Below are 115343 nucleotides of genomic sequence, written 5' to 3' on the forward strand. Positions count from 1 at the left end.
CCAAGCATTTAATGGAACTGAAGCAATCCAAAAATTAAATGAATATCATCCATCACTTGTTTTATTGGATGTTATGTTGCCAGATCGGGATGGATGGTCAATTTTAAAGGAAATCAGAGCGCAAATGAAAACGCCTGTTATTATGTTAACCGCTCTAGCGGACGTTCAATATCGATTAAATGGATTAAATGAAGGAGCAGATGATTATATCGCTAAACCATTTAATGCAGAAGAAGTTGTAGCTAGAGTGCAAGCGGTCTTAAGAAGGACTGGTAAAAGTGATGAAAAAATCAAGAAGTACGGTGGTCTGATAATTGATATTAAGTCTCATAAAATTACATTAAATAGTGTGGTCATTGAGTTAACGCCTAGAGATCTTGCTTTGCTCATTTTTTTAGCAGAGCATCCGAATCAAACATTTACTAGGGAACAATTAATTGAACATGTTTGGGGTTGGGAATATGAGGGAAGCGATCGAGCGGTAGACTTAGCGATTAAACGAATTAGAAAAGCATTGCATTCATGGTCTTCAGAAGAAGGTGAAATCAAGACTTTACGTGGATTGGGGTATCAATTAAGTGTCTAATCAACAAAGTAAACCTAGAGAATCTCTACTTCGATATTGGACGACTCGCTATTTACTTGCACTTTGTGTCGGACTTCTAATTATCGCCTTTTTTTCTGTATTATGGATTAGGCATACCACAGTTGAAAACCGCCTCAATATTATGGAGTTAATGGCGGAAGAAATTGCTGACCGTTTTGTAGAAATGAGTGAAGGAAAGCCAATTCCAAAAGGAGATGTCCCAGGGTATTTGAATGATAGAGGACGTTTTATGGATTTAGAAAGTGATCCACTTATTTCAATTGTTGATACGTATGGAAATACTTTAACAACCAATCGGCCTCAAGATCGAATGTTACAATTTTCCGAAGTTCTTTTAAATGAGGATAAAACTGTTCAAGAATTAAATAATGATGCAACGAAAGAAGCTTTTTATGTTGTAAAAGTACCGATTACTTATCAAGATGCGCCTGTAGGCTGGGTAGTTATGCTAGAATCGAAAGCAAATCTAGCAGAAGTAAACCAAGAATATCGATTATTAGCTATGATGATTATTGGTTTGGCATTAATTGGCTGGGCAGCGATTTACTTCTTGTCGAAGAGATTGTCTAAACCTATCCAAGAAGTAGCAGAGGCAGCTAGGGAAATTCAAGCGGGGAATTATCAAATTGATTTAAAGGATTCATACCAAGAACAGGAATTATATGAGCTTGTACATTCTTTTAAAGAAATGTCTAAACGGTTAGAGAAATTAGAAACATTACGTACGGAGCTGTTAGCAGGTGTGACTCATGAATTAAAAACGCCGGTAACGTCAATTGACGGGTTATTGCAGGCTGTTCATGAAGGAGTGGTGGAAGGTGAAGAGGCAAAAGAGTTTATCAAACTGTCCATATTAGAAACAGAAAAAATGAAAAAAATGGTGGAAGATCTATTAGCCTTTAACACTTATGCCACGAATGTGATGCCAGTTCAACTACAAGAATATGAAATTAATCAATTAATTAAAGAATCAGTCTATCAATGGGAAATTACGCATGAAGTAAGTGAGGATTTTCAACTTGTTGTGTACCAAGCGAGCACGCCTTTATTTGTGCATATTGATCAGATAAGATTACAACAAATTCTAATTAATTTACTTAATAATGCCTTCCAGGCAATGGATGGAAAAGGGAAAATCGAGGTTAAAATAGATACGGGACCGAAGAATATCTCTATAAAAGTTAATGATAGTGGAAAGGGAATACCTGACGAAGAAGTACCATACATTTTTGAGCGTTTCTTTCGTGGACAAGAAAAGAAGCTTCGTGTAAGAGGGTTAGGTCTTGGCTTACCATTTAGTAAACTGATAGCACAATCAATGAATGGTGATTTAATTTTAGTTAAGACATCTGAGTGTGGTACTGAATTTATGATCGAATTACCTTATCAAAAGCACAGTTTTAGGAAGGATTGACCAAAGTGAAAGAACCTGATCATACAGCTGTAAGAGTGTCTTTATGGCGAGCATTACATTTAATTGTTGATGAAAAACCTTATATTTTTCATGATAATATCGGTTTAAAACTTATCTCTCCAAATGTTGATTGGCAGAAACGTCCTGATATGGATGTAGCAAATACAAGTGCTTTTAGAGCATCAATTGTCGCTCGCTCTCGTTTTGTTGATGATTTAGTTGTTGAACAATTTGAAAAAGGGGTAGATCAATATGTGATTCTTGGTGCGGGGCTTGACACTTTTGCACAAAGGCATCAAGAGTTATGTCCTCAGATGACCATTTATGAAATCGATCAAGTTGATACACAGTTATGGAAGAAAAAAAGACTGGAAGAAACAGGGTACCACATTCCTGATTGTTTAAAATTTGTACCGGTAAATTTTGAAGAGAAACAAGGGTGGTTAGATCAATTAAAGAAGAATGGTTTTGATGTTACGAAGCCTGCCGTTGTTGTTTCAACAGGGGTTACTCAATATTTAACTATAGATGCCATTATGGATACATTGAAAATGTTTAGTAAGTTAGCAAAGGGCTCAAAGTTGGCGCTGACTTTCCTACTCCCATTTGAAAACATAAAAAAACAGAATGAACGGAAAGAGGTGGATGAAGCAGAAAAAGGAGCAAAAGCAGGTGGAACGCCATTTATCAGTTTTTTCACCCCTTCAGAAATGCTAGCACTAGCTGAAGAGGCAGGCCTAAAAGATGTGACTCATCTATCATCTATTGATTTAAAAGAGAAGTATTTTCGTGAACGGAAAGATCAATTGATGCTGCAAGGTGGAGAAGATTTTATTATAGCAACGATATGAAAATATGTCGTTCCCTACTTTTATAAGATATCTATTCACATTTAACCCGCAATTTCAGATTATACCTGAAAGTTTGCGGGTTTTTTCGTTCTTGGATACTCGGCGATTGAGCTGTGTGCTTTGGAAAAGTATTATGTCAAAACGAGATAGAACTGAAAGCCGAGGATAATACGTTAGCACGTCATTCAGATGGAAAAGCAGAATCGAACGCTTCGCAAAAGGTGTTTGCAGGTCATTCAGAAGGAAAAGCGGAAATGAACGCTTAGCAAAAGGTATTTGCAGGTCATTCAGAAGGAAAAGCGGAAATGAACGCTTCGCAAAAGCTATTTGCAAGTCATTCAAAAGGAAAAACGGAATCGAAAGCTTCGCAAAAGGTATTTGCAAGTCATTCAGAAGGAAAAGCGGAAATGAACGCTTCGCAAAAGCTGTTTGCAAGTCATTCAAAAGGAAAATCGAAAATGAACGCTTCGCAAAAGGTATTTGCAAGTCATTCAAAAGGAAAAGCAGAAACGAAAGCTTCGCAAAAGCTATTTGCAAGTCATTCAGAAGGAAAAACAGAAACGAAAGCTTCGCAAAAGGTTTTTGCAAGTCATTCGAAAGGAAAAGCGGAAATGAACGCTTCGCAAAAGCTTTTTGCAAGTCATTCAAAAGGAAAAGCGGAAATGAACGCCTCGCAAAAGGTATTAGCAAGTCATTCAGAAGGAAAACCGGAAATGAACGCTTCGCAAAAGCTGTTTGCAAGTCATTCAAAAGGAAAATCGGAAATGAACGCTTCGCAAAAGGTATTAGCAAGTCATTCAGAAGGAAAAGCAGAATCGAAAGCTTCGCAAAAGCTGTTTGCAAGTCATTCAAAAGGAAAATCGAAAATGAACGCTTCGCAAAAGGTATTTGCAAGTCATTCAAAAGGAAAAGCAGAAACGAAAGCTTCGCAAAAGCTATTTGCAAGTCATTCAAAAGGAAAATCGAAAATGAACGCTTCGCAAAAGCTGTATGCAAGTCATTCAAAAGGAAAATCGGAAACGAAAGCTTCGCAAAAGGTGTTAGAGAGTACGTTAACAAACAGAAAACGAGAATTAATCCAAGGTGGAACCAACCGCAGAGATAAAAGAAATAACCGTCTTATGGAATAAACATACATTTATGTTTCATACTAACAAAAAGGAGTATGGGAGGTGGCGTAATGTATCAGTTAACGACGAAAGAATTGTCGGCAATTGAAGATGAAATTCGGGCGGAGGAAATAACAGCGAAGACGTTTAACTGGTGTGCTTCTCTTTGTGAGGACGAAGAAGTAAGGATGTCATTGGAAAAATTAGCAGAGGAACATCAGCTAAGGATTGCAGAATTATCAACCTATTTCAACCGAGCGAGGAAATTACATTAATTTTATTGGAGGTGGTTTCATTGCCGAATAATATCAATGGTCGTGGATTAACAGAACGAGAAATGTTGCAATTATGTTTAGAATTAGCAAAAGGAAGAGTTCCCGCTATTAGCCACACATTAATGGAAACGACTCATGATGAATTGAGAGATATTTATGAAGGGTGCTTAAAAACAAGTGCAGAAGCCCAAAAGGAAATCTTTCAATTAATGGAAAAGAAGGGATGGTATGAAACGCAACTCGCTACAGTAGAAGAAATCGAAAATGTACAAAACTTTATGCAAAATAATTTAAACCCATCTCCCTCCGAATAATATTCGGAGGTTTTTATTTCTTTTTTTACATAAAAAATTATTTTGACATATGCCTGACACATTCACTGATTAAATTATAAAACAAGGCAAGCAAAATCAAATGAAAGAAGGGATTTTTAATGAATGAATTCAATCATTTTGAAGATAATCGCGAGTATCAATCGAAGCGAAAAAATACTTGGTTTAAAAGTGTAACAATGACTGTAGCAAGTGGAGTTATGGGCTCAGCCCTAACTTTAGGAGCAATCAATTATTTTCCTAATGAAACAAAACAGTCTACGGAGGTTGTACAGGAGCAAGCAGAAACTAATGTTTCCAAAGTTAATGCTGAAACGGTATCAACTACGAGTGATGGGTCGATTGCAGATATAGTAGAAAAAGCCTCTAAAGCAATCGTAGGCGTTGTCAACATGCAAGAGCAGCAAGCAAACCCTTTTAGTCATTCTACAGGCAACACCCAAAGTGGGGAAGCAGTTGAAAGTGGTACTGGCTCTGGTGTTATTTTCAAGCAAACAGACAATGAAACGTATATTGTGACAAACAATCACGTCATTGAAGGAGCGTCTAATATTCAGGTTTCTCTGCATAATGGTGAAAAGCTTCAAGCTGAACTTGTTGGAACAGATTCATTAACAGATATTGCCGTGTTAAAAGTGAATGAAAAAGTAGACGCTGAAGTCCTTTCTTTTACTGATTCTTCAAACCTTCGTGCAGGAGATCAAGTGTTAGCAATAGGCAATCCACTAGGCTTAGATTTATCCAGAACAGTAACTCAAGGAATTGTAAGTGCAGTGGATCGATCGATTGAAGTCTCTACCTCAGCCGGAGAATGGGATTTAAATGTCATACAAACAGATGCAGCAATAAATCCTGGAAATAGTGGTGGAGCACTTATTGACTCAAATGGGAATTTGGTTGGTATTAATAGTTTGAAAATAGCTGATAGTGGCGTAGAAGGGTTAGGCTTTGCCATTCCAAGTAACGATGTCGAGAACATTATTGATCAGTTAATGAAGGATGGTAAAATCATTCGACCTTATCTAGGTGTTGGTTTGATGGACTTAAATCAAGTACCGCAGTTTTATCAAGAACAATTACCAAAAAATGTAGAAGAAGGTGCCATTATTACCCAAGTTGAGGAAGGTTCGACAGCAGAAACGGCGGGGTTGCAAGCTGAGGATATTTTAGTTTCAATTGGTGATCAAACTATTACAGCCGCTAATGACTTAAGAGAATCTCTTTATAAAGACTTTTCAATTGGCGATAAGGTTAAAATATACTTTTATCGTGATGGTGAAAAGAAAACAGTAGAAGTAACGTTACAAGGAAATGGGGAAAAGCAAGTTGAAAAAGAATAAATTATTGATTGCCACTGGTTGTATGTTTGTTGCTGCTGTCATAGTTGCTGTTGTTTTATACAATAGCCATTCAAAAGCAGCGACAGTCAATGGAGAAAATATAAGCAAAGATGATTTGAATGAAGCGTTAATGTCTCAATATGGCACTTCTGTTCTAGATACATTAATATCTGATCAAATTGTTCTTCAAGAAATGGATAAGGAGAAGGTAACTGTAACTGAAGAAGAAGTGGCTGAAGAAATGGATGCCTATATGGAGCAATATGGGGGAGAAGAGGCATTTAAAGAAGTGTTAGATGAAAACGGGGTATCCTATGACTCTATAGAACATAATATCGAAATCTACTTAGGTTCAAAGAAATTGATCACACCAGGAATAGAAATTACTGATGATGAGATGGAAACATACTTTGAAGAAAATAAAGAAAGTTTTTCTCAGGCAGAAGAGATAGAAGCAAGTCATATCCTAGTAGAAGATGAGGATACTGCCAAAGAAGTAAAACAAAAACTCGATGATGGTGACGATTTCTCAGAATTAGCAGCTTCTTATTCAACCGATGATTCAAATAAAGATAATGGCGGTGAATTGGGGTATTTTGGTGAAGGTGAAATGGTAGAAGCATTTGAAGAAGTGGCTTTTGCTATGGAAGTGGACGAAGTGAGTGATCCAGTTAAAACAGATTATGGTTATCACATTATTAAAGTAACAGATCATAAAGAAGCGAAAGAAGCCAATTACGAAGATGCGAAAGAAGAAATAAAAGAGATGTTAATAGAGTCTAAGCTTTCTACTGAATATACGGAATGGCTAAATGAGAAATACGAAGAATACGAGATTAAAACGTATATTTAAAGGAGGTGAACGATTTTGAAAGGAAGGAAAGAGCTCAAACATGAAATCTCAAAAATGGATGGGGTTATACTTAAAAAACGCTTAAGTTCCTTTATGAATGCGGACCCCCATTCAAATGGGAGAGGGGGATATAATGTTCGTAGCGTATACTTTGATAACTTTGAAAACAAAGCACTAATAGAAAAAAAAGAAGGCTATATGAACCGGGCAAAATATAGGGTTCGCACATATAATAATGATTTTGACACAATTAATCTAGAAAAGAAAAGTAAGAAGAATAATCTGACCTATAAAGAAAAATGTCGGATGACAGCTGAGGAATATGAGCTTATTAGAGCTAGCGACATTTTATGGATGGAGAATGATTCCAGACCATTAATGAGGGATCTTTTCCATAACATGATTCGTTATCAATTGAAGCCAGTAACGGTTGTCGATTATGAGAGGGATGTTTATATCTACCCATATGGTAATGTACGTCTCACTTTTGATAGCAATATTCGTACAAGCTTAAGGAATCCCGACTTTTTAAATACGACAATGCCTATGGTACCATCCCTTGATCATCAATTGATGATACTTGAAGTAAAGTATGATGAATACATTCCCGATGTCATTAAAATGCTTCTGCAAATGCTAGATCGCAGGAAGGGCACGTATTCTAAATATCAATTAAGTAGAATGTATGGATTATAGAGAGAATAGGAGAAAAGCAAAATGGAAAGTGTGAATTTTTCAGATGTATTTAAATCAAGCTTTTTAGAAAAGACAGAGAGTTTTTCAATTATAGATTCCCTAATAGGTTTATTCATGGCTTTTGCAATTGGACTTTTTATTTATGCAGTATATAAGAAGACATTTTCTGGTGTGATTTATTCACATACTTTTAATATATCCCTCATTATAATGACCATGGCTACAGCATTAATTATTATGGGAATTTCCTCGAATGTCCTGTTATCACTAGGTATGGTTGGTGCTTTATCCATTGTCCGTTTTCGTACACCAATTAAAGACCCTATGGATCTTGTTTATCTTTTTTGGGCGATTGTTGCCGGTATTCTTTGCGGAGCAGGCTTTATTCCGTTAGTGATTATTGGCAGTTTAATGATCGGTCTCGTACTTGTATTGTTCGTTAACAAAATTACGATTCAGAACCCTTACTTACTCATTGTAAAATATGGGGGTGAAGATGTGGAATCTCAACTAGAATCGCTATTATCAAAGGTCACTAATAAACATATGATGAAATCCAAATCTATCATGAATGGTAATCAAGTAGAAATTACTTATGAAGTAAGAATGAAAAAAGAGCAATCTCAAGTGGTGAATAATGTAACGAACCTTAGCGGGGTAGAGTCGGCTGTAATGTTAAGCTATGACGGTAATTTTACAGCGTAAATGAACAGGAGAAAGGAATATGATTAAACGCAAATATGTCGTTCTCGTTTTTCTAATGTTGGCTGTTTTATTTGTTGGTATTCTATTCTTTCTACCTCATTTACTTCCAAAAGGGGAAGTAGTTGATCACTCTTATGTTTCAAAAGTATTCAATAAAAATAAAGTGACTCAAGTTGAGTTAACCCTAGCAGAAGATGATTGGGAAGATATACTAGAGAATCCGACGGAAGAAGAATATAAGATGGCAAATGTGACGATAAATGGAACTAAATTGAACCAAGTAGCTGTTCGGACAAAGGGGAATTCTTCCCTTTCTTCCGTTGCTAGAATGGAAGATTCTGATCGTTATAGCTTCAAAATAGACTTTGATTACTATACCGATCAAACTTTATATGGATTGAAAAAGTTGAATCTAAATAACCAATTTAGTGATGCTACGCAAATGCGAGAATATTTATCGTATCAATTAATGGAGAATATGGGATTACCCACACCTGCTTATTCTTATATGTATGTGACCATTAATGGTCAGGAATGGGGATTATATTTAGGTGTTGAACAAGTAGACGAAGTGATGCTTGGAAGATATTTTGAAAATCCATATGGATCATTGTACAAGCCAGATGGTACAAATAGTGACTTGAAATGGGTAAGTGATGATATTGATGATTACTCAGGTTTAAACTTGAAATCAGAGGAGCAAGATGAACAAGCGTTAATAGATATGTTAGATAGTATCAATAATGGTGGCAATTTAGAAAAAACTTTAGATGTGGATCAAGTATTACGATATTTTGCAGTAAATACGGCTGTCGTTAGCATGGATAGTTACCAAGGGCAAATGAAGCACAACTATTATTTATATGAAAATGATGGTAAGTTCTCAATCATTCCGTGGGACTATAATATGGCATTTGGCGGCTTTGGAGTAGGTATGGGTGGCGGAGGACGCATGAACGGAGATTCTTCAATCGCTGAAGAAAACCAAAACAAAAATCAAAATCAGGAACAACAAGGTCTAGCACCAGGAGAAGGTGGGCAAGGTGAGGATGAACAAGGTCAAGTTCACCAAGCTGAAATGGGGAACTTCGATGGTGGCATGGGAAATAGTAATTTAATGAGTGAAGATACGATTAATTTCAGTATTTCCGAACCTGTAGCTGGTACTTCTTTAGATGAGAGGCCTTTACTTAATGCTTTATTGGCAAATGATGAATTTAAAAAGCAATATGAAGCATACCTTGAAAAGATTGCCGAAGAATATATGACAAAAGAGTCTTACCAAAATACAACTACACAAATTAGTACATTGATTCTTCCTTATGTAGAACAGGATCCTACCAAGTTTTATACAACAGAAGAATTTCTACAAGCAGTGCAAGGTGATGAGAGTTTACCAGCATTTGCTGAGGCGAGATCAGAATCGATACTTGCTCAGCTTTCAGGTGAATTAGAAGTAGAATCACAAGCTTCTGAAGTCAATAACATGTTCCCTAGCCGAGCAGGTGGTGATGACCAGGAAGGTCAAGAAAGAGGAGAAGTATTCCAACCGCCAAACGGTAATGAAGGAAACATTGATGGTGAAATGCCTGAACGTCCGCAAGGCAATGGAGACTTTCCGCAGGAAGGAGATTTTGAGACACCAGAAGGGTTTGAAGGTATGCCTGGTGGTGAGGGACGTGGACAAGAAGAGCAACCTAGTACAGTAAAGTTCAAAACGTCAGCAATCATCTTGTATGTGGGTCTAATCACAGCTTTATTAGGAACAACTTTTTTTATCTTCTTGTTTAAACGAAGAGGAAGATAAGTAAATGCATAAATAATCAAAATACTATTGACAATTAATTCAATACCCGATAAAATTTCCTTTATCAAAGCAACACATTAAATTTAATATGATTCTTATCGAGAGAGACTGAGGGACCAGGCCCGAAGATGTCCGGCAACCTCCTTTTAAAGGGAAGGTGCTAAATCCTGCAGAATGATTTCATTCTGAAAGATAAGGTTTAATAACAATCATTTGTTGAGCCTCTTTCAAAGTGAAAGAGGCTCATTTTATGTTGTAGAGGATTTAGGGAGGGTGAGGTAAATGATTGAAGTCAATCATTTAGTGAAAATTTATAAAAGCAAAAAGAAGCAAGTAATAGGGGTTGACAATGTATCCCTTTCTATTAAAGAAGGGGAAATATACGGGATTATTGGCTATAGTGGAGCAGGGAAAAGTTCTTTATTACGCTGTCTAAATTTATTGGAGAGACCGACATCTGGTGAAGTGAAAATTGATGGCGTTGATTTAACATCTTTAACAAGTAAAGAATTAAGAAAAGCAAGGCAGAAGATAGGTATGATTTTTCAGCATTTTTATTTAGCGAGTTCGAAGACAGTGTATGAGAATATTGCCTTTGCTTTAAAAGCGGCAGGTAAAAGCCCGAAAGAAATAGATATCAGGGTGAAAGAACTATTAGAATTAGTGGGTTTAGCAGATAAAATTCATCAGTATCCCACACAATTAAGTGGTGGTCAAAAGCAAAGGGTAGGAATAGCCAGAGCACTCGCTAATGATCCAAAGGTTTTACTTTGCGATGAAGCCACGTCAGCTCTAGACCCTAAAACAACAAAATCAATCCTGAACTTATTAAAATCAATTAATAAAAAGCTAGGATTAACCATCGTACTTATCACTCATGAGATGGAAGTAGTCAAAGAGATTTGTCATAGGTTAGCTGTTATGCAAGATGGAAAGGTCATAGAAGAGGGACCGGTGTATGATATATTTGCGAATCCAATTGAACCACTTACAAAGGATTTCATTCAGAGTGTTCTTCAATTTGACTTACCACAACAATTGATTGAAAACAGGAAGGGAACAATCATTAAGATTCAATTTAAAGGTGCAATAGCAGAAGAATCTGTTGTTTCTGAACTGTTCCAAACATTCAAAGTAAAAGGAAATATTCTTCACGGCAAGATTGAATATATTCAAGAAGTACCTCTTGGTATTTTTATTATGGAGTTGACTGGCGAAATACCTGAAATAGAAAGAGCTATACAATATATTCAAGAAAGAACACAGAATTTGGAGGTAGTTGAACATGTTGCTTGAGTCCATTCAGGCGTTACTTCCTGAACTAAATACAGCTGTATTACAAACAATTTATATGGTCGCCATTTCTTTAGTTGCGGCACTTATACTAGGTCTTCCACTAGGGATCTTATTATTCGTTACAGACGAAGGATTGTTCTTAAAGAATAGATTTGTAAATGCTGTTACCGGTTGGATTGTCAATTTGATCCGCTCTATTCCTTATATTATTTTGTTAGTAGCTCTATTGCCGTTAACAAAATTAATTGCAGGTTCAACTATTGGTCCTACAGCGGCTTCTGTTTCATTATCTGTAGCAGCGATTCCGTTTTTTGCAAGATTGGTAGAAACATCCTTAAGAGAAATAGATAAAGGAGTCATTGAATCTGCAGTAGCAGTAGGCGCTTCCCCTTGGATGATAATTAAGGAAATTCTTGTCCCAGAAGCGAAACCTGGAATTGTTCAAGGTTTAACGATTACGACTATTAGTTTAATTGGTTATTCAGCAATGGCAGGTATTATTGGCGGCGGTGGTATTGGTGATTTAGCGATACGTTTCGGTTACTATCGCTATGATAATGTCATTATGATTACGACAGTAATTGTCCTCGTTGTATTGGTGCAAATCATTCAAATTGGTGGGGATAAATTAACTAAATATGTAGATAAGAGATAATAAATTCAAACGATAGATATAGTAAAGGGGATGGAGCCTTTACTATATCTATTTATCCTAATGATTGAGTATTAAAGAGAAGATGGAAACAGACGGGGAGGAAGGATTCTATGAGCACGATAACAGCTTCATCTAAGGAAGCGTATTTAGCTGAACAACTCGCTCGACCATTTATTAAGACGGCTCAACAAGAAGAATTATTTCATAAAGCTACGATATTAGCAGAAGGATTTAGTAAGAGGGCGCAAAAGATTGATGAAAATGCAGAATTCCCTTTTGAAAATTTTGAAGAATTAAAACAATCAAATTACTTAAGTTTAACGATTCCGAAAGAATATGGTGGTAAAGAGATTTCCTTATATGAATATTTCTTAATACAAGAAAGGATTGCCCAAGGTGATGCGTCTACGGCTTTATGTATTGGTTGGCACTTAGGTGTTATCTATGATTTAAGGGTTAAACGGAAATGGAAGGAAGAACAGTTTGCCAAGTTATGTGAAATGGTTATCAAAGATAATAAATTGATTAACCGCTGTGCAACTGAGGTAGCAACTGGCAGTCCAACCCGTGGTGGACTACCAGCGACTACTGCGGTGAAAAAAGGAACACAATGGATCTTGAATGGAAGAAAATCTTTTGCTTCGATGGCACCAGGGTTAGATTTTTCTCTTATTACAGCAACGATAGAAGCTTCAGGAGAAATTGGTATATTCCTTGTACCTCATGAGAACCCTGGTTTAAAAGTGGAATCAAATTGGAATATGCTAGGGATGCGGGGCACGCGTAGTGACGATCTCGTGTTAGAGAATGTAATTGTAGAAGAAACAGCATTAGTCGAATTAGAAGGTGTTCATTTTTATGCGATTCCTAATGCATGGTTACTACATTCAGCTGCTTGTTTTATTGGCGTTGCTATTGCAGCTCGGAACTATGCCATTATTTTTGCTTCTGAATATCGACCTAATAGCCTGCCTGGTCCAATCAGTGAAGTACCAGAAGTGCAACGTAAAATTGGGGAAATGGAACTCGAGCTACTAAAAGCGCGAACAGCACTCTATTCTATAGCGGATCGTTGGGATAATGAACCGAATAAACGAGAAGAATTAGGAGCAGAACTTGGAGCCATCAAACATCTTGTCTCTAACAGTGCTAATAAAGTGGTCGATTGGGCAATGAGAATAGTTGGTGCACAAAGCTTGCAACAAAGAAATCCTTTGCAGCGTTATTACCGTGATGTGCGAGCTGCGCTCCATAATCCGCCTATGGATGATGTAGTAATCACAAATTTAGCAAAAAAAGCATTATCATTTCAAAATAACAATGATTAATAAAACTATTTAAATCACATGCCCCTCTTCATATTTGGAGAGGGTTATTATTTGTATAGGCATATAGATTAGCTCCAATTTTTATCATTTTCATCGTATATGGGCTTCAAAATATTTCGTTTTTCATAATTCTTTTTTTAAAGGCTTCTTTCCTTTTGAAAATGAATTATACTAGTAGATGTGAAAATGAAAAACGTAGAAAGTGGTGTACAGATTGAAAAAGTTTATTTCATCAATGACAATGGTTTCTTCCGTACAATGGGTCTTTTTTATTTTTGCCAATACTGTTGTCATTCCGATTTCCATTGCCAATGTATTTGAGCTATCTAGTGAAACGATGGCAATGATGATTAGAGCATCACTCATACTTACAGGTATTACTTGTATACTACAAGGATGGAAAGGTCATCGTTTCCCGATTATGGAAGGGCATTCAGGGTTATTATGGGGAATTATCCTTAATCTTGGGCTTTCAGCACAAGCGCTTAATATTGGATTAGAACGTATTGGTGGTGGGATTGTTACTGGTATTGTTTTAGCTAGTCTAGTGACCATTTTGCTGATTGCTTGTGGTGGTTTTTCATTATTGCAAGCCATCTTTAGTCCGATGGTAATGACTGTATATTTGTTTTTGCTTACTTTTCAATTAATGTTTATCTTTTTTGAAGGTATGTTAAAGATGACCTCGACTGGCGTCATTGATATAGGTATAAGTCTTTATTCTGTAGTACTCGCGCTGATTGTCGCTACATTAAAAATGAAGGGTAATCAACTTATTAGCAATTTTTCTATCCTAATTGGCCTTTTAGGGGGCTGGCTTGGTTATGTCCTATTGTTTGGTAATGATGGGGCGGGTATGACAACATCGGCGCCTTTCCAACTTTTTCCGTTAGGGGCTCCTAATCTTGAAATGGGAATTGTCGTAGTCACTTTTGTTGCCGTATTATTAAACTTAAGTAATACATTTGCTTCTATTAACGCTGCAGAAAAACTTCTACAAAGGAGAGCAGCAAAAAAAGAGTTTAAAGGCTCAATGCTGATTACTTCAATTTCTACCATTATTGGATCTGGTTTCGGACTTGTTCCCTATACACCATTTACATCAACGATTGGTTTCTTGCAAAGTACGAGAATTTATGAAAGAAAGCCATTCTTTATCGGTGGTGCTTTACTTACGATCATTGGTATTGTTCCAATTTTAGGCTCATTTCTTTCAATGTTGCCTGTTACAGTTGGAAACGCAGTCTTGTTTGTTGCCTATATGCAATTATTTGGTACTGCATTCAGTAGTTTAAATGGAAAGACGTTTAATTCCAATACGATATTTAGGTTAGCAGCACCTGTATTAATTGGTATTAGTATTATGAATATTTCACCTGCTATCTTTTCGGAATTACCTGTACTCATTCAACCATTTTTAGCAAATGGGTTAATAATGGGTGTTATTATCTCAATTATATTAGAAAAAGGAGTGAACTGGCTTAAATACGAAGATCAACCTATTAAAAGAGGAAAAGCAAGTTGATCTTTCCTTCTTTGGTATAAGACATATTCTTGCACGTTTCTTAACTAGGCAAATGAAAATAAAACACGTAAGATAGAATAGTAGCGAATCAAAAAAGGGGATTTTGTGATGGAAGGAATTACACTGAGTTCATTGCTAGATGTAATTGGGGAGTTATTTTCAGATGAAGTGTCAATTGTAGTTTCAAATACAACAGAGTATATTTACTATCGTCCAAGTAAACGTGTTGACTTGAAAATTCGGCCAGGGGATATTGTAAAAGAAGGAAGTATTGCTGACAAAGCGCTTAAGGCTGAACAAAAGGTGTCAGAGTTTATTAATAGGGATGTATTTGGTGTACCTTATCACGGGATGGCTGTTCCATTTAAAAATAATGGAAAAATTGAAGGTTGTGTGACTGCTATTTTTCCAACATTGACAGAGGGGAAATCTGTCGTTACATTAAAGACAAGTGATGGTTGGGTACCTGTTCCATTTAATGAAGTATATTTCTTGGAAGCCAAAGATCGTAAAACACATGTTCATGCTATTTACTCTTCTGGTACGCATAAAAATACGCTACAGGAGTTTGAGTATATTTTACCAAAGGAAAACTTTATTCGCTGTCACAGGTCATTTTTGGTGAATGTTAATCAAATACAAGAGATATTTCCTGACTCTCATTCTACTTTTTTATTATTAATGAGAAATGGTGCAAAAGTGCCTGTTAGTCAATCCTATTCTAGTTATTTTCGTAAGTTGCTCGGCTTCTAAATCAAAGGCATAAATGGATGAATAACATTTAACTCAATATTTTCTGATTATCTGAAAAAATCTGCTGGCTTATCGGCAGATTTTGCTGTTTTATCAAAATTTTTCATTAATTATACTAAAAAAATAATCCCATTCTGATTTATTAGTAAAATAGTTATTAAGTATTCTTTACAGAAAGAGGGATGGGAATATGGATAATAAACTTGGGAGAGTTAAAATTCAGACACTTCAGAACAATATCATGACTGCAGAAGGGGCTGCAGAAATAATTAAAGATGGCATGACATTGGGGTTAAGTGGATTTACTCGTGCGGGAGATGTGAAAGCGGTTCCTGTCGCATTAGCAGAAAGAGCAAAAACAGAAGATTTTAAAGTCAATGTGTATACAGGCGCATCTCTTGGTTCGGATGTTGATAAGTTGTTTGCAGAAGCCGGTATTTTAAATAAGAGATTACCATTTCAAGCGGACTCAACAATGAGAAAAGGCATTAATAAAGGGGACTTCTTATTTGTTGATCAACATTTATCTCACACAGCAGAACTTATCCGTTCAGGGGTATTACATGTGGATGTAGCTATTTTGGAAGCGGTTTCGATTGAAGATGACGGAACAATTGTACCTACAACATCAGTTGGTAACTCCCTGTCTTTTGCAGAACATGCCCATAGTGTAATTGTTGAAATTAATATGGCCCAATTACCATCACTAAAAGGGTTACATGATATTTATAGTCCAGATAAACAAGGTGAGCGTGGTCCAATTCCAATTACAAATGTAGCCGATCGTATTGGTGAGATAGGTATTAAAGTGAATCCGGAGAAAATTAAAGCGATTGTGTTTACTGAACAAGGCGATTCACCTTCAACTATTGTTCAGCCAGATGAGGAAACAGTTATTATGGCACAACATTTAACCAACTTTCTTCGCAATGAAATTGCAGCAGGGAGATTAGATGAAAAACTTGCCCCATTACAATCAGGCATTGGTTCGGTAGCAAATGCTGTATTACATGGCATGATTGACTCTGAATTCACAGACTTAGAGGTGTATTCAGAAGTACTTCAAGATGCAGTATTTGATTTAATTGATGCTGGGAAAGTAAAGTTTGCGTCAGGTTGTTCCATTACACTTTCAGAAGAAAAGATGCAAGAAGTGTTTGCACATTTCGATCAATATCGCGATAAGTTATTGTTAAGACCACAAGAGATCACTAATCATCCGGAATTAATTCGCCGCTTAGGATTAATCTCTATCAATACTGCATTAGAACTAGATATCTATGGCAATGTGAATTCTACTCATGTTCAAGGAACTAAGATGATGAATGGTATTGGCGGATCAGGGGATTTTGCAAGAAATGCAAGGTTAGCTATATTCGTGACAAAATCAATTGCTAAAGATGGAAAAGTTTCAAGTATTGTACCTTTTGCTTCACATATTGATCATACAGAACATGATGTTGACGTAATTGTCACAGAACAAGGCTACGCAGATTTAAGAGGATTGGCTCCTCGTGAACGAGTTGAGTTAATCATTGAAAATTGTGCGCATCCGTTATACAAGGATCAACTTAGAGATTATTATTATGAAGCATTATCAGCAGGTGGCCAAACCCCACATATTCTAGCGAAAGCTTTTTCTTGGCATTTAAACTATGTGGAAAATGGCACAATGTTAGCTTCAGAGAAAGTGGATGTTTAAGGAACAAATATAAATTATAAAATACGAGTTAGAAAAGTAACCTAAGTTAATACTCAGGTTACTTTTTGTCGTGTCTCACTATCGTCTTTGTCTATATATACTGGAAAGGAAAGAGACTGAGTCGGAAACGAGTCAAAAAAGGGAGCCCAGGCAAAAATTTGATTGGATTCAAGCAGAAACGAGTCAAAAAAGGGAGCCCAGGCAAAAATTTGATTGGATTCAAGCGGAAACGAGTCAAAAAAGCGAGTCCGTGGCGATATTTGATTGGATTCAAGCGAAAACGAGTCAAAAAAAGCGGGCCCGGGCAAAAATTTGGTTGGATTCAAACGGAAACGAGTCAAAAAAGGGAGCCCGGGTAAAAATTTGGTTGGATACAAACGGGAACGAGTCAAAAAGGCGAGCCCAGGCAAAAATTTGATTGGATTCAAGCGGAAATGAGTCAAAAAAGCGAGCCCGCGAAAGAATTTGGTTGGATTCAAGCGGAAACGAGTCAAAAAAAGGGAGCCCGGGCAAAAATTTGATTAAATATTCAAGGGTAATTGCCTCACTCAGTCCGTTTCATCAGTTGTTTCGTTTTCGTATTTATCTCTGAGCTTTAAAGCCTTGTCAATCAGTGTACTGCCAATTTCATTTTTAAATTGAGTGTAGACTGGGTCTAGGACCTTTTTCCAACTGTTTTTTTCTTCATTGGTAAGTTCGTGAATGTGGATTGAACTCACTTTTCTTATTTCTTCGAGTTGATTTTCATTCATCTGGGCAGCTTGTTTTCGATTCCATTGCGTGACTTCAGACATAGCCTCAGTTAAGATTCGTTTTGTTTCACTTGATTGCTTATTCCAAACATTCTCATTCATTAAGACGGCATAACCGAGATAGCCATGATTGCTTATTGTCATATACTTTTGTAAGTTATAAAACTTTTTCGAATAAATATTAGAGATAGTGTTCTCTTCGCCGTCTACTTTCCCACTATCTAACAAGTCGTATGTAGAATTAAAAGATTCTTTCACTGAATTTGCATTCAATTCAAGAAATTGTGATGAGAGGACATCACTTTGCATGATTCGGAATGTTTGTCCAGCTATATCTTGCGGATAAATAATTGGACCATCATTGGATGTGAATTGCTTAAATCCATTACTCCAATGAGCTAAACCGATGAGTCCATCCCCCTTTACACTAGATAATAGTGTTTGTCCGATAAACCCGTCTAACCCTTCGTTAATGGCTTCATAGGAAGGGAAAATAAACGGCAAATCGAGTAGCCCCCATGCAGGGTTTAACATGCCAAGTTTTGATGTGGAGGGAGCAATAATATCAACATTGCCTTCTTGAACCGCTCGTATTTCTTCTATATCAGAGTAGAGAGAGCCGTTAGAGAAGACAACAATTTTAATATTTCCGTCTGATTTTTCAGCAACAATCTCAGCAAATTTATCAGCGGCCATTCCCTTTGGCGTATTATTGGAGACAACATGACTAAAAGTTAAAACGATTTGATCATTGAGCCCTTCTTGTTCATCATCATAAGGAAGGTCTTCTGTGAGAATATATTGTTTAAAACTAAAAAAAAGTGCAAGCGTTATAATAATGGTTAATAGTATGATGCTATATTTACTTTTCATCACCTTCACCTCATACTAAATAGTATCATTATTTTCAGATTAAAGGTCAAGTGTAGGTGGCAATGAAAGGAAGATTTGTTTGAAGGAAATACCTATTCGTTGGAAAATAACGTTGCTATCATATGGGGTTGTTATCTTTTTACTGCTTATTTGCGGGCTTGTTGTTATCGCAAATATGCAACAACAAGAAGAATTGGACTTAAGAGGCGAATCAATGAGTACGGCTAGGACAGTAGCAGAGCTTGCAGATATAAAAGATGGACTTGAGGGAGATGAGGGCTGGAAGATTATTAACCCCATTGTTGAAGAAATAAGGGTCATTAATAATACGGATTATATTGTAGTAATGAATATGGATAGAGTCCGTTTCTCACACCCAGTTAGAAGTATGATAGGTCATGTGTCAACTGGTAGTGATGAAGATCCTGCATTTGCCGAACATATTTATTTTTCCAAAGCAAGGGGAGAAGATGGTACATATTTAAGAGCGTTTATTCCAGTATTAAAAGATGAACAACTAAACCAAATAGGTGTGGTAATGGTTGGTAATAAAATTCCAACATTCAAGGAAATCGTCTCTGGCTTTTCTAAAGAAATCCTATTTATTGTGTTCCTCACTTTAATTGTAGGGTTTATTGCCTCATATATATTAGCCAATCATATTAAGAAGCAAATGTTTGATTTAGAACCGTTCGAAATTAAACGAATGTTTGAAGAGAGAACAGCAACCTTTCATTCCATCAATGAAGGGGTAATTGCGATCGATTATCATGAGAAAATTACGATCTTTAATGAAAAAGCAAAAAAAATATTTAATGTGAATGGAGAAGTAACGGGATTATCGATTCGTTCCGTTTTAGAAGATACACGTTTACCAGAAATTGTTGAGAGAAATGAACCGGTTTATAATGAACAAATTATGGTGAGTGGAAAAAGCATCTTGAGCACGAGAATTCCTATTAATAAAGATGGCCAATTAATTGGCGCCGTTGCTATTTTCCAAGATAGAACGGAGGTAGCAAAATTAGCAGAGGAACTTACTGGTGTAAGGAGTTTTGTTGAGGCACTGCGTGTGCAAAATCATGAGCATATGAATAAATTGCATACAATTGCTGGGCTTATCCAATTAGGAAAGCCAGAAAAGGCATTTCAACTTGCATTTGCTGCTTCAGAAGAACAAGAAAGTATATCTTTATTTCTTCATGAAATAATTAAAGACGATGCGGTAGCTGGACTCCTAATTAGCAAAATCAGGAGAGGGAAGGAACTAGATATTATCGTGACAGTTGATACTAATAGTAATTTGGATCACTTTCCTCCTCATTTAGATCATCATGATTTTGTTCTATTATTAGGTAATTTGGTTGAGAATGCTTTCGGCTCCTTCGAACAACTCGATCAGGAAGAAAAAATGATAGATATAAGTATCGAACAAGATGACTACATTTGTTCCATCCTTGTAGAAGATAATGGGATAGGTATAGAAGAATCTAATTTAGAAAAAGTTTTTACAAAAGGATTCACGGAAGGAAAAGAAAATGGGACTGGTTACGGATTATATTTGGTCAAACAAATTGTGGATAAAGGAGAAGGGCAAATAACTGTCACTTCTAAGGTAAATGAAGGTACTTCTTTTTTAATTACCTTTGGGGAGGTTTAACTTATGAATGATATTCAAGTACTATTAATTGAAGATGATCCAATGGTACAAGAAGTTAATAAAGGTTTTATATCTAAGGTAAAAGGGTTTCATGTGAAAGCCATTGCTAATAACGGAGAAGAGGGCATTAGACTTGCTAAAGATTTCTCACCAGATTTAATATTGCTTGATGTGTTTATGCCGAAAAAAGATGGATTAAAAGTTATGTACGAATTAAGGAAACAAAAGCTTAATGCAGAAGTAATCGTAATCTCGGCAGCTAAAGATAAGGATACGATTAAAATGATGCTACAAAATGGAGCAATCGATTATATAATGAAGCCGTTTAAATTCGATAGGATGAAGCAGGCACTTGAGAAGTTTCGTCAGTATCGTGAAAGCTTAAAAAATGAAGGAACAATGTCGCAAGAGCAACTTGATCAATTACTTTATGCAGAACAAGTAACGAAAGTAGAGGTAGATTTACCTAAAGGGCTAAATGAATTTACATTGAAAGAAGTCATTAATTATCTAACCGTTCAACAACAACCGCAAGCAGCTGGAGAAGTCGCTAGCGGTATTGGGATTGCAAGGGTGACAGCTCGGAGATATCTTGATTATTTAGAGAAAAAAGGTGTAATAGTACTAGATATACAATATGGTGGGGTAGGGAGACCTGTGAATCGGTATATGATTAAAACGTAGTACTGAAATATAGAATAATAATCACATAATCATGAACTAAAAAGAACTGTTGAGTAAAAGCTATTCAACAGTTCTTTTTAGTTCATTTGCACCTATAGTAAAACTACTACTTTCCATGCATTGACGATGAAAGGGAGAAAATTTACGATAGATTATATACTTTAATTAAAGTATATAATCTATCTCCAAATGATCAAAGAGGAGGAAATGTTAGATGAAAGAGATTATCTCATTACAAGACATTAAACATTTTGATTCAAGATCAGAACAATTCCAACCGTTAGAATGGTACAAATCGATGCTTGAAAGTGGGTCTATTAGTTATAATGAGAATTCTGATACTTGGAATGCATTTAAGTATGATGCCGTAAAGACCGTTTTAAGCGACTATGAACATTTCTCCAGTGAAGGAGACCGTACAACGATTTCAGTAAAGTTTAGTGAAGATGATAAGCAAATGAATAGTAAAGTGAACTTCTTGAAAATGGATCCTCCGCACAACAGAAAAGGAAGATCCCTATTAGCATCAGCATTTACTCCAAGAAGTTTAGAAAATTGGAAACCGCGGATTAATCAAATTGCTGAAAATTTAATTACACAAATAGAAAAGGGCAAGACGGAAGATATCGTAGCGGCATTAGCCAATCCTATGCCTGCAATGGTAATGTCAGACTTATTAGGGATTCCGAAGCCCGATGTAATTAAATTTAAGAAATGGGTCGATATATTATTTCTACCATATGATAAGAGCAAAAAGGATGTAATCGATAACCAAAAAAATCAAGCAATTAAAGAGTTCTTTACTTATTTACAACCAGTCATCATTGAAAAGCGACAGCAGTTAAAAGATGACATCATTTCTGACCTCATTAGGGCGGAAGTAGATGGAGAAAGACTAACGGACTTTGAAATTATTGAAATGACAATGGCTATATTAGGTGCAGGGGTAGAAACAACGAGTCATATGATCTCAACAAGCTTTTATGCCCTTTTATATGATGACAACGAGTTATTTTCAGAATTAAAAGCCCACCCAGAATATATTGATCGAACGGTCGAAGAGATGTTACGATATCGTTTTCATATGAGTCGAAGAGATCGTACGGTGAAGAAGGATAACAATATTTTAGGGGTAGAGTTGAAAAAGGGAGATGTCGTTGTTGCCTGGATGAGTGCGGCTAATATGGATGAGGAAATGTTTGAAGAGCCATTTCAATTAAATATTCATAGAAAAAATAATAAGAAACATCTTACATTTGGAAATGGACCTCATTTTTGTTTAGGTGCACCATTAGCAAGACTTGAGTTGAAGCTCATTTTAGAAAACTTAGTTAAGCGTTTTTCCAAAATCGAACCTATCGAATCATTTGAACTAGAGCCCAACTTAACTGATTCTGCGACGGGTCAAACGTTAACCTCATTGCCTCTTAAACTTTCTTGAAATAAATAGAGTGAAGATTCAAGGTAAAATTAAAAGAATGAACAATGAATAGTTTCTCGGAAAATACGAACAAATTCTAATGAATAGGTTCGTATTTTTATTTTTAGGTATACAGATTTTACCGATTAATTAACGAACATGCTCTTATTAATTGAAACTATAATGAAAGAATCAGATGCGTTTATCTCCCAGTATAAGTTAAGATAGCTATATACGTTTTTGGAGGTGAACGGGTGAATGATTAGAATATATATCTTAGGTATGTTAGCACATTCAGTAGACTATCCTTATAATATCCGCAAAAAACTAATGAATGCACAGCCTTTCATAAAGATTAGTGAAGGAAAGTTTTATTATGATTTTGAAGCATTACATAAAAAGAATTGGATAGAGCCTGTACAAAAGCTACAAGAAGGAAGTCGCCCAGAAAAAACACTTTATCGGATAACCAATGAGGGACGTGGCCATCTGGTAGAAGAACTCTATCTTTGTTTTCAAAAATATACGGAAGTGGCAGATTTGTATATTGCCATTCATTTCTTAAATTATATTAATAAAGAAGAAGCCGCTTCTATTTTGAAACAAACCATTCAAAAGGAAAAAGAAAAATGGGATACATTAAAAACGAAAAAAGAAGAAAAGGAAAAATATAACACAGTCTCTGACTCAAGCCAATTAATTGCTTCTCATGCATTTGATAAAGCGGAATTTAATATTAAATGGTTAGAGAGAGTACTAGAATTCATAAAATAAATAACTAGACGAAAGAGAGCTTAAATAAATTGTGGCTCTCTTTTGTCTAATCTATCCCTAATTTGACCTTAAATTTCACTTAGATGCTTATGGTAAGAGTAATCGGGGACTCTCCTCCTTTACTGGTTAAAATTATGTAACTTGGCAGTAGTCCATATATGCCAATCATTTTTACTGTCTCAACTAATAAGACCAAAATGAACAAAATGTTCACTATGACCATAAACTTCTTTTCATTTTCTGAAAACGCTATCATTCTAATTACAAAGAATAGTCAGATAGATAGTGTGACAGGAGATGATTAATGTGGGATTTTTAAGAATCTTTAAGAACTTAACCGTTCAAGTGTTAACAGCGATCGCACTTGGTGTGTTAGTTGGTTTAATTTGGCCAGATATAGGTAAAGAATTACAGCCGTTAGGAACTACTTTCATTAATGCAGTGAAGATGGTTATTGCCCCAATTATTTTCTTAACAATTGTTTTAGGAATCGCAAAAATGGGAGATATGAAAAAAGTTGGTAAGGTTGGTGGGAAAGCTTTTATCTATTTTGAAGTTGTTACCACGCTTGCTCTCGTTATTGGATTATTAGTCGTTAATATTGTAAAACCAGGTGACGGGTTAAATTTTAATGAGCTTGAACAAGGTGACGTATCTCAATATACAACCAATGCTGAAGAAGGCATTGATTGGATCGAATTCGTTACACATATCGTACCATCAAATATGGTGAATGCTTTTGCGGAGGGAGATATCCTTCAAGTTTTATTCTTCTCCATTCTATTTGGTGTTGCTCTTGCTTCTTTAGGTAAACGGGGAGAAGTTATTACTGATTTTCTTGACCGGTTATCCCATGTGTTCTTTAAGATTATCGGTTATGTCATGAAAGCTGCGCCAATCGGTGCGTTTGGTGCAATGGCATATACGATTGGACATTTCGGCTTAGGTTCTTTAGCACCGCTCGCTAAGTTGATGATGAGTGTGTATATTACAATGTTCTTATTCATCTTTATCGTTTTAAACATCATTTGTAAATATTATGGATTTAGCTTATTTAAATATTTACGATTTATTAAAGATGAGTTACTTATCGTATTAGGAACGAGTTCTTCTGAATCTGTATTACCAAGAATGATGGATAAAATGGAAAGATTCGGTGCGTCAAAATCAGTTGTTGGTCTTGTCATTCCGACGGGTTATTCCTTTAACCTTGATGGGACTTCTATTTATCTTTCAATGGCGACGGTATTCTTAGCTCAAGTATTTGGAGTAGATTTATCTATTGGTCAGCAAATAACGATTATCTTAATTCTTATGCTTACATCTAAAGGAGCTGCTGGGGTTACAGGAAGTGGATTTATCGTGTTGGCTTCGACATTAGCAGCTATTCAAGTTATTCCGTTAGAAGGTTTAGCACTCTTACTCGGTGTTGACCGCTTTATGAGTGAAGGTCGTGCCATTACGAATATGATTGGTAACGGAATCGCGACAATCGCCGTGGCGAAAAGTGAGAATGAATTTGATGAAGAAAAATATCAACATGCAATTTCGAATATGAAAGAAATTTCTCAAGAAGTGAATAAAGCAAGTTAAACGGTAAAGCCCTCTCAAGATAAACCTGAGAGGGCTTTGTCTGTAAGATGCTATTTGTGGTACGATAAATAAATCATTGATTGGTAAGGTGGAGCGTATATGAAGTTAACAGTAAAACCGTCATACATAAAGAAGTATAAGGAAGGTTTTCCATTAATAAATGAACAATCTGTTGAACGAATTCCTCAAATGGCAGAAGGAACGATTGTTGAGCTAGTGAATGAAAAGGGGCAGTTTCTCTGTAAAGGTTACTATGGAATTCAAAATAAAGGTAGAGGTTGGGTATTAACGAAAAACCAGCATGAACGAATAGACCAAGCCTTTTTTATGGAAAAGCTGAAGGCAGCAGTAAATCATAGACAAAAACTTTTTAACGACCCAGAAACGAATGCTTTTAGAATATTTAATGGAGAAGGCGATGGTGTTGGAGGCGTTACAATAGATTACTATGATACGTATTATTGCATTAGTTGGTATAGTGAAGGTATCTATCAATTCAAACAGGAGATTATTAGGGCATTAGAGCAATGTATGCCAGTGAAGGCCATTTATGAAAAGAAAAGATTTAATCATAAAGGGCAGTATGTAGAAGATGATGATTTTGTTTGTGGAGAAAAGCCGACATTTCCTATTATCGTTAAGGAAAACGGGATAAACTATCCAATCTATCTTAATGATGGTGCTATGGTTGGGGTTTTCCTAGATCAAAGAGAAGTAAGGAAAAAAATAAGAGATCAATATGCTGATGGTAAAACAATCTTGAATACATTCTCATATACGGGAGCTTTTTCGGCAGCAGCTGCATTGGGCGGTGCAGTGAAAACAACGAGTGTCGATTTGGCTAATCGGAGTAAAGCGAAGACAATCGAAATGTTTAGTGTAAATGGGATTGATTATGAAGAACAGGATATCATTGTTGAAGATGTATTCAAATACTTTAAATATGCGGTGAGAAAAAATTTATCATTCGATCTTGTCATTTTAGATCCACCTAGTTTTGCACGATCAAAAAAACATACTTTTAGTGTTGCAAAAGATTATGCTGCTTTATTAGAAGAAGCTATCGCGATTACTAATCAAGGAGGAATCATTGTTGCTTCATCTAATGCAAGTAATGTGCCGATGAAAAAGTTTAAAACATTTGTCTCAAAAGCATTTGCAACAAGCAATGAAAAGTATAAGATTCTTGAAGAATATTCATTACCTATTGATTTTAAAACGATTTCTTCTTTTCCCGAAGGAGACTATCTTAAAGTTTTATTTATAAAGAAAGATTAATAAAAAGCTACAGGGTACAGCACTACAGTACCCTGTAGCTTTTTTTACAAATAATTGTTAATTGTTTTTGTAGAATAAATTTTTAGAATAATTGTTGTTTTTTTAATTTTTTCTTGTATACTTGTAATACAAGATTGAAATTAAAACGTTTTCATTTGGTGAAAGGGGGAGAATTATGAAAGGTAAAAAAATAAAAATTACAATCTCAATCGCTGCTATTATTTTTCTTACCATTTTTGGTATTAAGACGGCTGCTGATAATGAAGATAAAACCTTTTTATCCGTAGCGACAGCTTCAACAGGTGGTACTTATTATCCGATTGGAGTAGGTATGGCCAATATATGGAGTTATGAATTAAAGAATAAGAAAATTCAAGCAAGTGGACAATCTTCTGCTGGTTCGATTGAAAATATCGAGCTTTTAAGAGAGGGAGAAGCTCATTTAGCTATTCTTCAAGGGTTAATATCTTCTCAAGCTTATGCTGGAGATGATGGTTTTGCAGGTAAACCTTATAAAGACTTACGTACTGTGGCTATGTTATGGCCCAATGTAGAACATTTTGTGTTAATGGATAATGCTATTGAAACCGGTAACATTTCAGACATTGATGGCACTCGTTTTTCCGTTGGACCCCAAGCAAGCGGAACAGAACAATCAACTGTAGTAATGATGCAAGGGTTAGAATTAACTAAAGCTAATATATCACCAGAGTATCTCGGTTATAACGATACTGTTTCTGCAATGAGAGATGGTAGATTAGACGGTGGATCATTACCAGCCGGCATCCCAATCTCAGCAATTACAGATATGTTTGCTAGTAATGTCAAAGCTAGTATTCTTGAAGTAACAGATGAGCAGTTAGAAAAAATTAACGCTGTTTCAAACTCTTGGTACCCTTATACGATTCCTGGAGGAACTTATCCTCGTGTAGAGGAGGATATCCAAACCATTGCACAGCCTAACCTTTTATCTACAACAAAAGATATTGACGAAGAGACAATTTATACGTTAACAAAAACGCTTTATGAGAATCTAGACAAAATGTATGAAGTGCATAATTCTGCAAAAGAAATTACTTTAGAGACAGCACTTGATGGAGTGACTGTACCTTTACATGCAGGTGCTTACAAATACTTTAAAGAAGTTGGTTTAGAGATTCCTGAGGAATTAATTCCGCCAGAGGCAAAATAAGGAGGTTAGAAAATGTCGAATGTAAAAGGGGATGCCGTAACAGCAAATCAACAAGGCTTAGATAAAGAGGCTGGCGGAGGTATGCGTGTATTGCATGGTTCGTATGCCAAGGTTGTAGCGATATTAGCTATTTTATTATCTATATTTTCCATTTATTCAAATGGACTTTCTAATATTCAGGAGATTTATAGAAACTTAATATTTCTAGGTTTTATTCTCGTTTTAACATTTTTATTATATCCCGCAAGATCTTCATCAAAAAGTGGGCGTTTTACATTAGCTGATTATTTGTTTGTTGCATTAGCAATCTTGGGTGTAGGTTATTTAATTATTAATTATACAACCATTCATGTTGATCGTGGCTCACAGCCAATTTTAATTGATTATATTTTCGGTGCTATTACTATTCTCGTATTGTTTGAAGCAGCAAGAAGAGCTGTAGGTCTATTTATCCCAATCCTTTGTGGTATTTCTGTTATCTATGCCTTATTTGGCACAATTTTTCCGTGGATATTTGGCCATGCGGGGTTCTCTTTAGAACGTTTGCTTTACCGTTTATATATGACCACTGAAGGCATCTTGGGTCTTACATTATCAACTGCATCAACCTTTATCGTTATGTTTATTTTATTCGGTGCCTTTTTATCTGCAAGTGGTGCGACACAACTATTTAACGATTTAGCATTAGCTATTGCAGGTAGAAAAAGAGGTGGGCCTGCACAGGTAGCTGTTATATCTAGTGCTTTAACAGGGTCATTAAGTGGGAGTGCTGTAGCAAATGTTGCCACAACAGGAGCTTTTACGATCCCGTTAATGAAATCAATTGGTTTAAAACCAAAATTTGCTGGCGCAGTTGAAGCAGCAGCATCTACTGGTGGAATGATTATGCCACCAATCATGGGTGCAGCAGCTTTTATCATGGCTGGATTCTTAGGTGTTTCCTATACTACTGTTATTCTCGCAGCCATTATCCCAAGTTTTCTATATTATATCGCTCTCATCTTTGCGATTGATATAGAAGCGAAGAAACAAGGGTTAAAAGGGATTAGTAAGGAGAATATACCAAATGTTTTACAAGTGTTAAAGGAAAGAGGCGTACTGATTGTTCCTATTATAGTGGTTATAGGAACATTATTGATTGGTAAAACAGCATTATTTGCAGGTTTTGCAGGTATCGGTTCCGTTATTGTTGCCAGTTGGTTAACGAAAGATAAGTCTAATAGAATCACAATTAAGAAAATGATTGAAGCATTTATCGATGGAGGGAAAGGGACAATACAAGTAGGTATCGCTTGTGCCGCAATCGGTATTATTATTTGTGTTGTTACCATGACAGGTATAGGTTCAACACTAGCTTTTAATATTGTTGATTTAACCGGTGGACAGCTTTGGTTAATACTTATTGTCGTTATGCTAACTTGTATTGTGCTAAGTATGGGATTACCTTCTACCGCACTATACATTGTTGTTGCTGTAACTGCTGCACCTGCATTAGTAGAGGCTGGCGTACAACCAATTGCAGCTCACTTCTTTGTATTCTGGTTCGGTGCTCTTTCAAATATTACGCCACCAGTAGCGCTTGCATCTTATACGGCAGCAGGAATTGCTGGAGCAAATGCAATGAAAACGTCATGGGAAGCTTTAAGACTTTCATTAGCAGGATTTATTATTCCGTTTATGATTGCATACAATCCAATACTATTACTCCAATCACCTGATGGCGGTAGTGTGGAAATTCTTTCTGTTATACTAGTATTAATTACTAGTACTCTAGGAGTCTATGCGCTAGCTGTTTCTATGGGGAATTACTTGAATACTTACTTACATGTAATTGAAAGAATTTTATTATTTTTCGGTGCATTGATGCTCATTAAACCAGGTATTATCACTGATGTTTCTGGTCTGGCTGTATGTGCACTTGTATTCAGTATTCATTTAATTCGTACAAGAAAGGAGACAAGTAAGGGTGTAGAGGTGAATATGTAAAGGAGATTAATAAATGAAAATTGAACGGAAGAAGATATCGGCACAAGTATTAGAGCAATTAAATGAAAAAATTAAAAGCAAAGAGTTTCCGCCCAATCAACCATTACCTTCTGAGAATGAATTGGCGAAATTATTTGGCGTAAGCCGCGCTCCTGTTAGGGAGGCACTCAGTGTCTTATCAGCAAGTGGGATCATTGAATCAAGACAAGGTGGCCGAAGTTATGTTAAAGAATTACATCTTGTCGATATGATGGACCGCTTAACATTGCAATATATTTCCTTAGAAGAGGTTTTTGAATTATTGGAATTAAGGATGATAATGGAAACAGAGGCCGCTGCTCTAGCTGCTAATCGTCGTGATTCTTCCGACTTAGAGAAAATAAAGAAAGCGCTAAAAGGGCTAGAGGAGACACTTACTAACCCTGATGAAGTGGGTCTTCAAGCTGATTTAGATTTTCATAAATATATGATTGAAGCAACAAAGAATAGCTTTATGGTAGGGGTCATGGATAATATCGGTGACCTTTACCGTAAGGCTGTCGCTTTTTCATTAAAGAAGAACTTAGGATTACAAAGAAAAAGGGAAAGCGTTTATCTTGAGCATGAAGCTATATATAAAGCGATTGAAAGTCAAGATGAAGAAAATGCAAGAAAGGCAATGAAGAATCATCTACAAAATGTACGAAAGAAATTAAGGGAAGAAAAGTAAAGGAAGAAGGTGCCATCATGTTGACAGATGAGATGGTCGAACAATTTCAAAAAGCCATAAATTCACCAACGAGAATGTTAAAAGAAAAAGCGGATTTAGTCTCTTATTCATATGATGGGTCGTTCGGTACTTATTTACCTGAATTAGTCATACAGCCAATGTCAACACAGGAAGTTGTGTCTATCGTAAAGGTGGCCAATCAATATAGAGTGCCTTTATATCCAAGAGGTCGAGGAACAAGTCTAAGTGGTGGACCCTTGCCTGTTCATGGCGGAGTGGTCCTGGACTTTTCACAGTGGAATCAAAAATTAGAAATAGATAGTGATGATACAATTGCTGTTGTTTCGCCAGGAGTATTGACAGCTGAAATAGACAAAGCAGCGAAAAAATATGGGCTGATGTATCCCCCTGATCCGAGTAGTGCGCATGTGTCAACGATAGGTGGTAACTTAGCTGAAAATGCTGGTGGACCAAGAGGCTTAAAGTATGGGGTAACAAAGGATTATGTGTTGGGGTTAGAAGTCGTTACACCTGAGGGAGAGGTCATTAAAACAGGTGGTCGTACAATTAAAAATGTTACTGGCTATGACTTAACTAAGCTGATAGTCGGATCTGAAGGTACTTTAGGAATTATTACTGAAGCAACACTACAACTAGTTCCACGGCCACAAGCAACTGGAACGATGATGGTCATTTTCGATGATATTGTCGATGCAGGGAGAGCCATATCAAAAGTTCTCACATCTGGGATATTACCTTCTAAGATGGAGATTATGGATCAAGCATCTATTATAGCTGTTGAAGAATATGAATCAGTCGGACTTCCGACCGATGTTGATGCCATTATTCTTATAGAATTAGATGGTCATCCAGTGGCGATTGCTGATGAGTGTAAACAAGTAGAACAAGTTTGCCTAATGGTAGGAGCACGAGAAGTTCAGATAGCAGCGAATGATGTGGCTGCAGCGAAACTCTGGAAAGCGAGGAAACTTGTCTCCCCAGCGATTGTTAGAAAAAAACCAACGAAGATTTCTGAGGATGCGACAATCCCAAGAAGTAAAATCCCAGAAATGTTTAAACGGCTTAAACAAATTAAAGAAAAATACAATATAGATCTAGTAGTATTCGGGCATGCAGGTGATGGCAATCTCCATCCAAATATTATTACTGATAAACGGGATAAAGAGGAAATGAAAAGAGTCGAACTTGCTGTAGCTGAGATATTCGAAACAGCTATACAATTAGGTGGGACTTTATCAGGCGAACATGGCATCGGCACAATGAAGACACCGTTTATGAAAATGGAGCTAGGGGAGGCTGGATTAGATATGATGAAAAGAATGAAGAGCGCATGGGATCCTAAAAATATCATGAATCCTGGTAAGGTTTTTCCCGAAAATGAAAATCAAAGGCTCGTATTAGTCGATGAATAATCAATTAGCATACGAAGAAACATTTGATTGTGTCCAATGTGGGTATTGCTTACCTGCCTGCCCGACTTATACGACAATGGGAAAAGAAAGGCATTCGCCTAGAGGAAGAATTAATTTAGTACAGATGGCTTCTGAGGGTAAAATTTCGATTCAAGAAATAGAAGATTCGATGGAATTATGCCTTGGCTGCAGAGCATGTGAGACTGCTTGTCCGACCAATGTTCAATACGGAAAAATTTTATCTTCTTATAAAGAAGTGAAAATGGAGCAGGAAGGTAGCTCACTTATCAATCGCTTGGCGATGAAAAAAGGTCTTGCGAATAAGAGCATGTTGAATACAATGAATCTTTCCTTGAGGTTTTATCAACAATCCGGGATTGAAAAATTAGGCAAAGTAACAAAAGGGATTCGGGTACTACCTGAGAATTTACGTGCATTTGAAGCCATTATACCTAATATAACAAAGCCTGATAAGGAACTTAGAAAAGGCACACTTATCCCAGATACTGAAACAAAACTAAAAGTCGCCTTTTTTACTGGATGTATCATGGATGTGTTTTTTGCTAAGATCAATGATCTAAGTATAAAGTTGCTTCAGCATGCTGGATGTGAAGTAACCGTAATAAAAAACCAAACATGTTGTGGAGCTCTACAGCATCATGAGGGTGATAGCGAGACCACTAAACAATTAGCAAGAGAAAACATCGTTGCATTTGAAAAAGAGCACTATGATTATATTGTTAATAGTATTGGTGGATGTGGTGCGATGTTAGTTGAATATGATCAACTGCTTCAGTCTGAACCAGAATGGGTTGAACGAGCAAAACGATTTGCTGAAAAAAGTAAAGACATTAGTGTGATTTTAGCAGAGTTGGATATTGAATTTACGAAGAAGGTTGAAAAAAGAATTACATATCAACCCTCATGCCATTTATCAAATGTGCAAAAAGTAAAAAAATCGCCATTAGAGTTAATTTATCGTATACCAGGAACAACGTATATTCCCCTCCCGGAAATGGATATGTGTTGTGGCTCAGCAGGGACGTACAATGTTTTTCATTATCAAGAATCAATGGAAATATTAGATGAAAAAATGTCCTATGTAAAAGAAACGATTCCAGAAGTAATTGTCACTTCTAATCCTGGTTGTCATTTGCAGATGTGCATGGGTGTGAAGCGTGAAGGATTAGAAAGTAAGGTTGAAGTCGTTCATATTGTCGAGATACTAGCAGAAGCATGTGGTTTAAAGAAATGATAGAAGGTGAAAAGGATGTATGATTATATTATTATTGGTGGAGGAATTGTTGGTCTATCCGTTGGGTTAGAACTACTTGAACAAAAACCGGCACTAAAGATTGCTATCGTTGAAAAAGAAAGCCATGTAGCGGCACATCAGACAGGGCATAATAGTGGTGTTATTCATTCTGGCATATATTATAAGCCAGGTAGTGAGAAAGCGAGATTAGCTAAAATCGGCGGACAATCCATGAAGGATTTTTGTGAAAGTAATGATATCGAATATGATATTTGCGGTAAAGTAATTGTCGCTAGTGAAGAAGAAGAGTTGCCACTATTAGATAACCTTTATAAAAGAGGGATACAGAACGGACTTGATATTCAATTAATGGAAAAAGAAGAATTATTGGAAAGAGAACCACATGTAAATGGGAAAAGAGCCATTCATGTACCAATGGCAGGAATTGTTAACTATAGACAAGTGTCTGAAAAAATGGCGGATATCATTCGCCATAAAGGTGGAGATATTCTCCTTAATCATGAAGTTGTGGCCATTCAAGAGGATAATAATGAAGTGGTTGTTATCACTGATCAAGGAGATATAAAAGGTCAATTTTATATCAACTGTGGTGGTCTACACTCCGATCGGATTGCGAAAAAGGCAAAATTATTAACTGATATGAAAATTGTCCCCTTCCGTGGTGAATACTATCAACTGGTTGAGGAAAAACGTCATCTAGTGAAGCATTTAATTTATCCTGTTCCCAATCCAAAGTTCCCATTCCTTGGCGTTCATTTTACGAGAATGATTGGCGGTGCGATTGATGTCGGTCCAAATGCAGTATTGGGCTTCAAACGCGAAGGTTACCGAAAGACAGATATTCACTTACCGGATTTATTTGAAGTGTTAGCATATAAGGGCTTTTGGAAGCTGGCAAGTGGTTATATGAAGGAAGGGATTGAGGAAATGATCCGTTCAGCCTCTAAACAGCTTTTCTTAAAGAATGTACAAAAACTTATGCCAGAAATACAAGCGGCAGACTTGAAAACTGGACCAGCAGGAGTAAGAGCACAAGCATTGAAGGATGACGGCTCATTAGTGGATGATTTTTACATACTGCCGAGCAAGCGTGCGATTCATGTATTAAATGCACCATCTCCTGCTGCAACGGCGTCTATTGAGATTGGCAAGGAGATTGTCAGAAAACTGATATAAAAACTAAATTTCTTGGGTGTTTGAGAGCTATAGACTTTTTTACTATAGCTTTTTTCTTTTTGTTTTAAGGTGAATATGACAAAAGAACTTAGGGGATTTACATTAATCGCCTTTTTTCTATTTTATTTTTAAAAATTTCCCGGAAAATAAGTGGTCGAAGGAGATTAATGTCAAACAGTAAATAGGAAGAAATTACAGCCGTTACTTATATAAATGCGGGAGAGGATAAAGGATAAAGGAGTGTGTTTGCACATGAAGAAAACAGTAATGATTTTATTACTTATTTTCATTCTTTTTCCTAATAGTATATTAGCTAATGAAGATTCTTCCATCGTATCTGAGGCCCTTTTAACCTCTCTCGCTCCTGTGCTTACCGAAGAAATTCATCAATTTTATGGGTATGAAAAACAATACAATCTGTATGACACGGAGATAAAGAAAATCAAACGTAATCGAAAAGGGTATCATATTATTGTCAAACTTGAAATAACTACCTATGAAAAAGAGTATTTACCTCCTTATGGACAAGATTCTCTTGTACTGGACATAACGCCTTTAGGAGCAAAGGTCATTACCTATAAACATAAAGGAGACGCGGAGGAGAAAAAAGTGAATCACTTCTACCGGAAAGTTGCAAAGGACATTGAACATAGCTTCAAAAAAAAATGGCGCAGTTATCGTCAAACACGATTTAACCAATTTCAATTTCTAGCTAGCAACAATGGTTGGAATGATCGTCTTGGACCAGTAACGCAATTAGTTAAGGATATTAATGAAGAAGCAACATCAAAGTATAAAAATACCATTCAACCACTCATCTACTTTAATCAAGAGGAAATCTTAATTCTCTATAAAAATAAAATAGGATTGAATGAGATGATTACTTTAAAACATGTAGGCGATGGGTGGGTAGTAGATGAAAGAGAACAGAAACAAGGAAAGAAAATGTCTGAGCAAATATTATCTTATATGTAGATTAATGATTGTTTCTTACCAACCCTGATGCTAAAATTTAATTACTATTTGATAGGGTTGGGGGTGTACATATGCCATCAAATCATTTCCATGATCAAAACATATCTGCGGATAAAATAGTGGCTGTTGCTAAAGAGCTCGTCACTGATAATGCATTTCAGAATATTACTTTAGAAGATATTGCTGTGAAAATGAGATGCCAAGTGAAGGATCTGACGGTTCATTTTAATCATATCGATGGTTTATTATATCGAATAATTGAGGAAGACTTCAATGATTTAACGCAGATGTTAGTCACTATTCAATATGGTGATGATAATAAAATAGATAAGCTTAAACAAATCTTAATTACTTTCATGGAATTTGGTATAAACCTTCATCACCGTTACGATGGGTTATTTGCTTTTTATACAAGCAACGATAAGCATTCGATTACAGAAATGGCCCAAAAAACTTATTACCGGTTTGAATATGCTGTTCTACAATTAAAAGATCAACAAACTGAAGAATCACTTATTTATTCTGCCTTCATTGCCCTACATGGTTTTATTCAACACCATAAAGGCTATGTTAAAGACTTTGAAGAAGTTCGAACTTATGCAGAGTCACATGCTTGGTTCGTTCTAAAGGGTTTATCATAAATAAAAGTCAGCAAATATTGAAGCGCTAAGAGCAGGGGATTTACTAGCTATGCTAGGATTCCCTGCTCTTTATAATATTGAAGTTAGGAAGAATGGGGATGGACGGAGGGAAAAGTAAAGATGAATACGGTTCCTTCATTAATTTTACTTTGTACTTTTATTGTTCCTTTCATTGCTCTGGCGATGCTAAAAACAACCATCATTCCTAATCCAGTCCCTTTTGCTCCTTTTGTGGAATAGTAAGGCTCTCCTAGGCGACGAATTTGATCTTCTGTCATACCGAGCCCTGTATCTTGAACTTCGATTCTAATGTGCGTAGAGGAATAATTAGAGCTTATGTATAGTTGGCCACCTCTTGGCATCGATTCTATGGCGTTTTTAATAACGTTTAAGAAGCATTGCTGAAACTTTTGTCGATCGCCTTCGATGTCACCTATGATAGAAAAATTAGTTGTTATTTCTACCGAATTTTGATTAGCTATCGGGCGTAGTATACTAATGACATGACCTAGTTCTTTCTTTACGTTCATTGTTTCAATTTTATCTAGTCCAGGTTTAGAAAAAGTTAGATAGTTTTGAATGACACGTTCTGCTGATGCCAGTTCATGTTGGACGATTTCTAAGTATTCATTTCTTTTTGAAGGGGAAAGTGTTTGTTCTTTTAATAATTGAACAAATCCTGCAGCAGCTGTGAGTGGATTCCTAATTTCATGTGAAATCGCTGCCCCCATTTGCTCAACGGCTTCTAATTTTTCTGCGATAATAAGCTTTTTCTGCATATCGATTGTTTTGAAGACAAATTCAATAATATATACTGCCATTCCTACACCAAGAGCTGGAATGGTAAGAAGAGCAAACCATAAATCAAGTGAGTGTAATTGTGGTACATATAATTCATATAAAATTAGTGAAACGATACTAGAGATAAACGTAATAAGAACAGCTAGAATAATTCTTTTATTGGCAGAAATCTGTTTAAATCTTGGGTATAAATATAAAAACAAACATCCCAGCAAAAGGTATTCAAACATAGTTACATAGAATCCTAAATTCATTCCGTAAAACCATCTTACAGCAATAACGACAATTATGAGTAAAGGGCCGACACCAACATACAATCCACCTAATATTACAGGTATAATCCTTAGGTCCATCATTAAACCAGGCACAGGTTCAAATGAAAAAATATAACAAATACCAATCATCAATGCCAGACTAATAGTTGCCGATGTTCTTGAAAAATGAAAACCGAGATTTTTTTCAGTCCATACAAGCAGAAAAAATAGGATGACAATTAACAGTGATAGATTAAGGAAAAAATGAGTGGTAATGACCATTTTTTCACATCCCTTTTAGTGTATAGGAAAATTTTATATGTTTTCCTTGCATCTGACAATAAAAATGCGGAAAATTAAGAAAAATATAATAGGTGATGCCTACTATTTTCTAAAAACCATAATGAATATGAATTAGATAAAGAATAAAAGATTTCCTTTCTTTTTCTCCTAGCAATTTTTATTTTTCTATTATATGCTAAACAAAAAAAGAAAATGGAGGGTTAGTGTGCAAATACATGAGGGGTTAGGGCTTGTTCTTGACGTAGAGACAACGGGCTTGTCGCCAATTAATGATGAAGTAATTGAAATCGCCTTGAAGTTATTTTCATTTGATCAACAGACAGGTGATATTCTTACCATAAAAGACGAACGAAGCTATTTAAGAGAGCCGGAAACCACCAGTGCATTAAGAAATTATAATCAAGCTTATAAAATTCACGGCATCCCTTTTGAAGAAGTGGTGGGGAAAAGCTTTGATGATCGTGAAATAAAGAAGATGTTCGCATATGCGGATATCGTACTTGCTCATAATGCATCATTTGATAGAAGCTTTCTCTATCAAATGTACCCTAATGATGTAAATGAACTGAAATGGTATTGTACGATGAGAGGGGTCCCGTGGAAAGAATATGGTTTCTATAACAGTAAATTATTGACGCTTTTAAAAGGTCACCAAATCACAAACTATCAAAATCATAGAGCAATGGATGATATTACATATTTACTAGAATTACTGAAAAACAAAAATCCAAATGGAGAATCATATTTAAAGGATGTTTTAAGGAAAGGTCCGATGCGTAAGTATCAGCCTAAAGTCAAGAAGTATATTTGATTTCCTCATAAATAATATCAAATCTATCGTATAAAAAGGTGTTTTCACTGTAAATGATCGTTGTGAAAGCACCTTTTTTACTATGAGCCTATGTCCATTTAAAGTGTAATAATATAGAACTGACATTACTAACGATAGAGTCTCTGATTGTTAATCAGAGACTCATATAAAGATATGAAACATTAAGCTACACTATTATTCCAATTAGATATATCTTCTTCCAATGGAATTTTATTAGCTCTAGCTTTCCGTGCAGCAATAAAGAATATTGTAATTAAAACGATAGCGCCTATAGCTCCACCTATCCAAGAAGTAGTCATAGAGAGACCAAAGCCGATTTGGGCATTTAAGATATACGTAATTACCATCACTAACATAAAACTACCTGGTATTAAAGCGATAAAGTAATTCTTTTTAGCAATATATAAGTACATAGCACCGACAAACAATGCAATTACAGCTGTTGATTGGTTTGCCCAGTTGAAGTATCTCCATAATACATTAAAATCGACTTGGGTAAGTACCATGGAAATTCCAAATAACGGTACAGCAATCCATAATCGACTAGAGAACTTAACTTGAGGAAACTTAATATAGTCGGCAATTATCATTCTAGCACTTCTAAATGCGGTATCGCCTGAAGTGATAGGAAGTACCACTACCCCTAACACAGCTAATGTACCACCGATTGCTCCAAGTAAAGTTGTAGATACTTCACTAACTACTGCACCAGGACCACCGGCAGCAAGCATTTCATTTAAGCCACCATAACCATTAAATAAGCTCATTGCAGCTGCGGCCCAAATCATGGCAATAATACCTTCTGCAATCATCATTCCATAGAAAATCTTTCTTCCTTGCGTCTCATTTTGAGTTGTTCTAGAGATGATGGGTGTTTGGGTAGCATGGAATCCAGATAGCGCCCCACATGAAATGGTAAAGAATAATAAAGGTAGCAAAGGAGCATTGTCAGGGTGAAAATTCTGAAAAGAAAGCTCAGGAATAGGTGCACCTGTGACTAAAAGACCGATACCAACCCCCAATGCACTAATTACTAATAACGCACCAAAATAAGGATAAAGACGACCAATGATTTTATCAACAGGCAAGAGTGTTGCTAAAATATAGTAAAGAAAAATAAATCCGATAATAAGACCTAGTGCGACTTTTCCGTCCATTAAAAGGTGTAATAAACTAGCAGGAGTAGAAACAAAGACTGTACCTACTAATAATAACAATAGTATTGCAAAAGCATTTACGACATGCTTCATAACTTTTCCTAAAAATTTACTAGCTAACTCAGGCAAGTGAGCTCCGCGATTTCTTATAGAAATCATACCTGTTAAGTAGTCATGTACAGCACCTGCAAAGATACAACCGATAACGATCCAAACAAACGCGACTGGTCCATATAAAGCACCTAAAATTGGCCCGAAAATTGGACCTGTACCAGCAATATTAAGTAATTGAATAAGTGAGTTTTTAGATGTACTCATAGGTAGATAGTCGACATTATCTTTGTGTGTGAATGCAGGTGTTGCTCTAGCTCCTTTCACCCCAAAAACTTTCTCAACATACTTACCATAGGTGAAATACCCAATAATTAATAAGATAATACAAGAAAAAAATGTAATCATAGCATTGCCCCCTTTGTTAATGTATACGTTTTCATTTATTATAAATGACTATGATTCAAGGTTGAGTATTTTGAGCATAACATGTATAAATCCGTGATTAAGAGGTCCTTAAATTAAATTAAGATGCATTTTTTAGTGTAAATAGTCTGATAATTAATTGAGCTCCATGACCTATATTTCTAGTTTTGTTCTTAAATCTTTTACATAATTTCTGCTGACAGAAAGTTTTTCATTCGATCCTTTTAGCTCTAACTGAAATGCCCCATTGAACCAAGGAGAAAGTTTATTAATATATCTTAAATTAACAAAATAGCTTTTATGTATTCTACAGAAAGAATAAGTAGATAGTCGATTTTCTAGCTCTTTTAATGATGCTTTTGTCTCATAGGCATTATCTACAGTTATGATTCGTGAAAATTTATCTTCCTTATAAACATAAATAATATCTTTAGGTTCGATGTAAATAATTTCTCCATTGTCTTCAATTGCTAGCTTTCCAGCTAATTTACTTTGCTTAGGTAGATCTATTGGTTTTAAATATTTGATGATCCGGCTGACCGTTTCAGAGATTTGCTCTTCATCATATGGTTTCAGTAAGTAATCAATCGCTTCATAACGAAAAGCTTCTACAGCAAACTGAGGGTAAGCTGTTGCGAATATGATTTTAGGTGGATTTTTGAATTCCATTAAACTTTTAGCTGTTTGCATGCCATCCATTTTGGGCATTTCGATATCAAGAAAAACGATATCTGGCTGTAATTGAATCGTTTGTATGATGGCATCTTCTCCAGAATCAGCTTCGCCAACAATATGAATAGAGTCAAATATGGATAACAAATGCTTTAATTCTTCCCGGCTGTACGGTTCATCATCTACAACGAGCACTTTAATCTTTGTCTTCATTTTTTTCCCCCATTGGTATATTAAAAGTTATTTCCGTTCCATTGTTTTCTTCACTATTTATGTGTAATCGGGCGTTCTCCCCAAATGTCATGATTAACCTTCTATTTACATTGTATAATCCAAGACCTGTGCCTATTTTTGATGCGATTGGTTCTTTCCCAATTTGCTTTAACCGATCATGATCAATACCAAGACCATTATCTTTAATAGATATAGCAACTTCATTGTTCATTTGTTTAATTTGTACTTTAATCATACAATTTTTGTTCATTTGCTTAAATGCATGTTTAATTGCATTTTCTACAATAGGCTGTAAGGTGAGCGGTGGAATCTTACTATTAAGAACTTCATTTTCAATATAATAATCGACTTGAATTCTGTTTTCAAATCTCGTTTGTTCTATCATTAAATAGGCTTTCATATGAAGAATATCTTGTTCCAAAGTGATACGGTTTGCGGTTGTTGCATTTAAGTTTTGCCTTAGAAATTGAGACAAAGTAATAAGCAGTTTTCTTGCTTTATCGGCATCAATACGGACGAGAGATACAATGGTATTTAATGTGTTAAAAAGAAAATGGGGACTAATTTGCGCTTGCAAAGCTTTAATTTCTGCTTCTTTAGCCAATTGAAATGCTTTATCTGCTTCGGCTATTTCTAGCTGATTACTTAGTAACACACTTAAACCTGAGATCAACTCAATTTCTAAATTAGTCACTTCCTTCTCAGAGGTGAAATATACCTTTAAAGTACCGATGATTTGCCCGCGTTGCTTTAGGGGAGCAATGACAGCTGCTCCAAGTGGACAATGCTCATTTTGACATTGTATTTCTTCATTACCTACTACTATTAGTTTACCATTATTAATTACTTCCTTTGTGATTTCTGTTTGGATGGGGTGGTCTACTCGGTGATGATCATCACCTGAACCAACATGGGCAAGAATCACATGTTTATTTGTAATGGCGACTGCCTTTGCATGTATTTCCCTTAATAATATGGTACACACAGCCTTAGTGGAGACCTGTGTCATTCCTTTCCTAAGATGTGATAAAGTTTGATCAGCGATTCGTAATGACTTTTGCGCTTGTAGTGCTCCTGCCTTTTCTTCTTCATTCACTACATTTTTAATGATAAGGAGGAATAAGGCTGATCCTACACCGTTTGCAATAATCATTGGAACACCAATTACTTCAACTAAAGAGACGGCCTTTTCAAACGGCCTCGAAAGAAGGAGAATAAGAAGCATTTGAACGGCTTCTGCAGTAGCTCCTATAAAAAAGGCAGAAGATAGCTTTACATGGTCTTTCTTCTTATGAAAATAGCCTGCTATTAGTCCGGATATAATCGTTGCTAATCCACATGAAAAGGCAGTAAAACCACCTAGTGTAAAACGATGGATTCCAGCAATTAATCCAGCACCCAAACCTACTTTATAACCACCGAAAAGCCCAGCTAAAACAACACCTATTACGCGTGAGTTAGCAATTGCTTCTTCACTTGTTAAATTAGATGCCCATCTGTCTATATTAAATGTCTCAGCATTTAAAGATAAACCTGTGTACGTCCCGATTATTCCGAAAAAACCAAAAAATAAGATCGCTTTTAATTGTAGATCTTTTTTTACATTTTCCTTATAAATCATATCTCGAAAAAATTGGAACCGTGTTAGAATAAAGGCTATGGTAACAATAATACCTAGCCTCTCTAACATAGTAATGAACAATTCAAACATAAGAAAACTCCTTCGTCATATATACATCTATCATACATTAAAAGGGTAAAATATCTAAGTATCATAAAAATTTTCGAAAAATTCCCGCTTTTACCTTTGCATTCTTTTCCACTTTCTGCTATTATGAAAGAAATTATTTTTGTTCGGAATGTAAGTAGGATGCGTTTGTAGACGTTTGCTTCATGTATGTTCCACAAGAATAGTCATAATTTATGTGTTATACATAAGGAGGATTTATTCATGGCAGAAGGAAAAGTGAAATGGTTTAATGCAGAAAAAGGTTTTGGTTTCATTGAAACACAAGAAGGACAAGATGTGTTCGTACATTATTCAGCTATCCAAACGGAAGGTTTCAAAACGCTTGATGAAGGACAAAGCGTAACATTTGAAGTGGAAGAAGGTCAACGTGGCCCACAAGCTTCTAATGTAGTTAAACTATAATATGCTGAAATACAAGCCTGATGAAGGGCTTGTATTTTTTTTGGCGAAAACAAGCGGTTGTTTTCTAAAAAATAGTACAATTACAAACTTACTGGAATCCTTTTTTTCTTAATGATAAATAGACTATAATATAGATAGAGACTAAATAAAGGTAGGAATCGTTATGATTGTAAAAACTGAAGAAGATTTAGCGGGTTTAAAGGAAATTGGGAAAATTGTTGCTTTAATCAGAGATGAAATGATTGCTCAAACAAAGCCTGGCGTCACAACTAAAGAATTGGATGAGATAGCTGGAAAGATGTTTGAAGAGCATGGGGCATTATCTGGTCCAAAGGGTGAGTATGACTTTCCAGGATATACTTGTATTAGTGTAAACGAGGAAGTAGCACACGGTATCCCTGGAAATAGAGTCATTGCAGATGGAGATTTAGTTAATATTGATGTATCTGGATCAAAAAATGGTTATTTCGCTGATACAGGTTTATCAATCGTTGTAGGTAATGGGGATGAGAAACTACAGTCTTTATGTGAAACAGCGCAAAAAGCTTTTGATGAGGGCCTAAAAAAAATAAAGCCAGGTACGAAACTTAATCGAATCGGAAAATCTGTCTACCAAACAGCAAAAAATAATGGTTTTAATGTTATTATGAATTTAACTGGCCATGGAATTGGTCGTTCTTTACATGAAAAGCCAGATCATATTCTTAATTATTTTGATAACTGGGATAATCAATTATTACGTGAAGGGATGGTTATCGCTTTCGAACCCTTTATTTCCACTGGAGATGAAGAAGTTCGTGAACAAAGTGATGGCTGGACTTTCATTACACCTAATAAAAGCTTTGTTGCGCAATGTGAACATACAGTTATCGTGTCGAAGGAAGGCCCGATTATTATTACGAAGTAAATCAAATGAAGAGCGGTAGCGATATCTAGTCGTGCCGTTCTTTTTTTGTTTTTTTAAGATGAGCTATTGAATTGCTTTAATTAGAATCTCCCTGTGTTTGTTGAAACTGACTGGATGAGATATGCAATTTTCTTAAGGTTTATCACTTTTCACAACAATAGATTACCCTTATGATAGATATAAAAAAGGAGTGTGGGAACGAATGAAAGCAGTGATACATAAAGGTGAAGCAGGATTGAATGGAACGGGTTATCAGGACGTAAATGATTTTACTGTTGGTGATAAAGAAGTAAAAGTTGAATTAAAGGCGGCTGGATTAAACCATAGAGATTTATTTATTCTTCATCGACATCAATCAACTGAACCAGCACTTGTATTAGGTTCTGATGGTGCGGGGGTCGTGGTGGAAATTGGTGCAGAGGTGACGGGTATTAAAGTCGGAGATGAGGTTGTCATTAATCCAGGATTAGGCTGGGAAAAAAATAGTGACGCACCACCAGAGGGGTTTGAAATTGTTGGCTTTCCGTATCACGGTACTTTTGCCGATCATATTGTTATTCCTGCCATTAATGCTTTCCCTAAACCTCCACATATGTCATGGGAAGAGGCAGGCGTGTTTTCATTAGCAGGTTTAACTGCTTATCGTGCCTTATTTACAAGAGGGCAAGTAAAGTCTGGGATGAAAGTATTTATCCCTGGCATTGGTGGAGGAGTGGCTACTTCTCTTTTACAATTTGCTGTAGCAGCTGGTGCGGAAGTATACGTTAGTTCTCGTTCAGAAGAAAAGCGAGAAAAAGCTTTATCATTAGGTGCTAAAGAAGCTCTGGATAGTGGGGCAGATTGGCAAGGGGAAATTGGGGGCAAAATGGATCTAGTCATCGAATCAGTTGGAGCTGCAACTTTCAACCAATCCTTAGCTGTTCTTCGTAAAGGAGGCACACTAGTAATTTTCGGTTCATCTACAGGTGACGAGGTGACAATAAATCTTCGACAATTCTTTTACGCACAGCAAAACATTCTTGGTAGTACAATGGGAAGTGCTGAAGAATACAAAGAAATGATTACGTTTATGAACGATCATAAAATCAAGCCAGTAATGGATCAAGTTTATCAGTTAGCAGATTATCAAAAGGCATTTGCCAGATTAGAACAAGCAAAACAACTAGGAAAAATCGTTTTTCAAATAGGTAAATGAGTAATAAGGGTGAACGAAGAAACTAAAAAACTTCGTTCACTCTTTCTTTTATCCAACATAAAAAATCGTCGGATATTGTATCCACTAAAAAAATGAGTGCTTTTCTAAAGGGAAGGAGCTCAAAAATCACTTTTTCCTTCAAATTAATGGAAAATAATGATGTAATATTACACTTTTATACCTTTCTAGAGACCTAAATTCACTTTTAATTCCGAGTAATAAAAAGGGTAATTATCATGAATATTGATTTTATGGAAAAAAATACCTGATTTAATGTTGAAAAAAATGTCTGATGGCCTGCTACTTGGAAAAAAATATGTCAAATTTACTGTTTTTTACAAATAAATAAATGCTGAATTTTACACATTGTTGTAGTCTGAATTTTTGAAATATAATTACCCCTAAGTAAGACATTACAATTTGGGGAGGAACAAGTAAATGACGAAAAAGAAAACAGTAGCAGCTGCACTACTTAGTCTTACGTTAGGGATGTCCGTATTTACATCAGGTATTTCTGCACAAGTTTCAGATGAAGCAAAAGGGAGTGAAACATATCGCGTATTGATACAAGCCCCTAGCAATTCTGTTAATGCATTAGAAACAAAGTATGAAAAACGATGGGACTTTGGTAAAGAAGGCTTCACTGCAGATGTGAGTGCTAAGGAGTTACAAACATTACAAGCGACAAAAAATGTCGAAGTACAAAAGGTAAATGAAATGAGTATAGCAACAGTAACAGGAGAAGTGTCGAAAGCAGAAGTAACAGCTGTGCCAAGTTCACAAACACCTTGGGGAATAAAATCAATCTATAATAATCAATCTTTAACAGCAACATCAGGTGGTAATGGTATCAAAGTAGCTGTGCTTGATACAGGTGTTTATACAAATCATATTGATTTAGCAGGATCAGCAGAACAGTGTAAAGACTTTACACAATCAAGCCCACTTGTAAATGGCTCTTGTACTGATCGTCAAGGACATGGTACACATGTAGCAGGAACTGTTTTAGCACATGGTGGTAGTGATGGACAAGGTGTTTACGGAGTAGCTCCTGATGCGAAGCTATGGGCATATAAAGTGTTAGGTGATAACGGTTCTGGTTATTCAGATGATATCGCTGCAGCGATTAGACACGTAGCAGATCAAGCAACTAGCACAGGCTCTAAAGTAGTTATTAATATGTCTCTTGGCTCTTCCGGTAAAGATTCACTCATCTCAAGTGCAGTAGACTATGCATACAATAAAGGTGTATTAGTTGTTGCTGCGGCAGGAAACAGTGGTTCAGGTAGTAATACAATTGGTTATCCAGGAGCATTGGTCAATGCAGTTGCCGTTGCAGCTTTAGAGAATGTGCAACAAAATGGGACTTATCGCGTAGCGAATTTCTCATCAAGAGGTAACCCATCAACTGATGGAGATTATGTCATTCAAGAGCGTGATATTGAAGTGTCTGCCCCAGGTGCAGCAGTGGAATCCACTTGGTATAATGGCGGTTATAACACAATCAGTGGTACTTCAATGGCTACACCACATGTAGCTGGTTTAGCAGCAAAGATTTGGGCTGCGAATCCTTCTTGGAGTAAATCTACTTTAAGAACAGAATTACAAAATCGTGCCAAGGTTTATGATATTAAAGGTGGAGTTGGTGCAACAACAGGCGATGACTATGCATCAGGATTTGGTTACCCTAGAGTAAAATAATTAAAATAGGGGTTGCTATATTCAAGTAGCAACCTCTTTTATATATGATTATGACGTGCTAGAATTCTTTAAATACTTAGGATTTTTCATAACCGAAACGAGAAGGATAACCCCGCTTGCAATCAGTAATAGACTTGTAGTAATAAAAACGGCAGTAAACCCAAAGGCCCCAGCAACCATTCCTCCCATAACTGGTCCGATGACATTTCCTAGAAATCTTAAACTAGTATTATATCCCAGCACCTCTCCTTGCATGGCTATAGGTGCAGCCTGTCTAATATAGGCAATACGCACAGGTATAATTCCTCCAATAGTTACCCCGAGTGCAAAACGAATGATAATAAGCTGCCACATTTCAGTGACAAATCCACCTGGAAAATAGACGATACCAGCTAAAAACAATAAGGCCATTAATATTTTAATATAACCATAATTGTCCCCAAGCTTTCCCCAAGTTTTTGACATCATTAAGTTACCTACACCAGCTGCGGAAAAAGCAATACCTGCATATAGAGCTAAATTTTCTGGGCCATGTATTTCGCTGACATAAAGGGACAGAATCGGTTGAATACTAAAATGAGCGACTTGAATCAACATCGATAAGATTAAAACAGTCACAAGGACAGGGTTTGTAAGTATATGTTTTAATACTTCTTTACTCGTATAATTCTGCTTCTCTGATTTCTTCACTTCATTGATTTGAAATTCTTTCGTGAAGATAACAAGAATCGCAGAAATAAAAATGGCTAATGATGTCCAATTGAAAGTAGAAGAAAAACCGACCATGTCAGCTAGTGCACCACCGATTAAAGGTCCTAAAAGAGAGCCTGTGATACTTCCTGTTTGTAAGGTGCCAAGCACTTGTCCTGCCATTCTTTTTGGTGTTTGTGTAGAAATAAAAGCTTGTGAAAGGGGAATAAAACCTGTGAAGATACCCATAAATAGCCTTAGATAAAACAAATGCCATACGCTTGTCGCAAAACCTAATAGGAAAATACAAAGGGCCATTCCTGAAGCAGAAATGATTAACACCTTTTTCTTTCCATACAAATCACCAATTCTTCCCCAAATTGGAGCTACAATAAAGGCAGTAACGAATGTAATGGCAAAAATCCAACCCGACCATCTTTGAATATAAGCGTCGGAAAACTGACCAAAGGTTTCAATATATAATGATATAAAGGGCAAGACCATCGTCATACTAGCTGAAACAAAGAAGTTGGCAAACCACATAATTTTAATATTTGTCTTTACTTGTGGATGGATCATGAACGAACACTTCTTTCTCATTTGAACATTTCGTAACACTAAATTTATCATAAACGAACTCAACCAAAATAAAAAGGAAAAGGTTTTTATACGACATTACCTTATAAATAACGAAAGTCGATTTAACATGAGCCATTGTTATTTGAACAGGATACCTTTATATTATGTATTATAAACGTATTTCATCTGCATGAAGTCGTTTTAAACTGTTTATCGTTAAATAAAGGAGTTATATCATCTATGGAAGTTATTGGCGAACTAAAGCCGTTTATTAAAAAAGTATGGGAACAATCGCAATTTAAACAACCAACAAATATACAGCAAGAGGCGATTCCAGTAGTATTAGAGGGAAAAGATCTTATTGCTCAATCCCCAACAGGTACCGGAAAAACGTTAGCGTATTTATTACCTGTTTTAGAAAAGATTCAACCAGAAAGCAAGGATGTGCAGGTAGTTATTCTCGCATCATCCCAAGAGTTAATTATGCAAATCTTAAGTGAAGCACAAAAGTGGGGAAGAGATAGTAATATCCGTAGTGCATCGTTTATCGGTGGTGCGAATGTAAAGAGACAGTTAGAAAAATTAAAACAACGTCCACATATCGTTTTGGGTACCCCAGGCAGAATACTTGAATTGATTAAGCAAAAGAAATTAAAAATGCATGCGGTGAAAACAGTTGTCCTTGATGAAGGCGATCAGCTTCTCATTCCCGAACATCTTGAGCATGTGAAAAGTATAATAAAAGCGACTTTAAAGGAAAGACAAGTAGTGCTGTTTTCTGCTACTTTACCTAAAACAATAGAAGTAGAAGCTAAAGGTTGGATGAAATCACCAGAAGTTATCACCATTGAAAAAGATGAGACGATTACAGCAGGTGATGTGGGGCATATATACTTTAACGTGGAACAACGGGAAAAAGTTAAATTATTGGAAAAGCTTTCTCGAATGGATCATTTGAAGGCGCTGGTATTTGTTAAGGATATCCCCAATATCATGATTATGAAAGAAAAGCTAGAGTATAACCATATTCACGTAAATGTACTTCACAGTGATTTAAATAAATTCGAAAGATCTAAAAATTTGAATGGCTTTAGGAAAAAGGATGCTCGCTTACTTTTATCAACAGATGTAGCAGCGAGAGGTTTAGATATTAAGGGAATTACTCATGTCATCCACTTTGACTTACCACGTGAGAAAACGCAGTATATCCATCGCTCAGGGAGAACAGGACGTTTTGGTGCAGATGGAACAGTGGTATCACTTGTTACCATGAATGAAGAAAGAGATTTAAAGCGCTTTGCTAAAGAATTAAATCTTCAATTAGAAGAGAAAATAATGCACGGCGGAAAAATCGTCAATCCAGAACATCAATCAAACGAAAAAAGACGCTAAGGAGTAATGGTGTAAGACGCTACAATAAGAAATCATAGAAAATCCGCAACAAGGTTTGATGGTTGCGGATTTTTTTCTTTTTGTTCTATATCGCTACATTTCAAGATGAAATGGAAACATCTTCAATCTATCGATGCCGATTTTGATTAATTAAGAATGTACAATTTTTTTCAACCACTTATGTGAAATTATTCTATCTGGAAGCCGCACTAATCCAGTTAAAAGAAAAACATTTAAAAAGTTTCCAAAACTTAGCTTACCTTACCTTTATGGTCATATGCGTTAATCCATCTTTTCCAATGGTTCAGTTGCTGGACCTTCAATGACCTCGCCATCATATGAAAAACGGGATCCATGACATGGACAATCCCAAGTGCGATCGCCGGCATTCCATTCTGTTTCACAACCTAGATGAGTACAAGTTGTGTCAACAATATGAAGTTGGCCATCATCATCGCGGTAACAGCCTCGGCGTTTTCCATCCACTTTCACCAGGCCGCCTTCATTATTTGCTAGATCCTCAGGATGCTTAAATTCTGGCTCGAGTTTCCCTTTTATTAATTGTCCTGCAACATCTGCATTATAAGTGATAAAGTTTTTAATACTAGGGTTCGCATGAAATCTCGATGGGTTAAAAAGTTCCTGATAAGGTGTATGCTGTTCAGTTATTAAATCTTTTAACAAAATTCCGGCAGCTGTACCGTTTGTCATACCCCATTTGCGATAACCAGTAGCCACGAAGATATTATTTTCATTAGATGTGATAGGACCAATATAAGGTATTTTATCTAATGAAGTTAAATCTTGTGCAGACCAGCGAAAGGTGATTGGCTTTTCCCCGAAGACCTCATTAGAGAAAGCCTGTAATGTCTCGTAATGTTGATAAGTGTTAATGCCTTTTCCTGTTTTATGACCCTCTCCGCCAATAAGAATAAGTTTCTTACCAGTCTCCTCTGAAGTTGTAGCACGGATCGAACGGACAGGGTTATTGGCACAATAGTACATGTTTCCTTCAAAATCGTCGTCACTTTCGATAGCAATTACATAGGACCGTTCAGGTAAAAGCCTGGAGAAATATAAACCTTTCCATTTTAAAAATGGGCTATGGGATGCCATAACAACATAGTTACATAAAATACGATGCCCTTTATTCGTTATGACAACAGGTTGTTTACCTTCCTCGATATCAACGACCGTTGTTTGTTCATAAACAGTACCTCCTAAGTCGATGAAACGCTTAAGTAAGCCTTCTAAATATTTAACCGGATGAAATTGTGCTTGATTGTTCATTTCAAGCACACCTGTAGTTGGAATGGAGAATGGGATACTCTCTTTTAATTGCCCTATAATCCCCAATCTTTTATAGGCGTCATATTCAAAAGTTAATTTTTCACTGTATTGATCATTGGTTGCATAGATAAAAGAGCTTTCATTACTAAAATCGCAATTTATATTTGCTGCTTCTTTTTCAATCATTTTTATTGCATCAGCTTGGGCTTCATAATACAGTCTTGCTTGCTCTATGCCGAAATGTTCAATCAACTCGTCATATATTAAACCATGCTGTGCAGTCACTTTTGCAGTTGTATGGCCAGTCGTTCCTGCTAAAACTTCCCCGGCGTCTAATAAAATCACTTTCAACCCTTCTTTAGCCAATAAGTAAGCTGAAGTAATCCCTGTTATACCAGAGCCAATGATAACTACATCTGTTTTAGTGTTACCGTCCAATGATTGATATTGGAGTTGTTTTGCTTCCAACCAGTACGATTGAGGGTATTTCGGCATATTATTTTTTTCATTATTCATACAATCACCTCTAAAATATATATCTCCGTTTAATATAGCCTTATGGATGTTTCTTATACTTCTTTCCTCAATTGACGTAAAAAAGTACAGTGAGCTATAATGATAGAATTAAGAAATTTATGAAAATAAAACAAGGTGATTTATACTTTTGGTGTATAAAAAGGAGATTCAATAGGATGAAATTTGAGACGGCATTATTACATGGAGATAAAAAAGAAAAGCGCACAATTCAAAGTAAAGCAACACCGATTTATCAAACCTCTGCATTTACTTTTAAAAGTTTAGAAGAACTAGAGGGTTTTTATAGTGGAAACGGCAACTACTTGTATACGAGATCAGGCAATCCAAACACTGATGAGTTAGGAGAAGTTGTCGCAAGATTAGAAGGTGCAGCAGCAGGAGTTGCAGCTGCATCAGGTTTAGGTGCCATTATGGTAGGAATATTAGCAGTGGCTAAAAATGGTGATCATATTATTGCTACTGATGATGTGTATGGAGGAAGTTTTCATCTTATTGTGGAAGAGCTCACGCAATTCGGTATTGACGTAACAATTGTTCCTTTTAGCGATATGACGCAAGTCGAGGCGGCAATCAAAGAGAACACGAAGCTTTTATATACAGAATCAATTACTAATCCTTTATTAAGAGTAGAAGATCTTAAAGCTGTTGTATCATTGGCGAAAAAATACAATCTGAAGACATTGATTGATAATACATTTGCTTCACCGTTTCATTGTCAGCCGATTGAGCTTGGGGTAGACATGGTTGTTCATAGTGCGACCAAATATATTGGTGGGCATAGTGATGTCACTGCTGGTGTCATTGTTGGTAGTACTGAGTTAATCGAACTGGCTGCAGCAAAAGTCGTAAATCTTGGCGTGAACTTAAGTCCTTTTGAAGCATGGTTAACAGTAAGGGGAGCAAAGACATTAGCATTAAGGATGAAGGAACAATCTTATCATGCGAAAAAAGTAGCAGAAGCTTTACTTATTCATGAAGGAGTGGAGAGAGTTTATTATCCCTTCGAACAAAATGGAGCATATGGATACGGGGCAATGGTCACGATCGAACTGAAACAACAAGCTGATGTATCAACTTTTTTCCGTTCACTAGGGTGGATAAAAATTGTTCCTACTTTAGCTGGTGTTGAATCTTCTGTTTCACATCCAATTACAACTTCGCATCGTGCGGTACCAGAAGAAACTTGTGAGGCGTTAGGCATTAATGAGCATTTGATTAGAATCTCCATTGGTATTGAACATTACGAAGATATTATTTCACAGCTTTCCATGGCTATTGAAAAAGCAATGAATAAGTAAAAAGAAAGGCTGTGACGGTGGTGGTCACAGCCTTAAAATATTTAATTTAAGAGGTCATCTATCTCTTCTTTTTTTTCATCTATTTGGGTAGAATCTTTTGAATGAAGCGCGTACCTTAATGTGTAAACAAAAACGCCAGCAGCCAAACCAACGATGAGTAAATAAGCGCTTGTTGCTATCCATAAATAAGCGATAATGATCCACCCCTTTCATTACACTTATATGCAAGTCATCACTTTTTCTTTCCATTAGACAAAGGAAACTTTTCATCGGATGACGAAATTAATTAGTAGAGTGAGGAGGGATATCATGTCTTTTAAAACAGCAGATTTATGTGACGACCATCATGAATATGTAAAGGTAAATCAAGAAGTATTATATTCATACGGTAAGAAAAAGAGATTCCATGGTAAGGTTTCAACAGTTAAGGTTTTTGAAGATAATGTACTTGTACTTGAAGCACTGGAAAGTATCCCAGAAGGTCATGTGCTTGTTGTTGATGGTGGCGGGTCAAGGAGATGTGCACTTATGGGCGATCGATTAGCAAAAATTGCAGAAACGCGCGGATTGGCGGGTGTCATTATATATGGTTGTGTGCGAGATACAGCAGATATAGCATCAATGGATATTGGTGTATTAGCAATTGGTAGTAGTCCATTAAAAAGTAGAAAAGCTGGCAAAGGAGATAGGGATACGATCGTGACATTTGGGGGGCTTGATTGGTTGCCAGACGAATATGTATACGCTGATGAAGATGGTGTCATTGTTTCAGAAAAGCCATTGTTATAAAAGGGAATAATAAAAATAATCCTTGGTCTTGCCCCTTTCAAGTAGTCAACATAAAAAAACAAATCAAAGAACGCGTGTCGATAATATTCAATATGCACGCGTTTCTTTATCTCCTTTTGTAATCGTAATAGTAAATGTAATCCTCGGGTAGTTTGTCTCCTGCCTCCCAATTACTTATATACAGCTATGCGGTTTTTTTAGGGTGAGGTGAAAAGAGTGATTCTATACAGCCTTCCTTTGCGTGAGTGGCTGCTCTTAATTTTGTAAATCCCCCTAATCGGCAGCTGAATAGCTTTAAGTTATATTCAAAGCCTTGATTTGAACGAAGAACAGCTAATGTAAGTTAAATCATTTCTGTTGGATAGCTTTCGAATGATGAGTGGTATGTTCATTGCCGTCATTAATCTGTGTAATTAAGCACCCACATTCATTTAAATCGGCAGGGGACGGCTGTTTTAGGTTTCTTTGGCATAGAAAAAATCCTCCAAGTAGTATTCTAATCTTCATGGAATCATGAAGGTTTTTTATCTACTTGAAGGGGACATGAACATTCGTTATTTAAGAATTTAGGCTGTCACTTTTAATCCCCAGAGGGTATAAAATAAGGTCGGATAATAATTCTCCGTTTTAAGTATCTCCGTTTGCACGTATTTCTTTTGGTAATATCTTTGAAGCGTTGGGAACATGGCGTGGTGAAGTCTCAATTTCGTCTGAAGATTTGATTACAACAATCATTTGACCACCATAAACGTGTGCGCTTATAAGTAAAGGAAACTCATAAGGGTTTGTAAAGGTAAAGTCTGGTCCATACCAACTTACTGTTGCGTCTCTTCCTTTTGGTACATAAGGGACTCTTTTGCTATGGGAGAATCTCTCGCCAATTTCAACACCGGCACGATCGACGGCATTAAATAGTGTAGAAGAGACCTGGCATATCCCGCCACCAATATCTTCAGATAGTTCCCCTCTTACAATTACGGGCGCACGTAGGTATCCTTTATCCTTCGTTCTTCTCCCAACAACCTCATTAAAAGAAAATGTTTCTTCAGGAAAAATGACATAATTATTAATAGCCTCAGTAGCTAATGAAATATTATGAGAGCGATTTTGATTATTGCTATTAAAGTAAGTGACATACTGTCCAATTGTTTTCACATTGATTTGACTGATTAAGTCTTTATCCACTCTTGCTGGTACAGATATAAGAGGAAGCTGGATAGTTGAGACTCCTTTGGAGAAATAATAACGAAAAAATTGATTCTTGAATTCTTTACGGTATAAACGCTTTCCTTCAATTTCTGAGATAATCATATTTCCTTTAATATAGGCGTCTTTAGGGGCAATAAATGTTTTTTTATCGAGATCTTCCATAAATGTCTCGAATTTTTTCATTTCAATAAATGGCAAATTGGACTGTGGAATAGCAAAGTCCTCTCTCTGTATTTGTGTAATTACTTTATCTTCTTTTTTAATTGTGAATATGGAATCATCATTGATAGGTGAAATCATTAACAAAAATGAAAGCAACCAAGAATGAGACATTGTCACACCTCCCAATTGTAGTATGAACTTAAATTAGTTTTACATGTATAGAATAAAATGGACTCAGCTCTCGTTCAGACTTAAGTCTTAGAGCAAAATCAAGCTGTGGCACGTTATGTACGATCTTATAAATAGGTAAGATAAATAGTGAAAGGAGGATGAGAAATGAAAAAATTTCTTTTAATCATAGCAGGTGGAATTGCGGCAATAGTTGTATTGGCGAATTTAGGTTCACTTATCGCATTAGCGATTACAGCTGCATTACTTTATTTAGTATTTAAACAATTTATCAAAACAGATGGTTGGGAAAAAGTAGCTTGGGGTACTGTAGGTGTCGTTTTACTATTGTTCTCTATCAGTAATATCCCAGCAATTTTAGCTGTTCTAGCTCTTTATGTCATTTACCTGATTTATAAAAATTGGAATAAAGAAAAGCCAAAAACAAGACAAAGTGATGATCCATTTGTGAACTTTGAGAAGCAATGGTCCGATCTTCATAAATAAGCTTTGAAACAATAGGAGGAGACAATATGGTAAATCTATTAACAAGAATTAAAAACACGATTGTAACAGATATCAATGAGGTGCTCGACAAAAAGGAAAGTAAAAATCCAATAGCGTTATTAAATCAGTATTTGAGGCAAAGTGAGCAAGAAACAGAAAAAGTGAAAAAATATATCGAAAGACAATTTAAGCTGAGAGAAGAATTTCGTAAAGAACTTGCCCATGCCATGGATATGGCTACTAAAAGAAAAGGACAAGCGGAAGTTGCTGAACGAGCGGGTGAAGAGGAGCTAGCAACATTTGCGAAGACAGAAGCACAGTACTTTTCTGAAAGAGCAGATAAATTACAAACGATGGTGGCAGAAGCATCAGAGGAGCTTGGAAAGTTAGAAAGACAGTATGAAGAAATGAAGCATAAACTAAAGGATATGCAAATTCGCCGGATGCAATTAATGGGGAGAGAAAATGTAACCCGTGCCCAAGTAAAAATGAATAAAGTATTAGGAGAAGAACACTCCCACCAAACTGCTTATGATAAGTTTAATGATATGGAGAAATATATTTCAGAGTTAGAACAAAAAGTGCAAAATCAATACTTCCATAATCATATTGATAAAAAAATTGCTGATTTAGAATTGAAAATGAAAAAGGATGATTCCTTGCAGTCATAAAAACATGGTATGCTAAAGATAATTGACCGAGAAACAAGCATTGAAAGGCGTAAGGCCGACTTGCGCCTTTTTAAACAACATGATTAGGAGGGATGTCACATGTTTGAAAAATGGAATGAGGACTATAAAATGTGGATATTCATTGCCTTGGCAATGATTATTTTAGAAATGTTCTTTTTTAATCATGGGCTGATCTTCTCAATTATCATTGAAATTGGTATGATCTATATTGGTCGTAAATGGATGCCGAAGACTAGGGGCAAGGTCCTTTTTTGGCTAGGGATTTTACTTTTTGCGATTACTATTTTTAATATGATGGCATTCAAGTTGTTAATCCTTGCACTTATTGTTCATTTTGGTTATCAATTTTACTTAACGAAAAAGAAACCAAAGAAGGTTCAGCCTAGAGCAGAACAGCGGAAAGCAGATGAGCGAAAAGAGGCTGTGGTTCAGAAGAAGAACTTATTAACGAATAAAATCAGTGGGCATCAAAATACTTCTGAAGAGGTATATGAATGGGGAGATATAAATATCCAATGTGGCTTAGGGGATACTGAAATTGATTTGAGCTATACGGTATTACCTAATCAAGAGAATATCATATTTATCAAAAACCTTATTGGAAATGTACGCATATATATTCCTTATGATGTAGAGGTGTCAATCAATCATTCTGTTATTGTTGGCTCTAGCCAAATTTTCGATTTGGTAGAGAAAAGAGCTTTTAACCGCAATTATATTTTTGAGACGGAAAATTATAACCAAACTGAACAAAAGGTGAAAATCGTCACCTCTTTAATTGTGGGTGATATAGAGGTGAAGCGCTCATGAATATGGCTCAACGTCAGATCTTATATGGAGTGCTTCTTTCATTACTATTACTTATCAGCATGATGTTGTCGTTTTATTTTGTTTTCCCTATTCGCCTGATTGATTTCTGGCATTTTAAAGTAGTTGATATTCCCTTTGCATTGTTTGCACCAATGATAAGCATCTTATTAGGTGTTTTTTATGGGTTATTATCTGGTTATAGATGGCAGAAGCAACTGAAAGAGATGGAAGGCTGGCTTCATGAGGTAGAAGAAGGAAGAGTACTCACGGTTAATCATGAGGAAGTAAGTGCTGATGTTCAAAACATATATCAAAGAATGATTAAAATACAGAAGCAAATATCAGAACAGGCAAAGTATACGCAACGGCTCGCAAATGAAAAAGCGAAAGATATTGATAATCGTATGCAAGAAATTATATATGAAGAAAGAAATCGTTTGGCAAGAGAATTACACGATTCAGTCAGTCAACAGTTATTTGCTGCATCTATGTTAATGTCAGCGATTATGGAACAAACAGAGGAAAAATCGGCCAATGAGGTTAAGCAATTGCAGTTAGTAGAAGGGATGATTCACCAATCCCAGCTAGAAATGCGTGCTTTATTGCTTCACCTACGCCCTGTTGCCTTAAAAGGAAAAAAGCTAATAGAGGGTATCGAGGAACTGCTGCTTGAGTTAAAACAAAAAGTCACAATGAATATCAAATGGAGAGCAGAGGACTTTTATTTAGATAAAGGGATTGAGGATCACCTTTTTCGCATTCTACAAGAATCTGTTTCCAATACTTTGCGTCATGCAAAAGCAGACACCTTAGATGTATTACTTATTCAACGTGACGGATTTGCTATTCTACGTATTATTGATGATGGCATCGGTTTTAATGTAGATAAGGCAAAAGCAGGTTCATACGGTATTCAAAATATGTATGAAAGAGCACTAGAGATTGGTGGTACATTAAAAATGATCAGCCTTCCTAATAAAGGAACAAGATTAGAAGTAAAAGTACCAATTATTGAAGGTGGAGGGGGCGATGAAAAATGATACGCGTATTATTTGTAGATGACCATGAGATGGTGAGGATTGGTGTGACCGCTTATTTATCAGCTCAACCTGATATAGAAGTAATTGGCGAGGCGGATAACGGTAAACAAGCGATCGAGCTGGCAATGGAATTACGACCAGATATTATTCTAATGGATCTAGTGATGAAAGAAATGGATGGGATTGAAGCGACAAAGCAAATTGTTGAGCAATGGCCAGAAGCAAAAATAATAATTGTAACGAGCTTCTTAGATGATGAAAAGGTTTATCCAGCACTTGAGGCAGGAGCTACTAGCTATATGTTAAAAACATCAAAAGCAAGTGAAATTGCTCACGCGATTCGCAGAACACAACAAGGAGAATCTGTTTTAGAACCTGAGGTCACTGGAAAAATGATGTTAAAGATGAGAGGAAAAAAAGAACAACCTCTCCATGAAGAATTAACCAGTAGAGAAATGGAAATTCTACTTCATATGACGCAAGGAAAAACTAATCAAGAGATTGCTGATGAACTATACATTGCTTTAAAAACGGTTAAAACACATGTAAGTAATATCTTAAGTAAACTTGATGTCCAAGATCGCACTCAAGCCGTAATCTATGCATTTAAGAATCATATAGTGAAAGAATAGTTTAGAGAGAGTTTTGTGATGAAGCTCTCTTTTTTTGGTCTTAACCTGATTGGTGTAGAGATGCATTTATCTTAACTCTAAGTCAAATGTTGATGTCCTTTTAGTCAATTAATAAAGGGAAAGGGATATTGAGCTAGCTTTTGCACTGCTATTTACTGGGGATTTTTAATAGGATAGTTAACTTAGAAAATTTTACTCAGAATAAACGAGCAAGGGTACTTAACCAAGCCTACATTCATAACAGTGAGTAGATTATCATGATATTTATAAATTTGAAAGTAGCCAATGTAGATGGGTATATTAGCCTTTTCCCACAGCACAGAAAATCAAAAAATCGATAAAATATATGTTTGAAAATGATTGTTATTTTAGAATATTTCATTTAAACTAGTAGTAACTGAATGGAAAAAGGAGGTGTAGAAGAGATGAGAGGAACTGTTTTAACGCGTGGAAAATGGCTTGAACATTTAACTATTTTCTGTGCAATTTTTGGCGCAATGACTGCTAACGGGATACGTCTGTCCTTTTATAACAATTGCATAGCTAAAATAAGCAGTGAAACATCTCTTTACACCCGTCAAAGAGCACAATCATAATACTGAATATTTTCTTGTATGGATACAGGTGAGTATTTATATTTAAATGAGAAAAGGGTCACAGGAGAAGTTTATTCTCTGTGGCCCTTCTTTTCATTTAATCAAATTTCTGTCTAGCTCATGTTGCTTACGGTGGTAGGAAAAAATGAGCTTTAACGCTGACAAGTGACGAAATGAGCTATTCTTAATATGGAGGAAAATGAAATGATAACGAGCGGACAAAATATAACGAAATTGTACGGTGGTGATACAGTCTTCACTAATATTAGTTTTGACATACGGAACCACTCGCGAGTAGGTATTGTTGGGAGAAATGGTAGTGGAAAGTCTACGTTATTAAAAATCATGGCTGGGGTAGAACAACCTGACCAAGGTCAAATACATTGGCGTAAACATATTGTGATTGGCTATTTACATCAAATACCAGAATATAATGAATCAGTTATTGCTTTGGATGTAGTGGAGGAAGCCTTTTCTAATTTACTTGGGGTAAAAAGAAAACTAACAGATATGGAACAAAAATTAGCTCAATCACACACCTCGAATGGGGTTGAACAACTACTCAATGAATATGGGAAGTTACAAGATTATTTTATGAATGACGGCGGCTATGAAATAGAAGGAAAAATAAAAGTAGTCATTAATGGACTTGGTATAGAAACATTAATGGAGAAAAAGTTTCAAATGCTTAGTGGTGGAGAGAAAACAAAAGTTTGCTTAGCCAAAGAGCTACTTAAGAAACCAGATTTATTATTATTGGATGAACCGACAAATCATCTTGATCTCCAAGCTGTTGATTGGTTAACAAGTTTTATTAAAGATTATGAGGGGACAATTGTTATGGTTTCACATGATCGGTACTTTCTCGATCAAACTGTGAAGATGATTATGGATTTAGAAGATGAAGAATTAACGAATTATCATACCAATTATTCTGATTATGTAAAAGAAAAGGAAAGTCGACTATTACAGGAATTTCAAAAGTATGAAGATCAACAGAAGAAAATAAAAAAGATGAAAGAATCGATAAAAAGGTTAAGAGAGTGGGCAAATCAAGCCAACCCACCTAATGCCGGGCTCCATAAAAAAGCAAGTAGTATGGAAAAGGCACTAAATCGGATGGAAAAGATAAAAAAACCCGTTTCTCATCGCAAACTACATTTGCATTTGGCAGCAGAAGAGAGAAGTGGGAAAGACACGTTAGTTATAGAAAATATGACAAAGTCTTTTAGTGGAGAGATTGTGTTAGAAAGTATTGACATGCATTTACGTTTTCAAGATCGTGCAGTGCTTGTTGGAGAAAACGGCAGCGGTAAAACTACATTAATAAAATTAATTTTACAACGTTTACTTCCAGATGAAGGAGAAGTGCGAGTAGGTAGTAATTGTAAAATTGGCTACTTAGCTCAACAAATATTTACAGAGAGAGAAAACCAAGAAAAAACCGTACTACAATTGTTCAGGGAAATACATGCTGTAGCGGAGGGAGAAGCGAGAGGGATTCTCGCAAATTTTCTTTTCTATGGTTATGCCGTTCATAAGAAGGTGAAACAGTTAAGTGGTGGTGAGCGCATGCGACTGCGTTTAGCACAACTCATGTATCAAAATGTGAATTTTCTTATCCTTGATGAACCCACAAATCATCTCGATATTGAATCGAGAGAAGTACTTGAACAGGCACTGCAGGAATTTCAAGGAACCATTTTAGCTGTTTCTCATGATCGTTATTTCATCGAGCTATTATTCAACCAAACGTATATATTGAATCAGAGAAGGCTTTCCTATTTTAATGGTTCATTCACATATGCATGGGAAAAGTGGTGCAACCAAATTCAACAGTTGGCACCTCCAATTAAGGGAGCGATAAAAAAGGTTGAAAGGGAAAGTACAGTAAAACAAAATATTCATCAAACAGATGATATAGAAGAGGAATTGGAAAAGCTAGAAGAAAGATTACAGATAATAGAAAGAAAGATGATGACTGGTGAAGCCTTGAGCATGTTGCAAGACTTACAATATGAGAAGGAACAATGTCAAATAGAACTGGATTACTTATATAAGAAGTGGTCAGCATCTTTATTGGAAGAATAGATAGAAAGGTCGGTACTATCTGTGCCAGTTATACATGGGTAGCATGCAAGCTGAAGATTGGAAATCAGACTGACTATACCTGTGTATATGGATAAAAATCAGCAAAAAGTGTTGATGTAAGAAACATCGCCACACATCCATTGTCCATTTATGGTGTGTAGGCAGTTGATGGATTAGCAAACAGAATATCACATTAAAAAGGGTTGTCCAAAAAGTCACTTCTTCGACTTTTGAGCAACCCTTTTACTCTTTTCAAAGCCTTCGTATAGGACAAAGATACTAAAAATGAAGTGTTCAATTTACAGAATTATCCATGAGGTTTCTTACCCTTTTTCTTCATTAATATTTGATGAAAGACAAAAATATCCCTTCTCTAGCAAATGCAAGTGAACCGCCCCTGCAGTGGCTATATCGACTTTATCTACCATTCATTGTTCCATATGTATGTCCCTTTTTTAGGTTAGAAAAAAACAAAAATAGAGTGAAGTGATCAGCAAACAAATATTCAACTAGGTTAATAATTTTAAGGGTTGTCTCATAGGATAGAAGAGATTATTTATTTGTGGGAACAAAAAGGAGAGGCGAAATGAACAAGTTCTTCAAGGGATTGCTTTTATTAATTCTAGCGGCTTTTGCAGGTGAATGTATTGAATTTCTGATTAATATGGTGCTTGCTAGGCAGTTAGGTGAACATGGTTTAGGGCTTTATATGTCTATTCTTCCAACCATTTTTTTGATTGTTTTATTAGCTAGTTTTGAAATGCCTGTTTCCATCTCTAAATTTATTGCAGAAAAGGATAGAAAATATCACTATAGTATGCTCAATCATGTGATTAGAATGACGGTTATCTTTTCACTTATATTAATCCCGTTAGCATCAGCGATTCTCCCATTTATTACTGTTTTTGATGATTATCATCCACTATTAAGGTGGATGGCTATTATTCTCATACCGATTATTTCATTTTCTTCTATTGCTAGAGGTTATTTTATGGGCAACGAACAAATGGGGAAGATTGCTTCTGCCAATTTTTTGAGAAAATTCATTCAGCTTTCATTGCTGGTATTACTTTTTCATTTGTTTCGCTTTGAAACGGAAACGGCAGTTTTTATAGCTGTTTGTACATTTGTTGGCAGTGAAATAGCGATTTTTGCTTACTTCATTCATTTATTTGTCATCCAGTATCAAAGGATGAAGAAATTGCCGTTTGAGCCGATGTCTGGTATGAGTGTGTGGAAAAACTTGATGGGGGTGTCTATCCCTACAACAGGTCTACGGATATTTCATGCTTTAACCCATGCGATCCAACCATTTTTAATAAAAGCAGCATTGCTAAAGTCTGGAATCAGTACGGATATTGCCACTGAACATTTTGGGATGGTTGCAGGTGTAGCAATGACAATTGGAATGTTTCCCGCTTTTATTGCTCATTCCTTTATGGTTATGCTCATTCCTACTGTTTCAAGAGCATATGCTGAAGAGAAGCATAATTACTTACGGCGGTTACTTCAACAAGTATTTTTTATCACCTTCTTGTATGGCGTTCCTTCTGTTACCATTTTTTATTTCTTTGCCGAACCTTTAACTAGTACATTTTTCCATTCGATAGAAGCAAGTATATATGTGCAATTACTGTGGCCATTCTTTCTGTTACACTTTTTTATTTTCCCTATGCAAGCATTTCTTATCGGTTTGGGGCTTATGAAAGATGCCTTTTATCATGCTGTGTGGTCAACACTTATATCTTTTGTTGCGATGTATGTATTTGGTTCGATGGAAAGTCTGCAAATGCATGGCGTAATTTTAGGCATAAATATGGGAGCCATTTTATTAATGTTCATGCATTACATGACGATATGTAAGAAGATTGGTGTTACTTGGTTTCTTACAAAACAAACAAGTTTTTCTTAAAAAAATAAAAAACACTGTAGGGGAAGAAGATCTATCATTCGTCTATTAGGGTAAGAAAAGAAATAAAGGAGGAAAGGGTAATAGACCCAGATGAAGTATGGAAGCAACAATTAACTACACATTCGAAAATTATGTGAGCGAGTATGCTCAATCATTATACAGATACATTTATTCTTTAATTAAACATCCCCAAAGAGCGGAGGATTTACTCCAAGAAGCCTTAATTTCAGCTTATTTAGCTTTCCCTTCCTTGAAAGAAGAAACAAATATTAAAAATTGGCTATATAAAATTGCATTAAACAAATGTAGGGATCAATGGAGAAAACAACAAAGTGAACGACAATTTTTAGAAGAGAGGCTACCTGCTCTATATGAGGAAGCCAAATCTCCAGGGGCCGATGAATTGTTTGTTAAAAAAAGTAATCGAGAAGAAGTAGAGAGGATTATCTTTTGTCTACCTGAAAAATATAAAGAACCACTATATCTTTATTACTTCGAACAAATGTCATTAAAGGAAATAAGTGAAGCAACAAAGCTACCTCTCTCGACAATTAAGACAAGGTTGAGGAGGGGGAAGGCAAAACTTCACCCAATGATTGTAGAAGAAAAATAACCTAAGGAGAAATCCCTAGGTTATTTTTCTTCTTGTTGATTATTATAATAATTAACGGAAGTCATAGCACCTTCACTGACCATTTCATTATCGCGGGTGTCTTGTGGATCGGGATGTCCGGCTTTCATTTCATATTGATTCTCACTATTAGTTGGAAGATAACTTTTCATTTTATGTGTGAGTGTCTGTAACTTTTCACGATTTTCCTTCTTAGCAAGTAATAGTAAACTTGTTACGCCAACTCCTGCAATAATAAAGTTCTTTGGACGAGATTTCATATTAACTCCTCCTTCATTTTATGGAAAGTTTATTTCTTGCATGTATTATAATTACCCGTTTTATTTATATATAAACATATGGTTTTGTTATGTTCATTTTCAGGGAATGTTAAAGTAGGAGGGTGAGAATGAATGGATACAAAAGAGATGAATAATTGGCGATGGCTTAATTTTTTTGAACCAGAAGCAAACAAACATCTAGAATTCCCTTTTTATAAAGAAGAGATAGAAATGTGGATTGAGCATATTTCCTCGCAAGAATCAAATCATCTCCATTTGCGTTCAACGGAAGGGAAAAGCTACATTTGTGGATCGCTCATTTATGAACAAAAGCTTAATCAACAAAATGAATATAAACTTCTCCATTATTTTCTAACAGAACATGTATTGATAACGAGTGAATTTGAACAGGATAGTCATATTAATGATGATATGATGGAAGCTGAAAATGCAGTTGCTGGTTTCTCTATTCTTTTAGCTGAGATATTAAAGAATAGTATTAAAAGAATTGATGATTTTGAGCTGAAATTAAACGATTTACTTTGGGAAATCAAACAAAAGAACAGTATTGATCGATTAGAAGAAATTTTTCAGTTAAGGCATGAAGTGTTAGTTTGGAAAAACTTTATGATTCCAATTATAGAATTATCGTTTGGTTTGGAAGAAGCATTTTCAAGCGAAATTGTTGAGACAAAGCATTATAAAAATATGAGAAAAAGATTAGAGAGAGGAAGTATGTTAACGAAAGAGTATATTGAAGAAATTGATCACCTTGTACATTTTGAAGAAATGGTATCCTCCCATCGAGGAAATGAAGTCATAAAAACTTTAACAGTTATTACGACATTATTTACACCAATTAGTGCATGGGGAGCTCTTTGGGGGATGAATTTCACATTTATGCCGGAATTAGATGAGAAATGGGGTTACGCAGGTGCATTAATCGTTATTATTCTATCTACTGTAGCTGTTTATATGTTGCTGGTGAAAAAAGGATGGACAGGGGACACACTCAGGCCAAAAAAGAAGAATTCATTTTTTAAATAACGGTAATGAGGTATGATATATAAAGGTATCCTTTGATACTTTTATGAAGGGAGAAAATAGTGTGAGTGAATCAAAGTTTTGTAAAGAATCATATGTTGTAAAAACAAGTATTGTTCAACCACCAGATACAAATGGACATGGGACGCTGTTTGGTGGGAAGTTAATGGCTTATATAGATGATATTGCTGGGATTGCAGCTATGAGGCATTCAAGAAAAGCGGTTGTAACAGCGTCAACTGATTCAGTTGATTTTTTACATCCTATTTACGCTGGTAATGCGGTTTGTTTAGAAGCATTTGTTACATATACAGGCAGGTCCTCAATGGAGATATTTGTAAAGGTTATTTCAGAAGATCTCTTAACAGGAGATAGAAATATTTGTGCACTATCTTTCCTTACAATGGTAGCACTTGGTGAAGATGGGAAACCAGCACCGATTCCTAAAATTGTACCAGTGACTGACGAAGAAATGAGTTTATATGAAAGTGCAAAAGAAAGAGCGGAACATAGAAAGCGTAGAAGGAAGGATAGCGAAAAAAGGGCACAAAGCTTTGGAACAGAACTACCGTGGAGAGAATAGATTCCTTTCTTTAGTGTAATAACACGGGTTATATGAATGAGTACTAAAAATAGCTTGCCAATTGGCGAGTTATTTTTTATTTGAAAAGAACTTCCTCATGTAAAATAAGAAAAATGAATAATTATTCATTTTAGGCAGGAAGATTCATTTACCACATAGAATATTAATAAAGTTACTGCGATGAAATGAAAGATTTAGAGGACAATTAGATACTGAAATCATTACCGCTATACTGTAATCCTATTGAAAAATCATGTGAATTTTAGAGTAACGAATTTCTTTCTATTTTATGTTTGCATTTCCATGTCCTTGCTACAGCTTAAGGTATTTTATTGATAAAAGGGAGGCTTAACATGTCTGTATTACTTGAACTTGAAGAAATGACGGATAAAATGAATAATCAACCAGAGTATATTGTAAATGAAAAAAATAGAGTGTTTCAAGTGGATTTAAAAGAAAGTGGCCCCATTCAAATTGTTTTATGCGATGGAAAGGTAAGTGTAATTGAAGGGGAAGCTGACGATCCTGCGGTTAAATTAAGAATGAGTGATAGTCACTTTTCTAGTCTATTAAAAGGTGATTTAAACACGACGGTAGCGTTTATGACAGGTGGTTTAAAGGTTGAAGGTAATGTTGGGTTAGCATTGAAGCTTCAGGAAATATTAAAAAAATATCAATCTTTATAAGAGGTAATGTTTAAGGCAGGCGTTCAAGTAAACACCTGCCTCAAACTCATTTTAATTGTAAGACCATATGAATTTCATCATAATAATGTCCGACCACTTTTAAAGCACGAGGTTCATGAGCATATGAGCGAAATCCTAGTTTTTTGTATAATTTTATTGCAGGTTGATTATCAGCCATGACAGTTAAATGTAATTGTTCAATAGTCGTACTACCTTGTGCTTTTTCTATGACCGTGTTCATTAATTGTTTTGCCATCCCAAGCCCTCTAAATTCCTCTCGTACAAATAAACCAACGATATGTGCTTTATGGCGCATTTTTAATTTACTTTCATATAACAAAGTGATGATGCCGCCTAATTTACCTTCATGAAAAGCACCGTAAGTGATTGCTTGACTAGAGAGCAATTTCTTTTCGATATCTAGTAATGATTGCTGTACTTCTTCTTCAAAACTAGAGGCGAAACTTTCTGGATGTTCTTTAAGTCCAATGAGACGTATTTGTTTGAAACTTTCGGCATGTTCTTTATGTAAAGGTATGACTTTCATTTTATTCTCCTCAACGTTTATAAAAATTATGATAGAGCTCGTTTCTTTAAATGAAAATTAGGGTACTAATAATAACAGCAACTTACGGGATGGGGCATGGTAATGAAAGGTAGAAGAAGAGTAGAGTTTTTATTTGTATTCATTCTGATGGTTACATTATATATCGGACTTTTTATGGCAACAAGTATAATGACTACGATAATGTGCCTTGTATTTTATAGTTTGGCAATATTAGTGATATGCTATTCCATTATGCTGGAAGATCGAACCCCACAGCATACATTATTATGGATGTATGTAATCGTATTCTTTCCGGTGTTTGGATATTTATTTTATTTATTTTCAGGGCAATTATATATGAAAGGGTATTTATTTAAAAGTAAACGTAGCAGAGATAGAGATGAATGGAAACGCTTAATGCATAGAGAAGAAGAACAAGACATATCATTCCTCCAAGATGGCCAGCTTCGATTTGCGGAATTTGCTAATCATTCATCATTAACTCCGATAAGTACGAAGTCTAAAGCAACCATTTTAAAAAACGGTGATGAAACTTTTTTTGAAATTAAGAGAAGGCTGTTACAGGCAAAAAAATTCATTCATATGGAATATTACATTTTTCGTTCTGATCGCTTAGGAAAAGAAATAATGAAGATATTGATGGATAAAGCCAAGCAAGGAGTAGAGGTGTTATTTATTTACGATGCAGCTGGGAGCTTAACACTGCATGCGGAAGATATCAACCAGATGTTAGATGCTGGCATCCGAGTAAAACCATTCTCGCCTTTAAAGTATGGTTTTTTTAATCAGAAATTTAATTTTAGAAATCACCGTAAGATTATCATCATTGATGGAGAAATCGGCTTTACGGGTGGATTGAATGTTGGAAATGAATATTTGGGTGAAGATAAGCAAATTGGATTTTGGCGAGATACCCATCTTTTATTAAAGGGTGAAGCTGTCTATATACTACACACGATATTTTTATTAGATTGGGAATATGTTGCTAATGAAGAGGTGTTGGATAAATATCGTAATGATAGGAAGCCTATACATAAAAAAGATGATGTGGTAGACGGAGCGCTTCAGGTCGTTGCCAGTGGACCAGATACGCAACAGGGTATTATGGGGGATTTTTATTATTCGATGATTTCGTCTGCTGATTATTCCATTTGGATTGCTACCCCTTACTTTGTACCAGATGAAGCCATTCGTACGGCATTAAGAGTAGCTGCGGCAAAAGGGATTGAAGTGAGAATTCTCGTCCCTGAAATCAATGATAGTTTTTTTACGCAATATGCTAGCCGTTCTTATTTTTCTGAACTTCTTCGCTATGGAGTAGAGATCTATTCATATAAAAAAGGTTTTCTTCATCAAAAAATAATTATTATTGATGGGAATTTAGCCAGTATTGGTACTGCTAATATGGATATGAGAAGTTTCCATTTGAACTTCGAGGTGAATGTTTTTCTTTACGGGACAAGTTCTATTAGAGATTTAGTTGCTCATTATGAAGATGATATGAAAGATAGTTTTAAAATAAGTCCGGTACAGTTTTACAAAAGAGGATTATTAGAAAGAACAAAAGAGTCATTTGCGAGATTATTTTCTGGTGTACTTTAATTCGGAACATTGTTTTGAACTGTTCGTAATCATATGAAAGAATCGGAAGCTGGTTCTTAAATGCAAAAAGAAGAGCATCCATTCTTTCTTTGCTTTTGATATTAAGTTTAACTGGCTAGAATACAGTTAAGATTTATTTGAGAAGTTACATAGGGGAGTAGGTATCAGCTCGAATTGAAACAATAAATAGTAACATTTTTAACGTTGCTAAAATGGTTTCTTTACTTTTAAGCAAATTATTATCGTTTTCACTAACAATCCAATAGAATGGAGATATTAAATATTGGGGGTTCGCCATTGGAACTTATAGCTAGTCTTACTTATATAAAAGTTGTGCGTAAAATTGATTGGAATGTCCAAAAGTATGAGGAAATAGAAAGTGAAATCAAACTTTTCGATGAGAAAATTATATGGAGTGAAGACGAAATAGATATCCAAGCTGTTTTTGATATTTCATTTAGAGAATCGAAAAAAAAGCTAGGTACATTGTATTTACATACTAATCGTGGTGTATATCCTTTTTATATGAAAGATGTACCTAAGCATTTTATAGAGCAATATCGAAATCTAATTAAAAAATAACTAAGATTGGATTCCTCTTCATACAATCCTTGTTCCTTATTAGAGATTGTATTTCTTCATTTACCTATTTTAAAGATGTCCACGAGAATACTATCGTCTTCACTATCAGTAAACTACCCTTTATTTAACTCTGCTTCCATGACCAATCGTTTTCTATAGCTGATCTTTGAAAGAAACAGTCCGAGTTCATATAGTCCAATTAATGGAAAGAGTACGAGTATTTGTGAGAAAAAGTCTGGTGGCGTAATGAGCGCAGAAACAACAGCAAGCACCACATATGCGTATTTTCTTACTGACTTTAGCATTTCTGGGGATACGACCCCGATATTTGTGAGAAAGACTAGTAATAATGGAACTTCAAATAGAAACCCAAACGGAATAGTAGAAATCAATAAAAATGAGAAATATTCTCGAGCAGTAATCATCATAGAAAAATTACTTTCGCCAAGGTGCATGAGAAAACCATAAATGGTTGGGAATACAATGAATAAACCAAATGATAAGCCAATGGCGAAGCTACAAATAATTCCTGGAATGAACATGATTGAGATTTTTGCTTCTTTATCATTTAATGCAGGTCTAATAAATAGCCATGCTTGAAAAGCAATGAAGGGAAGGGAAATGCCGAGGCTAATGCTACCGGCAATCCCTGTGTATAGTCTAATGACATCTAATGGCCCTAGCATGACGAGATCATAGTCATTAGCTAGAATGGGAATAAGGTGGTTAATAAACACTAAGCAAAGGATAAAACAAAAGGTAAAGAAGACAATCGATCGAATGAGCACTTTTCTTAAATCAGTTAAATGCTCCACTAGTGTTTGGTCATTATTCTCCATCTTTACAGCCCCCATCACAGATGTTATTTAGATTCCTCTTCATTTTTAGCAGCCACTGTCAAAGTTTCCTTCTCATTATCGTCCATAATTTCTCTTGTCGATCTTTTAAATTCAGCTAATGTTTTTCCGAAAGCTGAACCAATTTCAGGTAGTTTTTTTGGTCCAAATATAATTAAGGTGATGACAAGGATAATGATTAAACCTGGTATTCCGATATTTGTTAAACCCATTACAAATCAACCCCTTTCCTCCTAATTAGGCGAGCATGCCACCTTCTTTGCTATATTTGAGGATACCTTCTGCTGCTCTGAATGCGAGGGCACCAACAGTTGCCGTTGGGTTATAGCCCCCATTATGCGCAAAAGCAGAGGCACCTACAACAAATACATTCTCAGCATCCCACATTTGCAGATAATTATTAACAGCAGATGTTTCCGGTTCAGCGCCCATAATGACACCACCTGTATTATGGGTTGTTTGATATGGCACAATATCATAACTTTCAAGATTCGAACGTTCATTTACTTTATCTGCGCCCATTTCAAGCATAATTTGATCTGCAATTTTGCCGATATAGTTATAAAGCTCTTTATCTTGTTCTGTAAAGTCATAAGTTAAACGAAGCAATGGTAGACCATAAGCGTCTTTGTACGTCGGATCAAGGTCCATAAAATTATGTTGTACAGGCATGGAAGCACCTTGTGTTCCAATATTGAGTGATCTTGTAAAATACTTAATGGATTGTGCCTTAAACTCAGCTCCCCAGTTTGGTGTACCAGATGGAACGGTATTTGAGCCAATCGGTCGTTTACCTGATTGATTAATGGAGATAGAGCCACCATGGATAAAGTTTAGATCTGAGTGATCAAAGTTATCACCATTATAATCATCAATTGTTGCACCTAATGCTCCTGCCCCCATAAAAGTGTTAAAGCGTTCTTCTTCAAAAAAGCCTGTAGAGCCAGGGAGAATCTGATAACAATAGTTTTTACCAATCACACCAGTCCCGTTTTCTGGGTTATAGGCTTTGCCTATTTTTGAATGGAGAAGTAGTTTCGTATTATTCATGACATAGCTCGTAAGCACGACTGTATCAGCCGGTTGAATAAATTCTTCTTTCGTTAATACATCTACGAATTTCACACCGGTTGCTTTTCCACCTTCATGGATGATTTCAGTTACATTAGCAAAATTGCGTATATCTACATTGCCTGTTTCCTTAGCATAAGGAATGACGGCAACAGTTGGATCTGCCTTTGCACCGTATTCACAACCAAAGCGTTCACAAAATGCGCAATATTGACAGTTAGCAATCTTTGCACCGTACATGTTCTCATATGGTTCACTTAAATTAGCTGAAGGCATATGGTATGGATGCATACCTAATGAGTTTGTTGCATCTTTAAACCGTTTGGTTAATGGTGTCTCTTTCATCGGTGGTGTCGGATATGGATTGGAACGTTCCGGTCCAAAATGAGCTTCTTCACCACTAATACCAGCGACCTTCTCATATTTATCAAAATATGGTTCCAATTCGTCGTATGTAATGCCCCAATCCTGAATTTGTAATCCTTTGATTTTACTTTCACCATATTTTTCAATTGTTTTTGATCGAATTTCAAAATCATAAGGCAAAAAACGGAAGGATTGGCCGTTCCAGTGAACACCAGAACCACCAGAACCTTCACCTAATAGGAAAGAACCAAGTTGACGCATGGGAAGGGCTCTTTCCTTTTGATTATTACGGAAAGTCAAACTTTCCTTTGATAAATCTTGCATTAATTCATAACGAATAGCATAACGAAGCTCATCGTGTACGACATAATAATCTTTCAAGCCTCTTTCTTTACCTCGTTCTAATCCAACAACCTTTAATCCTTCCTTACCAAGCTCGGCAGCAATAATGCTACCAGCCCAGCCCATACCGACGATGACGACATCGGTTTTAGGTAATTTTTCAGCCATTGTATTTCCTCCTGTTCAATCCACTTATTTTGTATAAGAATGTAGGGCTTGTGGTTCAATTTCCATAAATTCATCTGATTCAATTTTGTCGTAATAACTCATTTGATGCCCAGGATAGTTTTTCATTTTCCAGCCTTCCATATTAATATTTCCTCCATATGCAGGGTCAGCATATACGCCTTCAATCGTGGCTGCTCTGAGAATATTAAAAAAGGTTTTGGATGTTACTCCTTTGAGCTCAACCTCATCATTTTGGAAGGAAGTTAAGATAGCATCTTGTTGTTCGCCTTCCAAGTCAGGGAAATTCTTATCGTGTTTGTCATTTGCCACTTTTTGCAATGCCTTTATACCTGTATCAAATACTTCATGTCTCTTAAGAGGGGATTGATAACCTTGGAAGTTAGATCCTGGAAAGAAAGGTCCTTGCATATATTCACGAGCATTGTTCCCCCAAGAACCAGCGAGCGAGTGATCTATATAATAGGCAACGCCTAATTCATCAGCTCCTGGACCGTTATCATCGCTTGGGAAAATTCTTTCAGAAGCAGCGACTAAAACGGCAAACATTTCAGGGTTTGTAAAATAAAGAGGTGCTTGTAGAAAGCTGGTTCCTTGATGTTCCCCTTGTGTATTTGTACCTTCTTGCTCATCATTCATATTGGCACCAATGAGCCCACCGATGATTCCTCCACCGACAAGTCCACCTGCTACGTAACCAGAGTTTCTAATAAAGCGCCTTCTTGACATTTTCTTTTCAGAGTGTTGTTCTGCCATTCGTAAAAAACCTCCTTTTTTCGTATTATGTTTATAAAGTGTTCCGATTATCCAGATTTATTCATTTTTGGGCATAAAAAAAACGACAGAAGTATTCTGTCATTTTTATCATGTTACTTGTTATTTTCTATCTTTCAGTAAACCAATTAGTCTAAGTAAGTTTAGGAAGAGATTAATAAAATCTAAATACAAATTCAAAGTGTAAGTTGGAATTTGACTTTTTTTAATACCGTATCTTTTCAAACGATTAAAGTCATATAGAATATAGCCACTGAATATAAGGACACCTATAAATGAATAAATGAGTAGTGAAGTGTCATCTAATGGCCAAAAGATTCGTATGATAGCCATGATGATAAAGGCAAGTAAGGCAATTGATAATATACCGCCTAAAAAACTAAAATCTTTATTTGTAATAGTGGCATAGCTCGCAATAAAAATAAAAATGATAGTTGTTGCTATGAGCGTCATTAGTATCGTTTGCATACCTATTGAAGACACATATTGATATAGAATGGGATAAATAGACAAACCAGATATAAAGGTAAATAAGAATAAGAAAAAGTAGGAAATCCCCTTTTTTCGTCTAAGAAAAAAAGCGATGATTAACATAATTACTTCAATTATCTTGATCGGAAGAAAATATTGGCTTGGAACAACTGTACCAAGGAAGACTCCAATAGTGGCAATAGCAAGAGAAATCACAAAAATAATAATAACACGACGAAAATATTGTTTTTGAATAGATGATGGCATTGGACCACTTCTTTCTATATAAGATTACCTGTGTGTATTGATGCAGGAGCATTTATGTGGGAAATAGGAAAAAGAACAAATGATATGATGAGATGTCTATCATTTGTTCTTTTTGCCACTCATATAAATATTCCTAGATTTTATTTAGGACTCATGATTTTGTTTTTTTGTTATATCAAGTGAGTTCTGCTCTTGTTTTTGCAACAAGTCACGAATTTCGATTAGTAATTCTTCTTTTGCATCTTTTTCTGGCGATTCAGGCGTACTCTCTTCTTCTTTCTTCCTAATTCTTTTATTCATAAATTGGACAAAAAGAAAAATGGAAAAAGCGACAATCAAAAAGTCGAAAACGGTTTGAATAAATTGTCCATATAGTATAACAGATTCCCCAAATGGAGGGGAATAAGAGAGTTTTGTGAAATCGACTCCACCGATAAAGATTCCAAGAATAGGCATAATCAGATCATTCACTAGAGAAGTAACAATTTTTCCAAAAGCTGCCCCTATAATGACCCCGATTGCCAGGTCTAACACATTTCCTTTCATAGCAAATTTCTTAAATTCTTGTAACATAGCAAAAAATCCCTCCAAATCAAAAAGTAGTTCTTATGTTGAATTCTTTAAGAAACATTGTATATAAATATTTAAACATAGTAAACGGGAGAAATCAGGACATTAAGTTTACTTTACGATTATTTATTCTGTTTGTAGTATTGTTTCAGATTTGTTACAATTTAGAATGTCAATAAAGAAATGTATGATAGCTTAAAAATAGAATTGACGACTAGTCTTTCATAAAAAGGACTTTACTTAGAATATTAAGCACTTGGCAAGGGCCAAGTGATTTTTGTTGATAGGGAGATTTAAATGAAGAAATATTTATATATATTAATGTTAACTACTCTCATGTCTGGTTGCATGAATGAGTCAAAGGTGAATAAACAAGAAATGGAGCCAAGTTCAACTGTTGCTCATGAAGCGGATGAAGTAGAAAAACAACAGGTGGCAGTCCTTAAAGAAAATGCCATTTACGAAACAACAATGGTGGATGGGGAAAAAAGTTATGAAGTATATATTTCCTCAAATCAAGATGATAGCAATCAATATTCATTTTTTGTTGCTGAAGAGAACGGCAAAATGGCATATAGCCAAGAGCTTGCCTATGAGAAATTCAATAAAAATAATATCTATTCACTGAATACAAATAAACAAACTCTTATTATATTATCACTTGAAAAGAGTGAGGAAGTATCGTCACTTCGAGTTATTTCAATGGACCAAGGGATATTAAGAGAGGTACCGATTGAAGGTGGAGAATTGCTTAACTTAACAGATAGAAAACTTAAATCCTTAAGTCAAAATGTCCTTCAATCGGCCTATCCGGTTAATCAAAATGAATCGATTTTTCTCAGCTGGGAATTACAAAATGATCCATTAGTCCTTTCACTCCATGATGAAGCAACGGTAACTGAAGATTCTGGTGCTTATCAATCATTATTAGATCAGTCTTGGATGGATATTTGGAGCGAGACGGAAGAAGTGTTTTATCCTTATGAAAATATTGAGTTGACTAAAGAAGTAATTGAAAGAGCGAAAATGGGTATACCTATGGGTGGCCCTTATCCAATTGGTACGAACATAGAAGACATTAAAAAATCTAACCCTTATTACATTCAAGAGGGAATACTTCATGGTCAACAGTATTTAATGTATCCAGAAACAATCTACTACTATAACAGAGAAGATGGGGCTGTATCTACAGTTGCCATCCCAGGGGAAAGATTACAATCTTCATTAGCAGATCTCAAGAAGTTATTAGGAGATCCAGTTAGACAAGAAGAGGAGAACGGTTTAATCTATTCTGAATTTCTTGCAGATAAATATGTTCTTAAAACCTATACGGATGAATCAGGAGAGATCAAGCAAATCTCATTAAGTAAGCAATAAAACATTATATTTTGATCATAGGTAGGCTGCGAAATTTTAAAAAACAAGATAGTAGCAGCCTATTTGTGCTGCCTAAATTCAAAGGGTTCTCGCATGGTAAGTCACTCAGAAAGAAAAACAGAACTGAGCGCTTTGCAAAAGGGTGTAGCAAGTCACTCAGAGAGAAAGCAGAGAGTGAGCGCTTTGTAAAATGGATTAGCAAGTCATTTAGAGAGAAAAGAGAGAGTGAGCGCTTCGCAAAAAGAGTTTGCAGGTCACTCAGCAAGAAAATAAGAACTGAGCGCTTTGAAAAAGGGATTAGCAAGTCACTCAGAGAGAAAAGAGAGAGTGAGCGCTTAGTAAGAGGAGTTAGCAGGTCACTCAGCAAGAAAACAAGAACTGAGCGCCATGCAAAAGGGATCAGCAAGTCACTCAGAGAGAAACCAGAACATGAGCGCTTCGCAAAAGGAGATTGCAGGTCACTCAGCAAGAAAACAAGAACTGAGCGCCATGCAAAAGGGAACAGCAAGTCACTCAGAGAGAAAGTAGAGAGTGAGCGCTTTGCAAAAGGAGTTAGCAGGTCACTCAACAAGAAAACAAGAACTGAGTGCCACGCAAAAGGGAACAGCAAGTCACTCAGAGAGAAACTAGAGCATGAGCGCTTCGCAAAAGGAGTTAGCAGGTCACTCAGCAAGAAAACAAGAACTGAGCGCCACGCAAAAGGGATTAGCAAGTCACTCAGAGAGAAAGCAGAGAGTGAGCGCTTCGCAAAAAGAGTTAGCAGGTCACTCAGCAAGAAAACAAGAACTGAGCGCCGCGCAAAAGGGAACAGCAAGTCACTCAGAGAGAAAAGAGAGAGTGAGCGCTTAGTAAAAGGAGTTTGCAGGTGACTCAGCAAGAAAACAAGAACTGAGCGCCGCGCAAAAGGGAACAGCAAGTCACTCAGAAAGAAACCAGAACATGAGCGCTTCGCAAAAGGGATTAGCAAGTCACTCAGAAAGAAAAGAGAGAGTGAGCGCTTCGCAAAAAGAGTTTGCAGGTGACTCAGAAAGAAAACTAGAACTGAGCGCCGCGCAAAAGGGAAAAGCAAGTCACTCAGAGAGAAACCAGAGCATGAGCGCTTCGCAAAAAGAGTTAGCAGGTCACTCAGCAAGAATACTAAAACTGAGTGCTTTGCAAAAGGAGTATGCAGGTCACTCAGAAAGAAAATAAGAACTGAGCGCCACGCAAAAGGGATTAGCAAGTCACTCAGAGAGAAACCAGAGCATGAGCGCTCCGCAATAATCTGTTCCTCAAAAAGCAATATTACTTAGAGTAGTAGGAATAACAATAATGTATGATTCACAAAAAACAGAATGCTCAGGGGGCGTGCTTGCTCATTCACAAAAGATATTGTATCCCCAAAAAATCACGAAAAGTAGACCCAAACGCTAACGTTTGGGTCTGAAGAGTGCTCACGCAATATTTCTTTGTTAAAATGCCCAATCCCCTTTACGGAATACTGGCTCTGTTGTACCATCTTCAAGGATACCGTCAATATCCATTTCAGAGGAACCGACCATAAAGTCTACATGGGTGATGCTTTCGTTTAATCCGTTTGTTTCTAGCTCTTCACTATTCATTTTTTTGCCACCTTCTACACAGAAGGCGTAGGCGCTGCCGATAGCGAGGTGATTCGATGCATTTTCATCAAATAATGTGTTATAGAAAAGAAGGTTTGATTGAGAAATTGGTGATTGAAATGGTACAAGCGCGACTTCACCCAGATAATGAGAGCCCTCATCTGTCTCAACTAGTTGTTTTAAAATTGCTTCGCCTTCCTCAGCTTTATAATCAACTATTCTTCCATCTTTAAAAGTAATGGAGAAGCGGTCAATAATGTTACCACCATAACTAAGTGGTTTTGTGCTTGCGACAGTGCCATTTACACCATATTTATGTGGCACTGTGAACACTTCCTCTGTTGGCATGTTTGCCATGAATTCATGACCGTTTTCATTGACGCTTCCAGCACCAACCCATAAATGTTTTTCTGGTAATTCAATCGTCAAATCTGTTCCTGGTGCGGTGTAATGTAATTTTTTATAACGTTTTTCGTTTAAGTATTCTACTTTTTCATGCAATGTTTGATCATGATCTTTCCATGCTTGGATAGGATCATCTAAATCAGTTCGTGTTGCTTTAAAGATAGCATCCCATAGTAAGTTGACTCGTTCCTCTTCTTTTGCGTCAGGGAACACCATATTCGCCCAAGCTTGAGAAGGTGCGGATATTACTGTCCAACTTACTTTATCTGTTTGCACAGCTTTACGATATTTTGCTAATGCTTGACCTGATGCTTTTTGGAATGTGCTGATTTTCTCAGGGTCAATTCCTTTCAGTAAGTCAGGGCTAGAAGAGACAATCGCAATAAAAGCTGCTCCGTTTTCTGCTAATTCTTCCGTTTCACGCGCACGCCATTTCGGATACTCTTTAAAGGAATCAATCGGTGCTAATTCATACTTTGTACGAGAAACAATATCATCATTCCAGTTCACAATAACTTGATCAGCACCAGCTTCATAAGCATTTTTTACAATTTTTCGAACCAATTGGGCAGAATCAATAGAAGTATTGATGACTAATGATTGACCTTTTTGAATATTGACACCCACTCTAACTGCTAATTCTGCATATTTGTCGAGCTTTTCTTCAAAAGTACTCATACTATGTACACTCCCTTTGTCAAAAACTTCTTACTTATTGTAACTTTTCTATAGGAAAAAAGAAACTTTTTATCTTTATGACAAGATAGAGGGAAGAACTACACGGTTTACATGGTAAAACATAAGCAAGAAGTTGTTCATGATATAACAAAAAAACTGCCAAAACAGCAAGATTCTTACTGGATTGACAGTGTATGTTTACTCTTTATCTTCCATTGCTTGTTTTAACAAGTCACCAAGGCTCGTACCGAATTGATCATTTTTAGCAGAGTATTTCTGAACAAGCTTTCTTTCTTCACGTTTATTGACTTTTTGTTTCTTATCTGCCGCTTTTTCAACCACATTACATTTGCGACATTGGAAGTATGTGCCAGCTTTCCCGTTGTGAACTTCCATCTTTTTATGACATTGAGGACAACGACGATTAGAAAGCTTTGGATCTTTTCTTTTTCTGAAGTTACAATCCAGACTCGAACAAACGAGGATTTTCCCATCTTTCGTATTCCGTTCTTTTAAGAAAGAGCCGCATTCAGGACATTTCGATCCGGTTAAGTTATGGGCGCGGTAAGATTTATCACTTTTCTTTACTTCGGATACTATTTGCTTCGTTTGTTGTCTAATTTTCTTTAGAAAGTCATCACGTTTTGCTTTTCCATGTGCGATGGCTTCAAGTTCTTTTTCCCACTTAGCTGTTAATGCTGGGGATGTTAATTCATCATTTACAAGATCCATTAACTGCTTTCCTTTTTGGGTGGAATGAAAGCGCCCGTTTTGTCTTTCTACTACTTCTGATGAGATAAGTCTTTCGATAATTTCGGCACGCGTTGCAGGTGTACCTAAACCAAATTTCTCCATCCCTTGTAACAGATCGGCTTCACTTAAGCGAGCAGGGGGCTCTGTTAATTTTTTTATCGTCTCGACTGTATGAACTTGCAGCTGTTTCCCTTGTTGTAACTGATTCAACGCAGTCTTTGAATTTTGTTCATTCGTAGATGAATGGAGCGTTTTAAACCCTAAGTCAATGATATGGGTTTCTTTAGCTACGAACGTTTCACCAGCTATATCTAACTTTAATAGTACACTTTCATATTGATATGGCGGATAAAATAAAGCAAGGAATCGCTTAGCAATGATATCAAATAATTTTTTCTCATCTGTTGATAAATCACTGAGATGTACTCTTTGTTCCGTTGGTATGATAGCATGATGATCCGTCACTTTACTATTATTAAATACCTTTTTGGCTAGTACCTTACCCTTTTTCGCAAGCAAAGGTTTTACTTCTGTACTATAAGAACCAGCAATTGCCTCTAATCTTTCCATCATTGTACTTTCCATATCGCTTGTTAAATAACGAGAGTCTGTACGTGGATACGTTACGATTTTATGTTGTTCGTATAATTTTTGCAGTACAGATGATGTTTTTTTAGCTGAGAAGCCGAATTTTTTATTGGCATCGCGTTGTAGCTCAGTTAAATCATATGGAAGTGGTTGTGCTTCACTTCTTTCTTTCCGAGTAATCGATTGCACTGTTGCTTTTGCTTTTGCTGTTTGTTTTTTAATCGTTTCAGCTTGATCACTATTAAAGATTCGTTTCTCACCATTGTTTTCCCATTCTGTTTCTAATACGCCCACTTTTGCATGAATCATCCAATAATCCTGTGGGGTGAATTTCTGGATTTGTTTCTCACGATCCATAATAAGGGAAAGCGTTGGAGTTTGCACTCTACCAGCAGAAAGAGGTTCTTGATACTTCGTTGTTAATGCACGTGAAATATTTAATCCGATGAGCCAATCTGCTTCAGCTCTGCAAACAGCAGAATCATATAAATTTAAAAAGTCTTTCCCTGGTTTAAGGTTTTTAAATCCTTGTTGTATTGCTCGATCGGTGACAGATGAGATCCAGAGGCGGTGGATTGGCTTTTTCCATTTAATCTTCTCTAAAATCCATCTAGCAACTAACTCACCTTCACGCCCAGCATCGGTTGCGATAATAAAGTCTCCTACATCATTTCGCTTGGAAAGATGCTCGACCGTTTTAAATTGATGACTTGTTTGCTTCATTACCTTGATGCCCATTTTATCAGGAATAATTGGCAGGTCTTCTAGTTTCCATTGTTTGTATTTGCTATCGTAATGTTCGGGCATCTTGAGTTCTATTAAGTGACCAAGCGCCCATGTAACAATATAATGCTTGCCTTCTATATAGTTTTTATGCGACTGATTGCATCCTAATACTCTGGCTATTTCTCTGCCGACACTTGGTTTTTCGGCTAATACTAATGATTTCATATTTTCTCCCTTCCAAAAAAAACAATCTCCTAAACTAAAGGGTCGTTAATTATTATAGCGGAAAATGGAATGAATTTATATGGGTTGCTCTAGTGCTTTATTTTGCTAACATGGTAACCAGGTAGAATATGGTAAAAATCAATTGACATGAGTAAGCACCGCTTTATAATATAGATATAAGACAGATCAAATAGGTGAAGTATCATGAACGTAAATAAGAATAATTTTATTTTAATAAAAAGACCCAAGTATCATTTCGGTGATACTCGGGTCTTTTCTTTATTTTGCTAATGTGATAAGGAGGTAATAAGATGATTGAATTAACAGGGGAACACCTGACGATAGAGCAAGTGAAAGCGGTGGTCTTTCACGGAGAAGAAGTTAATATTGCCCGTATGAGTATAGAAAATGTAGAAAGAAGTCATATGGCTGTAAAGAGAATAGTTGCGGAAGGTAAAACTGTATATGGGATTACGACTGGTTTCGGAAAGTTTAGTGATGTTCATATTGATCGCAAACATGTAGAGGAGTTGCAGATCCATTTAATACGCTCTCATGCATGTGGAGTGGGTGAGGAGTTCTCAGAGGAGGTCTCTCGGGCAATGTTATTGTTAAGGGCTAATGCGCTTATAAAAGGGCATTCAGGGGTTCGTCTTGCATTAATTAATAGACTACTTACTTACCTTAATCAACGTATTCATCCTGTCGTTCCTCAGCAAGGATCCTTAGGTGCGAGTGGTGATTTAGCACCACTATCCCATTTAGCACTTACACTAGTTGGTGAAGGTGAAGTCTTTTTCAATGGACAAAAACAAAAGAGCGCAGAAGTACTACAGGCATGTGATCTTACTCCGCTGACTTTAGAAGCAAAAGAAGGTCTTGCGTTGATTAACGGTACGCAAGCTATGACCGCTCAAGGAGTTATCGCCTATATTGAAGCAGAAAACTTAGCTTTTGAAAGCGAAAAGATTGCAGCTATATCGGTAGAAGCATTAAATGGAATAATCGATGCATTTGATCATAAAGTACATGAAGCTCGTGGTTATCCTGAACAAATCGCAACAGCAAAACGAATGAGGTCATACTTAAGTGGTAGTAAGTTAACTACTGTTCAAGGAGAAATGAGGGTCCAGGATGCCTACTCTATAAGATGTATTCCGCAAGTGCACGGTGCTACTTGGCAAGCACTTAACTATGTGAAAGAAAAGCTCGAAATTGAAATGAATGCTGCAACAGATAACCCTTTAATCTTTGATGATGGAGAAAAAGTAATTTCAGGCGGGAATTTTCATGGTCAACCAATTGCGTTAGCTATGGATTTTTTGAAAATTGCGGTTGCTGAGTTAGCGAATATATCTGAAAGAAGAATAGAAAGGTTAGTTAATCCACAACTCAATCAATTGCCCGCTTTTCTTAGCCCAGAACCGGGGCTGCAATCAGGTGCCATGATTATGCAATATTGTGCAGCTTCACTCGTGTCAGAGAACAAGACACTGGCTCATCCTGCTAGTGTTGATTCTATTCCTTCTTCTGCTAATCAAGAGGATCACGTAAGTATGGGAACGATTGGTGCAAGGCATGCCTATCAAATCATAAAAAATGTAAATAAAGTTATCGCAATTGAATTGATTTGTGCTATGCAAGCGGTTGAATTTAAGGGAATAGATAAAATGGCTAATCATACCCGCTCACTATATGAACAAGGTCGAACAATTGTACCAACAATTAACCAGGATCGTATTTTTTCTAACGATATCGAAAATTGCACAGAGTGGCTAAAAATTAAAGCTTATCATTAACTTTTTTTATAAAAAAGGCTGTAAGCCCTAAGGTTACAGCCTAATAAAAATATTAACGGTTTTCACTTTGTTCAATGCGATTTTTAAAGGCTTCTTGAACGACTAAAAACTCCTCGTCTTCTTGAGCTTCAGTTGATTTTTCTTTTTGATATTGTTCATTAAACGCACCTGGATGCTGTTTGTTCTTATGATTAAAATGTTTACCTCTTGACATAGTGAATCGCTCCTTTCCATTTTATATTTCCCTTCATTCGTTAGGGATATGTAACTGTATGGAGTATAATAAGATGAAGATGAGGTGATAATTTAATGGATTTATTCTCAATTTTAGCAGAAGAGAAAATCAAACAAGCGCAAAGACAGGGAGAGTTTGCTCATTTAAAAGGGCATGGTAAGCCTTTACCGAAAGATGAACTAAGCGGGGTACCAGAATCTCTAAGAATGTCTTATAAAATAATGAAAAATGCAGGATATACAACAAAAGAAATTGATCTTAGGAAAGAGATGCTAACAATTGAACAATTAATTGCAAGTTGTGAGAATGAAGAGAAAGAAGGAGAACTAAAAAAAGAGCTGAATGAAAAGAGGTTAAAATTTCAAGCATTGTTATCAGAAAGAAAAGTGGCAACAAACACACAAATTTTCAAAAATTATGAACAGAAAATCGAAAACAAGCTTTTTAAATAACCATACAAAAATGATGCTATTCATTCATTTTTGTGTGGTTTTTTTATGTATATAAACACAAAAAGACAAATAGGATAAAAGACCTTATTAAGTTACTTCAATTACATAGAAATATGTCGAAATAAAACAAAGAAACCAGTATCTGATAAAAAAGTAATGAGTAAAAAGTTTTGAAGTAAGTATTTTTTGAAGTAGGTGTGATAAGGATGGATAAAACAACTTGGATAGGTGTCATATTAGGAATTATTGCAGTTGTGTTAGGTATGTTTCTAAAAGGAGTAGGACTGGGTGTATTAGTAAATCCCGCTGCCGTTATGATTATTATCGTTGGAACAGTAGCGTCTGTTTTAATCGCTTTTCCAGTCTCTGAAGTGAAAAGAATACCTAAAATAATGAGCGTCATATTCAAAGAAAGAGAGACATTACCGATGTCTCAAATTATTAGCCAATTTGCTGATTGGGCTCAGCTTGCACGAAAAGAGGGGTTGTTATCATTAGAAGTAAGAATAAATGAAATCAATGATCCCTTTTTGAAGAATGGTTTATCACTAGCAGTGGATGGACAGAGTGCCGATTATATTAGAGACGTATTAAATGAAGAAATTGATGCAATGGAAGAGCGCCATCAATCGGCAGCGCAAATATTTTCTCAAGCAGGAACATATGCCCCCTCACTAGGTGTATTAGGTGCAGTAATTGGATTAATTGCGGCATTAGGAAATATGAGCGATATTAACGCTTTAGGTGAAGCAATAAGTGCTGCATTTGTGGCCACGATGTTAGGTATCTTTACGGGATATGTATTGTGGCATCCATTCGCAAATAAGTTAAAGAGGAAATCTAAAATAGAAGCTAAACATAAGAGGATGATGATAGAGGGGATTTTATCTATTTTGGAGGGAGAATCTCCACGTGTGATTGAACAAAAACTATCTTCCTACTTACCAGGAAAAGAAAGAAAAGAATTTCTAGATGAAGGAAGCAAAGAATCATGACTAGAAGGAAGAAGAAGAGTCACGAAGATGAGCATGTTGATGAATCCTGGTTACTGCCTTATGCGGATTTACTTACATTATTAGTTGCTTTATTTATCGTCTTATTTGCTTCTAGTGCAATCGATGTTCAAAAGTTCCAAAAAATGTCCACAGCTTTTAATGAAGTTTTTTCTGGAGGTAATGGTGTAATTGATTTTCCTAGCCCAATGCCAGAAGGAAGTATGGCCCCTCAAAAAAAAGAAAGTGTGTCAGCTAGTCAATTGTCTGGTCTATCTGATGAAGAACAAGATACTGAGGAACTTAAAAAGTTAAAAGCCAAAGTTGATCACTATATTATAAGTAATGATATTACTGATAAGTTTGAAACGGAGCTTACAACTGAAGGCCTGCTTGTGACGATTCGAGATAATGTATTATTCTCTTCAGGTAGTGCAGAAGTGAGAACTAGAGATATACAAACAGCAGAAGAAATCTCTGATCTACTTGTGATGAACCCTCCAAGAAATATTATTATTAGTGGCCATACGGATAATATACCGATACGAAATGCTAATTTTGAGTCAAACTGGGAACTAAGTGTAATGAGAGCTGTCAATTTCATGAAAGTGCTTTTACATAATCCAGAGCTTAATCCTGAATGGTTTAGCGCCAAAGGGTTTGGTGAATATAAACCTAAAGAATCGAATGAAACGGTTACGGGAAGAGAAAGAAATCGTAGAGTAGAAATTTTAATACTTCCGAGAGAACTGACAACCAACAGATAAACTTTGAGAAAGTTTATCTGTTTTTTTATGAGAAATAGTATAGCTATAATTAGAATTTGCAGAAATATCAAACTATTGTTTATAATATAGACAAATGTTCTCAGGAGGGGGAGCCATTGAATGAAAAAGAGCAGCAAATTTTAAATTCCATAAAAGATAATCCTTATATTTCACAGTCTGAGCTAGCAGACAGCTTAAGCATTTCTCGTTCTACCGTCGCAGGCTATATTTCCTCTCTTACAAAAAATGGCTATATATTAGGTAGGGCTTATATTTTACCAAAGCAACCATCTATTTTATGTGTGGGCGCTGCCAATATTGATAGAAAATTGCAAGCTGTGGACGGCTTAGAGGAAGGGACATCGAATTCTGCGAAAACTGAACAATCAGGAGGAGGGGTAGCAAGGAATATCGCGGAGAATTTGGCTAGACTTGAAATGTCCGTTTCTTTATTATCTGCTATTGGTGAAGATCACGAAGGTATATGGTTGTTAGATCGCCTAAAGCCACTAGTAGATACAACACCTTCGATAATTATACCTACTTGCCGAACAGGAACTTATACAGCAGTGTTGGATAAAAAGGGAGAAATGAAATTAGCATTATCTGATATGGGAATTAACGATGACCTCGATGTGGAGATAATTGAATTACGATGGGGGTATTTTACTTCGGCTAAAATGGTTGTTCTAGATACGAATTTCCCAAGTGTTATATTGACAAGAGTAATAGAAAAATGTAAACAATTCAACACACCATTATGTATTACAACAGTATCTACATCGAAAATAAAAAGACTCCCTGCTCAACTATTAGGTGTGAGTTTTCTTATTGCCAATAAAGATGAGGCAAGTTTGCTTTCAGGAGTAAAACTTACAAGTGAAGGAGATTACTTTAAAGCATGTGAAATCATTTTAGCAAAAGGTGTAGAAAGAGTGATAATAACGAGAGGGGAAAATGGCCTTGTTTTCGCCACACAAGATGGAGAGGCAGGAGCTATTATGCCCCCTTTTGTTCATGTCGTTGATGTAACAGGTGCTGGAGATGCCTTAGCATCAGGAATTATTTATGCACATCATAAAGGAATGCATATAGAAGATGCTTGTAAAATAGGAATTATCTGTGCAAGTGTAACGCTTACAAGTAAGGAAACGGTTCATCCACAATTAAACCCAAAGAAACTACAACATGCCTTTCAAGAATATTTTTAGAGGAGTTGTTACAAATGAGAAAAGATTGGTTAGATTACTCTGATGAGGTGATCGAAGCAAAAAAACAGTTAAAACCAATTGTCGCACTAGAATCAACAATCATCTCTCACGGTATGCCTTACCCTCAAAATGTACAAACAGCCAAAGAAGTTGAAATGATTATCAGGGAGAATGGGGCAATCCCAGCAACCATTGCTATTATAGAAGGTAGAATTAAAATCGGACTATCAGACGCAGAACTTGAACTACTTGCAACGAACGATTCAATTATGAAAGTTAGCAGAAGAGATTTTCCCTATGTCATTGCAGCGAAGAAACATGGAGCGACAACTGTTGCTGCCACGATGATTTGTGCAGAACTAGCTGGGATTGAAGTTTTTGTAACAGGTGGTATTGGTGGTGTCCACAGAGGGGCAAGTGAAACAATGGATATATCAGCCGATTTGCAGGAATTAGCAAAGACAAATGTCGCTGTCGTTTGTGCCGGTGCTAAATCGATTCTGGATATTAAATTAACAGCTGAATATCTAGAAACATATGGTGTCCCAATCATCGGTTACCGTACAGATAAGATACCCGCTTTTTATACGAGAAAGAGCCCGTATAATGTCAATATTCGTGTAGATGAGATAAAAGAGATTGCTGAAATGATGAAGGTAAAGTGGGGACTAGGCTTAAATGGAGGGCTAGTTATTGCTAATCCAATACCAGAAGCAGATGCTATGAATGAACTGGAAATGAATGAGATGATTGATCAAGCTCTTGTTCATGCAGAAGAAGAAGGTATCTCAGGGAAAGAGATAACACCATTCCTCTTATCTATGATTAAAGAATTAACCGGTGGTAAGAGCTTGGCAGCCAATATTGCATTAGTTAAGCATAATGCCGAAATTGGGGCAAAACTTGCTATGCAATTATAATTCAAGATATAAAAGTATCCAATTTTAAAAATCAAAGAGGAAGCTGAACATCAATCAAACTTTTAAAGGAGGAATTGATGTTCGGTTTTTTTATTTGTAGGTATTTTTTGACTCAAAAGTTCCGATTTTTTCCTCTATTCTACAAGTTTCATTATACACTTGTCGTTTTTTGATTGAAAATGAAGAAAAAAATTAGCAGATTTTAGAATGAACTAGTAGTAAAATGTAAATATCTACAATAGTCTGAAAATAAAGCGGGATTTATTGCAAAATAGGACTAATTGAGAATATGCTTCAAGTCTAAAGGGGGATTTAATTTGGAAAGGTCTTTAGTTATAGAAACACTAGATGAAGAATGGCTTGCCCTTATTGAAGAAGCAAAACAATTAGGTTTAAATAAAGAAGAGGTGAGAATTTTTCTACAAGCTAAAGAAGAGGAATAACATGACATTGAGGCCTCCGAATTAATGAGCTTACAAGATTATGGTTAAAATGGAATAAAAAAAATATAAGAAGAAAAAAACCTCCGATAAACGCGAAGATTATCGGAGGTTTCATTCATATCTCTTTTTATCTTTATAGATTCGTTTGTAAGCTTGTCTTATTTATTTCTAGTCTTCCACTTATTAAAGTCGAGAAACTCCCGAAATTCTTCTTTTGAAACCCCAGATTCCATCGCTTCTTTGACTATATTTATCCAATCAGTATCTAATTCTTCTTTATTAATTTGATCATGGATAAGGTGATCAACAGGTACATTGAGTACAGCTGCGATTTTTTCGAGGAATTGAATGGAAGGGTTCGTTTGTAAATTTCTCTCTAATGAGCTTAAGTAGGATTTAGCTACTCCTGCTTGATCTGCAAGCTCTGATAAAGACATTTTTTTCTCTTGTCTTAATGCTTTGACTCGATTACCAATCATCACGTTCACCCTATCTATCTTTGTTGTTAACAGTATCATATCAAAAAAAGAGAATCCAACCGCTTATGTCCGTAAATTGTAATCGCTTAGTCTTTTAATTGTAATAAAAAATTTTTAATCATTACATTACGGAGCTGCCGATATAAATGAGACTGTATAAACTGAATAGATTGAATTCTTACCGTTCTAAAAGAATTTTAACAGAAAATAAATATCAAGTATAGTTGTAGGGCATGTTTTCTTTAATATATTAATTAACATACATATATGTTTTAAGGGAAGACTTTCAGGGAACGGACATAATATAACCAACAATATAAACCATAAAGGAGAGATAGTAAATGAGTAAAAAAATTGCTTGTCTAATTACCGATATGTTTGAGGATTCTGAGTATACAGAACCAGCAAAAAGTTATAAGGAAGCAGGACATGAGGTTATTACAATTGAATCAGAGGCTGGTAAAGTCGTAAAAGGGAAGCAAGGAAATGATCAAGTGACGATTGATAAAAGTATAGATGATGTGAACGCAGATGAGTTTGATGCTCTCTTTATTCCAGGTGGATTTTCTCCGGATATGTTAAGAGCAGATGATCGCTTTGTTCAATTTACGAAAAAGATGATGGATGCGAAAAAACCTGTTTTTGCTATTTGTCATGGACCACAATTATTAATTTCTGCTAAAACATTAGAAGGTAGAGGAGCTACAGGCTATAAATCGATTCATGTAGATATGGAATATGCAGGAGCTAAACTTCAGGACAAAGAAGTAGTGGTTTGTCAGGATCAACTTGTGACGAGCCGCACACCTGATGATATTCCTGCCTTTACAAGAGAGTCTTTAAAATTACTCTGATAATTTAAGAAAAGCAATCGTTGCATGATTTTTGTAAAACTTTTCATTCAGCGCTAATATTAATAAGTAGAGTATAATAACTTTTAATATAACAGTGACTGAAAGAAGGTTTTGCTATTGATCGTGTTGAAATCACCTAGAGAGATTGAAAAGATGCATGAAGCAGGTAAGGTACTTGCTGAATGTCATAAAGAGATTGCCATGAGAATTAAACCGGGTATAACTACATGGGAAATTGAAGAATTTGTTGATGCCTATCTGAAGAAAATAGGGGCTACACCTGAGCAAAAGGGCTATCGCGGGTATGAGTATGCTACTTGTGCCAGCATTAATGATGAAATTTGTCACGGATTTCCGAGGAGGGAACCATTAAAATCAGGCGACATTGTAACGATTGATATGGTGGTCAATTATAATGGAGCTCTTGCAGATTCAGCTTGGACGTACGGCGTTGGAGAAGTGAGTGAAAAGGTATCTACCCTATTAGATGTCACAAAGGAATCATTATATAAAGGAATTGAGCAGGTGAAGATAGGCAACCGAATTGGAGATATTGGTTATGCGATTCAACAGTTTGTTGAAGAGAAAGGATTTTCGGTAGTAAGGGAATTTATTGGTCATGGGATAGGGGCAAGCATCCACGAAAAACCGGATGTTCCTCATTTTGGCCTCCCTCATAAAGGACCGAGAATAAAAGAAGGTATGGTATTCACCATTGAACCAATGGTGAATACTGGAATGCATCATATGAAGATGGATCAAAATGGCTGGACTGCGCGAACAGTTGATGGTGGTTTATCAGCTCAATATGAACATACAATTGCAGTCGGTAAAGATGGAATCACGATTTTAACTGAGCAATAAAACAAAAAGCAGCTGCAAATCATGCAGCTGCTTATAATAAGGACTTATTTATTCTTGCGCAAGTTTCCTAATTCTTCAGCGATTGCTTGCATTTCATTAGGACTGAAATGATTTTTTTTCATCACTAAATCGTAAATATCTTTTAGTTCTTCGTACATTTCTTCGTCAAAATGAGAAGATTTAATGGCGCCAATATTTAATACTTTTAGTTTTTCCTTGATTTTTTCGATCATATAATCGACATTTTCAGTTGATTTCTGTGATAAATTCACTTGATTTCCCCCCATAATACATCAGTAGTATAATCTTTCCATGGTTAAAGTGAAAAGTCAACCATTGATAGGTGCAAAGCTTGCATGTTTTTAGAGAAAAAAAGAAAATAAAGTATAGGTAGATTAAAAAGAATAAAGGAGTGAGGAAAATGGGAAAATCATTGTTTTGGAAAGGTGTTGTCCTTGGAGCGGTAGCGGGCGGTGCGCTCACGATGCTAGACCGTGATACAAGAGAAAATGCAAAATCTAAATGCAGAGAAACGACAGAAAGTGCAAAATATTACATAAAAAATCCCGATGAAGCCGTTCAACAAGTGAAAGGTGTCTCTTTAAAAGTTAGAACAGCAGCCCAGCAGATCGGTGAAGATGTGGCTTTCTTAACGACCACAATTGAGGATATTAAAACAAAGGCAATTGAAACAAGAGAAGCCTTAAATGACCCTAAAAGTGAAGTAGAGGTTTCAGAAGCGACGTTAGAAGGGAATGTTAGGAATAACTAACAAGGTTTGGGGGATCGCTGATGAAACAAGTCACTACTTTTGGAAAGGAACTATGGGAGCAAATAGATAAGGATGATGTTTTCGGCGTAGCTGCACAATTGGCCTACTTCTTTCTCCTATCACTTTTTCCATTATTAATTGTTTTGATATCATTGCTGCCTTATTTACCGATTACTCAAGAGGATATATTTGCTATCGTTAGAGATTTCGCACCAAAAGAAATTATGTCATTATTGGAAGACAATTTGAGTGCCGTCACAACGAAAAATGGGGCTCTGTTATCAATTGGTATTATCGGTACATTGTGGTCCGCGTCCGCCGCGATAAATGGCATTATGAGGGCTTTTAATAAGGCGTATGATGTCGTTGAAAGTCGATCATTTATTGTTGCAAGAGGCATTGCTATGCTTTTAACTATTTCTATGGTTTTTGTTTTCTTAGTAGCATTATTATTACCTGTGTTTGGGAGACAAATTGGTCTATTTATCTTTGATGCATTTGGATTGACTGAGCAATTTTTGAGCATATGGAATGCACTTAGATGGCTGGCGAGTCCGCTTATCATCTTTATTATCTTTAGTGGACTGTACTGGTTTGCTCCTAATAAGCGTTTAACGAATGTGACAGTTATCCCAGGTTCACTTTTTGCTACAATTGGCTGGATTCTATCTTCCTATGCGTTTTCATATTATGTGAGTAATTTTGGAAATTACTCGGCCACATATGGGAGTATTGGTGGAATCATTATATTAATGATTTGGTTTTATTTAACGGGTATTATTATTATGATTGGTGGAGAAATAAACGCATTGTTAAATAAATACAGCAAAGTGAAAAACACATAGTAAAAGTTACCTGATTGTAAGGTGCATCAATGGACAACCTAGGCTTAAGGAGGGTGATTACATTGACTGCAAATAAAGATGGTAACACAAAACAAAAAGGTAAAAATAAACCTAAACAAAAAACATCTAGTTCGGCTAATAAGCAAAACGGCTATCATTAAATAAAGAAGCAGCTATCCATTCACACACTTGGATAGCTGCTTTCTTTTAGTTCTTCAACAACCTTAAGCTATTTAATATCACTAAAATGGTTGAGCCTTCGTGACCGATTACACCGTAAGGAAGATCTAATATCTGTAGAAAATTAGAGCAAATTAACAGCATAATAACTGATATAGAGAAAACAATATTTTGTTTAATAATGGTGTTCATGCGTTTGGATAGGGCAATTGCATGAGCGATTTTAGGAAGATCGTTTTTCATTAAAACAATATCTGCTGTTTCTAATGCGACATCGGTTCCTTCACCCATGGCAATCCCAACATTTGCAGTCGCAAGTGCAGGCGCATCGTTAATTCCATCTCCAACCATTGCTACTTGTTGATACTGATTTCTTAATTCCTTAACATGATCCACTTTTTTTTCTGGCAAACATTCTGCAATAAAGTCTTCTACATTTGCTTCAGTAGAAATGGCTTGAGCGGTTGATTGGCTATCGCCTGTTAACATGATGGTGTATATACCTTGATCATTTAATTGTTTAACCGCAGCTTTCGTTTCTTGACGAACTTGATCCTTTAATGCGATTAATCCACACACCTCATGATCGCGTTCAAATAAAACGATCGTTTTACCATTCGAAGCTAATGTTTCTTGCTGTTCTTTTAATTCTGGCGCAAGTTCGTTATTGTTCAAAATAAATGATGGTTTACCAATTTTCCAAGTGACGCCGTTAATCACTGCTTTAATGCCCCATCCTGGTACATCTTCGATTGATTCGGGCTCTATAAGGGGAGAGCTCTGCTCTTCTTTTGTATACGAGACGATGGCAGTAGCAAGTGGATGGTTTGCATGGTTTTCAATTGATCCAACAATGCGTAAATAATCATCACGATGCTGAGTGTGTAGTGTAATAAAATCTGTTACTTCTGGGCGTCCTTTAGTTAAAGTACCTGTTTTATCAAACGCAATGGCTTTAATATGGCCTAAGTTCTCTAAATGTACCCCGCCTTTAAATAAAATTCCCTGTCTTGCTCCATTAGAAATCGCAGACAATGTAGCCGGCATAATAGAGGCGACAAGTGCACAAGGTGAGGCGACTACTAGGAGAATCATGGCACGGTAAAATGTTTCGTTCCAACTCCATCCAAGTAAGAAGTGTGGGAGAAATAGCATGAGTGCGACGGTCAGTAGTACAATTTTTACATATTTCCCTTCGAAATTCTCTATAAATAACTGACTAGGGGACTTTTCACTTTGTGCTGATTGGACCAGTTGAATGATCTTTTGAAAAAGAGTTTCATCCGCTTTTTTTGTGATTTCTACTTTAATGGCTCCATTCATATTGACGGTGCCGGCATACACTTCTTCAGATAACCCTTTTGTTACCGGAATCGATTCACCAGTAATCGTTGCTTCATCTATAGTTGTTTGTCCGTAGACAATGATTCCATCAGAGGGAACGCGTTCCCCTGGTTTAACTAGAATTTTATCTCCGATTTGTAGTGTAGAAACGTGAACAAGTTCTTCACCATCCTCATGAATTAATAAAGCTTCTTCAGGTTGCAACTCCATAAGGCTAGAAATTTCTTTTTTACTTTTATTCATTGTATATGTTTCTAGTGCGCCACTCATTGCAAAGATAAAAATAAGAATGGCACCTTCAATCCAATAGCCAATGATTGCGGAGCCGATTGCGGCAAAGATCATCAGCATTTCAACGTTTAATTCCTTATTAGCAATCGTTTCTTCAATACCTTCTTTTGCCTTCGCAAAACCTCCGATTATAAAAGATAAGATAAAGATAGTGATAGAAGTTGTTTCATAGCCTCCTTTACTAAGTAACCAACCGATAAGAATAAAAACACCTGAAGTAATTGCGGCTATAAGCTCGATATGTGGTAGTAACTTTTCGAATAATTGACTAGATGATTGCGATTGTTTTTGTACTAGGACATTTCCTTCCATATTTTCATTTCCTCCATTCTCATTGAGAAGAATAATCAACATCATTACCCTTAAAAACGACGAAAGCTGCCACCATATAGGTGACAGCAGAAAAAGTGCCGAATTGATAATATTTAATTGCTTTAATTTTACATTATATTGTAACTTTTGAAAAGGGTTATTCTCTATATTAGACGTTTTTTAACATAATTTAACTGTGAAACAATTGCTTGCTCATCTTATGGCGACCAAAATAAGCGATAATCGTAAAATTGATGAGCATCATCCCACTAATAACGGCGAAAAAGCTTAGTGATTGTATATATTGAATAAATAAACCGCCTGCGTAGGGTCCAATAAGACTGCCTAAGCTAAAGGCAACACCACAAAGAAGATTTCCGGTAGGTAAAAGCTGAGTGGGAGTTAAATCTGTCATATAACTAATTCCCAATGAAAAAGTACTTCCTACAGCCATCCCTGCTAAAAACAGTAGCAACATTAGAATGTTGACATTCTGTTCAAATATCGCAGCAGAAGAGAAAAGAATAAAGCCACAGAATAAAATAATCATTAAAATATTTCTTCGTCCATAGCGGTCACTTAACATCCCTAAAGGCAACTGAAAAATAATCGCTCCGACAGCAAATGAGGTAAGTAATAACGAAACTGATGAGACTTCTATTCCCATGCGCACAGCATAAACAGGGAAGCTCCCATTTATTGACGATTCTAAGAATCCGTAACTAAATGGTGGGATAAAGGCAATCCAAGCATAAGTAGATACATCGTAAAAACGATGGAAAGTCCCTTTTAGTGATTGAACAGCGATTGTATGCTGTGGTTGCTCATTATCAAGAAAGAACACAAACCCCCATGCAATAAAACAAAAGAGGGAAGAAATAATAAATGGAAGAGATTCACTTATATGAACTAATGGTGTCATTAGTGGTCCAACAGCAAACCCAATCCCAAAGAATAATCCGTAGATGGAAATATTTCTCCCTCGATTGCGTTCAGGAGAAAATGACGTTATCCATGTTTGTGTTGAAAAATGGAGGGCGTGGTCGCCGATTCCAATCAATAACCTTAAAATAAACCAAAACCAAAAACTCTTCCATAGTGGAAATAATAAGAGGGAAGTAGCTACTAGAAGTCCCCCGATAATAATGACTGGTTTATATCCATATTTTCTTAGGGGATATTCCATGAAAGGTGAAATAAGTAATATACCAATATATAAACCTGCTGCATTTAAGCCATTTAAACTTGAAGATACACCATCACCTTCAAAAATAATAGCTATGAGCGGTAATAGCATTCCTTGACTAAAACCTGATATCGCAACAATGAATACTAAAATCCAAAACCTTACTCTTAGTTTTTTGTCCATAAAATAACCTCAATAAATGAAAATAATAAATCTTCTACCACAATAGATATTATATGTGAAAGATAAAATTGACAAGAGAATAATCATAATCTTTTCATAACAATCTTTAAAAATGTTTATCTTAAGAAAAGTAAAGCGATTTTTTTTGAGGAGGATGGGATGAATAAAGTATTTGCTATACTCGTATTTATTGGCGTACCGTTATCCGTAATAGGAAGTCTTCTACATTGGTCAAGTACATTGATGTTCATTATTTATTGTGTTGCTATCATTGCCTTAGCTAGTTTTATGGGACGATCGACAGAAAGTTTGAGTATTATTGCTGGTCCTAGAATAGGTGGATTGTTAAATGCGACATTCGGCAATGCGGTTGAATTAATTATTGCGATTTTTGCATTAAAAGAGGGATTAATTGGTGTTGTTTTAGCATCATTAACAGGAAGTGTATTAGGTAACTTATTATTAGTAGCCGGTCTTTCCTTTTTTATTGGAGGTATAAAGTTTAAAAGGCAAAGCTTTAATATCCATGATGCACGCCATAATGCGGGCTTACTCATCTTTGCAGTCATTGTGGCTTTCGTTATTCCTGAAATATTTTCAATGTCAATGAATGAAGAAAAGACGATGATCTTTAGTATTGGAATTAGCATCATCCTGATGGCTTTATACTTAGCCGCATTATTCTTTAAATTAGTTACACATAGAGGTGTGTATAATAAAGGAGATGAAGACGGAAAGAAGAAAGTGGAGGAAGTACCAGAATGGAGCAAAGGAAAATCCATTTTAGTATTAGCTCTTGCTACATTAGCTGTAGCCTATATTTCTGAAAATCTTGTTCACACCTTTGAGGAAGTAGGGAAGACATTTGGTTGGTCGGAATTGTTTATCGGCGTCATTATCGTTGCAATTGTAGGGAATGCCGCAGAACATGCTTCCGCTATTATTATGGCTGCGAAAAATAAAATGGATATTGCCGTAGAGATTGCCGTTGGTTCTACTTTACAAGTAGCTATGTTTGTCGCGCCCATACTTGTCCTTATCTCGTTACTTTTCCCTGTAGCGATGCCGCTCGTATTTACAGTACCAGAATTAATCACGATGGTATCAGCTGTTTTTCTAATGGTGGTTATCTCCAACGATGGTGAGTCTAATTGGTTTGAGGGTGGCACCCTTCTAGCAGCTTATTTCATCATCGGTATAGGATTTTATTTACTATAATAAAAAAACGACTCCTAGGTTAGCCGGGAGTCGTTTTGAAATATTCGAATAAAAAGGAAGCGCTTGCAATTTTATTTTTAACTCATTAAGTATTTAATCGAGGACTGCTAGTGTGCATTCGCTTGAATTCATTAACCACTCCTTTATGGTGTTTGTTCATAAATAAAGCGAATCGTAATGAAGCTGCCCTCCTTTCGAGTGAGTGTATAAATAGTATAAAATATATAAAGACTTTTGTAAATATTCAAAACATTACAAAAATGTTACTTTTTTATTTTCCTTTATGGATAATATTCACATCATACGAAAAAACTAATGCATATAAGTTTGAAAGGAGTAAGAGAAATGAAGAAATGGCTATATGCTTTAGTATTGATGACCATTGGGGTGACATCCTTTCAATCAGCGATATCTGCTGAAGGAAAAATAGAAACAAAGGGGGAGACGATAGAGATACCAAGTTCTGTTCTAAATGTAGAAAAGGACAATACGTATCCAAACCCTGCTCAAGATTTACCAACATTACAGCCGAGTGAATTAACACAAGAATTAATGGAGACATCAAGAGTAAAAATAGATAACCCTGAATTAATACGTATGTTAAATGAAACAACAGTAAATAGTACACCTTTTGCCATCGGATACCGTGCGATTGTTTATTTAGGTCAATGGCCACTCAATTATCAATCACAAGAAACATCACCTAATTGGGAGTTTCAAAAGATCAATACGAACTATTTTGATAATCGCGGGGGAGATGCGGTCTATCAAATGAATTATGTTCAAGAAATGCAAAAGGTAGTGAAAGGTGGACTTACATCTAAGGTTCCACATGCGCAAGATGTTAAAAAGATGATGTTGTTGAAGGCAACAGAAAAAAGTGGATTACCCTTATCCTTTGAAACGGTTGTAGGGGCAGGAACGAAAAAAGATCATAAATATCATGTTGCAATCAACCGTCTGGGCTACCTATATGCATACGCACCTGCTATTAATGAAAAAGGGAAAGTTACTTATGGTGAAGTTTATATAATGTTGAAAGGAAGCAAAAAAACCTTAGTAGTGAAAAATATCACTTCTCAAGGAATTGGCGCATGGATTCCAATACAGGATCATGTCTCATTTGGCTTTATTGTTTCGGAACGACCACGTTAAATAGAAAAGTGCGCCATTTATATTGGCGCACTTTTCTATTTTTTAACTGAGATATTTGCTTTTTTAGTTTGGAAGTCTATTTCAGGGTAATAACTGTCTTTTACTAACACATTTGGCCCTAAACATCTTGCTTCACTACAATGGCAATTTAAAGACTTAGCAAGCTTTGTTTCCATCCACTTATCGAAAACAGATGGCAGTCCATCTGTCTGTATATTCCCTAAAGGAGGTGTATCACCAAAGTCCGTTACAATTACATCACCTGTAAAAATATTTACATTTAGTCTTGAACGACCATCAGGATCATTTCTGACAGTGACATTCTGTTCATTATGAAGACGTTGTAATAAAGCTAAGTCTTCTTCATTATTGCTGCATGGATAAAACGGCAATGTTCCAAACAACATCCAAGTATCTTTGTCTCGAATATCCAGGAGGTGATGGATTGCTTGGCGCATTTCTTTTAATGATAAAGTTTCGAGAGTAGATGCAAAATCTGAAGGGTACATTGGATGAACTTCATGACGTTGACAATGCATTTCTTCGGTTATTTGCTTATGGATTTTCTCTAAATAGGGTAATGTTCTTTTATTTAACATTGTTTCAGCAGAGACCATTACACCAGCTTGTACGAGTTCTTTACTATTCTCGATCATACGATCAAAGAGTACCTGTCTTTGCTTTATGGATGGTTTTCTTTCCATCATAGCAAAACCACCCTCAATAAATTCTTCTTCGGTACCCCAGTTATGAGAAATATGTAAAACATCTAAATAAGGGATAATGCTATCATATTTACCTCTATCTAATGTGAGGTTAGAATTAATTTGTGTTCGAATACCTCGTTCATGAGCATACTTAAAAAGAGGAATCACATAGTTATTAACTGATTTCTTCGATAGCATCGGTTCGCCTCCCGTTATAGAGAGTGAACGCAATTGCGGGATTTCCTCTAAACGTTTGATTAATAAATCAACAGGAAGTCCATCAGGATCTTTTGGCTGCAGAGTATACCCAACAGCACAATGCTCACAACGCATATTGCATAAAACCGTAGTTGTAAATTCAATATTGGATAAGGTTAATTTTCCATAATCATCGATATCCATATAAGCTTCCCAAGGGTCATAACTTGGTGAAATTGGTAACGTTTGAGATATCATTTAAAAAACTCCTTTAAGTAAATCTGTAGTCATTATTCATCTAACGTAAGCTTCTGTCAACCTTTAATGAAAAATAAACCTTTATTGCAGCTCTATTGCATTTCATGTAGGATTAAAGTTGTGTAGAGAAAGGAGCGAATACTGTGGGCAATTCAATTACTGATAAAGACAATCAAGTAGCTTTCTTAAAGCAACGTCTTCATATGTTTATGGACGTATTAGATGCGATAGAACCTGAAAACACGGAGTTAGAGGATGTTGATCGTCTCATCGAAATGATCGATGATCTTGAATCTAAAGTAAGGGAATTTAATCATAGAGATTAAAAAGAAGTGGTGAAACCCTATGAAAAAAATTGGGTTTCACCATTTTTTTGTTTCTACAGTTGGTCTTTTCTTGACTAAAGAATGAGTATATAATGGTATACGATAATGATTCTAATTTTTCGCAAAAGAAATTGATCGGTCGCAAAGGGAAAGGGGAACTTTGAGAAATGAATATGGAGCAATTCCAAAAAAGTATGTACGACTTAATTGTAGAAACTTCGACGAATTTACCAAAGGATGTTCGTCGGGCAATTAAGGCAGCAAAAGAAAGAGAAAGTGCTGGTACGAGATCAGCGATGAGTCTGGCAACAATTACAAATAATATCTCTATGGCAGATGATAACGTATCGCCAATCTGTCAAGATACAGGATTACCGACATTTAAAATCAAAACACCAGTTGGCGTTAATCAACTAAAGATTAAAGAAGCAATTAAGAATGCTATTGCAGAAGCAACAAATGATAGTAAATTGAGACCTAACTCTGTTGATTCCTTAACAGGTGCTAATAGTGGAGATAATTTAGGTGGTGGCACACCAGTTATTAAATTTGATCAGTGGGAAGAAGAGTATATAGACGTTCGCTTAATTCTAAAAGGCGGCGGTTGTGAAAATAAAAATATACAATATAGTTTGCCTGCAGAACTAGATGGTTTAGGAAGAGCTGGACGCGATTTAGATGGTATACGTAAATGTATAATGCATTCGGTTTATCAAGCACAAGGACAGGGATGTAGTGCAGGGTTTATAGGTGTAGGGATTGGCGGAGATCGTTCATCTGGTTATGATTTAGCAAAGGAACAACTATTCCGTTCTGTAGATGATGTAAATCCAAATGAAGATTTACGAAAACTGGAGGAATATGTTCTTAAAAATGCAAACGAGCTTGGAATTGGGACAATGGGATTCGGAGGAGAAACGACTTTATTAGGATGTAAAGTTGGTGTGATGAATCGTATTCCTGCTAGCTTTTTCGTATCTGTAGCCTATAATTGCTGGGCATATCGTAGACTTGGGGTAAAAGTAAATCCTGACACAGGTGAAATTAATGAATGGCACTATCAAGATGGTGAAAAAATTAATTTTGCTGACGAAGCAGCGCAAGAAACAGCTGCAACAGCAGAAGCTGAACAAGAAACAAAAGTTGTTACGCTTCAAGCTCCAATAACAGAGGAACAAATCCGTGAACTTAAAGTTGGCGATGTTGTTCAAATCAATGGTCGGATGTATACAGGTCGTGATGCGATCCATCATCATTTAATGGAGAACGATGCCCCTGTAGATTTAAATGGACAAGTAATATATCATTGTGGACCAGTAATGATGAAAGATGATCAAGAAAAATGGCATGTAAAAGCAGCAGGTCCAACTACAAGTATTCGTGAAGAACCATATCAAGGAGATATTATGAAGAAATTCGGTATTCGCGCCGTGATTGGAAAAGGCGGTATGGGACCGAAAACATTAAAAGCGCTAGAAGATCATGGTGGAGTATACTTAAATGCAATTGGTGGAGCAGCGCAATATTATGCTGATTGTATTAAAGAAGTAGAAGGCGTTGATTTAATGAACTTCGGTATTCCAGAAGCCATGTGGCACCTACGTGTAGAAGGATTCACAGCAGTGGTTACAATGGATTCTCACGGAAATAGTCTTCATAGAGATGTAGACAAATCCTCGTTAGAGAAGCTAGCGAAATTTAAAGAACGTGTATTTTAATTTGTTTTTGAGACACCAACATATAGTGGTGTCTCTTTTTTTATGTGAATAATTATTTTGGAAACTTTTAGCGCTCGTAATTTATTGTTGCTAGCAAAGAATAAGAAAAAAAGAAGGAGAAGCGCTATGAAAAAATTGATGATATTAGTAAGTAGCTTTCTGTTTATCTGTTCAATCCCTGTCTCAGCAAGTGAATTCAGCCATGCTCCTATCCATTGGGGAATTAAAAAAGCACAGAATGAATCACCGGCGGAAGCGGGAAAAATGCTTGATAATCTTCTAACAAAGCATCACTCTGTTTATAAGGGAGATCCGACTAAAAAAGAAATTTATCTTACTTTTGATAATGGGTATGAAAATGGGTATACGGATAAAATTCTTGATGTGCTTAAAAAAGAAAAAGTACCTGCGACATTCTTTATTACGGGTCATTATATTCATACGGCACCAGATTTAGTAAAAAGGATGGCAAGGGACGGACATATAATCGGCAACCATTCTTGGACTCACCCAGATATGACAAGGATCAGTCGCGATAAATATAAACAAGAATTAGAAAAAGTGAGAGCTGAGACAGAAAAGTTAACAGGTGTTAAACATATGTCCTATTTAAGACCACCTCGTGGTATTTTTAACGAACAAGGATTGGCTTACGCAAATGAATTAGGCTATACCCATATCTTTTGGTCTCTAGCCTTTGTTGATTGGAAAACAGATCAACAAAAAGGCTGGAAATACTCCTATGACAACATTATGAGGCAGATTCATCCAGGAAGCATATTATTATTACACACAGTATCAAAAGATAATGCAGATGCTTTGCAACAAGCAATTGTGGATTTAAAAAAACGAGGATATGAATTCAAATCGTTAGACGATCTCATGTGGAGCCAAGCCTTGGATAGCTCTTACTTATATTAACAGTCACCACCTACAATGAACTTCATTGTAGGTGTTTTGATTTATAAAAAAAGAAAAATGGCAAACAGAGTGCCAACGGGATTAATAAGGGTGAAAAGGGAAACGGTGAGCAAACAACGAGTCTCAGGATAAGCCATGAAAAAGAGGAAAACAAAGCAAATAGAAAGTGCCCTGGATTTAAAAGCCATGAAAAAGGGGAAAACAAAGCAAATAGTGAACTTCTTGAATCTATAAGCCATGAAAAAGAGGGAAACAAAGCAAACAGAAAGCGCTCCGGATCTATGAGCCGTGAAAAAGAGAAAAACAATGCTAATAAAGTTCCAACAAAATTTATAAGCAACATAAATAATAGATGCAGTATTCATCATTTATTAAGAAGTAAAAATCCCCATTAAATCATTGTAAAATTCTTGTTATAATTATAAATAAGAACAGATATTCGTCTTGATAGAAGACAGTTGAAAAAGCTCATAAAAAGATCCTTAGTATAATACGAGAAAAAACAGTGAAGGATGAACGGTGAATGGAGATAATAAAAGAAATAGGTGGACCCTATAATTTTGATGCTGTTTTAAGTCGCTTATCAAGTGACCCGCTTATTTGGGTGAATCGAGACAAGAGAATGTTAAAGGTACCCCTTAAGTTACAAAATGAATCCGTCGTCGTTACAATCACAGGTTTGGGTACAACGAACAAACCTAAATTTCTAATGACAGGATTAAATGAAGTAACAAAAGAAGAAGCGTTGGTTAGATTAACAGATATTTTTCGGTGGAATATTCCCTTAGCAGATGTTCATCAACATTTTTTAAAAACGGATTTGCGCCATGTTTTTCTCGCTCATTATGGAACACCTTTTGTGTTAGATTTTGATTTATTTGGTTCGCTCCTCAAATGTATTGTTCATCAACAATTGAATATGAAATTTGCTTATACGCTTACAATGAGGTTTGTGCATAAGTTTGGTTATGAGAAAGATGGTGCTTGGTTTTATCCTGATCCTGAAACAGTAGCTAATGTAACAATTGAAGATTTAAGGGCATTACAATTCAGTGGTAGGAAAGCAGAGTATGTTATTGGGATTGCTAAAGAGTTATCAGAAAAGCAATTATCTTTATTGCAACTAAAAGAACTGTCAGATCGTGAAATTCATGATAAACTGATTAAATTAAAAGGCGTAGGTCCATGGACAGTGCAGAATTTTTTGATGTTTGGTTTAGGGAGAGATAATCTTTATCCAATGGCAGATATTGGCTTGCAAAATGCGTTAAAAAAGCTTTATCAATTAGAGCAGAAGCCTTCCTACGAACAAATGGAATTATATGCAAAAGACTGGACGCCTTATTTAAGCTATGCCACCTATTATTTATGGCGTAGTATCGAATAACTGTGGAGTGATTATTTTTGAATAAACAAACGAATCGTAAAAAAGAAACTGCCGTTCAGTTAAAACTCAAGCAACGGTTTCCTTTAACAATCAAAAGGTTAGGTATTAACGGAGAGGGTGTCGGATATTTCAAAAAGAAAGTGGTCTTTGTTCCTGGTGCCCTGCCTGATGAAGAGGTTGTGGTAGAAGTCACAAATGTTCAACCGAAATTTTCAGAAGCAAAGATAAAAAAAGTTAGGAAACCTTCTCCCTACCGAGTAGAGGCACCTTGTCCGTTATTTGGTGAGTGTGGCGGATGTCAGTTACAACATCTTCGCTATGATCGCCAGTTAATAGAAAAAAGGGATATGGTTATTCAATCACTTGAGAGACATACCAAAATAGATCCAAACACCATTCAAATAAAACAAACAATCGGAATGGAGGACCCTTGGAGATACCGGAATAAAAGCCAATTTCAAGTAGGGATGAAGCAAGGTGAAGTGATTGCAGGATTATATAGTATGAATTCACATCAGCTTATTGATATTGATGAATGCATCGTGCAGAAGCCAGAAACAATATCTGTTACAAATACGATGAAGCGTATTCTTCAAGATTTAAACATTAGTGCTTATAATGAACGCACGCGCAAAGGTGATATCCGTACAATTGTGACGAGAGTGGGTGTGAAAACTGGGGAAGTGCAAGTTGTGCTCATTACAAGACAAAAAGAGCTTCCAAAGTCTTCACTAATAGTAGAAGAAGCTACCAAGCGGATTCCGAATTTACGTTCGATTATTCAAAATGTCAATGGCCAAAAAACATCTCTCATTTTTGGGGATGAAACCATACCACTTGCGGGTGAAACGTTTATATATGAAATGCTAGGGGATATCCAATTTGAATTATCTGCACGTACTTTTTTTCAACTCAATCCAGAGCAAACCGTCAAATTGTATAATGAAGTCAAAAAAGCAGCAAATCTAACTGGTAAAGAAACGATTGTTGATGCGTACTGCGGAGTAGGAACAATTGGATTATGGTTGGCAGATCAAGCAAAAGAAATACGTGGAATGGATATTATAAAAGAATCAATCACAGATGCAAAGAGAAATGCAGCTAAACATGGAGTGAAGCATGCTAAATATGTAACGGGTAAGGCTGAAGAATGGTTACCTAAATGGGTGAAAGAAGGCTTTCGTCCAGATGTTATCGTTGTCGATCCCCCAAGAACAGGTTTGGATCAAGCATTATTAAAAACAATCCAACAAGTCAAACCTAAAAAATTGGTTTACGTGTCTTGTAACCCATCTACACTGGCAAAAGACATCGATTTTCTCCACCGTCAATATAAAGTAAAAAGCATACAGCCGGTAGACATGTTTCCCCAAACGGCGCACGTGGAATGTGTCGTCTTATTAACCTTGATATAACAGAGTGATTGGCAAGGAATTGATGTGATTAATCGCGTTTTAACTACGTCAGAATGACCACATCAACTTCTTGCTTTTTTAGTGTGTAGCGACCGTATATTAACTTATTACAATTTTAATACTTCATCAAACTGTGCAATTCTTACCTGCATGTCATGAGTAATTATGATTAAACATGTCTAATGGTCATATACGAGAGCCAGAACCAGAGCCAGAGCCAGAACCAGAGCCAGAACCAGAACCAGAGCCAGAGCCAGAACCAGATCCAGAACCAGATCCAGAACCAGAGCCAGAACGGTTATCATTAGCTTTTGATCCTGGGTTTCTACTTAGGAATTCCTCATTTCCAGCGTCTTTTGCCTCATTTAGAAGCTTTTTTACGTCTTCTTTTCCCATCTATAAAAACCACCTTTCATTATAATCCTTAATATTTAAGGTAGTTTATTTTATGAAAAAATTTTTCATTGGTTCTAAACTTCCAATTAATTAATGATCATTTGCATTATTTTTTTCATATGATAATGGGTAAAGTGAGGGAGGCGAGGATATAAGATGCAGACGAATACTGTACCTACATTAAGTATTTCTATGCAACCAGAACTGATGGAATTTTTAGAAAAAAATATTTGGCATGATGAATTAATTCCTTCTCAATTAGTTATAAACAATCATTCATTTGATATCGGTATTAGTTATAGAGGAAATCATACACGTAAATTAAGAAAAAAATCTTACAAAATTGATTTTGGAACATATAATGATGAGTTTCTTGGACGTGAAATTCACATTAATGCAGAGTATTGCGATCCTTCTTTCATTCGAAATAAGCTATCTTTTGATTTTTTTAAGCAGATTGGGATCAATTCACCTGATTGCAGGTATGTTTTAATTGAGATAAATGGAAGGTCCTCAGGAATTTACTTACAGCTTGAATCTGTTGATGATTACTTTTTACAAAAAAGACAACTTTCATATGGGCCTATTTATTACGCAACGAATCATCAAACTAATTTTTCTTTGTTAACCACGAAAGGTGAGCCTAAATCTTCATTAATTTCAGGGTATTTGCGTAAAATTGGGAATGTTGAGGACGATTCTGATTTAGAAAAGCTAATAATAAAAGTCAATACGATACCACGTAATGAGTTTGGCAAAGAAATAGTAAAGTACTTGGATGTCAAAAAATATTTAATTTGGCTGTGTGGTGTGATTTGCACACAAAACTACGATGCTTTCATTCAAAATTATGCCCTTTATCGAAATGGAGAATCAGGATTGTATGAGATGATCCCATGGGATTTTGATGCAACATTTGGAAGGGATTGGAATGGAGGGGTTATGAAGTTTAATCGAGTTCCTATCGAAGGTTTTAATACACTCACGGCAAGACTTCTTGATGTAAAGGAATTTCGTGTTCAATACCGCATTCTTCTAGAAGAGATATTAGAGAATTACTTTACAGTTTCGGAATTTGAACCAAGAATTATCAATCTTCATAAATTATTGCGTCCCTATATAGCATTAGATCCATATAAAAAGGATGCTATCGATTTATTTGATAAAGAACAAGAATTTATCCTGCAATTTATTTTAAATCGCAATCAGTATCTTAGAGATCATCTTAAAGATCTGGAATAAAGGGAAAATATTATTTCATGCCTAGACTCTCAGTATTTTAGATGGGAGTCATATTAGTGTGCAAAGGTAGTTAATAAACAGGGTATGAAAGTTCCCATGGAGTCAAAGTCGAGCATGTCTCGTCGTGTTATGCAGGATTTGAACGCAGCCCTGGACAAATCCTCTGTCTGAGATAAGAGGTATATTGTTGAACTAGTTTGCAAAACAAAACAAGGTTGAGATCAGGCTGCGGAATCTCTAAATATTTTGTTAAGTTCATTCGTTTTGTAGTACACCAATAAGGTATGATGGGACATTTAATTGCAGGATAACTCGAGCAATTCAAACAAGGACTATTCATCCTCTTTTTTAGAATTGCTCATTAATTTTTGAATAAGGTTTAAATATCCTTTATCCGTACCGATGTCATAGCGTTTTGCAGATACTTCCACACCGTAGCACTTTTCTAACTTTAATAATTTTTGGATTGCATCCGTTAGTTGAACTTCACCTCCAACTCCTTTACCTCCTTTTTCTAAATATGAAAAAATAGATGGTTCAAAAATGTATCTCCCACTTACGGCTAAATTAGATGGGGGAGTGGAGCGAGGCTTTTCTACAATATCAGAAATTTCATAGGTATTATCTTGCAAATCAATCGCTTTCACTACCCCGTAGTTTTTTAATAACTTTTCATTCAATTTTTCCAGAGCTATTACTGTAGATTGATAATTTTCGTATACGTCTAAAAGCTCTCGTAAAGCGGGCTGGCCACTTTGTAGAAATATATCATCAGGAAGAAGAACAGCAAAGGGATCTTTACTTGCAAATCTTTTACCTAAGAGTATTGCTGTACCTAGTCCATCTGCAAAGGGTTGGCGTACATATTGAATAGAAATAGCGGGCCCGACAATTTTATTCAATAAATGCTGTTTTCCTGTCTTTTCTAAAAAGGCTTCATATTCTAGAGATCGGTCAAAATAATCTAAAATCATATTTTTATTACGGGATACCACTATTAAGATTTCTTCAATTCCTGATTCAATGGCTTCTTCAATAATATATTGTATGGCTGGTTTACCTGCGATCGGGAACATTTCTTTTGGAAGCACCTTTGTTATTGGCAAATTTCTTGTACCGAAACCTGCAGCAGGAATGATTGCTTTTTTTACTGTCTTCATCATAACCTCTCCTCTTCACTTTCTATATATTAATCTAATATATTTTACTTGGTAATTTGTCCAATAAGAAAAGGTACTTAACCATATAGTTTTTGTTTTTTTACCATTTCCATCTTAAATATTTTTCCCACTTTCACGTTTTGTTTGAAGCTAAATAAGATAATGATAAATTGAATGTTTTTAACATGAGCAAGTAAGGATGATAATGGTGAAAATATGTGTCATTGGTACAGGGTATGTTGGTTTAACAACTGGTGCTGTGTTGGCAGACTTAGGTCATGAGCTTTACTGTGTTGATAAGAATAAATTGATAATAGAAAAATTAATTGAGGGAGAAATCCCTATTTATGAACCAGGATTAAAGGAACTGATTGTTCGAAATAAAAAAAGAGGTCTTCTTCATTTTTCAACGGATATCCAGCGTGTGATAAAAGAATGCCCAATTCTTTACATCACAGTCGGTACTCCTACAAAAGAAGATGGGAGTCAAAATCTAACTGCGATTAACGAAGTCATTGACACCTTGGTACAGACGATAACCTCTCATAAAACAATCATTATTAAAAGTACGGTACTACCAGGTACCAATGAATGGATTCATCAAACATTAATAGAAAAAGGGATCGACTCGCGTATGTTCGACGTTGTATCCAATCCAGAGTTTCTTAGAGAAGGAAATGCTGTATTTGATATGATGAACCCGGATAAAATTGTTGTGGGTGGAAAAAGCCCTCAATCTATTAAAATAATTCAAACTCTCTATGAGAAGTTACAAGCACCTTATATTATTACTTCATTAACAGGAGCAGAGATGATTAAATATGCCAATAATGCCTTGTTGGCAACAAAAATCTCATTCATTAATGAAATCGCCCGTATTTGCGACGCCTATAATGTGGAAGTAACGCATATTGCAAAAGCGCTAGGGACAGACAATAGAATTGGTCCCTATTTTTTGAATGCAGGATTAGGTTATGGTGGGTCTTGTTTTCCAAAGGATATTCGGGCATTAGAATACGCTGCCAAACGAAGAAATGTTAATCCTGAGATGTTAAGGGCCGTTCAAAATGTGAATGACTCTCAAATTGATTTGTATATTGATAAATTAACAAATCAATTAACAAACTTGGATGGGAAAAAAATAACCGTTTGGGGCTTAGCTTTTAAGCCCGACACAGATGATATACGTGAATCAAGGTCATTATTATTAATTGAGAAATTATTGGAAAGAGGGACAGAGGTCCACGCCTATGATCCTATTGTCAATTCTTTTGAACCTGCCATTACCATTCATCATGACATGTATGAAGCTATTAAAGGAGCAGATGCATTAATTATTGCAACAGAATGGAACCAGTTTAAAACCGTAGACTGGAAAAAGGTAAATGAGTTAATGAAGGGAAATATTTTAGTAGATGGACGGAATATCATTGACCCTAAAGTCGTAAGAAAACATCAACTTCAATATATTGGGGTGGCTAGACAATGAGGATTATCGTAACAGGAGCCGCTGGGTTTATCGGTTCTCATTTATGTGAGAGGTTATTAAGAGAAGAAGAGAATGTTGTTATTGGCATTGATGGTTTTATAGACCCATCCAAGAAGTCAATTAAACTAAGAAATATAGAAAATCTGTTGATTCATCCACGTTTTCAATTTATAAATAAGAATTTACTAGGCATTGATTGGAGTGAAATTCTTGCCAAAGATGATGTGATATATCATTTAGCTGCTGTGCCTGGTGTTCGTTCAAGCTGGGGTAACAATTTCAAGTTGTATGAGGAAAATAATATTCTTGTCACCCAACGGCTATTAGAGGCTTGTAAGAATGTCTCTTTAAAGAAGTTTATTTACGCCTCCACCTCTTCTGTATATGGAGAAAAGGTTGGTATGGTTTCAGAAGATTGCCCACTTTCACCACTTTCTCCTTATGGTGTAACGAAGCTAACAGGAGAGTATTTATGTAAGGTATACAGTGAAAATGATGGTCTTCCAATAACTATTCTTCGATACTTTACTGTTTATGGACCTAGACAACGGTCTGACATGGCATTTCATCGATTTATCGAATGCATTTTAACGAATAAACCTATTCCAATATACGGTGATGGCAAACAAACACGTGATTTTACGTTTGTAGAAGATTGTGTAGAAGGAACTTTTGCTGCTCTTTATGCAGAGGATACCCTTGGAGAGACAATTAATATTGGTGGTAAAGAACGGAAATCTATATTGGATGTCATTGAAATATTAGAAGATTTAACAGGGAAAAAAGCAACCGTGGAATTTATTGGAGAACCGCGCGGGGAACCGCGACATACTTGGGCAGATATTTCAAAGGCATTGAAGATTCTGCAATATAAGCCAGCTGTGCCGTTAAAAGAAGGGCTTCTCCGTGAAATAAATGATTTAAAGATTATTTATAAGGAGGAAGAGTAATGAGGCTTGCTTTAATTTGTACAGAAAAACTCCCTTCTCCTGCTATAAAGGGAGGTGCAATTCAAATGATGATTGACGGTGTAGTTCCTTTTCTCAGTAAAGAAAATAACTTAACTATTTTCTCTGTCACCGATCCATCTCTACCTGATTATGAAGTACGTAACGAAGTGCAATACATTCGGTTACCATCTGAAAGTTATGAAATTGATATTGCTAAAATACTTACTGAAAAAAGGTTTGACATTATTCATGTTTTTAACCGTCCATTAAATATTCCTCTCTATAAAAAAGCTTCCCCTTCAAGTCAGTTTGTTTTAGGACTTCATAATGATATGCTTTCTGAAAAAAAGGTATCACTGGAGAATGGAAAGGAAATTGTAAACTCTGTTGAAAGGATTGTTACAGTTAGTGAATATATAAAACAAACTGTGGTGGAGAGGTTTCCAGAAGCAGAATCAAAAACAAAAGTAGTTTACTCAGGAGTAGATCTAGTAGAATATCCTCCAGTCTGGTCAGAGAAAGGAAAACAAATTAGAGAAGAATATCGACAAAAATACAATATTGGAGATAAAAAGGTCATATTATTTGTTGGAAGACTCACTAAAAATAAAGGACCTCATCTTCTAATATCCGCCTTTAAAGCTATTGCTAAAAGATACCCTCATACTTTACTTGTGATTGCTGGGGGAAAGTGGTTTAGTGATGATGGAATAAATAACTATATTCGTTATTTGAAGAAACTAGCCGAACCGTTAGGTGACAAAGTTATTTTCACAAATTTTATTCCTGCAAGTGAAATTTCTAACATCTTTTTAATGAGTGATATTTTCTGTTGTTCTTCCCAATGGCAAGAACCCTTAGCTCGGGTTCACTATGAAGCTTTTGCTGCTGGTATCCCTATAATATCAACAAATAGGGGAGGAAATGCAGAGATAGTTTCTCATAAAGAAACGGGTTATTTAATTGAAAAGTATGATCAAGCTAGTGAATTTGCAAAAGGAATTAATTTCTATTTAAAGAACCCGGATACTATTAATAGCATTACCCGAAATGCAAGAGAATTAGTGGAATCTAATTTTCAATTTCATCATGTTGCTAGCCGGTTAACCAACGTTTATTCTGAGTTGATTCCAAAACAAAACAAAGATCATTATCGTAAAATGTTTCGGTCGCCACTCTTTCGATTCTAATCGATTAACAAAAAAGAGGGTGAGTAAGGTTGCTAGCTAACCTTTTGCTCACCTTTTTTATTGTTAGTAAACATGATGTTAATAATGACAGTTAAAAACAAAATTTTGCGACCGATAAAAACTGTTGGTGTGTAGGTGATCAGGTGATTTTAAGCATCATTCGTCGGTCATATTCTAGCAAGCCTTCTTGTACATAAGCAATAACTTTTAAAGAATATCATTTCTAAATCTAAAGGCAAACTGACTTTTCATTGTGTTTAATCTTTAAACAGTAGGACCCTTATTCCTAATTTTATCTTGTTACAGTCACTTTACCATATCAGAAGTTTTCCTTATTTCTATTTAAATAAAGCCGTTGAAATTTTATGATTGTAAAATTTCAACGGCTTCGTCATTTTCGAGGAAGTTTCTCTACCTCAACGTTGATTCAGTCTAAGATTCAATAGTTGCTTGCTTTATTAGCTAATATTTCTTTATTAATCCATGGTATCGAAGCAGTAGTAATCTTTTTAATTGGCTGCTTTTGTTTTGGTCGGATTGGTTTTTTCTCTATAGGCGAAATCTTCTCAGCTACAGCTTTTTTGGTAAACAGTTGTTCTTCTTTCTCGCCATTCATGTTAGAAGTACTACTAATGTCAACGTTATTTTGAATTTTATAATCAATCCCGCTCCACACTTGGGAAATATCGTCGATGACTCGATTCCAATTATGATTTTTTTCTACAAAGCTACGACCATATTGACCCATTTCTCTACAGAGAGAAGGACTGGAAAGTAATTTGGATAAATGAGCTACAAATTCTCGAGGGTCATCTGCTTGCTCAACGATAAACCCATTTTTTCCAATCTCGATTATTTCAGGGTTTCCTCCACGAGCAGTTGTCACAATGGGTAACCCAGCCGCCATTGCTTCATAATGTACTCGTGCTAACGGCTCTTCCCATTGAGAAGGACAAACGAATATATCAGCAGTAGCAAACCAGTCTTGAATTTCATCAGGGTGAACAAAGCCAGTAGTTATAACAGGTATAGGAAGGCGTTCTGCAATCGCTTTAATATAAGCAATGTAATCGGTCATTCTATTATCACTAAAGCCTTTACTTCCCATTAAAACCAAGGCCGCATTAGGATGCTTTTTAGCCAAATCTAGCATGGATCGTAAAAGTATATCTGCTCCCTTGTTCACTGAAAGTCGTCCAGCAAATAAAATTACCTTTTTCGATTCTAGTTTGTGTTTTTGACGCATGGAAGCTCTAATCCTTTGACCCTTGACAGAATACGTTGGAACAAATCGCTCTAAATCCACTCCTGAATAAATTGTTTGAATTTTAGGTTGGGCATCGGGGTAAAGCTTTACTATTTCATTACCAATATAATTACTAATGGTAATAATTTTATCTAATTGATCAATTGCTTTCTGGGCTTCTTCAGTATCTATTTTTTCCCTCTTGAACATATCATTGTGCATGCTTAATATGAGTCGTGAGTTTGGTGCCACTTCTCGTATTGGTAATACTAAACGGGGGCGGTTAAAAATGTGAATTAAGTCAAAAGTATTGTTTTTAAGATAATCTACAACACCTTCCCTGTAAGTCTCCAATAATCCTCCTGGAACCCTTACATAATGAACACCATCTTTTATTTCTTTATCGGGTAATGTGTCATCGTTTCTTCCGATTATTGTAATAGAATGGTTTTTACTTAAGTTTGGAATAGCTCCAGCGATGAATGTTTGTATTGCTCCTCCTTTTACCGGTGGAACTGGAAGTTTTTCTGTACAGACTATTAGCACTTTCATTTCCTTTTTCCCCCTCTCCATTCTTTACGTAATTGCTCAAGAATTGGCCATTTGGTCTTATCGATTTCAACGATTCGCTGGACAATAGCATCCAAATCGCTATTTAATGCTATGGTTGGTTCGAATAACATATCTTTTACATTTTTATAATATAAATTTGGTAATGAGAAATCGATCAAGAGAATCTCAAACAACTCGTCAGTGATAGGGTTAGCTTCATTGTACGCTTCTAGCATTCCTACTATCCAATCAATATCCCACCTTCCTAGATCATCCATAGAACCAGATATGAGTTTGCGTAAATCACGAATAGGCAAATCATAGGCTACACCATCAAGGTCGATAATCCACATACCTCCAGGTCCCATTTGTCCATTCGACCATCCATAATCCTGATGGACTAATCCCCATTCTTTATTTCCCTTTGCGACCAGCTGTTGATAAGAGGATTGCTCCAGCATAGTCAATGCCTTTTTTGCTTGCTCCTCAAACATATCAACTGTACTTAAGATCGTCTTACTCGTGGGCATTTCTGAATATAAGTTAGCTACATTTTTAAACCAAGATATTTTTCTCACTACTTTTTTATATGCATTTGGCCATCGTAAAAGTCTTGAAGCATTCTCTGCTCCTTTAGGAGGAACATACCCTTTGGAAAGTTGATGGAACTCTCCAATAGCGTTACTCAATAGCTTTGCTCCTTCAATATCGGCAGATACTTGATATAGAGGTTCAATCCAATCGGCAACAAACCAGATTTTCCCTCCCATTTCCACTATATTGCTACCCGATTTTGTCTTTACAATCGGTGGTATTCTAGCCTTTTTTTCATTAACTAAATATTCCTGTGCACCAATGCTAAATAAACTCCTGGAGGGTTTCCGATGGAGTATTTTTAAACTTTTGGGTCCTATGTTCGTATTGATCTTCCATATAAGTCCACCCTTATCTGCCTTTGTTGTAATAACTTCCATGCTACTCACATTAAAATTGTATTGTTTAATCACTTGTTGAGCCATTTCTTCAATAAATGGTGGCACATATAAATCAGCTAATGTCTCATCTAAATCCCATGGTGTAATAAGCTGCTCCAAACTAGTCATTCCTTTCCTTGGGTAATTTGTCTTTACATCCTATTCACTCAGGTGAAAATAGGTTGGACATTTGTCCATATGAAAATGAAAAATAATGTGTATAAGCCCATGTAATAAAAGTGGAATCAAGAAGGTATTTATTTTAAAGTTTGAATTACTTTCAATTTAACTTGTTCAATTGGAATAAATTTTTAAAAAAGTGTAACGAGTGAAGTAAAAGGGAGCATATGTAATAAGCAATATGGATAAATTTGGTGATAAGTGGCTATGAACAGAATTTCTTTGTGTGGGATGTGATAAAACACCCATACATTAACTTTAAATGCTTTAGTAAGTTAAGAGTTGTCAAGGATATGTCAGAAGGAGTTATGATACACTTCTTACTTTAAAAATTATGTAACAAAAGAGCATCGGTGTTTTTTATTTAAAACATTGATGCTCTTTTGTTTTTTTATATTTGTAATTATTTTTCCATTATTATCAGTATATTGATAGTTATGTAAGATGTTTTAACATGAGATTTAATAAAAAATATACTGTTATTTTCTTTTGTTAAATAATAAAAAGTTATGGAAAAACAGATATCTATTAAAAATTAATGAGTATAAAGATTTACTAATAAAACTTTATTCTAAATATATTTAATTTATAAAAAATTTAGTCTTTTCATACAATTTCTTATCCACTATAATAAATGACAAGAAAACACTGCGACAACAGTGTTTTCTATTCGAAACAAAAATTCCGTAGTTGGTTTGGTTTAAAAGATCTGAAAATTTTGAATAAGGGGGAAGGGTAAATGAAGAAAAACAAAAGGGCGTTATTGGCTATTATGTTAGTTCTAAGTATGCTTCTAGCAGCTTGTGGGAGTGGTGGTGGACAAGCGTCAGGAGATGGTGAAGGTGAGTCAATTAAATTAGGTTTTACACTTGCTTTAACAGGCAATTTTGCTTTTATGGGTGAAGGGGTGAAAGAAGGGGTAGAGCTTTTCTTCGAAGAGAATGATTACAAAATTGGTGATAGACCGGTGGAATTATTTTTCGAGGATGATGCTGGAGATCCTCAAAAAGCCTTGAAGAACTATCAACAACTAACTCTGAATCAGGAAGTGGATTTCCTTGGAGGAGGTACAATTGGTAGTATTTCATATGCACTCACAGAAGCTGCTGAAAAAGATAAGCGTGTCCCAATTATTAATGTAGTCGGTTCAGGTAATAGCTTATCATGGGGAGACAAAAGTGATTATGTTTGGCGAATTGGTTTTTCCTCTCTCAATTATGCAGGCACATTAGGGGTTGATATGGCTGAAAATATTGGTAAAAAAGCAGTCGTTATTGCTTCTGACTATGTGGCTGGACATGAACAGGCGACTGACTTTTCTGCGAATTTTAAAGAGCATGGGGGAGAAGTGTTAGATATTCTTTGGGCACCTTCGGGTACTAGTGACTTTTCTTCTTATATTAATCAAATTAAACAGCATGATGCTGATGCTGTATTTATGTTTATACCAGGTGCGGACGGTCCGAGATTTGTGCAACAATTTAAGGAATTTGGATTAGCTAAGAATTACGCTCTTGTCGATGGTGGTTCTGTTTTGAATGCCCCATCAACAGTTGAAGCAGTTGGTGATGCAGTAGTTAATGGTTATACACTGTCTCATTATCATGTGGGTTTAGAAAATGAGTTAAACAAAAAGTTCGTTGATGATTATACCAAGAAGTATGATAAAGTGCCCGACAACTATGTTATTAACGGCTATGATACGGCCAAAGTGATGTCAGAATCAATTCAAAAAGCTGGTAGTACAGAAGTTGGCGATATTATTGAAACTTTAAAAGCTGGTTTGTCATTTGATAGCCCTCGTGGACCAATTGAGTTAGATCCAAAAACGAATCACCCAATCCAAAATCACTATATTTTAAAAGGTGCCGAGAAAGATGGAGAAATCGTCTTTGAACTCGTTCGTACGTATGAAAAAGTGCAAATGCCGGCAGAAGATCCTGGATACGAGAAAGCAAAATAAGATTTAAGAGGGACTCTTTACCTGTAAAAGAGTTGTAAGGGGAAAGGCATGATACTCCATCAATGCCTTTTCCAAAAAATATACAGAGGAAGTTATTTCTTCGTAGTTATTTATTCTGAAGGGAGTCGAACAAGTGGAATTTTTTATTGCTAACACCGTTTCAGGATTGGCGTATGCCATGTTGTTATTTTTAATGGCTGCAGGTCTCTCCATTATCTTTGGTTTAATGAAGATTATGAACCTTGCCCATGGATCTTTTTTTATACTCGCAGGATATGTTGCTTATTCGTTTTCTAGGAGCGGAATGAATTTTTGGTTATCGATGGTTTTGGCAGTCATTGTGATTTCCATTTTTGCTCTAATTATTGAAAAATTACTTATATCGAGAGTGCATGGAAGTGAAACTGATCAGGTGTTGCTAACTGTTGGTCTCGTTTTTGTACTCGGTGATTTAGCGTTATGGATTTGGGGAGGTAATTTTCTCTCTATCCCAGTACCAGCACTCTTTGACTATTCACTAGATTTTGTGGGAATGACATTCCCTGCTTATCGTCTATTTGTCATTGCTATGGGAATTCTGTTTGCTTTCGTTCTTTGGTATTTTGAG

Annotated in this window: 109 protein-coding genes and 1 riboswitch (2 of these 110 only partly in view); of the genes, 81 read left to right on the forward strand and 28 right to left on the reverse strand. The window is 36.0% G+C overall.

The features are described 5' to 3' along the window. The 18 genes from MHI57_RS21750 to MHI57_RS21835 form a co-directional block, all read left to right on the forward strand. Window positions 1-586, forward strand: the 3' portion of a protein-coding gene (locus MHI57_RS21750) for a response regulator transcription factor (protein WP_095373506.1). 86 nt of this gene lie to the left of the window's left edge; 586 of the gene's 672 nt are visible here — the last part of the coding sequence; its start codon lies off the left edge, out of view; it ends in the stop codon at window positions 584-586. Then, the gene (locus tag MHI57_RS21755; RefSeq protein WP_095370155.1) at window positions 579-2021 is read left to right on the forward strand and encodes a sensor histidine kinase; all 1443 of its coding nucleotides are present in this window, start codon (window positions 579-581) and stop codon (window positions 2019-2021) included. Before MHI57_RS21750 ends, MHI57_RS21755 begins: the two co-directional genes overlap by 8 nt. Before the next feature lie 5 nt (window positions 2022-2026). Next, window positions 2027-2872 carry a class I SAM-dependent methyltransferase gene (locus MHI57_RS21760; RefSeq protein WP_340978177.1) on the forward strand — a complete coding sequence of 282 codons (846 nt, stop codon included), beginning with the start codon at window positions 2027-2029 and terminating at the stop codon, window positions 2870-2872. A 113-nt stretch (window positions 2873-2985) separates the two neighbouring features. Continuing rightward, a complete protein-coding gene (locus MHI57_RS21765; RefSeq protein WP_340978178.1) occupies window positions 2986-3138 on the forward strand; it encodes a hypothetical protein in 153 nt (50 codons plus the stop codon). Window positions 3139-3177: 39 nt separating this feature from the next. After that, entirely contained in the window at window positions 3178-4002 is an 825-nt protein-coding gene (locus MHI57_RS21770; RefSeq protein WP_340978179.1) for a hypothetical protein, read from the forward strand. A 50-nt stretch (window positions 4003-4052) separates the two neighbouring features. Beyond that, window positions 4053-4256 carry a hypothetical protein gene (locus MHI57_RS21775; protein ID WP_095370152.1) on the forward strand — a complete coding sequence of 68 codons (204 nt, stop codon included), beginning with the start codon at window positions 4053-4055 and terminating at the stop codon, window positions 4254-4256. Window positions 4257-4276: 20 nt separating this feature from the next. Further along, entirely contained in the window at window positions 4277-4570 is a 294-nt protein-coding gene (locus tag MHI57_RS21780) for a spore coat protein (protein WP_095370151.1), read from the forward strand. Window positions 4571-4689: 119 nt separating this feature from the next. Beyond that, window positions 4690-5928, forward strand: a complete 1239-nt coding sequence (locus MHI57_RS21785; RefSeq protein WP_095370150.1) for a S1C family serine protease — start codon at window positions 4690-4692, stop codon at window positions 5926-5928. Continuing rightward, a complete protein-coding gene (locus MHI57_RS21790; protein ID WP_340978180.1) occupies window positions 5915-6781 on the forward strand; it encodes a peptidylprolyl isomerase in 867 nt (288 codons plus the stop codon). The genes MHI57_RS21785 and MHI57_RS21790 overlap by 14 nt, the downstream gene beginning before the upstream one ends. Window positions 6782-6796: 15 nt before the next feature. Next, a complete protein-coding gene (locus MHI57_RS21795) occupies window positions 6797-7477 on the forward strand; it encodes a polyphosphate polymerase domain-containing protein (protein ID WP_340978181.1) in 681 nt (226 codons plus the stop codon). A 21-nt stretch (window positions 7478-7498) separates the two neighbouring features. Next, a complete protein-coding gene (locus MHI57_RS21800; protein ID WP_095370148.1) occupies window positions 7499-8182 on the forward strand; it encodes a DUF4956 domain-containing protein in 684 nt (227 codons plus the stop codon). Window positions 8183-8201: 19 nt separating this feature from the next. Next, a complete protein-coding gene (locus tag MHI57_RS21805; RefSeq protein ID WP_095370147.1) occupies window positions 8202-9989 on the forward strand; it encodes a CotH kinase family protein in 1788 nt (595 codons plus the stop codon). 92 nt (window positions 9990-10081) lie between these two features. Next, window positions 10082-10188: riboswitch (SAM riboswitch) on the forward strand. A gap of 83 nt (window positions 10189-10271) precedes the next feature. Continuing rightward, window positions 10272-11285 carry a methionine ABC transporter ATP-binding protein gene (locus MHI57_RS21810; RefSeq protein ID WP_095370146.1) on the forward strand — a complete coding sequence of 338 codons (1014 nt, stop codon included), beginning with the start codon at window positions 10272-10274 and terminating at the stop codon, window positions 11283-11285. Next, entirely contained in the window at window positions 11275-11940 is a 666-nt protein-coding gene (locus MHI57_RS21815) for a methionine ABC transporter permease (RefSeq protein ID WP_095370145.1), read from the forward strand. Before MHI57_RS21810 ends, MHI57_RS21815 begins: the two co-directional genes overlap by 11 nt. Window positions 11941-12050: 110 nt before the next feature. Continuing rightward, window positions 12051-13268 (forward strand): acyl-CoA dehydrogenase family protein, encoded by a 1218-nt coding sequence (locus MHI57_RS21820; RefSeq protein WP_340978182.1) that lies wholly within the window; start codon window positions 12051-12053, stop codon window positions 13266-13268. 214 nt (window positions 13269-13482) lie between these two features. After that, window positions 13483-14793 carry a uracil/xanthine transporter gene (locus MHI57_RS21825; protein WP_233435289.1) on the forward strand — a complete coding sequence of 437 codons (1311 nt, stop codon included), beginning with the start codon at window positions 13483-13485 and terminating at the stop codon, window positions 14791-14793. A gap of 108 nt (window positions 14794-14901) precedes the next feature. Continuing rightward, a complete protein-coding gene (locus tag MHI57_RS21830) occupies window positions 14902-15546 on the forward strand; it encodes a LytTR family DNA-binding domain-containing protein (RefSeq protein WP_095370143.1) in 645 nt (214 codons plus the stop codon). Between the two features lie 190 nt (window positions 15547-15736). Next, complete coding sequence (locus MHI57_RS21835) at window positions 15737-17248, forward strand: succinate CoA transferase (RefSeq protein ID WP_340978183.1); 1512 nt, start codon at window positions 15737-15739, stop codon at window positions 17246-17248. 548 nt (window positions 17249-17796) lie between these two features. On the opposite strand, the gene MHI57_RS21840 is transcribed toward MHI57_RS21835, so the two are convergent. Next, window positions 17797-18873, reverse strand: a complete 1077-nt coding sequence (locus MHI57_RS21840) for a DctP family TRAP transporter solute-binding subunit (protein ID WP_307317585.1) — start codon at window positions 18871-18873, stop codon at window positions 17797-17799. Between the two features lie 73 nt (window positions 18874-18946). Between MHI57_RS21840 and MHI57_RS21845 the strand changes: the two genes are divergently transcribed. From MHI57_RS21845 to MHI57_RS21910, 14 genes are all read left to right on the forward strand, one after another. Next, window positions 18947-20533, forward strand: coding sequence for an ATP-binding protein (locus MHI57_RS21845; RefSeq protein WP_157734002.1), 1587 nt, complete (start codon window positions 18947-18949; stop codon window positions 20531-20533). Between the two features lie 3 nt (window positions 20534-20536). Further along, complete coding sequence (locus MHI57_RS21850; RefSeq protein ID WP_095370138.1) at window positions 20537-21217, forward strand: response regulator; 681 nt, start codon at window positions 20537-20539, stop codon at window positions 21215-21217. Between the two features lie 214 nt (window positions 21218-21431). Next, window positions 21432-22658, forward strand: coding sequence for a cytochrome P450 (locus MHI57_RS21855; protein WP_340978184.1), 1227 nt, complete (start codon window positions 21432-21434; stop codon window positions 22656-22658). 237 nt (window positions 22659-22895) lie between these two features. Further along, a complete protein-coding gene (locus MHI57_RS21860) occupies window positions 22896-23411 on the forward strand; it encodes a PadR family transcriptional regulator (RefSeq protein WP_095370136.1) in 516 nt (171 codons plus the stop codon). Window positions 23412-23717: 306 nt separating this feature from the next. After that, entirely contained in the window at window positions 23718-25004 is a 1287-nt protein-coding gene (gene dctP / locus MHI57_RS21865; protein ID WP_233435288.1) for a C4-dicarboxylate transporter DctP, read from the forward strand. 99 nt (window positions 25005-25103) lie between these two features. Then, complete coding sequence (locus MHI57_RS21870; RefSeq protein ID WP_340978185.1) at window positions 25104-26282, forward strand: class I SAM-dependent rRNA methyltransferase; 1179 nt, start codon at window positions 25104-25106, stop codon at window positions 26280-26282. Window positions 26283-26457: 175 nt separating this feature from the next. Beyond that, window positions 26458-27474: a TAXI family TRAP transporter solute-binding subunit gene (locus MHI57_RS21875; protein WP_095370134.1), complete on the forward strand. Its 1017-nt coding sequence runs from the start codon at window positions 26458-26460 to the stop codon at window positions 27472-27474. A 12-nt stretch (window positions 27475-27486) separates the two neighbouring features. Further along, window positions 27487-29460 (forward strand): TRAP transporter permease, encoded by a 1974-nt coding sequence (locus MHI57_RS21880; RefSeq protein WP_095370133.1) that lies wholly within the window; start codon window positions 27487-27489, stop codon window positions 29458-29460. A gap of 13 nt (window positions 29461-29473) precedes the next feature. Continuing rightward, a complete protein-coding gene (locus MHI57_RS21885) occupies window positions 29474-30169 on the forward strand; it encodes a FadR/GntR family transcriptional regulator (RefSeq protein WP_095370132.1) in 696 nt (231 codons plus the stop codon). Between the two features lie 17 nt (window positions 30170-30186). Next, window positions 30187-31602 (forward strand): FAD-binding oxidoreductase, encoded by a 1416-nt coding sequence (locus MHI57_RS21890; protein ID WP_095370131.1) that lies wholly within the window; start codon window positions 30187-30189, stop codon window positions 31600-31602. Then, window positions 31595-32857 (forward strand): (Fe-S)-binding protein, encoded by a 1263-nt coding sequence (locus tag MHI57_RS21895; RefSeq protein ID WP_322910027.1) that lies wholly within the window; start codon window positions 31595-31597, stop codon window positions 32855-32857. The genes MHI57_RS21890 and MHI57_RS21895 overlap by 8 nt, the downstream gene beginning before the upstream one ends. A gap of 15 nt (window positions 32858-32872) precedes the next feature. Then, complete coding sequence (gene lhgO, locus MHI57_RS21900) at window positions 32873-34054, forward strand: L-2-hydroxyglutarate oxidase (protein ID WP_095370130.1); 1182 nt, start codon at window positions 32873-32875, stop codon at window positions 34052-34054. A gap of 252 nt (window positions 34055-34306) precedes the next feature. Continuing rightward, window positions 34307-35029 (forward strand): DUF3888 domain-containing protein, encoded by a 723-nt coding sequence (locus tag MHI57_RS21905; protein WP_340978186.1) that lies wholly within the window; start codon window positions 34307-34309, stop codon window positions 35027-35029. 71 nt (window positions 35030-35100) lie between these two features. After that, on the forward strand, window positions 35101-35670 hold the full coding sequence (locus MHI57_RS21910) for a TetR/AcrR family transcriptional regulator (protein WP_095370128.1): 570 nt from the start codon (window positions 35101-35103) through the stop codon (window positions 35668-35670). Window positions 35671-35753: 83 nt separating this feature from the next. Here the strand turns inward: MHI57_RS21910 and MHI57_RS21915 are convergent, their stop codons facing one another. Beyond that, window positions 35754-37007, reverse strand: coding sequence for a sensor histidine kinase (locus tag MHI57_RS21915; protein WP_307317566.1), 1254 nt, complete (start codon window positions 37005-37007; stop codon window positions 35754-35756). A 226-nt stretch (window positions 37008-37233) separates the two neighbouring features. On the opposite strand from MHI57_RS21915, the gene MHI57_RS21920 reads away from it, so the two are divergent. Then, a complete protein-coding gene (locus MHI57_RS21920; protein WP_095370127.1) occupies window positions 37234-37839 on the forward strand; it encodes an exonuclease domain-containing protein in 606 nt (201 codons plus the stop codon). Window positions 37840-38021: 182 nt separating this feature from the next. On the opposite strand, the gene MHI57_RS21925 is transcribed toward MHI57_RS21920, so the two are convergent. The 3 genes from MHI57_RS21925 to MHI57_RS21935 form a co-directional block, all read right to left on the reverse strand. Continuing rightward, the gene (locus tag MHI57_RS21925) at window positions 38022-39476 is read right to left on the reverse strand and encodes a carbon starvation CstA family protein (protein ID WP_095370126.1); all 1455 of its coding nucleotides are present in this window, start codon (window positions 39474-39476) and stop codon (window positions 38022-38024) included. 171 nt (window positions 39477-39647) lie between these two features. Further along, entirely contained in the window at window positions 39648-40379 is a 732-nt protein-coding gene (locus tag MHI57_RS21930; protein WP_307317561.1) for a LytR/AlgR family response regulator transcription factor, read from the reverse strand. After that, window positions 40363-42111, reverse strand: a complete 1749-nt coding sequence (locus MHI57_RS21935; protein ID WP_095370124.1) for a sensor histidine kinase — start codon at window positions 42109-42111, stop codon at window positions 40363-40365. The genes MHI57_RS21930 and MHI57_RS21935 overlap by 17 nt, the downstream gene beginning before the upstream one ends. 240 nt (window positions 42112-42351) lie before the next feature. Here MHI57_RS21935 and MHI57_RS21940 point away from each other — a divergent pair, with 240 nt between their 5' ends. The 4 genes from MHI57_RS21940 to MHI57_RS21955 all read left to right on the forward strand — a co-directional run bounded on the left by MHI57_RS21940 (window position 42352) and on the right by MHI57_RS21955 (window position 46355). After that, window positions 42352-42552: a cold-shock protein gene (locus MHI57_RS21940; protein WP_095370123.1), complete on the forward strand. Its 201-nt coding sequence runs from the start codon at window positions 42352-42354 to the stop codon at window positions 42550-42552. Between the two features lie 163 nt (window positions 42553-42715). Beyond that, window positions 42716-43459, forward strand: a complete 744-nt coding sequence (map, locus tag MHI57_RS21945) for a type I methionyl aminopeptidase (protein WP_095370122.1) — start codon at window positions 42716-42718, stop codon at window positions 43457-43459. Window positions 43460-43661: 202 nt separating this feature from the next. Next, window positions 43662-44654: a zinc-binding dehydrogenase gene (locus MHI57_RS21950; protein WP_340978188.1), complete on the forward strand. Its 993-nt coding sequence runs from the start codon at window positions 43662-43664 to the stop codon at window positions 44652-44654. A gap of 438 nt (window positions 44655-45092) precedes the next feature. Beyond that, on the forward strand, window positions 45093-46355 hold the full coding sequence (locus tag MHI57_RS21955; protein WP_095370120.1) for a S8 family peptidase: 1263 nt from the start codon (window positions 45093-45095) through the stop codon (window positions 46353-46355). Between the two features lie 48 nt (window positions 46356-46403). Here MHI57_RS21955 and MHI57_RS21960 read toward each other — a convergent pair whose 3' ends face one another. Continuing rightward, window positions 46404-47714: an MFS transporter gene (locus MHI57_RS21960; RefSeq protein WP_307317688.1), complete on the reverse strand. Its 1311-nt coding sequence runs from the start codon at window positions 47712-47714 to the stop codon at window positions 46404-46406. A 150-nt stretch (window positions 47715-47864) separates the two neighbouring features. Between MHI57_RS21960 and MHI57_RS21965 the strand changes: the two genes are divergently transcribed. Beyond that, on the forward strand, window positions 47865-49016 hold the full coding sequence (locus MHI57_RS21965; RefSeq protein ID WP_340978189.1) for a DEAD/DEAH box helicase: 1152 nt from the start codon (window positions 47865-47867) through the stop codon (window positions 49014-49016). 282 nt (window positions 49017-49298) lie between these two features. On the opposite strand, the gene MHI57_RS21970 is transcribed toward MHI57_RS21965, so the two are convergent. Further along, window positions 49299-50822, reverse strand: a complete 1524-nt coding sequence (locus tag MHI57_RS21970; protein ID WP_095370117.1) for an FAD-dependent oxidoreductase — start codon at window positions 50820-50822, stop codon at window positions 49299-49301. Window positions 50823-50998: 176 nt separating this feature from the next. Here MHI57_RS21970 and MHI57_RS21975 point away from each other — a divergent pair, with 176 nt between their 5' ends. Both MHI57_RS21975 and rraA read left to right on the forward strand, forming a co-directional pair. Continuing rightward, complete coding sequence (locus MHI57_RS21975) at window positions 50999-52141, forward strand: trans-sulfuration enzyme family protein (RefSeq protein WP_095370116.1); 1143 nt, start codon at window positions 50999-51001, stop codon at window positions 52139-52141. A 309-nt stretch (window positions 52142-52450) separates the two neighbouring features. Continuing rightward, window positions 52451-52930 carry a ribonuclease E activity regulator RraA gene (gene rraA, locus MHI57_RS21980; RefSeq protein ID WP_095370115.1) on the forward strand — a complete coding sequence of 160 codons (480 nt, stop codon included), beginning with the start codon at window positions 52451-52453 and terminating at the stop codon, window positions 52928-52930. A 627-nt stretch (window positions 52931-53557) separates the two neighbouring features. Here the strand turns inward: rraA and MHI57_RS21985 are convergent. Further along, window positions 53558-54472: a VanW family protein gene (locus MHI57_RS21985; RefSeq protein WP_322910031.1), complete on the reverse strand. Its 915-nt coding sequence runs from the start codon at window positions 54470-54472 to the stop codon at window positions 53558-53560. A gap of 165 nt (window positions 54473-54637) precedes the next feature. Between MHI57_RS21985 and MHI57_RS21990 the strand changes: the two genes are divergently transcribed. The 9 genes from MHI57_RS21990 to MHI57_RS22030 all read left to right on the forward strand — a co-directional run bounded on the left by MHI57_RS21990 (window position 54638) and on the right by MHI57_RS22030 (window position 63362). Next, window positions 54638-54976 (forward strand): lmo0954 family membrane protein, encoded by a 339-nt coding sequence (locus tag MHI57_RS21990; protein WP_307317545.1) that lies wholly within the window; start codon window positions 54638-54640, stop codon window positions 54974-54976. A gap of 26 nt (window positions 54977-55002) precedes the next feature. Then, window positions 55003-55647, forward strand: coding sequence for a PspA/IM30 family protein (locus tag MHI57_RS21995; protein WP_095370113.1), 645 nt, complete (start codon window positions 55003-55005; stop codon window positions 55645-55647). A 99-nt stretch (window positions 55648-55746) separates the two neighbouring features. Beyond that, window positions 55747-56478, forward strand: coding sequence for a cell wall-active antibiotics response protein LiaF (liaF, locus tag MHI57_RS22000; RefSeq protein WP_095370112.1), 732 nt, complete (start codon window positions 55747-55749; stop codon window positions 56476-56478). After that, window positions 56475-57518 (forward strand): sensor histidine kinase, encoded by a 1044-nt coding sequence (locus tag MHI57_RS22005; RefSeq protein ID WP_095370111.1) that lies wholly within the window; start codon window positions 56475-56477, stop codon window positions 57516-57518. Before liaF ends, MHI57_RS22005 begins: the two co-directional genes overlap by 4 nt. Further along, the gene (locus MHI57_RS22010; RefSeq protein ID WP_095370110.1) at window positions 57515-58150 is read left to right on the forward strand and encodes a response regulator transcription factor; all 636 of its coding nucleotides are present in this window, start codon (window positions 57515-57517) and stop codon (window positions 58148-58150) included. The genes MHI57_RS22005 and MHI57_RS22010 overlap by 4 nt, the downstream gene beginning before the upstream one ends. Before the next feature lie 401 nt (window positions 58151-58551). Beyond that, on the forward strand, window positions 58552-58746 hold the full coding sequence (locus tag MHI57_RS22015; RefSeq protein ID WP_157733763.1) for an RAxF-45 family protein: 195 nt from the start codon (window positions 58552-58554) through the stop codon (window positions 58744-58746). 204 nt (window positions 58747-58950) lie between these two features. Beyond that, entirely contained in the window at window positions 58951-60837 is a 1887-nt protein-coding gene (abc-f, locus tag MHI57_RS22020; RefSeq protein ID WP_340978190.1) for a ribosomal protection-like ABC-F family protein, read from the forward strand. Window positions 60838-61423: 586 nt separating this feature from the next. Next, on the forward strand, window positions 61424-62749 hold the full coding sequence (locus MHI57_RS22025) for an oligosaccharide flippase family protein (RefSeq protein ID WP_095370108.1): 1326 nt from the start codon (window positions 61424-61426) through the stop codon (window positions 62747-62749). Window positions 62750-62846: 97 nt separating this feature from the next. Further along, window positions 62847-63362, forward strand: coding sequence for an RNA polymerase sigma factor (locus MHI57_RS22030; protein ID WP_095370107.1), 516 nt, complete (start codon window positions 62847-62849; stop codon window positions 63360-63362). Window positions 63363-63382: 20 nt separating this feature from the next. Here MHI57_RS22030 and MHI57_RS22035 read toward each other — a convergent pair whose 3' ends face one another. Then, entirely contained in the window at window positions 63383-63640 is a 258-nt protein-coding gene (locus MHI57_RS22035; RefSeq protein WP_095370106.1) for a hypothetical protein, read from the reverse strand. Between the two features lie 132 nt (window positions 63641-63772). Between MHI57_RS22035 and MHI57_RS22040 the strand changes: the two genes are divergently transcribed. From MHI57_RS22040 to MHI57_RS22050, 3 genes are all read left to right on the forward strand, one after another. Continuing rightward, window positions 63773-64687, forward strand: a complete 915-nt coding sequence (locus tag MHI57_RS22040) for a magnesium transporter CorA family protein (RefSeq protein WP_340978191.1) — start codon at window positions 63773-63775, stop codon at window positions 64685-64687. 61 nt (window positions 64688-64748) lie between these two features. Continuing rightward, entirely contained in the window at window positions 64749-65267 is a 519-nt protein-coding gene (locus tag MHI57_RS22045; protein ID WP_095370104.1) for an acyl-CoA thioesterase, read from the forward strand. A gap of 353 nt (window positions 65268-65620) precedes the next feature. Then, entirely contained in the window at window positions 65621-65953 is a 333-nt protein-coding gene (locus MHI57_RS22050; protein ID WP_095370103.1) for an SCP2 sterol-binding domain-containing protein, read from the forward strand. Between the two features lie 46 nt (window positions 65954-65999). Here MHI57_RS22050 and MHI57_RS22055 read toward each other — a convergent pair whose 3' ends face one another. Continuing rightward, a complete protein-coding gene (locus tag MHI57_RS22055) occupies window positions 66000-66500 on the reverse strand; it encodes a GNAT family N-acetyltransferase (protein WP_340978193.1) in 501 nt (166 codons plus the stop codon). 102 nt (window positions 66501-66602) lie between these two features. On the opposite strand from MHI57_RS22055, the gene cls reads away from it, so the two are divergent. Both cls and MHI57_RS22065 read left to right on the forward strand, forming a co-directional pair. Further along, complete coding sequence (gene cls / locus MHI57_RS22060; protein ID WP_095370101.1) at window positions 66603-68123, forward strand: cardiolipin synthase; 1521 nt, start codon at window positions 66603-66605, stop codon at window positions 68121-68123. Window positions 68124-68420: 297 nt separating this feature from the next. Further along, a complete protein-coding gene (locus MHI57_RS22065; protein ID WP_095370100.1) occupies window positions 68421-68705 on the forward strand; it encodes a hypothetical protein in 285 nt (94 codons plus the stop codon). Between the two features lie 113 nt (window positions 68706-68818). On the opposite strand, the gene tatC is transcribed toward MHI57_RS22065, so the two are convergent. The 6 genes from tatC to mscL all read right to left on the reverse strand — a co-directional run bounded on the left by tatC (window position 68819) and on the right by mscL (window position 73612). Next, window positions 68819-69544, reverse strand: coding sequence for a twin-arginine translocase subunit TatC (tatC, locus tag MHI57_RS22070; RefSeq protein WP_224935404.1), 726 nt, complete (start codon window positions 69542-69544; stop codon window positions 68819-68821). Window positions 69545-69567: 23 nt separating this feature from the next. After that, on the reverse strand, window positions 69568-69774 hold the full coding sequence (gene tatA / locus MHI57_RS22075; RefSeq protein ID WP_224935406.1) for a twin-arginine translocase TatA/TatE family subunit: 207 nt from the start codon (window positions 69772-69774) through the stop codon (window positions 69568-69570). 25 nt (window positions 69775-69799) lie between these two features. Beyond that, window positions 69800-71509: a GMC family oxidoreductase gene (locus tag MHI57_RS22080; protein WP_251163115.1), complete on the reverse strand. Its 1710-nt coding sequence runs from the start codon at window positions 71507-71509 to the stop codon at window positions 69800-69802. Window positions 71510-71533: 24 nt separating this feature from the next. Beyond that, window positions 71534-72283: a gluconate 2-dehydrogenase subunit 3 family protein gene (locus MHI57_RS22085; protein ID WP_224935411.1), complete on the reverse strand. Its 750-nt coding sequence runs from the start codon at window positions 72281-72283 to the stop codon at window positions 71534-71536. A 120-nt stretch (window positions 72284-72403) separates the two neighbouring features. Next, window positions 72404-73039 (reverse strand): Bax inhibitor-1/YccA family protein, encoded by a 636-nt coding sequence (locus tag MHI57_RS22090; RefSeq protein WP_340978194.1) that lies wholly within the window; start codon window positions 73037-73039, stop codon window positions 72404-72406. 144 nt (window positions 73040-73183) lie between these two features. After that, entirely contained in the window at window positions 73184-73612 is a 429-nt protein-coding gene (mscL, locus tag MHI57_RS22095; RefSeq protein ID WP_340978195.1) for a large conductance mechanosensitive channel protein MscL, read from the reverse strand. 294 nt (window positions 73613-73906) lie between these two features. Here mscL and MHI57_RS22100 point away from each other — a divergent pair, with 294 nt between their 5' ends. The 3 genes from MHI57_RS22100 to MHI57_RS22110 all read left to right on the forward strand — a co-directional run bounded on the left by MHI57_RS22100 (window position 73907) and on the right by MHI57_RS22110 (window position 76177). Then, window positions 73907-74986 (forward strand): hypothetical protein, encoded by a 1080-nt coding sequence (locus tag MHI57_RS22100; protein WP_095370093.1) that lies wholly within the window; start codon window positions 73907-73909, stop codon window positions 74984-74986. A 633-nt stretch (window positions 74987-75619) separates the two neighbouring features. Continuing rightward, on the forward strand, window positions 75620-75835 hold the full coding sequence (locus MHI57_RS22105) for a hypothetical protein (RefSeq protein WP_340978196.1): 216 nt from the start codon (window positions 75620-75622) through the stop codon (window positions 75833-75835). Window positions 75836-75925: 90 nt separating this feature from the next. Then, on the forward strand, window positions 75926-76177 hold the full coding sequence (locus MHI57_RS22110; RefSeq protein WP_340978197.1) for a hypothetical protein: 252 nt from the start codon (window positions 75926-75928) through the stop codon (window positions 76175-76177). A 260-nt stretch (window positions 76178-76437) separates the two neighbouring features. On the opposite strand, the gene MHI57_RS22115 is transcribed toward MHI57_RS22110, so the two are convergent. Together MHI57_RS22115 and MHI57_RS22120 are read right to left on the reverse strand one after the other, a co-directional pair. Further along, window positions 76438-77670, reverse strand: coding sequence for an aminopeptidase (locus MHI57_RS22115; protein WP_095370091.1), 1233 nt, complete (start codon window positions 77668-77670; stop codon window positions 76438-76440). Between the two features lie 198 nt (window positions 77671-77868). Beyond that, window positions 77869-79962: a DNA topoisomerase III gene (locus tag MHI57_RS22120; protein WP_095373503.1), complete on the reverse strand. Its 2094-nt coding sequence runs from the start codon at window positions 79960-79962 to the stop codon at window positions 77869-77871. Between the two features lie 311 nt (window positions 79963-80273). Here MHI57_RS22120 and hutH point away from each other — a divergent pair, with 311 nt between their 5' ends. After that, a complete protein-coding gene (hutH, locus tag MHI57_RS22125; RefSeq protein WP_307319365.1) occupies window positions 80274-81761 on the forward strand; it encodes a histidine ammonia-lyase in 1488 nt (495 codons plus the stop codon). Between the two features lie 52 nt (window positions 81762-81813). Here the strand turns inward: hutH and MHI57_RS22130 are convergent, their stop codons facing one another. Next, the gene (locus tag MHI57_RS22130; protein ID WP_224935434.1) at window positions 81814-81975 is read right to left on the reverse strand and encodes a hypothetical protein; all 162 of its coding nucleotides are present in this window, start codon (window positions 81973-81975) and stop codon (window positions 81814-81816) included. Window positions 81976-82070: 95 nt separating this feature from the next. Between MHI57_RS22130 and MHI57_RS22135 the strand changes: the two genes are divergently transcribed. The 6 genes from MHI57_RS22135 (at window position 82071) to sinI (ending at window position 86781) form a co-directional block, all read left to right on the forward strand. Further along, complete coding sequence (locus MHI57_RS22135; RefSeq protein WP_095370089.1) at window positions 82071-82448, forward strand: DnaJ family domain-containing protein; 378 nt, start codon at window positions 82071-82073, stop codon at window positions 82446-82448. Between the two features lie 206 nt (window positions 82449-82654). After that, entirely contained in the window at window positions 82655-83443 is a 789-nt protein-coding gene (motA, locus tag MHI57_RS22140; RefSeq protein ID WP_095370088.1) for a flagellar motor stator protein MotA, read from the forward strand. Continuing rightward, window positions 83440-84207 (forward strand): flagellar motor protein MotB, encoded by a 768-nt coding sequence (gene motB, locus MHI57_RS22145; protein WP_095370087.1) that lies wholly within the window; start codon window positions 83440-83442, stop codon window positions 84205-84207. The genes motA and motB overlap by 4 nt, the downstream gene beginning before the upstream one ends. A 116-nt stretch (window positions 84208-84323) precedes the next feature. Then, entirely contained in the window at window positions 84324-85418 is a 1095-nt protein-coding gene (locus MHI57_RS22150) for a carbohydrate kinase (protein ID WP_340978198.1), read from the forward strand. Window positions 85419-85432: 14 nt separating this feature from the next. Next, window positions 85433-86338, forward strand: a complete 906-nt coding sequence (locus MHI57_RS22155; RefSeq protein WP_095370086.1) for a pseudouridine-5'-phosphate glycosidase — start codon at window positions 85433-85435, stop codon at window positions 86336-86338. Window positions 86339-86655: 317 nt separating this feature from the next. Next, the gene (sinI, locus tag MHI57_RS22160; protein WP_157733760.1) at window positions 86656-86781 is read left to right on the forward strand and encodes a DNA-binding anti-repressor SinI; all 126 of its coding nucleotides are present in this window, start codon (window positions 86656-86658) and stop codon (window positions 86779-86781) included. A gap of 158 nt (window positions 86782-86939) precedes the next feature. On the opposite strand, the gene MHI57_RS22165 is transcribed toward sinI, so the two are convergent. Then, window positions 86940-87260 (reverse strand): helix-turn-helix domain-containing protein, encoded by a 321-nt coding sequence (locus MHI57_RS22165; protein ID WP_095370084.1) that lies wholly within the window; start codon window positions 87258-87260, stop codon window positions 86940-86942. A gap of 341 nt (window positions 87261-87601) precedes the next feature. Between MHI57_RS22165 and MHI57_RS22170 the strand changes: the two genes are divergently transcribed. Together MHI57_RS22170 and map (MHI57_RS22175) are read left to right on the forward strand one after the other, a co-directional pair. After that, complete coding sequence (locus MHI57_RS22170; RefSeq protein ID WP_095370083.1) at window positions 87602-88114, forward strand: type 1 glutamine amidotransferase domain-containing protein; 513 nt, start codon at window positions 87602-87604, stop codon at window positions 88112-88114. Window positions 88115-88231: 117 nt separating this feature from the next. Then, a complete protein-coding gene (map, locus tag MHI57_RS22175; RefSeq protein ID WP_095370082.1) occupies window positions 88232-88978 on the forward strand; it encodes a type I methionyl aminopeptidase in 747 nt (248 codons plus the stop codon). Window positions 88979-89022: 44 nt separating this feature from the next. Here map (MHI57_RS22175) and MHI57_RS22180 read toward each other — a convergent pair whose 3' ends face one another. Next, entirely contained in the window at window positions 89023-89250 is a 228-nt protein-coding gene (locus tag MHI57_RS22180) for a DUF1128 domain-containing protein (RefSeq protein WP_095370081.1), read from the reverse strand. Between the two features lie 149 nt (window positions 89251-89399). Between MHI57_RS22180 and MHI57_RS22185 the strand changes: the two genes are divergently transcribed. Both MHI57_RS22185 and MHI57_RS22190 read left to right on the forward strand, forming a co-directional pair. Continuing rightward, on the forward strand, window positions 89400-89750 hold the full coding sequence (locus MHI57_RS22185; RefSeq protein ID WP_095370080.1) for a YtxH domain-containing protein: 351 nt from the start codon (window positions 89400-89402) through the stop codon (window positions 89748-89750). A gap of 20 nt (window positions 89751-89770) precedes the next feature. Then, on the forward strand, window positions 89771-90595 hold the full coding sequence (locus MHI57_RS22190; protein ID WP_095370079.1) for a YihY/virulence factor BrkB family protein: 825 nt from the start codon (window positions 89771-89773) through the stop codon (window positions 90593-90595). A gap of 207 nt (window positions 90596-90802) precedes the next feature. Here MHI57_RS22190 and MHI57_RS22195 read toward each other — a convergent pair whose 3' ends face one another. After that, window positions 90803-92722: a heavy metal translocating P-type ATPase gene (locus MHI57_RS22195; RefSeq protein ID WP_322910041.1), complete on the reverse strand. Its 1920-nt coding sequence runs from the start codon at window positions 92720-92722 to the stop codon at window positions 90803-90805. Between the two features lie 190 nt (window positions 92723-92912). Next, window positions 92913-94091: an MFS transporter gene (locus tag MHI57_RS22200; RefSeq protein WP_095370078.1), complete on the reverse strand. Its 1179-nt coding sequence runs from the start codon at window positions 94089-94091 to the stop codon at window positions 92913-92915. Between the two features lie 159 nt (window positions 94092-94250). On the opposite strand from MHI57_RS22200, the gene cax reads away from it, so the two are divergent. Both cax and MHI57_RS22210 read left to right on the forward strand, forming a co-directional pair. Continuing rightward, entirely contained in the window at window positions 94251-95309 is a 1059-nt protein-coding gene (gene cax / locus MHI57_RS22205) for a calcium/proton exchanger (RefSeq protein ID WP_095370077.1), read from the forward strand. Between the two features lie 345 nt (window positions 95310-95654). Further along, window positions 95655-96464: a YfkD famly protein gene (locus MHI57_RS22210; RefSeq protein WP_307319345.1), complete on the forward strand. Its 810-nt coding sequence runs from the start codon at window positions 95655-95657 to the stop codon at window positions 96462-96464. A 35-nt stretch (window positions 96465-96499) separates the two neighbouring features. Here the strand turns inward: MHI57_RS22210 and yfkAB are convergent, their stop codons facing one another. Beyond that, window positions 96500-97627, reverse strand: a complete 1128-nt coding sequence (gene yfkAB, locus MHI57_RS22215) for a radical SAM/CxCxxxxC motif protein YfkAB (RefSeq protein WP_307319343.1) — start codon at window positions 97625-97627, stop codon at window positions 96500-96502. 143 nt (window positions 97628-97770) lie between these two features. On the opposite strand from yfkAB, the gene MHI57_RS22220 reads away from it, so the two are divergent. The 5 genes from MHI57_RS22220 to rlmD all read left to right on the forward strand — a co-directional run bounded on the left by MHI57_RS22220 (window position 97771) and on the right by rlmD (window position 103394). Further along, entirely contained in the window at window positions 97771-97953 is a 183-nt protein-coding gene (locus MHI57_RS22220; RefSeq protein WP_095370074.1) for an SE1561 family protein, read from the forward strand. Between the two features lie 167 nt (window positions 97954-98120). Continuing rightward, window positions 98121-99671 (forward strand): fumarate hydratase, encoded by a 1551-nt coding sequence (locus tag MHI57_RS22225; RefSeq protein ID WP_095370073.1) that lies wholly within the window; start codon window positions 98121-98123, stop codon window positions 99669-99671. Between the two features lie 126 nt (window positions 99672-99797). Beyond that, a complete protein-coding gene (gene pdaA, locus MHI57_RS22230) occupies window positions 99798-100592 on the forward strand; it encodes a delta-lactam-biosynthetic de-N-acetylase (protein WP_340978200.1) in 795 nt (264 codons plus the stop codon). 523 nt (window positions 100593-101115) lie between these two features. Then, window positions 101116-101979, forward strand: a complete 864-nt coding sequence (locus tag MHI57_RS22235; RefSeq protein ID WP_307318059.1) for a DNA-3-methyladenine glycosylase family protein — start codon at window positions 101116-101118, stop codon at window positions 101977-101979. Window positions 101980-101996: 17 nt separating this feature from the next. Next, the gene (rlmD, locus tag MHI57_RS22240) at window positions 101997-103394 is read left to right on the forward strand and encodes a 23S rRNA (uracil(1939)-C(5))-methyltransferase RlmD (protein WP_340978201.1); all 1398 of its coding nucleotides are present in this window, start codon (window positions 101997-101999) and stop codon (window positions 103392-103394) included. Between the two features lie 186 nt (window positions 103395-103580). Here rlmD and MHI57_RS22245 read toward each other — a convergent pair whose 3' ends face one another. Continuing rightward, window positions 103581-103790, reverse strand: a complete 210-nt coding sequence (locus MHI57_RS22245; RefSeq protein WP_340978202.1) for a hypothetical protein — start codon at window positions 103788-103790, stop codon at window positions 103581-103583. Between the two features lie 156 nt (window positions 103791-103946). Here MHI57_RS22245 and MHI57_RS22250 point away from each other — a divergent pair, with 156 nt between their 5' ends. Continuing rightward, window positions 103947-105032: a CotH kinase family protein gene (locus tag MHI57_RS22250; RefSeq protein WP_307318057.1), complete on the forward strand. Its 1086-nt coding sequence runs from the start codon at window positions 103947-103949 to the stop codon at window positions 105030-105032. Window positions 105033-105364: 332 nt separating this feature from the next. Here the strand turns inward: MHI57_RS22250 and MHI57_RS22255 are convergent, their stop codons facing one another. Further along, a complete protein-coding gene (locus MHI57_RS22255) occupies window positions 105365-106192 on the reverse strand; it encodes a UTP--glucose-1-phosphate uridylyltransferase (RefSeq protein WP_095370067.1) in 828 nt (275 codons plus the stop codon). Window positions 106193-106400: 208 nt separating this feature from the next. Here MHI57_RS22255 and MHI57_RS22260 point away from each other — a divergent pair, with 208 nt between their 5' ends. The 3 genes from MHI57_RS22260 to MHI57_RS22270 are packed head-to-tail and all read left to right on the forward strand — an operon-like array spanning window position 106401 to window position 109821. Next, window positions 106401-107681, forward strand: a complete 1281-nt coding sequence (locus MHI57_RS22260) for a UDP-glucose dehydrogenase family protein (protein ID WP_095370066.1) — start codon at window positions 106401-106403, stop codon at window positions 107679-107681. Next, window positions 107678-108631, forward strand: coding sequence for an NAD-dependent epimerase/dehydratase family protein (locus MHI57_RS22265; protein WP_322910047.1), 954 nt, complete (start codon window positions 107678-107680; stop codon window positions 108629-108631). Before MHI57_RS22260 ends, MHI57_RS22265 begins: the two co-directional genes overlap by 4 nt. Next, window positions 108631-109821: a glycosyltransferase family 4 protein gene (locus MHI57_RS22270; RefSeq protein ID WP_340978203.1), complete on the forward strand. Its 1191-nt coding sequence runs from the start codon at window positions 108631-108633 to the stop codon at window positions 109819-109821. The genes MHI57_RS22265 and MHI57_RS22270 overlap by 1 nt, the downstream gene beginning before the upstream one ends. Window positions 109822-110260: 439 nt before the next feature. Here MHI57_RS22270 and MHI57_RS22275 read toward each other — a convergent pair whose 3' ends face one another. Then, window positions 110261-111619, reverse strand: coding sequence for a glycosyltransferase family 4 protein (locus MHI57_RS22275; RefSeq protein WP_340978204.1), 1359 nt, complete (start codon window positions 111617-111619; stop codon window positions 110261-110263). Beyond that, on the reverse strand, window positions 111616-112713 hold the full coding sequence (locus MHI57_RS22280) for a CotS family spore coat protein (protein WP_416337098.1): 1098 nt from the start codon (window positions 112711-112713) through the stop codon (window positions 111616-111618). The genes MHI57_RS22275 and MHI57_RS22280 overlap by 4 nt, the downstream gene beginning before the upstream one ends. A 799-nt stretch (window positions 112714-113512) precedes the next feature. On the opposite strand from MHI57_RS22280, the gene MHI57_RS22285 reads away from it, so the two are divergent. Next, window positions 113513-114736 (forward strand): ABC transporter substrate-binding protein, encoded by a 1224-nt coding sequence (locus MHI57_RS22285; RefSeq protein WP_322910050.1) that lies wholly within the window; start codon window positions 113513-113515, stop codon window positions 114734-114736. 133 nt (window positions 114737-114869) lie between these two features. After that, window positions 114870-115343 carry the 5' portion of a branched-chain amino acid ABC transporter permease gene (locus MHI57_RS22290; protein ID WP_224935586.1) on the forward strand. 387 nt of this gene lie beyond the right edge of the window, so only the first 474 of its 861 coding nucleotides appear in the window; its start codon is at window positions 114870-114872; its stop codon lies beyond the right edge, outside the window.

The organism is Cytobacillus sp. FSL K6-0129 (assembly GCF_038007625.1).
GTDB classification, from domain to species: domain Bacteria; phylum Bacillota; class Bacilli; order Bacillales; family Cytobacillaceae; genus Cytobacillus; species Cytobacillus kochii.

Bases quoted from the DNA above. Each gene is read 5' to 3' on its own strand.
- MHI57_RS22010 (WP_095370110.1), top strand. From the start codon at position 57,515: ATGATACGCGTATTATTTGTAGATGACCATGAGATGGTGAGGATTGGT.
- MHI57_RS22225 (WP_095370073.1), top strand. From the start codon at position 98,121: ATGAATATGGAGCAATTCCAAAAAAGTATGTACGACTTAATTGTAGAA.
- pdaA (WP_340978200.1), top strand. From the start codon at position 99,798: ATGAAAAAATTGATGATATTAGTAAGTAGCTTTCTGTTTATCTGTTCA.
- MHI57_RS22110 (WP_340978197.1), top strand. From the start codon at position 75,926: ATGAGCGCTTCGCAAAAGGGATTAGCAAGTCACTCAGAAAGAAAAGAG.
- tatA (WP_224935406.1), bottom strand. From the start codon at position 69,774: ATGGGTTTAACAAATATCGGAATACCAGGTTTAATCATTATCCTTGTC.
- MHI57_RS22170 (WP_095370083.1), top strand. From the start codon at position 87,602: ATGAGTAAAAAAATTGCTTGTCTAATTACCGATATGTTTGAGGATTCT.
- MHI57_RS21850 (WP_095370138.1), top strand. From the start codon at position 20,537: ATGAATGATATTCAAGTACTATTAATTGAAGATGATCCAATGGTACAA.
- MHI57_RS21935 (WP_095370124.1), bottom strand. From the start codon at position 42,111: ATGTTTGAATTGTTCATTACTATGTTAGAGAGGCTAGGTATTATTGTT.
- MHI57_RS21995 (WP_095370113.1), top strand. From the start codon at position 55,003: ATGGTAAATCTATTAACAAGAATTAAAAACACGATTGTAACAGATATC.
- MHI57_RS22115 (WP_095370091.1), bottom strand. From the start codon at position 77,670: ATGAGTACTTTTGAAGAAAAGCTCGACAAATATGCAGAATTAGCAGTT.
- MHI57_RS21860 (WP_095370136.1), top strand. From the start codon at position 22,896: ATGATTAGAATATATATCTTAGGTATGTTAGCACATTCAGTAGACTAT.
- MHI57_RS21880 (WP_095370133.1), top strand. From the start codon at position 27,487: ATGTCGAATGTAAAAGGGGATGCCGTAACAGCAAATCAACAAGGCTTA.
- mscL (WP_340978195.1), bottom strand. From the start codon at position 73,612: ATGTTACAAGAATTTAAGAAATTTGCTATGAAAGGAAATGTGTTAGAC.
- MHI57_RS22185 (WP_095370080.1), top strand. From the start codon at position 89,400: ATGGGAAAATCATTGTTTTGGAAAGGTGTTGTCCTTGGAGCGGTAGCG.
- MHI57_RS21820 (WP_340978182.1), top strand. From the start codon at position 12,051: ATGAGCACGATAACAGCTTCATCTAAGGAAGCGTATTTAGCTGAACAA.
- MHI57_RS22155 (WP_095370086.1), top strand. From the start codon at position 85,433: ATGAGAAAAGATTGGTTAGATTACTCTGATGAGGTGATCGAAGCAAAA.
- MHI57_RS21840 (WP_307317585.1), bottom strand. From the start codon at position 18,873: ATGAAAAGTAAATATAGCATCATACTATTAACCATTATTATAACGCTT.
- MHI57_RS22055 (WP_340978193.1), bottom strand. From the start codon at position 66,500: ATGAAAGTCATACCTTTACATAAAGAACATGCCGAAAGTTTCAAACAA.
- MHI57_RS22080 (WP_251163115.1), bottom strand. From the start codon at position 71,509: ATGGCTGAAAAATTACCTAAAACCGATGTCGTCATCGTCGGTATGGGC.
- MHI57_RS22285 (WP_322910050.1), top strand. From the start codon at position 113,513: ATGAAGAAAAACAAAAGGGCGTTATTGGCTATTATGTTAGTTCTAAGT.
- MHI57_RS22105 (WP_340978196.1), top strand. From the start codon at position 75,620: ATGAGCGCTTCGCAAAAGGAGTTAGCAGGTCACTCAGCAAGAAAACAA.
- MHI57_RS22275 (WP_340978204.1), bottom strand. From the start codon at position 111,619: ATGAAAGTGCTAATAGTCTGTACAGAAAAACTTCCAGTTCCACCGGTA.
- MHI57_RS21910 (WP_095370128.1), top strand. From the start codon at position 35,101: ATGCCATCAAATCATTTCCATGATCAAAACATATCTGCGGATAAAATA.
- motB (WP_095370087.1), top strand. From the start codon at position 83,440: ATGACTAGAAGGAAGAAGAAGAGTCACGAAGATGAGCATGTTGATGAA.
- MHI57_RS21985 (WP_322910031.1), bottom strand. From the start codon at position 54,472: ATGTCTCATTCTTGGTTGCTTTCATTTTTGTTAATGATTTCACCTATC.
- yfkAB (WP_307319343.1), bottom strand. From the start codon at position 97,627: ATGATATCTCAAACGTTACCAATTTCACCAAGTTATGACCCTTGGGAA.
- MHI57_RS22265 (WP_322910047.1), top strand. From the start codon at position 107,678: ATGAGGATTATCGTAACAGGAGCCGCTGGGTTTATCGGTTCTCATTTA.
- MHI57_RS22090 (WP_340978194.1), bottom strand. From the start codon at position 73,039: ATGCCATCATCTATTCAAAAACAATATTTTCGTCGTGTTATTATTATT.
- cls (WP_095370101.1), top strand. From the start codon at position 66,603: ATGAAAGGTAGAAGAAGAGTAGAGTTTTTATTTGTATTCATTCTGATG.
- MHI57_RS22135 (WP_095370089.1), top strand. From the start codon at position 82,071: ATGGATTTATTCTCAATTTTAGCAGAAGAGAAAATCAAACAAGCGCAA.
- MHI57_RS21875 (WP_095370134.1), top strand. From the start codon at position 26,458: ATGAAAGGTAAAAAAATAAAAATTACAATCTCAATCGCTGCTATTATT.
- MHI57_RS22235 (WP_307318059.1), top strand. From the start codon at position 101,116: ATGGAGATAATAAAAGAAATAGGTGGACCCTATAATTTTGATGCTGTT.
- MHI57_RS21905 (WP_340978186.1), top strand. From the start codon at position 34,307: ATGAAGAAAACAGTAATGATTTTATTACTTATTTTCATTCTTTTTCCT.
- MHI57_RS22025 (WP_095370108.1), top strand. From the start codon at position 61,424: ATGAACAAGTTCTTCAAGGGATTGCTTTTATTAATTCTAGCGGCTTTT.
- MHI57_RS21940 (WP_095370123.1), top strand. From the start codon at position 42,352: ATGGCAGAAGGAAAAGTGAAATGGTTTAATGCAGAAAAAGGTTTTGGT.
- MHI57_RS22200 (WP_095370078.1), bottom strand. From the start codon at position 94,091: ATGGACAAAAAACTAAGAGTAAGGTTTTGGATTTTAGTATTCATTGTT.
- MHI57_RS21990 (WP_307317545.1), top strand. From the start codon at position 54,638: ATGAAAAAATTTCTTTTAATCATAGCAGGTGGAATTGCGGCAATAGTT.
- MHI57_RS21950 (WP_340978188.1), top strand. From the start codon at position 43,662: ATGAAAGCAGTGATACATAAAGGTGAAGCAGGATTGAATGGAACGGGT.
- MHI57_RS21965 (WP_340978189.1), top strand. From the start codon at position 47,865: ATGGAAGTTATTGGCGAACTAAAGCCGTTTATTAAAAAAGTATGGGAA.
- MHI57_RS21895 (WP_322910027.1), top strand. From the start codon at position 31,595: ATGAATAATCAATTAGCATACGAAGAAACATTTGATTGTGTCCAATGT.
- MHI57_RS22255 (WP_095370067.1), bottom strand. From the start codon at position 106,192: ATGAAGACAGTAAAAAAAGCAATCATTCCTGCTGCAGGTTTCGGTACA.
- MHI57_RS21835 (WP_340978183.1), top strand. From the start codon at position 15,737: ATGGATAATAAACTTGGGAGAGTTAAAATTCAGACACTTCAGAACAAT.
- MHI57_RS21925 (WP_095370126.1), bottom strand. From the start codon at position 39,476: ATGATTACATTTTTTTCTTGTATTATCTTATTAATTATTGGGTATTTC.
- hutH (WP_307319365.1), top strand. From the start codon at position 80,274: ATGATTGAATTAACAGGGGAACACCTGACGATAGAGCAAGTGAAAGCG.
- MHI57_RS22195 (WP_322910041.1), bottom strand. From the start codon at position 92,722: ATGGAAGGAAATGTCCTAGTACAAAAACAATCGCAATCATCTAGTCAA.
- MHI57_RS21885 (WP_095370132.1), top strand. From the start codon at position 29,474: ATGAAAATTGAACGGAAGAAGATATCGGCACAAGTATTAGAGCAATTA.
- MHI57_RS21870 (WP_340978185.1), top strand. From the start codon at position 25,104: ATGAAGTTAACAGTAAAACCGTCATACATAAAGAAGTATAAGGAAGGT.
- motA (WP_095370088.1), top strand. From the start codon at position 82,655: ATGGATAAAACAACTTGGATAGGTGTCATATTAGGAATTATTGCAGTT.
- MHI57_RS21930 (WP_307317561.1), bottom strand. From the start codon at position 40,379: ATGAAGACAAAGATTAAAGTGCTCGTTGTAGATGATGAACCGTACAGC.
- MHI57_RS22050 (WP_095370103.1), top strand. From the start codon at position 65,621: ATGTCTGTATTACTTGAACTTGAAGAAATGACGGATAAAATGAATAAT.
- MHI57_RS22270 (WP_340978203.1), top strand. From the start codon at position 108,631: ATGAGGCTTGCTTTAATTTGTACAGAAAAACTCCCTTCTCCTGCTATA.
- MHI57_RS21890 (WP_095370131.1), top strand. From the start codon at position 30,187: ATGTTGACAGATGAGATGGTCGAACAATTTCAAAAAGCCATAAATTCA.
- MHI57_RS22250 (WP_307318057.1), top strand. From the start codon at position 103,947: ATGCAGACGAATACTGTACCTACATTAAGTATTTCTATGCAACCAGAA.
- MHI57_RS22085 (WP_224935411.1), bottom strand. From the start codon at position 72,283: ATGGCAGAACAACACTCTGAAAAGAAAATGTCAAGAAGGCGCTTTATT.
- MHI57_RS21970 (WP_095370117.1), bottom strand. From the start codon at position 50,822: ATGAATAATGAAAAAAATAATATGCCGAAATACCCTCAATCGTACTGG.
- MHI57_RS22245 (WP_340978202.1), bottom strand. From the start codon at position 103,790: ATGGGAAAAGAAGACGTAAAAAAGCTTCTAAATGAGGCAAAAGACGCT.
- MHI57_RS22005 (WP_095370111.1), top strand. From the start codon at position 56,475: ATGAATATGGCTCAACGTCAGATCTTATATGGAGTGCTTCTTTCATTA.
- MHI57_RS22120 (WP_095373503.1), bottom strand. From the start codon at position 79,962: ATGAAATCATTAGTATTAGCCGAAAAACCAAGTGTCGGCAGAGAAATA.
- MHI57_RS22165 (WP_095370084.1), bottom strand. From the start codon at position 87,260: ATGATTGGTAATCGAGTCAAAGCATTAAGACAAGAGAAAAAAATGTCT.
- MHI57_RS21775 (WP_095370152.1), top strand. From the start codon at position 4,053: ATGTATCAGTTAACGACGAAAGAATTGTCGGCAATTGAAGATGAAATT.
- cax (WP_095370077.1), top strand. From the start codon at position 94,251: ATGAATAAAGTATTTGCTATACTCGTATTTATTGGCGTACCGTTATCC.
- MHI57_RS22040 (WP_340978191.1), top strand. From the start codon at position 63,773: ATGGATACAAAAGAGATGAATAATTGGCGATGGCTTAATTTTTTTGAA.
- MHI57_RS21810 (WP_095370146.1), top strand. From the start codon at position 10,272: ATGATTGAAGTCAATCATTTAGTGAAAATTTATAAAAGCAAAAAGAAG.
- MHI57_RS22100 (WP_095370093.1), top strand. From the start codon at position 73,907: ATGAAGAAATATTTATATATATTAATGTTAACTACTCTCATGTCTGGT.
- map (WP_095370122.1), top strand. From the start codon at position 42,716: ATGATTGTAAAAACTGAAGAAGATTTAGCGGGTTTAAAGGAAATTGGG.
- MHI57_RS22190 (WP_095370079.1), top strand. From the start codon at position 89,771: ATGAAACAAGTCACTACTTTTGGAAAGGAACTATGGGAGCAAATAGAT.
- MHI57_RS21785 (WP_095370150.1), top strand. From the start codon at position 4,690: ATGAATGAATTCAATCATTTTGAAGATAATCGCGAGTATCAATCGAAG.
- MHI57_RS21800 (WP_095370148.1), top strand. From the start codon at position 7,499: ATGGAAAGTGTGAATTTTTCAGATGTATTTAAATCAAGCTTTTTAGAA.
- MHI57_RS21915 (WP_307317566.1), bottom strand. From the start codon at position 37,007: ATGGTCATTACCACTCATTTTTTCCTTAATCTATCACTGTTAATTGTC.
- MHI57_RS22130 (WP_224935434.1), bottom strand. From the start codon at position 81,975: ATGTCAAGAGGTAAACATTTTAATCATAAGAACAAACAGCATCCAGGT.
- tatC (WP_224935404.1), bottom strand. From the start codon at position 69,544: ATGGAGAATAATGACCAAACACTAGTGGAGCATTTAACTGATTTAAGA.
- MHI57_RS21805 (WP_095370147.1), top strand. From the start codon at position 8,202: ATGATTAAACGCAAATATGTCGTTCTCGTTTTTCTAATGTTGGCTGTT.
- MHI57_RS21955 (WP_095370120.1), top strand. From the start codon at position 45,093: ATGACGAAAAAGAAAACAGTAGCAGCTGCACTACTTAGTCTTACGTTA.
- rraA (WP_095370115.1), top strand. From the start codon at position 52,451: ATGTCTTTTAAAACAGCAGATTTATGTGACGACCATCATGAATATGTA.
- MHI57_RS21815 (WP_095370145.1), top strand. From the start codon at position 11,275: ATGTTGCTTGAGTCCATTCAGGCGTTACTTCCTGAACTAAATACAGCT.
- liaF (WP_095370112.1), top strand. From the start codon at position 55,747: ATGTTTGAAAAATGGAATGAGGACTATAAAATGTGGATATTCATTGCC.
- MHI57_RS21855 (WP_340978184.1), top strand. From the start codon at position 21,432: ATGAAAGAGATTATCTCATTACAAGACATTAAACATTTTGATTCAAGA.
- MHI57_RS22035 (WP_095370106.1), bottom strand. From the start codon at position 63,640: ATGAAATCTCGTCCAAAGAACTTTATTATTGCAGGAGTTGGCGTAACA.
- MHI57_RS22015 (WP_157733763.1), top strand. From the start codon at position 58,552: ATGGAAAAAGGAGGTGTAGAAGAGATGAGAGGAACTGTTTTAACGCGT.
- MHI57_RS22210 (WP_307319345.1), top strand. From the start codon at position 95,655: ATGAAGAAATGGCTATATGCTTTAGTATTGATGACCATTGGGGTGACA.
- MHI57_RS21975 (WP_095370116.1), top strand. From the start codon at position 50,999: ATGAAATTTGAGACGGCATTATTACATGGAGATAAAAAAGAAAAGCGC.
- lhgO (WP_095370130.1), top strand. From the start codon at position 32,873: ATGTATGATTATATTATTATTGGTGGAGGAATTGTTGGTCTATCCGTT.
- MHI57_RS21770 (WP_340978179.1), top strand. From the start codon at position 3,178: ATGAACGCTTCGCAAAAGCTATTTGCAAGTCATTCAAAAGGAAAAACG.
- MHI57_RS21830 (WP_095370143.1), top strand. From the start codon at position 14,902: ATGGAAGGAATTACACTGAGTTCATTGCTAGATGTAATTGGGGAGTTA.
- abc-f (WP_340978190.1), top strand. From the start codon at position 58,951: ATGATAACGAGCGGACAAAATATAACGAAATTGTACGGTGGTGATACA.
- MHI57_RS22030 (WP_095370107.1), top strand. From the start codon at position 62,847: ATGGAAGCAACAATTAACTACACATTCGAAAATTATGTGAGCGAGTAT.